Genomic DNA, 114,315 nt, shown 5'->3' on the forward strand with positions numbered 1-114,315 from the left:
GTGATGTCGAGCATGCCGTCCGTGTCGGTGTGCACCTCGGTGAGCCGCAGCTTCTTGTCCGCGACCAGGCCGTGCAGTTCGTCGCGGAAGATCACGTCCTGCGGCTGTGGCGCGCAGTGGACCATGACGACGTCGTCGAACTCGGTGTCGCGCAGCATGCCCATCACGGGCGTGATGCCGCTGCCGGCCGTCAGGTAGAGCACCTTGGCGGGCTTGGCCCGCGGCAGCACGAAGTCACCGGTCGGCTGGTCGAGCTGGATCAGCGTGCCCGGTTTCGCCCCGCGGACCAGGTGGTTGCTGACCTTGCCGTCCGGGATCGCCTTCACGGTGATCGTGACGCGGCCGTCCTGGCGGTTTGTCGGCGAGGTGATGGAGTAGGCACGCCACAGGCGCACCCCCTCGACGTCGACCCCGATCCGCACGTACTGACCGGCTGTGTGGCCGCGCCAGCCCCGTCCCGGCCTGATCACGACAGTCGCGGCGTCACCCGTCTCGGGGTGCACGGCCTCGATGCGCCCCCGCAGGTCAGCGCCCGCACGCAGCGGGCTGACCAGGTCGAGGTAGTCCGACGGCAGCAGCGGCGTCGTGACCATCTCCAGCAGTTTCCACGCCCTGCTGCGGAGGGCTGCACTCGTCATGACTCCAGCTTGCTGCGCCTCAGGGCGTAAAGTCCTGACCGCAGGACGTAAATCTGGTCGGCTGAATTGTTCGCAGGGAACAAAACGTGAACCATGCAATCCGGAGGGCCGGCGAACTGGCCCTGGACGAGGCGACGGTCACCGCACTTCGGGCCGCGCTGAAGAGCACCGCCGACGAGGTCGTCCAGGCGATCATTGACGAGGTCCCTCCCTACGCCAACGCCCTTTCGGGCCGCATGGGCGCCACCATCCGCCGAGCCGTCCGCACCGCCCTGGGGCACTACCTGGACCTCGCGAGCGGGAACGCCACAGGCGCCGACGCCGGTGACGCGGCCTACGAGCTGGGCCGCGGCGAGGTTCGCGACGGCCGTTCGATGGACGCCCTGCTCAGCGCCTACCGCGTCGGCGCCCGCGTGGCCTGGCGATGCCTGGCAGCGGGTGCCGTACCCGCAGGTCTGCCCGCCGCCGAGGTCGCCAAGTTCGCCGAGCTGACCTTCGCCTACATCGACGAGCTCTCCGCCGCGAGCGCCGCGGGCCACGCCGACGAACTGGCCGCCCGGGGCAGGGCCCACGAGCGCCACCTGGAACACCTGGCCCGCGACCTCCTCGCCGACGCGAGCCCGGACGTGCTGCTGGCCTCTGTTCAACGGGCCGGGTGGCAGCCTCCGGTTTCGCTGACCGCGGTCCTGCTGCCCGCCGCCCAGGCCCGGCCTGCCTACCGCGCGCTCGACCCGAGCACCCTCGTTCTCGACGATCTGCCGGACGCCACCGGTGTGCTGCTCGTCCCCGATGCCGACCGATCACATCTCTTGCGGCAGCTGACCGACCGCACCGCCGTGGTCGGCCCGGCCCGGCCATGGACCCGCGCGTCCGCCTCGTACGCACGAGCCGTACGCGCGCGCTCCCTCTCCTCCGATATTCGCGACACCGAGGACCACCTGCCCGAGCTGGTGCTGAGCGCCGACGTGGACGCGTTCGCAGACCTGCGTGCCCGAGCCCTCGCACCGTTGCGGACCTTGCCTGTCGCGACCGCACGGCGGCTGGAGGAGACGTTGCGGGCGTGGTTGCTGCACCAGGGCAGGCGGGACGAGGTGGCGGCGGCGTTGTTCGTCCATCCCCAGACGGTCCGGTACCGGATGTCGCAGCTGCGGGAGCTGTTTCCGGACCTCGCATCGCCACACCGGGTCCTCGAACTGACGCTGGCGGTCGGTCTTCGGGTCAGCTGACGCGTACGTCGACCGTCCCCGACCGCGTCCGCGAGCGGTCCAGGAATCGTGCCTCGTTCCCGGTGCCGTCAGCCGGCTCATGCGGCCCGGTGAAGAGCGGTATCAGCCGGCTGGGACCGGGGGTTGATGTGAAGACCGGACAAGGCCCCGGGAAGCCCGTCGGGGGCGCCGTCTCTGACGAAGCGCGGTGGCGGGTACGGCTCGACGCCGGATCCGGTGGACGATGCGCACCGGCGAGCTCGTCGACGCGCTCATCGAGCATCCGGCCGATGACCTGGGCCGCTATGCCCTGGAAAACGTCGGCTTTCATGTCGTCGTGTAGGGCGCTGTCCTGGCGCGAGCTGACCCACGGGCACGCGGCCCCCCTGGTGACCCGGCCGGGTCACCAGGGGCGGGGGTGCGGACCGCTCGCGCCGGGGACGACCGACCGGGCCGGCCTGGCACACCGCGCGAGGGATGATGGGGATGGAATGACGGAATGTGAGGTCAGGAGCTTCCATGACGAAGCAGGTTCACCGACCCCGTGAGGACGCGGAGTTCGATTTCATCCTCGGGATGAGCAAAGTTCCGGTCCTCGCATACTTCACCGGGACATGGCCCAAGGCGATCGAGCCCTGCCGGGTGATGGACCTCGTCGTGGGTGGCATCGCCGACGACTACACGGGCCGCCTGACGACCGTCCGCGCCGACATCACGCGTTGTCCGGCTGCGACCGAGCGATACGGGATCACCGGAGCCCCGTCCTACGTCCTGCTGAAGGAGGGAGAGGCGGTGGCGCACGGCACGGGGCCTATGCCCATCGCCGAGGTACGGGAGTTCCTGGACGGCCACCTCTGAGCGGCCGCTGCGGCACGTGGCCGCTACGCCCGTCACGTCTCTGGGAGCTGCGCCGCCTGAGACACCTTGGGGCTGGGACACCCTCACCGGCCTGACCAGTCGAACCGCAGGGCTCCCCACAAGTTGACGCCCCGGCACCCAAAAACGAACGTCTCCGCAGGACAGAAGCCAATGGCCCCTGGAGGTCGATGAGTTGGACGCCGACCACAGCAGCAGCCTCTTCCACCCAGTTCAGCCAAGGGGATAGAACCCTCGCACAGCGGAGTCCCTTACCGACGAGATGATGCTCCACCCCTTGTCCCGGGGTGGAGCATCATCCCTGACGTCAAGCAGCGAGTTTGTCCACCGGACTGCGCATAGACCTGGGTCAGATGTCCACAGGAGAGGGTCGAGTACCCATCGGGGCTGTTTCCTCTTCGGGGGTTTCCTTGCCCCTCAGCCATCGCCGGGACGCTCTCCACAGCAATAGTCCTCCACAGCACAGACGACAGCCGACGTCTCCCTACGCGCACCCGCCGTGCCGTTGTCTGCACTGCCACCGCTGGCCGCACTCAGTTCCTGCTCGCGCCCACCGCGGTGGCGGACGTCCGGGTGAGGATCTCGCTCGCCTGGTCGATGACTGCCCGCGAGGCGTCGTTCAGGCAGGCGTAGCCGCCCCGTGTCTCTCCCCCGTCGTCGGCCCGCGGCCGGACGGCGACCAGTTGCCGGTTCCCTCCCGCCCGTTCGCACCAGTCGTCGACCGGGTACACCTGACGCACCGTCACGCGCGCGTCGGTGTCATCGCTCCGGACGTAGAACACCAGCACCGCGCCCATGGTGAGAGGGGTCAACGGGGACCGGGAAACCGGACTGAACGAAACGATGGCACGGGCCCCTGAACGGGCGCCCGCCGGCAGGACGACCTGCCACCCCCGACTCGGCTCCCGGGACAGACCGGCCCGCGGGATGTCGGTGAACCCGGGCGGCGCCCAGGATGCCGGCGGTGCTGCCGCAGTTTGCTCCGGAGGCGGGGAGGAGGGCCAGGTCTGCACCACCACGCCGACCGCCGCGACGACGACTGCGGCGGTGGCGCCCGCCAGCCAGATACGACGACGGCGCCGGTACGCCGTCACCCGCTGCCGGATCTCCTGGACCCGCCGGGGATTCGAGCCCGCCGGAGTGGCCCGGGCCAGCATCAGACGCAGCAGTTCCTCTTCCGGCCGCTGTGCCGTCTCTTCTTCCGGACGCGTCACGGCTGTTCACCGACTTCCAGGAGATGTGACGGCGTGAGCTGGTGGCGCAGGAGCCGAAGTGCTTTGGCGGCCTGGCTCTTGACCGTGCCGGGACGGCAGCCCAGCACCTGGGCGGTCTCCTCCACACTCAGGTCCTCGAAGTAGCGCAGTACCACCACCGCCCGCTGCCGTGGCGGCAGTTGACGGATCACGGAGGCCAGCGACTGCTCCAGATCGATGTCGGCGAAGACGTCCCGGGCCGGGGAGACCTCCGGGAGGTCCCGCGTGGGTGTCTCGCCCCGCCAGCGCCGTCGCCACCAAGTCGCGTAGGTGTTGACCAACGCCCGGCGCGTGTACGCCTCCGGGTTGTCCCCCGCAATGCGCGACCACTTGGGCCATACCCGGGCCAGAACCGTCTGCAAAAGATCCTCCGCCGCGTGCGCGTCACCCGTCAGGAGCCATGCGGCCCGGTACAAGCGGTCCCCGCGGGTGGCAACGAAGTCCTCGAATCCCGGCTCGCCGTCCGCCGCCGATTGGTTCACTCCGTCGCGCCCCTGCCCTCGTCGTCCCTCCCGTACCCCGTCAACCACACGGCGTGGCCGAACGGTTGCCTGCTCGGGCACAGTGAACTGTCCGGTCGCCATCAACCTAGCGCCGCCGTGAGGGCCTTGGATCCGCCGACAGCCGCTGCCCGCAGGGAGGTGCGGGCCAGGTCGAGGGTGATCGTCGGCCGGTCGGCGGCCCGCTGGGCGAAGCCGCGGTCGGTCCCCGCGATGATCAGAGCGAGTCGGTGTCCTGCCGGGACGACGTGGTCGGTGGCCGCGAGGTCGAGAGTCAGAGTGCAGGGCTTGCCGGGCGCCAGCGCCGCGACCTTGTGGGCGTCGGCACAGGTTCCCAGGGCGGCCCAGCCCCGGCTGAAGACGGTGGAGGTGACGTGCGTGGTGTCGGCCTCCGTCTGCTTGTAACAGGCGCTGTCCGCGGCGGTGCTCGCGCCCCAACAGGTCCGGCCGACGAGCGTGGTGATGCCCAGGCCACCGGAGCCGTACTGCCGGATGGTCGCCGGTCCGATGTCGACGAGGACGGCCGACAGGCTGGCGGTGGGCGTCGTCGGGGTGGCGGTGACGGTCAGCTCGGGTGAACCCGTCAGGTGCAGGGCCTTGCCGAGCGGCTGGGTGAGGAAGCCTGCCTTGTCCGGGGTCGAGGTGGTGGCCTGCTCGGCCCAGTCGAGTTCGCTGTGGCCCTGGTCGTCGGTGAAGGTCGCGGTCCCCGTGCCGGGTGACGTGCCGAGGGTGCCCACACCTTCTTTCGCGCCCCTGCCGGGGCTCAGCGTCACGGACGCGGCTGCCCTGGGTGGCCAGACGGTGTCCGTGGTCCAGTGGTCGGGGGTGCGCTCCACGTCAGCCATCGGCGCGCGGCCGATTCCGTTGTCGTAGCCGAGGAGTTCGTGGTCGAACCAGCGGTGCAGCGTGTCCACCCACTGCGCACGACGGTAGTCGAAGGGGTCGACGTGCCCGGTCTGGCTGAGCCAGATCTTCCGGTGCACCCCGGCCTTGGCGAGGGCGTCCCACCACCGGCCGAACTCCTTGGGACGAACGGCGAGGTCCTGCAGACCGTGCACGACGAAGACACTCGCCCTGACCTTGTCCGCGGCGGCCACGTAGTCCCGTTCGCTCCAGATCGGCGACCAGTCACCGGACCGGGCCGCCTGGTCGCCCAGCGGCTTGTTCACGGCGGCGCAGCGGGCGCCGGTGGCGTCGGTCTCGACCGTGCGGATCAGCGTGCTAGGGGTCGGGGCGCTGCCGACCAGTTGGACCCCCTGGGAGAAGTAGGCGTCGTACCAGGAGGAGATGGAGCTGATCGGGACGATCGTCTTCAGCCCGCGTACCCCGGTGGCGGCGACGCCGTTGGCGACAGAGCCGTCCCAGCTCTTGCCGATCATGCCGGTGGCGCCATTGGTCCAGGACGCGGCGGCACGCTGGGATCCGGTACGGGTGGTGTAGGCGTGGGCACGTCCGTTCAGCCAGTCGATGACGACCTTGGCGGACTGCACGTCGATACGTCCACCAGCGTCGGTACAGCCGTCGGAGCGGCCGGTGCCGGGGAGGTCGACGGCGACGAAGGCATAGCCTCGGGGCACGAAGTAGTTGTCGTAGAACAGCGGCATCCGGATCAAACGGCCCTTGGCGTCGTACGTCTTCTTCTGGCTCTCGTTTCCGCGGCCGCAGCACGAGTAGTAGGGGCTGGCCTCCATGACGACCGGGATCTTGCGGCCCTTCGCCGCGGGTTCGCCCGGACGCACGATGTCGACGGCGACCCGGTCCTCCTTCCCGTCGCCGTCCGAGTCGAGTCCGGTGCCGACCCAGACGCTCTCCCGCACGGCCTTCTGGTACGAGTACACCGCTTTGCTCTCCCCGGACAGGCCCGGCTCGCCCGTCCCGGACCCGTCCGGCCCGCTCACCGCCGGAGAGGCCGACCCGCCCGTCTCCGCCGTCGACGGACCTCCCAGGAAATGGACGCCGGCCAGCAGCACGGCGGCCACCGTGGCTGCGATCACCGCCATGGGCAGCGGCGCGCGCGGCCCGCGTCGGCGAGGTGACGCATCAGATCGGTGGGAACGCATGGACGCAGCCTTCGGTCGCTCGGCATTCGGACACAGGGCAGACGACTCCGCACGATCGCGGGGCCACCGCCTCCATGCCGTCAACAACCTGGGTACCGTTGGAGGTTGCCCTGTTCCGGAAACGTCTGCCGGCCACCCCTGCTCCAGCCGCGTGCGGTACGGCCGACCCCGCCTCCCGCGGGACCGTGCGCGGCAGCGGGGGGCTCGCCGCACTCGCCGCTGTCAGGCCCGCGAAGCCGAACGCCGGGCAGGCGGCGAGGAGCGTGGCGTTCGTGCCGTCGAAGTGCAGGGTGCCGGCGAGGTGGAGCAGGCCATGGGTGCGGCGACGGTCAGGGACGGACGAAGCGGTCGCGATACCCGTGACGACGGCGGCGAAGCTCGCGCCGGGCACGGCGAGCGTCACGAGAAACAGGAACCTCACGAGTCATCCAACCCGGTGTTCCGCGGAACGCTACGAGCGGCCAACTCGACCGGGCCGACGTCGTCCTGCCCGCGCCGCGCAACCAGCAAATAGGACAAGGAATCGGCCCGGAGACACCGTCAACCTGGACACGGCCGCGCCCTCCCGGCCCTTGTACGGCCCCTGGATCTAGGTATCGAGCCTCCAGACAACCTCTCGGACACCCGGAGCCAACCTCGATCACCTACTCCGCCGCAGGTCAGATGAGTTAGAGCTCCCCCGAGTGCCGCCGGACTCCGAACTCACGAGCAGCGGATTCATTACGTTCAGGCAAAGTTGACGCCCCGGCACCCAAAAACGAACGTTTCCGCAGGACAGAAGCCTGCACAGGTGGGGCGGGTGGGACTCGAACCCACGGCCGACGGATTATGAGTCCGCTGCTCTAACCGGCTGAGCTACCGCCCCATCTACGGCGCGTCGCGCACATTTGTGCGCGCCGTCTGCCGCAGCATAGCCGCTCATACGATCTCCTGCCTCGGATGGTCGGCATCGCATGACCATGAGGACTTCGGCGTGCCATGCGCGGTTCCGGCGGACATGAAAAAGGACCCCTGAGGGGTCCTTTTTCGTTGCTCTCCCGACTGGACTCGAACCAGTAACCTGCCGGTTAACAGCCGGCTGCTCTGCCAATTGAGCTACAGGAGATCGAGCTCCCCCGACTGGACTCGAACCAGTAACCTGCCGGTTAACAGCCGGCTGCTCTGCCAATTGAGCTACAGGGGATCGCTTCGTTGCATCGAACCCAGCTACCTGGGTATTCGCCAGGGGGCGTGCGCTCGCTGCGACACATACATTAGCGCAAGCAGGGGGGTGCTCCGCCAATCGGTTCCGCCCCCGCACCGATGCCGACGCAAGGGAAGGGTGGTCGTCATGCGTTACCGGCTCACGTTCGTCGCCGGAGTGGCTCTGGGTTACGTGCTGGGCACACGTGCTGGGCGCGAACGCTACGAGCAGTTGAAGAAATCCGCCCGCCGGATCTCGCAGAACCCGGCGGTGCGCAACACCGCCGAGACCGCGGCCCAGCAGGGCCGCGAGTTCGCCGGCAAGGCGTACCACGCGGTGAGCGAGAAGGTGGGCGACCGTGTCCCCGTCTCGGTGGCCGGCCGGGTCCGCTCACTGCGCGAACGGAACACGAACGGGCGCGGCGAGGACGACTGGGGCACCACGAACACGTAGCTATCGGAGCCCTGCGTGTCCGGTCCGGCGCGGTTCCCTCCCGCAGTACGGCAGAATTTGCGCCATGGGGATAGTCGCCGGGTTGGACAGTTCACCCGATTTCACTCGTATCGTCGTGTGCGACGCGGACACGGGCACCGTGCTCAAACAGGGGTTCGCGCCGCATCCGGTCGAGCCCGCGGAGGGCGGCGGGCGTCCTTCCGACGTCGACCCGCAGGCCTGGCTGCTGTCCCTGGGAGAGGCGGCCGGCGGCGGGCTGCTCGAAGGCGTACAGGCCATCGGCGTGTCGGCGCAGCAGAACGGCCTCGTCCCGCTCGACGCGCAGGGCAACACGGTGCGGCCCGCGCTCGTCGGCAGTGACAAGCGGGCGCAGGTCGCCGCCGCCGATCTCGTCGACGCGCTCGGCGGGCGCGAGGCCTGGGCACAGGCCGTCGGCTGTGTGCCGCAGGCCGCCCACCCGGTGACCAAACTCCGCTATCTGAGCAGGACCGAGCCGGAGGCCGCCCGCCGGACCGCCTTCCTGATGCAGGCGCACGACTGGCTCGTGTGGCAGTTGCTGGGGCGGCCGGTGCGCAGAACCACCGACCGGGGCGGCGCCTCCGGGACCGGGTACTGGTCGGCGGCGACCGGCGGCTACCGGCCGGACCTCGTCGAGATGGCGCTCGGCCACCAGGCCGCGCTGCCCGAGGTGCTCGGCCCGTCCGACGCGGCGGGGACCACCCCTGAGGGGCTCCTCATATCCGCCGGCACCGGCGAGACCATGGCGGCGGCGTTCGGGCTCGGCATCGGGCGCGGGGACGCGGTCGTGTCGCTGGGAGCCTCCGGGTCCGTGATGGCCGTGCACCCCGAGGCGCTGATCGACTCCTCCGGCATGATCACCTCGCTGGCCGACGCGACCGGCATGCACCTGCCGGTCGTCAGCACGCTCAATGCCGTACGGGCCCTGCGCGGTGCCGTCGAGCTCCTCGGACTGCCCGATCTGGAGAGCCTGTCCGATCTGGCGATGAAGTCGACGCCGGGTTCCCACGGGCTCGTGATGCTGCCCTATCTGGAGGGCGAGCGGACGCCGAACCTGCCGCACACCGCCGGGCTGCTGGCCGGGCTGCGGCGGGAGTCGATGCGGCCCGAGCATCTGGCGCGGGCCGCGTTCGAGGGCATGCTGTGCGGGCTCGCGGACGCGCTCGACGTGCTGCGCGGCCGGGGTGTCGACGTACGCCGGATCTTCCTGCTGGGACAGGCCGCCGAGCTGCCCGCCGTACAGGCCGTGGCGCCCGCGCTGTTCGGCGCGCAGGTCGTGGTGCCGCAGCCCGCGGACTACGCGGCCTTCGGCGCGGCCCGGCAGGCGGCCTGGGCGCTCGGCGTCTCGCAGGGCACGCTCGACCCGCGGAATCCGCCCGCCTGGCAGGGCCCGGTCGCGCAGGTGCTGGAGCCCGGCGAGGAACTGGCCGTGGGGCAGGCCGTACGACAGCAGTACGTGTCGGTACGGGAGCAGACGCACCCGGGGGCCTTCCGCGGCTAGGCCAGGACGGGAGAGGGCCTGGCGGACCTCGGGAGTACGTCCGAGGTCTGAGGCCGGGTCGGTTCTTGGCCTGCACTTGGGTTAATCGGTTGAGGTAACACGGGTGGAGTGTCAGACGATAGGGAGTGGTGCACCCACCGCACCCATCGCGCCTACCGCACCTATCGCGCCCGCCCGCCCGCCGTCGACTCCGAGAGACCCCGCGTGCTCATACGACTGCTCAAGACGTATCTCCGTCCGTACAAGAAACCCATCGCCCTGCTGGTACTGCTCCAGTTCCTGCAGACCTGCGCGACGCTCTACCTGCCCACGCTCAACGCGCACATCATCGACAACGGTGTCGTGAAGGGCGACACGGGCTACATCCTGTCCTTCGGCGGGGTGATGATCGCGATCTCGCTGGCGCAGGTCGTCTGCAACATCGGGGCGGTCTACTTCGGAGCCCGTACGGCGTCGGCGCTCGGCCGGGACATCCGGGCCGCCGTGTTCGACCGTGTGCAGTCCTTCTCGGCGCGCGAGGTCGGCCACTTCGGGGCGCCCTCGCTGATCACCCGTACCACCAATGACGTCCAGCAGGTGCAGATGCTGGCCCTGATGACGTTCACCCTTCTGGTGTCGGCGCCGATCATGTGTGTGGGCGGCATCATCCTGGCCCTCGGCCTGGACGTGCCGCTGTCCGGGGTGCTGGTCGCCGTGGTGCCGGTCCTCGGTCTCGCCGTGACACTGATCATCCGGCGGCTGCGGCCGCTGTTCCGCACCATGCAGGTCCGCCTGGACACCGTGAACCGCGTGCTGCGCGAGCAGATCACCGGCAACCGCGTGATCCGCGCCTTCGTACGGGACGACTACGAGAAGGAGCGCTTCCGGAAGGCGAACACCGACCTGACCGAGGTGTCGCTGGGCACCGGACGGCTGCTCGCGCTGATGTTCCCGATCGTCATGACCGTCGTGAACCTGTCGTCGATCGCCGTGGTGTGGTTCGGCGCCCACCGCATCGACAGCGGGGGCATGCAGATCGGCGACCTGACCGCGTTCCTCGCCTACCTCATGCAGATCGTGATGTCCGTGATGATGGCCACCTTCATGTTCATGATGGTGCCGCGCGCGGAGGTCTGCGCCGAGCGCATCGAGGAGGTGCTGGACACCGCCAGCAGTGTGGTGCCGCCGACCGCGCCCGTCCTGGAGCTGCGGCGCCACGGCCACCTGGAGATCCGGGGCGGCGGGTTCCGGTACCCGGGCGCCGAGGAGCCGGTGCTGAGGGCCGTCGACCTGGTGGCGCGGCCCGGCGAGACGACCGCCGTGATCGGGTCGACGGGCAGCGGCAAGTCGACGCTCCTCGGGCTCGTGCCCCGGCTGTTCGACGCCACCGACGGCGAGGTGCTCGTGGACGGCGTGGACGTGGCGACCATCGAGCCGAGGCTGCTGGCCAAGACGGTCGGCCTGGTCCCGCAGAAGCCGTACCTCTTCGCGGGCACGGTGGCGACGAACCTGCGCTACGGCAATCCGGACGCCACCGACGAGGAGCTGTGGCACGCGCTGGAGGTGGCGCAGGCCAAGGGCTTTGTGGAGGAGCTGGAGAACGGGCTCGACTCCCCCATCGCGCAGGGCGGCACGAACGTGTCGGGCGGCCAGCGCCAGCGCCTCGCGATCGCCCGCACCCTCGTCCAGCGGCCGGAGATCTACCTCTTCGACGACTCGTTCTCGGCGCTCGACTACAAGACCGACGCCATGCTGCGCGCGGCGCTCGCCGCGGAGACCTCCGAGGCGACCGTGGTGATCGTCGCCCAGCGGGTGTCGACCATCCGGGACGCCGACCGGATCGTGGTCCTGGACGAGGGCCGGGTCGTCGGCACCGGACAGCACCACGAACTCATGGCGGGCAACGAGACCTACCGGGAGATCGTGCTCTCCCAGCTCACGGAAGCGGAGGCTGCCTGATGGCCGGGCCTATGGGGCGGATGATGGCCGGGGGCGGTCCCGATCAGCGCTCGATGGATTTCAAGGGGTCCGGCAAACGGCTCCTGGCGCAGTTCAAGCCCGAGCGCACCACGATGTACGTGATGCTCGTCGCCGTGGTGCTGAGCGTGGGCTTCACGGTGGTGGGCCCGAAGATCCTGGGCCGGGCCACCGACCTGGTCTTCTCCGGCATCATCGGGCGGGAGATGCCGGCCGGACAGACGAAGGCCGAGGTCCTCGCGTCCATGCGGGAGCGCGGCGACGGCGGCATGGCCGACATGCTCTCCGGGACGGACTTCACGCCGGGCGAGGGCATCGACTTCAACGCGGTCGGCGAGGTGCTGCTGCTCGCGCTCGTGGTGTTCGTACTGGCCGGCCTGCTGATGGCGGTGGCCACCCGGCTGGTCAACCGGTCGGTCAACATGACCGTGTTCCGGATGCGCGAGGACCTCCAGGCGAAACTGTCGCGGCTTCCGCTGTCGTACTTCGACAAGCGGCAGCGCGGTGAGGTGCTCAGCCGGGCGACCAACGACCTCGACAACATCGGGCAGACGCTCCAGCAGTCGATGGGGCAGCTCATCAACTCGATGCTGACCATCGTGGGTGTGCTGGCGATGATGTTCTGGGTCTCGCCGCTGCTGGCGCTGGTGGCGCTGGTCACCGTGCCGCTGTCCTTCTTCATCGCCACCCGGGTCGGCAAGCGTTCCCAGCCGCACTTCGTGCAGCAGTGGCGGACCACCGGCAAGCTCAACGCGCACGTCGAGGAGATGTACACCGGGCACAACCTGGTGAAGGTGTTCGGGCGCCAGGAGGAGTCGGCGGCGCAGTTCGCCGAGCAGAACGAGAAGCTGTACGAGGCCGGGTTCAAGGCGCAGTTCAACAGCGGGATCATGCAGCCGCTGATGATGTTCGTGTCGAACCTGAACTATGTGCTGGTCGCCGTGGTGGGCGGTCTGCGGGTCGCCTCGGGGTCGCTGTCCATCGGTGACGTGCAGGCCTTCATCCAGTACTCGCGGCAGTTCTCGATGCCGCTGACGCAGGTCGCCTCGATGGCCAACCTGGTGCAGTCCGGCGTCGCCTCCGCCGAGCGGATCTTCGAGCTGCTCGACGCGGAGGAGCAGGAGGCCGATCCGGTCCCGTCGCTCCGTCCCGACGAGCTGCGCGGGCTGGTGGCGCTGGAGAACGTGTCCTTCCGGTACGACCCCGAGAAGCCACTCATCGAGAACCTGTCGCTGAAGGTGGAACCCGGGCACACGGTCGCGATCGTGGGACCGACGGGCGCCGGCAAGACCACGCTGGTCAACCTGCTCATGCGGTTCTACGACGTCACCGGGGGGCGGATCACTCTCGACGGGGTCGACATCACCGCCATGTCCCGGGACGAACTCCGGGCCGGGATCGGGATGGTGCTCCAGGACACCTGGCTGTTCGGGGGGACGATCGCGGAGAACATCGCGTACGGGGCCTCGCGGGACATTACCCGGGGCGAGATCGAGGAGGCCGCGCGGGCCGCGCACGCCGACCGGTTCATCCGTACGCTGCCCGACGGGTACGACACCGTCATCGACGACGAGGGGACGGGGGTGAGCGCGGGTGAGAAGCAGCTCATCACCATCGCCCGGGCGTTCCTGTCGGATCCGGTGATACTCGTCCTGGACGAGGCGACCAGTTCGGTGGACACCCGCACGGAGGTCCTGATCCAGAAGGCGATGGCGAAGCTCGCGCACGGGCGTACGTCGTTCGTGATCGCGCACCGGCTGTCGACGATCCGGGACGCGGACACGATTCTGGTCATGGAGAACGGGGCCATCGTCGAGCAGGGCGCCCACGCGGAGCTGCTCTCCGCGGACGGGGCGTACGCGCGCCTCTACCAGGCCCAGTTCGCGGAGGCGGTCGCCGAGGTGGACTGACCTTTTCCGCCCCCTCCGCCCCTTCCCATTCCCGTCACTCGAGGGCTCCGCCCCCGAACCCCCGCTCCTCAAACGCCGGAGGGGCTGAATCCTGCGACAGGGGGTCTGGGGGCGCAGCCCCCAGGAACGGGACGGGAAGGGGCGGAGGGGGCGAGGAAACCCTCAGTCCAGGTAACCCCGCAGCTGGTCCGCGAAGGCATGGTCCCGCAGCTTGTTGAGGGTCTTGGACTCGATCTGGCGGATGCGCTCGCGCGTGACGCCGAAGATCCGGCCTATCTCCTCCAGGGTGCGGGGGCGCCCGTCGGCCAGCCCGTAGCGGAGCTGGACGACCTTCCGCTCCCGCTCCCCGAGCGTGGACAGCACCGCCTCCAGATGCTCCCGGAGCAGCAGGAACGCGGCGGACTCCACGGGGGACGCCGCGTCGCCGTCCTCGATGAGGTCGCCGAGCGCCACGTCGTCCTCCTCGCCCACGGGGGCGTGCAGGGACACCGGTTCCTGCGCCAGTCGCAGGACTTCGCTGACCCGCTCGCTCGGCAGGTCGAGGTGGGCGGCGACCTCCTCGGGCGTCGGCTCGTAGCCCCGCTCCTGGAGCATGCGCCGCTGCACCCGGACCACCCGGTTGATCAACTCGACGACGTGCACCGGGACCCGGATGGTCCGGGCCTGGTCGGCGAGGGCCCGGGACATGGCCTGGCGGATCCACCAGGTGGCGTACGTCGAGAACTTGTACCCGCGGGCGTAGTCGAACTTCTCAACTGCCCTGATCAGACCGAGGTTTCCCTCCTGGACCAGGTCGAGCATGGTCAGTCCGCGGCCCACGTACCGCTTGGCCACGGAGACGACGAGCCGCAGGTTCGCCTCGATGAGGCGGCGCTTGGCCATCCGGCCCATGACGACCAGCTTGTCCAGGTCGAGGGCGAGCTGACTGTCCAGATCGGACGCGAGCCGGAGCTTCTCCTCGGCGAAGAGGCCGGCCTCGACACGGCGGGCGAGGTCGACCTCATCGGCCGCGGTGAGCAGCGGGATCCGGCCGATCTCGCGCAGGTACTGGCGGAACAGGTCCGAGGAGGGGCCACCGGTGTCGGCGGCGCGGCCCCGGCGCGGTACGACGGGCTCGGGGGCCTCTGACTCGGCCTCCACCTCGGGGCTACCGACGGCGCCCGTGGGCGGCTCGTCCAGCTCGGGCGGGCTCTCCGGCTCCGCTTCGGGGTGGTGCGCGGCACGGCTCTGCGGGGGTACCGCCGCGATGACGCCGGTCTCGGCGTCCGCGTCCGTGTCGCTGGTGTTGTCGGTCTGTGTGAGGGTCTGGGTCTGGGTCTGCACGGGGGCGACCTCCAGGAATGTCGCTGCTGAGGCATGCGGCAGCGGTACGTCGGGGATGGGGTCGACGGCCTTGCCGCTGTCCATCCCGTAGTCGTTTAGCGGAACCGCGGGGATCGGGGACCCGTCGCGTTCGGGTCGGCCGCGCTCCGAGGACTCAGGCACCGCAACCCAGTGTGGAGTACGACACATCACCGCCACGAGGGGCGTGCGGTGACTTTTTGCGTCCGGTCCGTGACCGCGCGGTTACTTTCCTGCACGAGTGCGCGTTTTGAGGGCTTCGAAACAGGGTGGGAGCCCGGCGCGGAACTCCGACCGCGCGGCGCCGAGGCGTCAGAGCGCCTCCGCGCCCCGCTCCCGCAGCGCCTGCTCGTACTGCTGGAGCACCCACAACTCGTTCTGTACGGCGGCCAGCTGGGCCGGGTCTCCGTGGGCGCTCTGCCGCGCCAGGCTGCCCTGGACATCGCGGATACGGCGGTCGACGGCGCGCCGGCGGACCATCACGAGCTGGTCGCCCGCGTAGGTCTCGTCGACCGTCCTGCGCATGATCGCCTCGACGGCCAGCTCGGTGACCATGGCGCGGGCCGCGTCGTCGGGGGCGGCCTCACGGACCCGCACCAGATACTCCTGGGGGTCCTGGACGCCGTGCTCCGCGCCGCCCGCTTCCATGATCACCTGGCGTACGGCGGCGTAGGGCGGGGCGGTGAACTCGTCGATCCCGTAGGCGTCGAACGCCGGAGAGACCAGCTCGGGCCGCTGGAGGGCGAGTTTGAGCAGCTCGCGCTCGGTGGCGAAGACCGGGTTGCGGAGGTTCAGGGCGGGGCCGCCGGTGGGTCCCTGGGTGGCCGTGTACGTCTGCTGGGGGCGCTGCTGGGCCGGCGCGGGGCCCTTGCCGCCGCGGTCGCGGGACCAACGGGCGAGCTGGGCCACCCGCTTGACGACGAACTGGGTGTCGAGGATGCCGAGCATGCCCGCGAGCTGTACGGCGACCTCGTGCTGGGCGCCGCTGTTCTTGATACGGGCGACGATGGGCGCCGCCTCGTCGAGGGCGGCGGCGCGCCCCGCCGGGGTCTCCAGGTCGTAGCGCAGGACGATCTGGCGCAGCGCGAACTCGAAGAGCGGGGTACGGGGTTCGGCGAGGTCGGCGACGGCCGCGTCACCCTTGGCGAGGCGCAGCTCGCACGGGTCCATGCCGTCCGGGGCGATCGCGATGTACGTCTCGGCGGCGAACTTCTGGTCGTCCTCGAAGGCGCGCAGGGCGGCCTTCTGGCCGGCCGCGTCGCCGTCGAAGGTGAAGATCACGCGGGCCGAGCCGTTGTCCATGAGCAGCCGGCGGAGGATCTTGATGTGGTCGGTGCCGAACGCCGTGCCGCAGGTCGCGATGGCGGTGGTGACACCGGCCAGGTGGCAGGCCATGACGTCCGTGTAGCCCTCGACGACCACCGCGCGGCTGGCCTTCGCGATGTCCTTCTTGGCGAGGTCGATGCCGTACAGGACCTGGGATTTCCGGTAGATCGCCGTGTCGGGCGTGTTCAGGTACTTCGGGCCGTTGTCCGACTCGTAGAGCTTTCTCGCGCCGAAGCCGACGACCTCGCCGCCGATGTCCCGGATGGGCCACATCAGGCGGCCGCGGAAGCGGTCGATGGGGCCGCGGCGGCCCTCCTGGGCGAGGCCGGAGAGGAGGAGCTCCTTGTCGGTGAAGCCCTTGCCGCGGAGGTAGCGGGTGAGGTGGTCCCAGCCCTGGGGGCTGTAGCCGACGCCGAAGTGGGCGGCGGCGGCCTGGTCGAAGCCGCGCTCGGCGAGGAACTTGCGGCCCGTGTCGGCCTCGGAGCTGGTGTCGAGCTGCTCGATGTAGAACTGCGCGGCGGCCTTGTGGGCCTCGACCAGACGGATGCGCTCGCCGCGCTGGTGGGCGGGGTTGTAGCCGCCCTCCTCGTAGCGGAGGGTGATGCCCGCCTGGGCGGCGAGGCGCTCGACCGACTCGGAGAACGTGAGGTGGTCGACCTTCATCACGAACGTGATGGTGTCGCCGCCTTCCTGGCAGCCGAAGCAGTGGAAGAGCCCCTTGCTGGGGCTGACCTGGAAGGACGGTGACTTCTCGTCGTGGAAGGGGCAGAGGCCTTTCAGGTTTCCGCCGCCCGCGTTGCGCAGCTGGAGGTATTCGGACACCACGGCGTCGATCGGGACCGCGTCCCGAACCGCCTTCACGTCCTCGTCGTTGATCCTTCCGGCCACGGATGGATTCTACGGTGAGGGTGTGACAGTCGAGCGCCGCCGGAGGTCACGGGACCAGACTGTCCAGCGGAACGCGCGGGTCGCCGAGCGCCTCGGTGTCCACCCGGGCCCGGGATCGGATGAGCTGCTGGATGGGCTCCGTGACGTCCCACACATTCACGTTCATCCCGGCCAGCACCCGTCCCTCCTTCACCCAGAAGGCGATGAACTGCCGCTTGCCCGCGTCTCCACGGATCACCACTTGGTCGTACGTCCCCGGGGGCGCCCAGCCCGAGTACTCGAGCCCGATGTCGTACTGGTCGGAGAAGAAATAGGGCACCCGGTCGTACGTCAGCTCGCGGCCCAGCATCGCGTGGGCCGCCGCCGGGCCGCCGTTGAGGGCGTTGGCCCAGTGCTCGACGCGCAGCCGGGTGTCGAAGAGCGTGTGGTGGAAGGAGGCGACGTCACCGGCCGCGTGGATGTCGGGGTCGGAGGTGCGCAGCCGTTCGTCGACCGCGATGCCGCCGCCGTGCGCCCGGTCGGCGATCTCCAGGCCCGCGGCCTCGGCGAGGCCGGTGCGCGGGGCGGCGCCGATCGCGGCGAGGACGTCGTGCGCGGGGTGTTCCTCGCCGTCGTCGGTGCGGGCGGCGAGGACCAGGCCGTCCTGGCCGACGATCTCGGTGAGGCGGGCGCCGAAGTGGAAGCGGACGCCGTGCTCGCGGTGCAGCTCGGTGAAGAGCTGGCCGAGCTCGGGGCCGAGGACCGAGTGCAGTGGGGTCGCCTCGGGTTCCACGACGGTCACCTCGGCGCCGTACTCGCGCGCCGCCGCCGCGACCTCCAGGCCGATCCAGCCGGCGCCCGCGATCACGATGTGGCCGTTGTCGCGGCCCAGGGCGGCGAGGACGCCCTTGAGCCGCTCGGCGTGGGCCAGCCGGCGCAGGTGGTGGACGCCGGTCAGGTCCGTGCCCGGGACGTCCAGGCGGCGGGGTTCGGAGCCGGTCGCGATGAGGAGTTTGTCGTAGTGCACGAGGGTGCCGTCGTCGCCGAAGCGGACCGTCTTGGCGGTGCGGTCGATGGCGTCGACGGTCTGGCCGAGGTGCAGCTCGATGTCGTTGCGCGCGTACCAGGCGGGTTCGTGCACGAAGACGCTGTCGCGTTCCTCCTTGCCGAGGAGGTAGCCCTTGGAGAGCGGCGGCCGTTCGTAGGGGTGGTCGCGCTCGTCAGAGATCAGTATCACCCGCCCGGTGAACCCCTCCGCTCGGAGCGTCTCGGCCGCCTTCGCTCCGGCCAGTCCTCCTCCGACGATGACGAATGTCTGATCCGCGTCGACCACTTGATGCCTCCTCGTAAGGGTGTCGCCATATGCGAGAGTCCCGCACGCGGCGTGGTGCGGGAAGAGGGTGAGGCCCGATCAGGCCACGCAGGGTCACCCTCCGGGGACACCCGGGGGCCGCGTGGTGAGCCTGAGGTGCAGGGAACGCGCCGAGGCGTCGGTGAGTGAGGCGATGTGGTCGACGATCACGCGCTTGCGTGCCCTGTCGTCCGGGGCCTCGTCGAACAGGGCGCGGAACTGCGGGTCCAGGCCGTCCGGGGCGCGGACGGTGAGCGCCTGCGCCAGCTCGGCGACGACGATCCGCTGGTCGGCGCGGAGCCGCTCCTGCTCGGCGCGCTGCATGACGTACCGGTCGGCGACCGCCTTGAGGACGGCGCACTCGTGCCGTGCGGCGCGCGGGACGACCAGCTCCGCCGCGTACCGAGTGAGCCGGCCGGTGCCGTACGCCGCGCGCGTGGCGCTCTCCGCCGCCAGGCAGAAACGCCCGATGAGCTGGCTGGTGGCGTCCTTCAACCGGGCCTGCGCGACGGCCGATCCGTCGTACCCGTGCGGCCACCAGTCCTGGTCGAGGAGCCGGTCGAGGGCTTCGGAGAGCTCCTGGGGGTCGGTGTCGGCGGGCACGTAACGCCCTATGGCCACGGCGAAGATCTCCCGCCGTTCCGGCTCGGCGTGCAGGCAGTTGGGGTCGATGTGGCCCGCGTGCAGGCCGTCCTCGACGTCGTGCACCGAGTACGCCACGTCGTCCGACCAGTCCATGACCTGGGCCTCGAAGCAGGTACGGGTGCCGGGGGCGCCCTTGCGGATCCAGTCGAAGACGGGCCGGTCGTCCTCGTAGACGCCGAACTTCCGCGAGGTGGGGTCGGTGGGGTGACCGGCGCGCGGCCAGGGGTACTTGGTGGCGGCGTCGAGGGCGGCGCGGGTGAGGTTGAGGCCGACGCTGACGAGTTCGCCGGTCGTGCTGGAGCGGACGAAGTGCTTGGGCTCGATGCGGGTGAGCAGGCGCAGCGACTGCGCGTTGCCCTCGAAGCCTCCGCAGTCGGCGGCGAATTCGTTGAGCGCCTGCTCGCCGTTGTGCCCGAAGGGCGGGTGGCCCAGGTCGTGGGAGAGGCAGGCCGCCTCGACGAGGTCGGGGTCGCAGCCGAGGGCGGCGCCGAGCTCGCGGCCCACCTGGGCACATTCCAGGGAGTGGGTCAGGCGGGTGCGGGGGCTGGCATCCCAGATCTGGCTGCTGGTGCCGGGCGTGACGACCTGGGTCTTGCCCGCGAGGCGGCGCAGCGAGGCGGAGTGCAGTACGCGTGCGCGGTCGCGCTGGAAGGCGGTGCGGCCCGGGCGTTTGTCGGGCTCGAGGGCCCAGCGCTCGACGGCTGTCTCGTCGTACCCGTCCTCGTCGTACCCGTCCTGTCCCTCGGGCGTGGCGTGGTCCTCGTATGCCTGCGGTGCGGTGCCTTCCATGCCCCGACAGTAAACGCAGCCGGTGACAAACGAGGCACCGCTGCCCGAGGGGAGATCGCTTTCAGGCGGTGGCCAGCGCGCGCTCCGCGACGGGCTCGGGGAGCGCGCGGGCCTGGTCGTAGCGGTGCAGGACGAGGCGGGCCATCGCCGGGTGGTCGCCGAGTGGCTCGGCGGTGATCCAGGGAGCGGCCGCGGCGCACTCGGTGGCGAAGCGGCCGGGGGCGGTGAAGTAGGAGGCGACGGCGATCCGGTGGCGGCCCCGGGCGGCCATCGCGCGCACGGCGGCGGGGACGGTGGGCGTGGCGGCGGAGGCGTACGCCGCGAGGACCGGAACGCCCAGGCGCTCGGCGAGGAGGCGGGCGGTGCGGCGGGTGTCGACGGCGGCGTCGGGGGCGCGGGACCCGGCGGCGGCGAGGACGACGCCGCTCGCCCGGCGGTCCGGGTCACTCAGGTGGGTCCGCCAGCCGGCCTCGACGAGCCGCGCGTACAGGGTCTCCACGAGCAGCGGGTGCGGGCCGAGCGGGCCGGCGACGCGCAGGCGGAGCGGGGCGGGGGCGGCCGCCGCGGCCTCGGGGATGTCGCGCCCGACGTGGTGGCCGCGGCTGAGCAGCAGCGGCACGAGGACCGCCTCGCCGGTCCCCTCGGCGTGCAGCGCGGCGAGTGTGTCGGGCAGCAGCGGCTCGTTCAGCTCGATGTGCCCGAGGCGCACGGGCAGGTGAGGGCGCAGCTCCCGGATCCGTTCGATCAGGGTGCGTACGGTGCTCAGCGCGCGTGGGTCGCGGCTGCCGTGCGCCACGAGGACGAGGGCGGGCGGTGCGGGGCGGCGCGCGCCGTTCGGCGCGACGAGGCTGAGCTGACCGCCGAGCCTGCTGGTGATCGCGTTCATGAGTTGCGCCGTACTGTCGAGGTGGGCGCCGTCGAGTGGCCGTGGGCCACCGGGGCTGGACGAGGACTCGTCGCGTGCTGGGTTCGACGCCTTCATGGGCCGATCCTGACGGTACGAGGTTGCCTCGCCGTTGCGCGGGTATGACGGGTCTTTTCCGGGGGTTCACCGCGGGGTGCGGGCGGGTGTGAGCCGCTGTGACCTGCGTCCGCGTGGCGCCGAGTGAAGCTGGTCACGCCGCGGACGTGAACCGGATCACTGTTCGACGCGTCCTCCAGGTCGAGGCCACCTGGGGAGGGACCGCCCGATGCGTCACCTGAAGCTGCCGAAGCCGCGTCTGCCGCGTCTGCGGCTGCCTCGCTTGCGTCTGCCGCGCACGCGTGCCGGGCAACGGCGGGCCGTGCAGGGCGTCGTGCTCCTGTGTGTGCTCGCGCTGCTTCCGGCGACCTGGATGTACGTCGTGACGGGCGACCGGCTGCGGACGGCGGCGGACGCCCCGCGTACCGAGGTGGCCGTCGTCTTCGGCGCCGGTCTGTGGGAGGGCGAACCGTCCCCCTACCTCGCCAACCGCCTCGACGCGGCGGCCGAGCTGTACCGGGCGGGCCGCGTGAAGGTCGTCCTCGTCACCGGCGACAACAGCCGCGAGGACTACGACGAACCGGACGCGATGCGCACGTACCTGACCGAACACGGCGTGCCCGACGGTCACATCGTCAGCGACTACGCGGGCTTCGACACCTGGGACTCCTGCGTGCGCGCCAAGAAGATCTTCGGGGTCGACCGGGCCGTGCTGATCAGCCAGGGCTTCCACATCCGCCGCGCCGTCGCCCTGTGCGAGGCGGCAGGCGTCGAGTCGTACGGCGTGGGCGTCGCCGCCGAACACGACGTGACCTGGTACTACGGGGGCGCCCGGGAGATCCTCGCGGCGGGGAAGGCGGCACTGGACGCGGCGTTCAAGCCCGATCCCCGGTTCCTGGGACCCAAGGAACCGGGGATCGCGCGGGCGTTGGGGACGGAGGGGTAGGGGGACGGGGACCGGCGAGCGGGGGACCGCCTGGCGGCGGGTGCGGGGATACGCAGGTCGCGGGCACGGGGAGCCGACGGGCAGCGGGCGCGGGAGACGCGCAAGTCGCCGGTGCGGGGAGCGGGCAGACGCGGGAACAGACAGGCGGCGGGCGCGGGGGACGCTCGCAGGCAGGGCGGGGGGACCTGCGAGTCGCGGACGCGGGGACCCGGCGGGCACGGGGACCCGGCAGACGGCGGGGGCGGAGGGTGTTCGCGGTCGGCCTCACGGTGGCTGCCGCACCGACGGGAGGTGTTCGGCCCGGCGGTGTAACGCCTGTCGCCTCGCTCCGTAACACTCCCGACGCACGCTGACCGGTATGCAGACCACCGTGACGCCCACCCACTGCCCGTACTGCGCCCTGCAGTGCGGGATGAACCTGACGCCCACGCCCGACGGAGGCGTCGAGGTGACGGAGCGCGCGGACTTCCCGGTGAACCGGGGCGCGCTGTGCGGCAAGGGCCGCACCGCGCCCGCGCTGCTGTCGTCCCGGGTGCGGCTGACCTCGCCGCTGGTCCGGCGGGCGGGCACCCTCGAACCCGCGAGCTGGGACGAGGCGCTCGACCGGATCGCCGAGGGGCTGTCCCGCACGAGGACGGAACACGGCCCGGACGCGTGCGGGGTGTTCGGCGGGGGCGGGCTCACGAACGAGAAGGCGTACGCGCTCGGGAAGTTCGCCCGGGTCGTCCTGCGCACCTCGCAGATCGACTACAACGGGCGTTTCTGCATGTCGTCCGCGGCGGCGGCCGGCATCAAGGCCTTCGGACTCGACCGGGGGCTGCCCTTCCCCCTGGAGGACATCCCGAAGACCGGCTGTGTGATCCTCGTCGGCTCCAACCTCGCCGAGACGATGCCGCCCGCGCTGCGCTACCTCACCGAGCTGAGGGAGAACGGCGGCACGCTCATCGTCATCGACCCGCGCCGCACCCGCACGGCCGAGCAGGCGGATCTGCACCTGGCCCCGCGCCCCGGTACCGACCTGGCGCTCGCGCTGGGGATGCTCCACCTGATCGTGGCGGAGGGGCGCACGGACGAGGCGTACCTCCAGGAACGTACGAGCGGCTGGGAGGAGGCACGGGCGGCGGCGATGGCGCACTGGCCGGAGTACGTCGAACGGATCACGGGGGTGTCCGTGCCCGAACTCCGGGCAGCCGTACGGCTGTTCTGCGCGCCGGAGGCCGCCATGGTGCTGACCGCGCGCGGGCCGGAGCAGCAGTCCAAGGGCACCGACACCGTGGGCGCGTGGATCAACCTCTGTCTGGCGACCGGGCGTTCGGGGCGTCCACTGTCCGGGTACGGCTGCCTCACCGGGCAGGGCAACGGCCAGGGCGGGCGCGAACACGGCCAGAAGGCCGACCAGTTGCCCGGGTACCGCAAGCTGACCGATCCCGCGGCGCGCCGCCATGTGGCCGAGGTGTGGGGCGTCGACCCGGACTCGCTGCCGGGGCCCGGGCGCAGCGCGTACGAACTCCTCGACGCGATGGGTACGGACATCCGCTCGCTGCTGCTGATGGGCTCGAACCCGGTGGTGTCCGCGCCCCGGGCCGCCCACATCGAACAGCGCCTGAAGTCACTGGACTTCCTCGCCGTCGCCGACGTCGTCCTCTCCGAGACGGCCGCCCTCGCCGACGTCGTCCTCCCGGTCACCCAGTGGGCCGAGGAGACGGGCACCACGACCAGCCTGGAGGGCCGCGTCCTGCTGCGCCGCCGGGCCATCACTCCTCCCGACAACGTACGCAGCGACCTGGACGTCCTGCACGAACTGGCCGCCCGGCTGGGCGTGGAGAAGGGCTTCCCCAAGGATCCGGAGGAGGTCTTCGAGGAGTTGCGCAGGGCCAGCGCGGGCGGCCCTGCGGACTACTCCGGGATCACCTACCGGCGACTGGCGGAGGAGTCGGGGGTGTTCTGGCCCTGCCCGGGGGGTGAGGCGGTGGGCGCCGCGGGCGAACCGGCGGCGCACGGTCCAGTGGACCCGGCAGCGGACGAACCCGCGCACCCGGCGGCGGGTCTCGCCGGTGGCGAGGAGAGCCGGGCCGGGGTGCACCCCGGCACTCCGCGGCTCTTTCTCGACCGGTTCGCCACCGAGGACGGGCGGGCGCGGTTCGTGTCGGTGTCCCATCGGCCGGCGGCCGAGGAGCCGGACGAGGAGTACCCGGTGCTGCTGACCACCGGGCGGGTGGTCGCCCAGTACCAGTCGGGTGCCCAGACGCGTCGCGTCGACGAGCTGAACGCCGCGGCGCCCGGACCGTTCGTGGAGATGCACCCGCGGCTGGCCGCGCGGGTGGGGGCGGGCGAGGGCGATCCCGTCGCCGTGGTCTCCCGGCGCGGACGCGCCGTCGCACCGGCCCGGATCACCCGCGCCATCCGGCCCGACACCGTCTTCATGCCCTTCCACTGGCCGGGCGAGGGCCGCGCCAACAACCTGACCAACCCGGCCCTCGACCCGACCTCACGGATGCCGGAGTTCAAGACGTGCGCGGTGCGGGTGGAGTCGCTCGCACCCGGTGCCCCCGCTCCGGAATCACCGGCCTGAGCCGGGTCGGTCAGTTCCCGGGCGAACGTGCCACGCGGAACCCCACGTCGTCGACCTGGAAGGTCGGGTGGCTGCGGCGTCGTACGGAGGAGCGGCAGCTCCAGTGCTCGTCGAACCAACCGCCGCCGCGCAGGACGCGGTAGGTGCCGTAGACCTCGGGGTCGTAGATGTCCCAGCACCACTCCCAGACGTTGCCGAGCATGTCGTGCAGGCCCCAGGGGTTGGGGCGTTTGCCGCCCACGGCGTGGAGTCGGTCGTGGGAGTTGTCGCGGTACCAGGCGATCTCGTCGAGCGGTCCGTAGCGGGGGCCGGTCGTGCCGGCGCGGCAGGCGTGCTCCCACTCGGCCTCGGTCGGCAGTCGGTAGCCGTCGGCGGACTCGTTCCACGCGATGTCGGCGATGTCCTTGGCGATGCTCTCGGTGTTCTCCCCGCCCTTCCCGTCCCGCCCGTCCTCGCCCTCGGAGGGGAGTTCGTAGGCGGGTGCGAGGCCGTCGCGCCGGGACAGGGCGTTGCAGAACCGGACGGCGTCCCACCAGGAGACGCTCTCGACGGGGAGGCCGTCTTCGGGGAAGCGGTCCTCCGGGGCCCCGGCTGTCAGCCGGCCGGTGATCTCCGCGTACAACTCTCGCGTCACGGGGAACGCCGCGAGCCGGTAGGGCGCGAGTTCGACCGACCAGGTGCGCTGGGTGCGGCGGTCGGAGAGCCGGACCTGCCCCGGTGGGACGGCGATCATGTGGTCGTAACCTGCGCGCGTGTCCATGGACGGGCCATCCTATCGACGTGCCGGCGCCTCGCCCCTCTCGGGCAACGGGCCTGTGCCTTCCGGGCGTTGGCGGTCACCCCGCCTTCGCCGGGTCAATGCCGTACAGGGCGGCGGCTGTTACCGCCTGCCGAACATCGCAGGCCCGCTGTTCGTCCGCCGGAGCGGCCCACAGCGGTATCAGGCGGGACGCGGTGGACGAGGAGTCCATCCGCAGGTAGTGGCAGGCACCGTTGACGCGCAGGGCGAGGACGTACACGTCGGCGCCGACGGCCTGGCCGGACAGCTTGGTCACGGTGTCCGCGACGGCCACCAGCCCTCGGTCCCGCAGAAAGTCCGTGGCTCCCTGCGGGGTGTGCGGGTATCCGTCGGCCGCCATGGCCCGGTACGCGTGCGCGCCGGTGGACCGCTGTGCGAGCAGCACGCCCAGTTCTGCGGCGAGGCTGCCGGGCCTGCCGTCGGTCCGCGAGGCCGGGCAGGTCATCGCGGACCTCTTCACGCTGTACGCGCCGAGGCCGAACGTGTAGCGGTAGCAGCGGACGGGATAGGCGGCCGGGTCGACGGTCTCCGCGCCGGGCGGCACCAGTCCCAGCACCACCTGCGCGGTGTGCACGCTCGCGCCGGGCGACCCGCCCTTCGCCGTACCGGCGCTGAGCAGCGCCCCGCCGTGTTCCTGGACCTGGGCGACGATCGTGCCCTCGGTGAACTGGCCACCGTAGGTCTTTCCCCCCGAGTAGAAACCGGCGGTCAGGTCCTCGCGGAGGTCCTGGGCCAGCTCTGCGGCCTGGGCGTCGACGGCGGACGTGTCCGGAGCGGTGAACCTCTGGTAGAGCAGGGTGCAGGCCACGCCCGTCGCCCCGGCGACGAGCGCTGTAGCCGCGAACAGCAGGGCCCGCACCACGGGACCGCGCCCGAGCCCGCGCTCACGCGCCGGGCCGGCACCGGACCGCGGATCCCGCTGAGCTTCCGCGACGTGCGTCGTCATGGTTGTTCCCCCCTGCCAGTAAGCGGGCCACGGGCCCTCTCGGCTCACCTGCCGCTGCCGCCGCATACTGCCAGTTGGCCGTTACACACATGCGGGCGGGCACCCGAGCCGAACCGGTCGGCCAGGGCGCCCGCCCCACGCTCACCCCACATAAGGGCGCTTACTCCTCGCCTCCCGCAACGCCCTTGCCCACCAGGCGAGCTGACTGAGCATCACCTCGGCAGCCGCCGCCGGGCCCGCGGAGTCCCGGGGGTGCCCCTCCTCGTCGAACGCCGCACCCGCGCCGTGGAACGACACCGTGTCGCGCACCGTCACGGCGTGGAGTTCGGCGAAGACCTGGCGGAGGTGTTCGGCGGCACGGAGGCCACCGGCGAGGCCGCCGTAGGAGACGAGGGCGACGGGCTTGGCGCGCCACTCGGTGTAGTGCCAGTCGATCAAATTCTTCAGGCCCGCGGGGAAGGAGTGGTTGTACTCGGGCGTGAGGACGACGAACGCGTCGGCGGCGGCCAGGGCGGGGGTGACCTTGGCCAGTTCGGCCGCCGCCCCGGGGGTCCTCGACATCGTCGTCGGGAGAAGGACCGAGGCGACGTCGACGACCTCGGGCAGGAAGTCCTCGCGCTCGCGGATCCGGCCGAGCAGCCAGTCGGCCACGACGGGACCGAAGCGGCCCTCGCGGTTGCTGCCCAGGACGACGGCGACCCGTACGGGGGTCTCGGACTCCGCGAGGGAGACGGCTTCCGGATCGGGGGCGGGCGCCGAGGCGTCGCGGGCGGACGCGGGCACATCGGGGGCCGGCGCGGGGGCAGGGGAATCAGCTGTTGATGTCTTCATGACAGCCAGCCTCATACCTCAACCTTTGTCGAGGTCAAGCCCGGCTCGCGAAGCGAAACGGGACAGGGACAGGGACAGCGCCCGCGCCCCCTCGGCGCTCCCTCCTTGGACACTCCCCCCCCACCCCGCCCCCGGTCACCCGTTCACACCCCCGCCCCGCCGCCCTTCGGGTTCTTTTCCGGGACGCCCCGTCGCACCCCGGTGACCTGCCGGAATGCCGGCGAACCCACCCGTCCGGGTCCTCCGTCCGACACCCGTTCACATCATTTCTGACGTTCCATCAGGAAGCGGGCGCGGCCATGTGCCACTTACCTCGTAAGGGCAGGGGCACGACCGACGCAGCGGCACTTGGGGGTGTCGCCGGCCGCGCCCCCTCGGAGGAGCAAGCAACCATGCGACGCACAGCCCGTCTGGTGACCGGTACCGCGCTCGCCGTCGCCGCCGCGGGCCTCGCCGCCGCGCCCGCGTACGGCGGGGACACCGGCGGCCTCGAGGTGTACCCGTCCACCGTCGTACCCGGCGGTGACGTCACGGTGAACACGGCCGCGTGCGGCGCGGGCGGCACGGGCGACGCCAGCGCGGTGGGCGCGGGCACGTTCACGCTGGCGCCCAGCGCACACGAGGAGGACGTGATCGGACGGTTCCGGGTGCCGCCGAGCGCGCAGCCGGGGACGTACGAGATCGTCGCGAAGTGCCCGGGCGGCCGGCAGGTCAAGGGAGACCTGATGGTGACCCTGACGTCCACGCGCGAACCGGTCAGTCCGCGCGGACATGTGAAGACGGGGGTCGGCGGCGCACTCGGCCCCGACCCCGTGCAGACCGCGGCGGGAGTGGCGGCGCTGGCCGTCGCCGCCGCGGGCGGTACCTGGCTCCTGCATCGCCGGGCGAGAGGCGACGGGATCTGACGGACACCCTCCGCTGTCCGTCCGCCGGTACCGCAGTCCTCTCCCCCTCCGTGGCCCGACGCCCCTCGCGGCCCGGAGGGGGAAGGGGACCACTCCGACTCCGAGAGGACACCCGAGAGGAGGCCGCACGTGCGCAGCCGGGTCAGCAACATCGCCATAGCCTCCGTCACCGCCCTCGCCCTCTGCTCCGGCGCGTGGCTGCTGCGCAGCGGCGCCGAGACGCACCCGCCGCCCCAGCCGTCGGCCGCGCAGGCGGGCGCCGGGGAGCCGGCCGGGAGATCCGCGAGAGCACCCGCGGCACGGGCGCTGCCGCACTCCCCGCCCGACCGCGTCCGCATCCCCTCGATCCACGTGAACGCCCCGCTGATGGGCCTCGGCCTCACCCCGCAGGGCAGCCTGGACGTCCCGCCCGCCGCGAAGAAGAACCTCGCCGGCTGGTACGAGGCGGGCACCACCCCCGGGGAAACGGGCACCGCCATCGTCGCCGGGCACGTCGACAACGCCGAGGGCCCCGCCGTCTTCTACGACCTCGGCGCCCTGAAGAAGGGCAGCCGCATCGAGGTGGAGCGGCGCGACGGCGGTACGGCCGTCTTCACCGTCGACGCCATCGAGGTGTACGACGCCCACGACTTCCCCGACGAGAAGGTCTACGGCGCCGCGCACCGGCCCGAACTGCGCGTCATCACCTGCGGCGGCGGGTACTCGAAGGCGACGGGATACCAGGGGAACGTGGTCGTCTTCGCCCACCTCACCGGCAGCCACTGAGACGCCGCACGCGGACGCTCGGACGGTTCACACGGACCAACGGACGGCTCACGCGATCCACTCCTGGTACGCCAGATTCGCCACCAGCGCGAACACCACCGTCAGCAGCACGACCCGTACGAACCCGCTCCCCTTCTTGAGCGCCGTGTGCGCCCCGGCCATGCCGCCGACCAGGTTGAAGACCGCCATCAGGGCGGCCAGCTGCCAGAACACCGTGCCCTTCCAGGCGAAGGTCGCGAGGGCGCCCACGTTGGTGCAGCAGTTGACGATCTTGGCGGTGGCGGAGGCGGTCACCAGGTCGAGGTGGAGGAGCGCGGTGAGGGCGAGCACGAGGAACGTGCCCGTGCCGGGGCCGATCAGCCCGTCGTAGAAGCCGATGCCGAGGCCCGCGAGTCCGATCGCGGCGAGTACGCGGCGCGGCGGGACCGGGGTCGTCGAGGGTGCCGTGCCGAAGGCCGGTTTGAAGAGGACGAAGGCTCCGACGCCGAGCAGGACGACCATGACGACGGGCTTCAGCACGTCGGTGCTCATGCCCGCCGCGACGAACGCCCCCGCCGTGGAACCCGCGAGCGCCGCGAGCCCGATCCGTACGGCCGTGCCCACGTCCACCGGCGCCTTGCGCGCGTAGGTCACCGCCGCGCCGGTGGTTCCGACGATCGCGACCGCCTTGTTCGTGCCGAGCGCGTACGCGGCCGAGGTGCCGCCCGGCAGTCCGAGCAGCAGCGCGGGAAGCAGGAGCAGCCCGCCACCGCCCACCACCGCGTCGATCCAGCCGGCCGCGAGCGAGGCGACGCAGAGGACGACGACCATGGTCAGCGATATGTCGGGCATGATCACGACCCTATGGACGGGATGGATGTGCCGTCCATGGGTCTCGGGAAGCTTGAGGGTCTTCTGAGGTTGGGGTTCGGCCCGCCGGGAATCGATCGTGCCCGCACGGGGACCGGGGGTTCGGTCGGCCCCGCCCCGAAACCCTCACACCCGGCCTCGGCCGTCGCTGAGCGCAGCGTTCCCCCCGGGAAACAGCCGGGATGCGGCCGGGTAACACCGGCACCGCACGCTGCGGTCATGACCTCGAATACGCGTGTGGTGGTGATCGGCGCCGGGCTCGCGGGCGTACGGCTCGCCCGGCGGCTGGGTGAACTCGGTGCCGTGGGGCCCGAGGGCCCCGGCGTGTCCGTCACGCTCGTCGGCGACGAGGAGCACCGCCCGTACAACCGGGTCCTGCTCGCCGAGGTACTGGCGGGCCGGTACGCGCCCGAAGTGATCGCCCTGCCCGCGCCGGACGGGCTGACCCGGGCGAAGGTCACCGGCATCGACCGCGCCGCGCGCACGCTGAAGTGCGCCGACGGCTCGGAGATCGCCTACGACACGCTGGTCCTCGCGACCGGTTCGAACCCCGTACTCCCGCCCCTGCGCGGCCTGTTCGCGACCCTCGCGGAACCGGGCCGGCACGAACTCCCCGAGGGCGTGCACGCGTTCCGCACCATGGACGACTGCCTGAGCCTGTCGAAGGCGGTACGGCGGGGTGTCCGCGCGGTGGTGATCGGCGGCGGTCTCCTCGGTGTCTCCGCCGCCCGCGCGCTGGCGGCGCGCGGCGCCCAGGTGGTGCTGGCCCAGCAGGGCGAGCGGCTCATGGAGCGCCAGCTCGATCCGTCGGCGTCCCGGCTGGTCCGGCGGCATCTCACCGACCTGGGCGTCGAGGTGCACACCGAGTGCCGGGTGCGTGACGTGCGCTGCGTCGGCGGCGCGGTGCGCTCGGTCGAGATGGCCGACGGGTACGCGCTCGACGCCGACCTCGTCGTCCTCGCCTGCGGGGTGCACCCTCGCGTGGGTCTCGCGCGGGACGCCGGGCTCGCCGTCCACAAGGGCGTCCTCGTCGACGACGAACTGCGTACCTCCGACCCGCACATCCGGGCCGTCGGGGACTGCGCGCAGCACGCGGGCACGGTGTACGGGCTGGCGACTCCCGCACTCGAACAGGCCGACGTACTGGCGGAGTTGATCGCCGGTGACGCGGGCGTCCGGTACACGGGCACGCGCTCGGTCACCCGGCTCACGCTGGCCGGACCCGACTTCCTCGACCTCGCCGCCTTCGGCGAACCCGACGCCCGCCCCGGCGACGACGTGGTCCAGCTCGCCGACGCGACCCGCGGTACGTACCGCAAGGTCGTCGTCCGCGACGACCGCGTGGTCGGCGGCGTACTCGTAGGCGAACTCGGCACCGTCGGCGCGCTCGCCCGCGCCTGGGAGGGAGCCGAACCGCTCCCCGCGGACGGCGCACCGCTGCTCCACCTGCTCACCAACGACGGAGGCTCCTGATGCACACGGACACGACGAAGGCGGCGAACGCGATGACGGCGGCGCACGCGACCGACGGGATCGGGTCCGCGCACACCCTCGCGACCGACGGCAACGGGTCGGCGTCCGCGTCCGCGTCCGCGCACACCATCGTGCTGGTCGGCCACGGCATGGTGGGCCAGCGTTTCCTCGAAGCGCTGGCCGGGCGCGGGCTGACCGCCACGCACCGTGTGGTCGTGCTGTGCGAGGAGCCCCGCCCGGCCTACGACCGGGTCCAGCTCACCTCGTACTTCTCGGGCCGTACACCGGACGAACTCTCCCTCACCGACCGTGAGTTCATTGCCGAGCACGGTATCGAGCTGCACCTCGGCGACCCGGCCGAGACGGTCGACCGGGAGGCGCGGACGGTGACGGCCCGCTCCGGTCTCGTGGTCGCGTACGACACCCTCGTGCTGGCCACCGGCTCCTACCCCTTCGTCCCTCCCGTCCCGGGCAAGGACGCCGAGGGCTGCTTCGTGTACCGCACGATCGAGGACCTGCTCGCCATCGAGGAGTACGCGAAGGCGCGTGCCACCACGGGTGCCGTCGTGGGCGGCGGGCTGCTGGGGCTTGAGGCCGCCGGCGCGCTCAAGGGGCTCGGACTGACCACGCACATCGTGGAGTTCGCGCCGCGCCTGATGCCGGTGCAGGTCGACGACGGCGGCGGCACGGCGCTGCTGCGCACCATCGAGAACATGGGCCTGTCCGTGCACACGGGCACCGGCACACAGGAGATCGTCGTCGGCGACGACGGCGCCGTCTCCGGCATGAAGCTGTCCGACGGCTCCCAACTCGCCACGGATCTCGTGGTGTTCTCGGCGGGTGTGCGCCCGCGCGACCAACTGGCCCGCGAAACGGGCCTCACGGTCGGTGAGCGCGGCGGAATCTCGGTCGACGAGCAGTGCCGCACCTCGGACCCGCGGGTGTTCGCGATCGGCGAGTGCGCGCTGGCGGCGGACGGCCGGGTGTACGGACTGGTCGCGCCGGGCTACGAGATGGCGGAGACGGCCGCCGCCACGATCGCCGCGGACGACGCGAGCTTCACGGGCGCCGACCTCTCCACCAAGCTCAAGCTCCTCGGCGTCGACGTCGCGTCCTTCGGCGACGCGCACGGCGCCACCGCGGACTGCCTGGACGTCGTCTACTCCGACTCACGCTCCGGGACGTACAAGAAGCTGGTCATCGGCCGTGGCGGCGAACTGCTGGGCGGGATCCTGGTCGGCGACGCCGACGCGTACGGCACCCTGCGCGCCTTCACGGGGTCGGTCCCGCCGATCGCCCCCGAGCAACTGGTCCTCCCGGCGGGCGCGGGCGCCCCGGTCGCCCTCGGCCCCTCCGCGCTCCCCGACTCCGCCGTCATCTGCTCCTGCCACAACGTCACCAAGGGCACGATCCGCGGCGCGGTCACCGAGCACTCCTGCACCACCGTGCCCGAGGTAAAGAAGTGCACCAAGGCCGGGACGGGCTGCGGCAGTTGTGTGAAGGTCCTCGGGCAGCTCGTCAACGACGAGCTGGAGGCGAGCGGCGTCGAGGTCGACCACGGCCTGTGCGGCTGCTTCGGGCAGACCCGCGAGCAGCTCTACGAGATCGTCCTCGCCCTCCGCGTCACCTCGCACCAGATCCTCCTGGACCGCTACGGCCGCGAGGGCGCCCGGGGCGGCGACGGCTGCGAGATCTGCAAGCCCGCCGTCGGCTCCATCATCGCCTCGCTCGCCCCGACGATCGGCGCGAACGGCTATGTCCTGGAGGGCGAACAGGCCGCGCTCCAGGACACCAACGACCACTTCCTCGCCAACCTCCAGCGGAACGGCTCCTATTCGATCGTGCCGCGCATCCCCGGCGGCGAGATCAACCCCGAGAAACTGATCGTGATCGGCGAGGTGGCCCGGGACTTCGGCCTCTACACCAAGATCACCGGCGGTCAGCGCATCGACATGTTCGGCGCGCGGGTCGAGCAACTGCCGCTGATCTGGTCCCGGTTGGTGGACGCGGGCTTCGAGTCGGGGCACGCGTACGGGAAGTCGCTGCGCACGGTGAAGTCCTGTGTGGGCCAGACCTGGTGCCGTTACGGCGTCCAGGACTCGGTCCGCATGGCCATCGACCTGGAGTTGCGCTACCGAGGGCTCCGCTCCCCGCACAAGCTCAAGTCGGCCGTCTCCGGGTGTGCCCGCGAGTGCGCCGAGGCCCAGTCCAAGGACTTCGGCATCATCGCCACCTCGGGCGGCTGGAACCTCTACGTCGGCGGCAACGGCGGCGCGACCCCGCGCCACGCGGACCTCCTCGCACAGGACCTGTCCGACGCCGAACTCGTCCGCCTCATCGACCGGTTCCTGATGTTCTACATCCGCACCGCCGACCGGCTGGAGCGCACCTCCACCTGGCTGGAGCGGATCCCCGGCGGCCTGGACCACGTACGCGATGTGGTCGTGGACGACTCGCTGGGGATCTGCGAGGAGCTGGAGTCGCTGATGGCCGCGCATGTGGCGGGGTACCGCGACGAGTGGGCCGAGACCATCAACGACCCCGAGAAGCTGGCCCGGTTCGTGTCCTTCGTGAACGCCCCCGACACCCCCGACCCGGTCGTCGGCTTCGTCCCCGAGCGCGACCAGATCAAGCCCGACCTGCCGCTGCTGACCATCGGCACCCGCCCCCTGGAAGGAAGCGCCCAGCGATGACCCTGGCCCCCGAGACGACCGCGCTCAAGGTCCAACTCCTGCTGGATGACGGCTGGTTCACGATCTGTGACCTGACCCTGCTGATCCCGGGCCGCGGTGTCGCCGCGCTTCTCCCCGACGGTCGTCAGGTGGCGGTGTTCCGCGACCGCGCGGGCCGCACGTACGCCATCGACAACCGCGACCCGTTCACCGGCGCGGCCGTCCTCTCCCGCGGCCTCACCGGCAGCCACGGGGACCGGGTGTTCGTCGCCTCACCCCTGCTGAAGCAGCGGTTCGACCTGGAGTCGGGGCGCTGCCTGGACGATCCGGAGGTCTCGGTGGCGGTGTACGAGGTGCGCGCGGCCTGAGGCGTCGGGAGAGGTCCGGAGGGCCAGACCCCGGCAAGCCCCGGGGATCAGGCCTTCAAGACGTCGTACGACACCCCCGTCAGCTCCTCCGACGCCTCCCAGAGCCGCTCCCCCGCTACGTCGTCGAGCGTCCACCCGGTCCGCCGGGACCTCGCCGGCGAGCCGCGCCACATCGCGAACGAGGGCCCGGTGAAGGAGTCGGGTGCCACGCCGGGCGCGGTGGCGGCGTACAGCGTGGGCAGCGCCCCGGCCTCGGCGCTCTGGCTGAGGATCCGGGCGCCGAACGCCGTGATCCGCTCCGCGCCCTTGTGGCCCGTCATCCTGGGCCCGGCGGTGTGGAGGTTCGTGTCGGCGTACCCGGGGTGCGCGGCGGCCGCGACGACCTCGGAGCCGATGGCGGCGAGGCGGCGGGCGAGTTCGTGCGTGAAGAGCAGGTTGGCGGTCTTGGAGCGGCCGTAGGCGATCCAACGCCGGTACTGGCGCTTGCTGTTGAGGTCCCGGATGTCGATGTTGGCGAGCGCGTGCATGAAGCTGGAGACGGTCACGACGCGGGCGCCCGGCGTGCCGAGCAGGGCGGGCAGGAGCAGCCCCGTGAGCGCGAAGTGCCCGAGGTGGTTGACGCCGAACTGCGTCTCGAACCCGTCCGCCGTCAGGCCGTACGGCAGCGCCATCACACCGGCGTTGTTGATGAGCAGATCGAGCCGGTCGTATCCGCGCTCGTACGTCGCCGCGAACTCCCGTACGGATTCCAGGTCGCCGAGGTCGAGCCGTACGAACTCGACGTGCGCGCCCGGCACTTCGGCCCTCAGCCGGTCCGCCGCCTCGCTCCCCCGCGCCTCACTGCGGCAGGCGAGGACGACCCTGGCGCCCTTGCGGGCCAGCTCGCGTGCCGTGACGTACCCGATGCCGCTGTTGGCTCCGGTGACGACGGCGGTTCGGCCGCCCTGGTCGGGGATGTCGCCGGCGTTCCAGCCCGTCATGGCCGAACTCCCTCGATGTGTGTGCGGTACCGCGGACTCCGCAGCGTATGCCGCCGGGCGCTACCGGCACCGACCGTCCGCCCCGGCGGCCCGCCACCATCCGCCGCCCACCCGTCACGATTTGTCCATGACACGTCAACTCTGTGCGTCTAGGGTCCATCAGCGCGCGACCCCGCCGTCGACCGGCGGCGGGGCGGTCACGGCCCTCTGGAGCGAGAGTGGAACGTCGTACCCTTCTGCGTGCAGCTGTCCTGGGCGGTTCGTCCGCCGTCCTGGGCGGAACCCTGTGGCGCGGCGCCGCCTATGCCGCACCCGCCCAGCCCGGCACCGGCCCCTACGGCGCACTGGGCGCCGCCGACGCCAACGGCATCCAACTGCCGGCCGGATTCACCAGCCGGGTGATCGCCCGTTCCGGGCAGACGGTCACCGGCACCTCGTACACCTGGCACAGCGCCCCCGACGGCGGTGCCTGCTATGCCGACGGCACGGGCTGGATCTACGTGTCCAACTCGGAGATCAACCCCTCGGGCGGGGCGAGCGCGGTGAGGTTCTCCTCGACCGGCGCGATCACCTCCGCGTACCGGATCCTCTCCAACACCCGGACGAACTGCGCGGGCGGCAAGACCCCGTGGAACACCTGGCTGTCCTGCGAGGAGGTGTCCCTCGGCTACGTCTACGAGACCGACCCGTGGGGTGTGAACGCGGCGGTGCAGCGGCCCGCGATGGGCCGTTTCAAGCACGAGGCGGCCGCCGCCGACCCGGTGCGTCAGGTGATCTACCTGACCGAGGACGAGACCAACGGCCGTTTCTACCGCTTCGTGCCGGCCACCTGGGGCAACCTGTCCTCCGGCACCCTCCAGGTCCTCGTCGCCGGCTCCGCGACCTCCGGCTCCTTCACCTGGGCGAACGTGCCCGACCCGGACGGATCGCCGACGACCACCCGCACCCAGGTCTCCGGTTCGAAGTCCTTCAACGGCGGCGAGGGCTGCCACTACGCCGACAACACGGTCTGGTTCACCACCAAGGGCGACAACCGCGTCTGGCAGCTCAACCTGGCGAACAGCACGTACGAGTTGGCGTACGACGACTCCCTCGTGACGTCCGGCACGGCCCCGCTGACCGGCGTCGACAACATCACCGGCTCCGCCTCCGGCGACCTCTTCGTCGCGGAGGACGGCGGCAACCTGGAGATCTGCGTGATCACTCCGGCCGACGTGATCGCCCCCTTCCTCCGTGTCACGGGCCAGTCCGCCTCGGAGATCACCGGCCCGGCCTTCTCCCCGGACGGCAAACGCCTCTACTTCTCCAGCCAGCGCGGCACCAGCGGCAGCTCGTCGGGCGGCATCACGTACGAGGTGACGGGGCCGTTCCGCTCCTGACCTCCCCGACACAGCCGGAAGGGGCGGCACCCCCGCACAGGGTGCCGCCCCTTCTTCGTGCACCGGGACCGTTGCCGAATCGGTGAGGGTCGGGGTGACCCGGCCGCGGTCCCGGGGGTTTCGGGGGGTCAGCGGTGGTCGCTGCCCGCCGCCGAGGATGCCGCGCGGCCCGCTTCCAGGCGGGCCACCGGGATGCGGAACGGCGAGCAGGAGACGTAGTCGAGTCCTACCTCGTGGAAGAAGTGGACCGACTCCGGGTCGCCGCCGTGTTCGCCGCAGACGCCGAGTTTGAGGTCGGGGCGGGTTGCCCGGCCGGCGACGGAGGCGTCCCGGACGAGCTTGCCGACGCCGTCGCGGTCGATGGTCTCGAAGGGGGAGACGCCGAAGATGCCCTTCTCCAGGTAGGCGGTGAAGAAGGAGGCCTCGACGTCGTCGCGGGAGAAGCCCCAGACCGTCTGGGTGAGGTCGTTGGTGCCGAAGGAGAAGAACTCGGCGGCCTCGGCGATCTGCCCGGCGGTCAGCGCGGCACGCGGGAGTTCGATCATCGTGCCGATGGCGAGCTTGAGGTCGGTGCCCGTCGCGGCCTGGACCTCGGCGATGACCAGGTCGGCCTCGTCGCGGACGATCTCCAGCTCCTGCACGGTGCCGACGAGCGGGATCATGATCTCGGCGCGCGGGTCGGCCTTGGCGTTCTTGCGCTCGGCGGCGGCCTCGGCGATCGCCCTTACCTGCATGGTGAACAGGCCGGGGATGACCAGGCCGAGGCGTACGCCGCGCAGGCCCAGCATCGGGTTCTGCTCGTGCAGGCGGTGGACGGCCTGGAGGAGCCGCAGGTCGTTCTCGTTGGCGTCCTTGCGGGACTCCGCGAGGGCCACCCGGACCGACAGCTCGGTGATGTCCGGCAGGAACTCGTGCAGCGGCGGGTCGAGCAGCCGGACGGTCACGGGCAGGCCGTCCATCGCCTCGAACAGCTCGATGAAGTCCTGCTTCTGGAGCGGCAGCAGCTCCTTCAGCGACTCCTCGCGCTCCGTGTCCGTGTCGGCCAGGATCAGCCGTTCCACCAGCTCGCGGCGGTCGCCGAGGAACATGTGCTCGGTGCGGCACAGCCCGATGCCCTGGGCGCCGAAGCGCCGGGCGCGCAGCGCGTCCTCCGCGTTGTCGGCGTTGGCCCGCACGCGCAGCCGGCGGACCCGGTCCGCGTACGCCATGATCCGGTGCACGGCGGCGACCAGTTCGTCGGCGTCGTCGGCGCCCGCGTGCATCCGGCCCTCGAAGTACTCGACGACCGGGGACGGCACGACCGGAACCTCACCGACGTACACCTTGCCGGTGGAGCCGTCGATCGAGACGACGTCGCCCTCCTCGACCACGACTCCGCCCGGAGCCGTCAACCGCCGCCGCTTGGTGTCGACTTCGAGCTCCTCGGCGCCGCACACACACGTCTTGCCCATGCCCCGCGCGACGACCGCCGCGTGGGAGGTCTTGCCGCCCCGGCTGGTCAGGATGCCCTCGGCGGCGATCATGCCGTCCAGGTCGTCCGGGTTGGTCTCGCGGCGGATCAGGATGACCTTCTCGCCCGAACGCGACCACTTGATCGCGGTGTACGAGTCGAAGACCGCCTTGCCGACCGCGGCGCCAGGCGACGCGGCGATGCCCCGGCCGATCTGCGTGACCTTCCCGCCCACCGAGTCGTCGAAGCGCGGGAACATCAACTGGGCGAGCTGCGCGCCCGTCACCCGCTGGAGCGCCTCGGCCTCGTCGATCAGCCCCTGGTCGACGAGTTGCGTGGCGATCCGGAAGGCCGCGCCCGCCGTGCGCTTGCCCACGCGGGTCTGGAGCATCCACAACTGGCCGCGCTCGATGGTGAACTCGATGTCGCAGAGGTCCTTGTAGTGGTTCTCCAGGGTCTTCATGATCTGCATGAGCTGGTCGTACGACTTCTTGTCGATCTGCTCCAGTTCGGCGAGCGGGACCGTGTTGCGGATGCCCGCGACGACGTCCTCGCCCTGCGCGTTCTGGAGGTAGTCGCCGTACACGCCCTGGTGTCCTGAGGCCGGGTCACGGGTGAACGCGACGCCGGTGCCCGAGTCGGGGCCGAGGTTGCCGAAGACCATCGAACAGACGTTGACCGCCGTGCCGAGGTCGTGCGGGATGCGCTCCTGGCGGCGGTAGAGCTTGGCGCGGTCGGTGTTCCAGGAGTCGAAGACCGCGTGGATGGCGAGGTCCATCTGCTCGCGCGGTTCTTGCGGGAAGTCCCGCCCCGCCTCGGTCTTGACGATCTTCTTGAACTCGGTGACCAGCTTCTTCAGATCGGCCGCTTCGAGATCCGTGTCGACGGCGACCTTCTTGGCGTCCTTCGCCGCCTCCAGCGCGTCCTCGAAGAGGTCGCCGTCGACGCCGAGGACCGTCTTGCCGAACATCTGGATGAGACGGCGGTACGAGTCCCACGCGAAGCGCTCGTCACCGGCCTGCTTGGCGAGGCCCTGAACCGACTGGTCGGAGAGCCCGATGTTCAGAACGGTGTCCATCATGCCGGGCATGGAGAACTTCGCCCCGGAACGGACGGATACGAGCAGAGGGTTATCGGCCTGCCCCAGGGTCTTGCCCATCCGCTGCTCCAGCGCGTCGAGGTGCGCACTCACCTCGTCACGCAGTGCCGCCGGCTCGACGCCGCTGTCGAGGTAGGTCTTGCAGGCCTCGGTGGAGATGGTGAAGCCGGGAGGGACGGGAAGGCCCAGGTTGGTCATCTCGGCGAGGTTCGCACCCTTGCCGCCGAGCAGGTCCTTGAGGTCCCTGTTGCCCTCCGTGAAGTCATAAACGAACTTCACGCTCTCTACCGCGCCCTCGACCGCGCTCTCAGCTACGTGGGGATCTTTGTTTTCCGACACGAGTCTCGACTCCTCGACGTCGCGGTGGCTGCCCTGACGACGGGGAACATACCCAGATCGAAGGCGTCTGGGTACGTCCACTTGCGCGTCATGTGCCTGTAACCACTCGTCCGCCACCAGATCGAAAGTCAAGGCTTGGCAAGCGATGGGGTGGCGATGTTTTCACTTCTTGAACGGGCCCATACCCGTAGGCCCGTCATATCGCTCACATGAGCGGCTGTCAGCACGCCTGAGTTCAGCTGCTGAACGATCAAAGGGTGGCACTGAGTGCCACCCTTTGGAGAAGTGCAGCCGCTCATGATCCGCTCATCTGAGCTTACCCCTTATCAGGCGTGGCGAGAATCACGCCAGAAGGAGGGCCGGATTTCACCATCCGGACCGCGGTGTGGACACGTCACACACCACGTCACACGGATGTCACACAGCTCACCCGGCCGCGCGGTTCACACAGCCCAGCGGGCCGCCCCGGCCTCGCCGCGCCTCCCGAGCCGTACCGGTCACAGCACTCGCCGAGCCACGCCGGTGGCACGCTGGCCGGGCCAGGTCACACGCCCAGCGCCGCCAGCCGCTCCTCGGCCCGCTCGGGCGCGTACAGGTACTCCACGACCAGCGCCCCGGCCCCCACCAGGCCGGCCCGCTCGCCGAGCCGCGAGGTCACCACGTCCAGATGAGCGGTGGAGCGGGGCAGCGCCCGCTGGTACAACAGCTCCCGCACGCCGGTCAGGAAGGGGGTTCCGGCCAGATCTCCGGCGATCATCAGGACGCCGGGGTTGAGCAGCGTCACCACGGTCGCCAGTACGTCCCCGACCTGGCGCCCCGCCTCCCGCGCGAGCGCCATCGCCTCCGGATGCCCGGACGTCAGCAGCTCCCGCACATCCGACCCCGAGGCGGCCGCCACCCCGGACTCGGCGAGCCGCCGCGCCACCGCGCCGCCACTGGCCACGGCGGCCAGACAGCCGTACGAACCGCACCGGCACAGCGCGTCGGCGCCGACCCGGATGTGCCCGATGTCGCCCGCGCCGCCGTCGATCCCCCGGTAGATGGTGCCGCCGACGACCATGCCCGCGCCGATACCGGTGGAGACCTTCACCAGGGCGAACGCCGAGCAGTCCGGATAGCCGGTGCGCTGCTCCCCGTACGCCATGAGGTTGGCGTCGTTGTCGACGAGTACGGGGACGTCGGCCCTGGCACCAGCGTGCCGGGCGAACGCGCGGCTCAGGCGTCCTCTTATGTCGTAACCGTCCCAGCCCGGCATGATCGGCGGCTGGACGACCCGGCCGGTTTCGCTGTCGACCGGCCCCGGCACGGCGAGCCCGATGCCGCACACGGCGCCGGCGGGCTTCCCGGCCTTGACCAGCAGCTCGGCGAACCAGCGGCCGAGTTCGCCGAGGACCGGCTCCGGACCCTCGTCGACGACCAGGAGTCCCGACCGCTCGGCCAGGATCTCGCCGGTGAGGGTGAGGACGGCCGCCCGGCCGTGCCGGGTGTCGAGGTCGGCGGCGAGGACCACCGCGTGGGCGTCGTCGAACTCGAGGGTGATGGAGGGGCGCCCGCCAAGCGGGGAGTCGACCGGGCCACCGGCGCCCTCACGCAGCCAGCCGGCGCGGAAGAGGCGGTCCAGGCGCTGGCCGACGGTGGCCCGGGACAGACCGGTGGCCTGTTGCAGCGCGCCGCGCGTTCTGGCCCGTCCACTGCGCACCAGTTCGAGCAGCTCTCCGGCGCTTGCCTGATTGCCTGCCCTCACGGTCCTGTCCGCCTTTCCTGTCATGCCCACCCTCTTGCGTTCCTCAACTCTGCATTACATATTGAGTTTTGCGTGTTAAGTAGACGTAACCCTACGGTAGCTACAGCCGAACTGGTCGGCAGGATGTCTTCCGGGAGACCTGAGTGGATCGCACAACCCAGCTCACCGCCCCGCGCACGGGTATCACCACCTCCCTGCGCACCTCAGGCACACCCGCGCACTCCTCCGGCCCACCCTCGCCGCCCGGCCCCGACGGGGTGACCCGCACGGGAGCTCTTGTATACGATCCCGCCGGGACGGCGGGGTCGCTGCACCTCAGGGCGGCCCGGGTACTGAACGGCAACTGGACGGGAACGTCCACCGTGCCCTCCCGCGGTCTGTACCCGCACCAGTGGTCCTGGGACTCCGCGTTCATCTCGATCGGGCTGCGTCATCTGTCACCCCTGCGGGCGCAGACGGAGCTGGAGACGCTGCTCGGCGCGCAGTGGGGCGACGGCCGGATCCCGCACATCGTCTTCAACCCCTCCGTGCCGCTGGACGCGTATTTCCCGAGCCCCGACTTCTGGCGCTCCTCCACCGCGGGACGTGCCGCGGGCGCACCGCGCACCGTACAGACGTCCGGGATCGTGCAGCCACCGGTGCACGCGCTCGCCGCGTGGCTGGTGCACCAGGCCGACCCCGGCCTGTCGCGGGCCCGCGGATTCCTCACCCGCGCCTATCCCCGCCTCGCGGCCTGGCACCGCTATCTGCTGCACCGCCGGGACCTGGGCGGCGGGGGTCTCGCCTCCGTGGTCCACCCCTGGGAGCAGGGCATGGACAACAGCCCCTGCTGGGACGCCCCGCTGAGCCGGATCACCCCGGCCCCGGCCCGCTCCTTCCGCCGCGCCGATCTCGACCACGGGAGTGCCGAGGACCGGCCGACGGATCTGGACTACGGGCGGTACGTGCGGCTGGCCACCGACTACCGGGACGGCGGGTACGCCGACGGAGCGGGCGAGTTCGCGGTCGAGGACCCCGCGTTCAACGCGCTGCTGATCGCCTCCGAGCACGCCCTCGCCCACATCGCACAGGAGCTGGGCGCGGCGGGCACCGCCCGGCACGCGCGCGCGGAGCGCCTCACCGCGGCACTGGTGGACCGGCTGTGGGATCCGGCGGAGGGGATGTTCTTCTGCCGGGACGTGTACGGGGGCGAGGAGAGCGGCGCGCTCGAAGCGGTACGGGGTTCACGGAGCGGTGCTCTCGGGGCGGAGCGCTCGAAGCGGAGCGGTGCTCTCGAAACGGAGCATCGCTCACGGAGCGGCGCTCGCGGGTCGGAGCGGCGCTCGCAGACCGGCGCCCACGAAGCGGATCACCGCTCACAGAGCAGCGCTCTCGGGGCGGAGCGGCGCTCTCCCCGCGGTGCGCTCATCCCTGAGCGCGGTGTCGCCGGGCTGATCCCGCTGCTCCTCCCCGCACTGCCCCGCGACATCGCCGCCACACTCGTCCGCACCGCGAGCGGCCCGCACTTCGGGCTCGGTGACAGCACGCGGCTCGCGCCGAGCTACGACCTGACCGGGGACGCCTTCGACCCGCACCGCTACTGGCGCGGTCCCGCCTGGTTCAACACCAACTGGCTGCTGGAGCGCGGGCTGCGGCTGCACGGCGAGCAGACACGCGCGGACGGACTGAGGGCCGCGCTGCTCGACACGGCCGACGAGTCCGGGTTCGCGGAGTACGTGGACCCGTACGACGGCGAGGCCTGCGGAGCGCTCGGCTTCAGCTGGACGGCCGCGCTGACGCTGGACCTGCTGCACGCACCCGAGGGGGCGGACCAGTTCGCGCCCCACCCGGGACACGACACGTTCGACAGGGCACACAGCGCGAGCGCGTACGGGAACGCGCGCGCGTACATGTTCGAGACGGGCGCCAAGGGAGGGGACCGGGGATGACGGACAGGCATCATCTGCTCGTGCACGGTGGGACGTTCGCGGCTGTGGGCGACGGCGGGGACATCAGCGGGGTGCGGGGCGGCAGTTCGCCGGACGGACTGTTCGTGCGCGACGCACGGCACCTGAGCCGCTGGCAGCTGACCGTGGACGGCGCGGTGCCCGAGGCACTCACGCCGGTCGCGGACGGCGACACGGCACGCTGCGTGCTGGTACCGCGCGGCGGCCGCAACGAGCCGCCCTCCTGCACGATCTTCCGCGAACAGGCCGTCGCCGAGGGCGCGTTCGTGGAGTCGCTGCGCGTCACCAGCAACCGCCAGGCGCCCACGACGGTGCGCGTCGCGGTCACCGCGGACGCCGACTTCACAGACCAGTTCGAGCTGCGCTCCGACTACCGCACCTACGCCAAGGCGGGCGCCGTCCGCACCCGCCAGGTCCTCGACGACGGCGTGCGGTTCGGCTACCGGCGCGGTGACTGGCGGTCCTGTACGACGGTCACGGCCGAGCCCGCTCCGGACGGCGTGGAGGAGACGGGCACGGGCGCCCGTCGCCTCGTATGGACCCTGGAGCTCGAACCGCACGGCAGCGCGGAGCTGTCGCTGCGGGTCGCGGCGCGTCCGCACGGCGCCGCACACGATCCCGAAGTACCGCTCTCCCCCACCGCCGCGAACGAACAACTCCTCGCCATGGAGCGAGAGTTCGCGGAGGGCGTGCCCTTCCCGACCGGCTGGCCGGAGCTGGCCGCCGCCTGCGCGCGGGGCCTGTCCGATCTTGCGGCGCTCCAGGTCCCGGCGAAGGGCCCGGACGGCGAGGAGCTGCTGGTCCCGGCCGCCGGAGTGCCGTGGTTCCTGACCCTGCTTGGCCGGGACGCCCTCCTGACCTCGCTCTTCGCGCTCCCCTACCGCCCCCAGCTCGCCGCCGCCACGCTGCCCGCGCTCGCCGCGACACAGGCCACCGAGGTGGGCGCGCAGGCGGTGTGCCAGCCCGGCAAGATCGTGCACGAGGTGCGGCACGGGGAGCTGGCGCACTTCGGGCAGGTGCCGTACGGGCGTTACTACGGTTCGGTGGACGCGACGCCGCTGTTCCTGGTGCTGCTCGGCGCGTACACCGAGCAGACCGGCGATCTCTCGCTGGCCCGCCGCCTGGAGGCCAACGCCCGTGCCGCGATCGGCTGGATGCTGGATCACGGCGGGCTGACCTCGCGCGGCTATCTCGTCTACCGCTCGGACGGCGGCGGCCTCGCCAACCAGAACTGGAAGGACTCCCCGGGCGCCATGTGCTCGGCCGACGGCAGCCGCCCCTCGGGTCCGGTGATGGCGGCGGGCGCCCAGGGGTACGCGTACGACGCGCTGCGCCGCACCGCTCAGCTGTCCCGCACGGTCTGGGACGACGAGGTCTACGCGGCTCTCCTCGAACAGGCCGCGGGTGACCTCCGGGACCGCTTCCAGCGGGACTTCTGGATGCCCGAACATGCCTTCCCCGCACTGGCGTTGGACGGTGACGGGCACCATGTCGACGCGCTCGCCTCGGATGCGGGCCACCTGCTGTGGTCGGGCCTGCTCGACAAGGAGTACGGCGAGCTGGTCGGCCGGCGCCTCCTCGAACCCGACTTCTTCTCCGGCTGGGGTGTCCGCACCCTCGCCTCCGGCCAGGCGGCGTACCACCCGCTCTCGTACCACCGCGGCTCGGTCTGGCCGCACGACAACGCCCTGATCACGCTGGGCCTGGCGCGGTACGGCCTGCACGACGAGGCCCGCACCGTCGCCCACGCCCTGGTCGACGCGGCCACCGCAGCCGGCCACCGCCTCCCCGAGGTCCTCGCCGGCTACGGCCGCGACACCCACAGCGAGCCGGTGCCCTACCCGCACGCGTGCGTACGGGAGTCGAGGTCGGCGGCGGCACCGCTGGCGCTGCTCACGGCGGTGGGGGGAGCGTAGGCCTCGCCTTTCGGGCGGCGCGCAGGACCCCGGAGCTCGGGACACTGGGGCTCGGTACCTGGGACTCCGGGCTCGGGAACTCGGTACCAGGAACTCCCGGCTCGGGACTCCGCACCCGGGACCCGAGTCGACTACGAGTCGGCCATGGCCGTGCGGGCTTCGTCGATGAACCTCTCCAGCTTGTGCCGGAACACGGCGTGGGTCTCCTCGAAGAGTTCGCGGGCCCCGGGTTCGCCCTCCGAGATCCGCGCCAGTGCGCTGTTGGACTGCGCCGCCGCTGCCATGACGGCTTCGGCCGCTTCGGCGGCCGGGGCCGGCCCTTCCAGCACGAGGACCCGGACGCAGCGCATGAGGGGGTCGTAGGCGCCGCGCAGTTCGACGCGGAGTTCCTGAACGCGCGTCAACCGCTCCGGAGGGTCGGTGAGTTGGTAGAACGCGTCGCCGACCTGCCAGTAGAGCTGGCCGATGACGTGCGCGTGTTCCATGAGGTCCAGGTAGGCGGCCCGCCGGATCTCCCGGACCCGGTCGCGGTGCTGGGCCCGCACGGACGCCTCCGCCTGGACCTTCGCCGCCCGGGCGTTGCCCAGGGTGGTCACCCAGCTCGCGAGCACCGCGGTCGCACCGGTGAACACCCCGACCCACACCACGCTGTCCGCCACCCGCACAGTGTCGACGAGCCGGATTCCCCGTGTCGAGGCCGACACGGGGACGACTCCCCTCCGAACTACCCGCCGGACGCGGTCGGTTCGGGCAAATCCCCGGACGGGTCCGGTTCGGGCAATCCCCCCGGACTCGGCCGGTTCGAGCAATCCCCGGACGGGTCCGGTTCGGGCCATCCCCCGGACGTGACCGGTTCGGGCAACCCCTCCGGACTCGGCCGGTTCCGGCTGCCCCCGGACGCGCCCGAGTCCGGTCATCCCCCCGACGTGTCCAGTTCCGCGTCCTCGCCGAGGCCCGCGCAGTCGTACGGGTCCTTGAGCCAACCCTCCGGCAGGACAACCCTGTTGTTGCCCGACGTACGGCCGCGAGGGCCGTCCGCGCCGAGCGGCCAGGGCTGGTCGAGGTCCAACTCGGCGAGCCCCTCGGAGAGTTCGGCGATCGACGAGGTGATGGCGAGGCGCTTGCGCATGTCGGAGCCGACGGCGAAGCCCTTGAGGTACCAGGCGACGTGCTTGCGGAAGTCGATGACTCCGCGCGCCTCGTCGCCGATCCACTCGCCGAGCAGGGTGGCGTGGCGAACCATGACGGCCGCGACCTCCCGGAGCGCCGGGCGGGCGTACTCCGCACGGCCTTCGAACGCGGCCACCAGGTCGCCGAACAGCCACGGCCGGCCCAGACACCCGCGCCCGACCACCACGCCGTCGCACCCGGTCTCCCGCACCATCCGCAGCGCGTCGTCGGCGGACCAGATGTCGCCGTTGCCGAGGACGGGGATCTCCGGCACGTGCTCCTTGAGGCGGGCGATGGCGTCCCAGTCCGCGGTGCCGCCGTAGTGCTGGGCGGCGGTCCTGCCGTGCAGGGCGATCGCCGTGACGCCCTCCTGGACAGCGATCCGCCCGGCGTCCAGGTAGGTGATGTGGTCGTCGTCGATGCCCTTGCGCATCTTCATCGTGACGGGGAGGTCACCGGCCCCGCTCACGGCCTCCCGGAGGATCGCCCGCAGCAGGTTCCGCTTGTACGGGAGGGCGGAGCCGCCGCCCTTACGGGTCACCTTGGGGACCGGGCAGCCGAAGTTCAGGTCGATGTGGTCGGCGAGACCCTCCTCCGCGATCATGCGGACGGCCTTGCCGACGGTCGCCGGATCCACCCCGTAGAGCTGGATCGAACGCGGCTTCTCGGTCGCGTCGAAGTGGATCAGCTGCATGGTCTTCTCGTTGCGCTCCACCAGCGCCCGCGTGGTGATCATCTCGCTGACGAAGAGCCCCTTGCCGCCGCTGAACTCCCGGCACAGCGTGCGGAAGGGCGCGTTCGTGATCCCGGCCATGGGGGCCAGGACGACGGGCGGCTGGACGGTGTGGGGGCCGATCGACAGCGGGGACACGGGCGCGAGGGTGGGCGTGGGCATTCCCCCATTGTCACGCACGCCGACGAGTGCGGCGACAGTGATTAGTTAGCCACACTATCGAAATCGTCGTACCATGGATCAATGCCCGAGCTCAGCCCCCGCCACCGCATGCTGGTGCTCGCGATCTGTTGCATGAGTCTGCTGATCGTGAGCCTCGACAACACCGTTCTGAACGTCGCACTGCCCTCGATGCAGACCGAACTGCACGCGAGCCTGGCCGGCCTCCAGTGGACGATCGACGCGTACACCCTGGTCCTCGCCTCGCTGCTGATGCTCGCGGGCTCGACCGCCGACCGCATCGGCCGCCGCAAGGTCTTCATCACGGGCCTGGTCCTGTTCACACTCGGCTCGCTCCTGTGCTCGCTCGCGCCGAACCTCGAATCCCTCGTCGCGTTCCGCATGGTGCAGGCCGTCGGCGGTTCGATGCTGAACCCGGTCGCGATGTCGATCATCACCAACACCTTCACGGACCCCCGCGAGCGCGCCCGCGCGATCGGCGCGTGGGGCAGCGTGATCGGCATCTCCATGGCCGCGGGACCTCTGATCGGCGGCCTGCTCGTCGACTCGGTCAGCTGGCGCGCGATCTTCTGGATCAACCTCCCGGTGGGCCTGGCCGCGCTGCTGCTCACCCTGCGCTACGTCCCGGAGTCCCGCGCCCCCAAGGCCCGTCGCCCCGACCCGGTCGCCCAGCTCCTCGTCATCGCGCTGCTCGGCTCCCTCACCTACGCGATCATCGAGGCACCCACCTCGGGCACCGTCGAGGTGGCCGCCTTCGGCGCGGTCGCCGTCGCCTCGCTGATCGCCCTACTCCGCTACGAGCACCGGCGCAAGGAACCCCTCATCGACCTGCGCTTCTTCCGCTCGGCGCCGTTCAGCGGGGCCACCGTCATCGCGGTGTGCGGATTCGCGGCGCTCAGCGGTTTCCTGTTCCTGTCCACGCTCTATCTCCAGAACGTGCGCGGCCTCGACGCGCTGCACGCGGGCCTGTGGATGCTGCCGATGGCGGCCATGTGCTTCGTCTGCGCACCGCTGTCGGGCCGGCTGGTGGGCAGCCGCGGACCCCGCGTGCCGCTCCTGATCGCCGGAGCCGCGATGGCCGCGAGCGGTGTGCTGTTCGCCGCGTTCCAGGGCGAGACGTCGAACACCACGCTGATCATCGGCTACGTCCTCTTCGGCCTCGGCTTCGGCTTCGTGAACGCGCCCATCACCAACACAGCCGTCTCCGGCATGCCCCGCTCCCAGGCCGGCGTCGCCTCCGCCGTCGCGTCGACCAGCCGCCAGATCGGCGGCACCCTCGGCGTGGCCGTGATCGGCGCGGTACTGGCCTCCGGGGTGACCACATCGGCGTACAAGGACACCTTCGTGGCGGCCGCCGCCCCCGCCTGGTGGATCATCGCCGGCTGCGGCCTCGCGGTCCTGGCCCTGGGCGCCCTGACCACCGGGACCTGGGCGCGGGAAACGGCCAGGCGTACGGCGGAGACCCTGGTGCCGGAACAGACGCCGGTGCGGGACACGGCGAGCGCGCGGTCCTGAACGGCGAGGACCCCAGCGGCTCCCGGCCCCCTCAGTCCTGGCAGCTGAGGCCGGGTGCCCCGGCCGCGGCCCCGACGGCCCCGCGCTCCGCCGCGATCGCGTGCAGCTTCTCCAGCCGGTCGCGCGACTCCGCGTCCGCGGGCACGTACGTCACGATGCGCGGCCCGACATCCGGGCCGAGCCACAGGTCGGTGTGGTCGACGGTGATCCGGCCGACGTAGGCGTTGCGGAACTCCTTGCGCTTGGTGCCGGGGCCGACCACCTCGTGCCGGTCCCAGGCCGCGACGAAGTCCGGCGACTCCGCCCGCAGCCGCTTGAGCAGCGTCTTCCAGGCGGGCGAGGCGAGATGCCCGGCCATCGAGGCGCGGAACTTGGCGGCCATGATCCGGGTGCTCTCGTCCAGATGCACGAGCGAGGACCGCCACTCCTCGTTCGTGTAGGCGAGGACCATGCAGTTCAGGTCCTCGGGCGGTACGGCGTCCAGGTCGCAGAGCAGCAGGCTGTAGGTGCGGTTGTACGCGAGGATGTCGTACCGGCTGTTCTGGACGCAGGCCGGCATCGGCTCCAGCTGCTCCAGGACGGTCCGGATGGCCGGGGAGACCGTCGGGCAGGTGGTGGGAGGCGCCGGGTCAACGGCTCCGGCCAGCTGGAAGAGGTGGACGCGCTCGCTCTGGTCGAGCATCAGGGTGCGGGCGAGTGCGTCGAGCACCTGCACGGAGACCTGGATGTCGCGGGCCTGTTCCAGCCACGTGTACCAGGTGACACCGACGGCGGCGAGGTGCGCGACCTCCTCGCGGCGCAGGCCGGGGGTGCGCCGGCGGGGGCCGCGGGGCAGACCTACCTGCTCGGGGGTGACGTGCTCGCGGCGATGCCGCAGGAAGGCGGCCAGTTCGTGCCGCCGGATCTCGGACTCGCGCCCGCCCTGCCCCGCCGCCGTCCCCGTCTGCTCCTGTGCCATCGTCGTCATGCTCCCCAGCTTGCCGTACGCCTCAACCTGTTTCCAGGTACTTCTTCTACCAGGATAAGGAGACTCTGGTACCAGCCTGGGACCAGGAGCACGCTGAACCACGTGACCGAAACTGGAACCCTCACCACCACCCCCGTCCGCTCCCCGGCCGCCCCATCCGTGCTCGGCGGACTCGGACTCTTCACCGTGCTGCTGGGTGCGGCCCTGCCGCTCATCGACTTCTTCATCGTCAACGTCGCCCTGCCGACCATGGGCCAGGACCTGCACGCGAGCGAGTCCGTCCTCGAACTCGTCATCGCCGGGTACGGGGTGTCGTACGCCGTCCTCCTCGTCCTCGGCGGCCGGCTCGGTGACCTCTTCGGCCGGCGCCGGCTCTTCATCGGCGGCATGGCGGCCTTCGGCCTGACCTCGCTGGCGTGCGGGCTCGCGCCCGACGCCTGGACGCTGGTGGCCGCCCGCGTGGCACAGGGCGCGGCGTCCGCGGCGATGCTGCCGCAGGTGCTCGCCACCATCCAGTCGACGACCGCGGGGCCGCGCCGCGCCAAGGCGATGAGTCTGTACGGCGCGACGGCCGGGCTCTCCATGGTGGCCGGGCAGATCCTCGGCGGCGTACTCGTCGCCGCCGACATCGCGGGCACCGGCTGGCGCTCGGTGTTCCTCGTCAACGTGCCCGTGGTGATCCTCGGTCTGATCCTGGCCACCCGGGCCGTCCCCGAGACGCGCTCGCCGCACCCGGAGCCGATCGACGGCCCCGGCACGGTCCTGCTCGGCATCACTCTGCTGGCGCTGCTGGCTCCGCTGACCGAGGGCAGGGCGGCGGGCTGGCCGCTGTGGACCTGGCTGTCGCTCGCCCTGTTCCCGGTGGCCGCGGCGGCGTTCTACCTCGTGGAGCGCCGGGAGGACCGCAAGGGCCGGACGCCGCTGGTGCCGCCGAGCCTGTTCGCGGTGACGTCGTTGCGCCGGGGCCTGGTGATGGTCGTGCCGTTCTCCATCGGCTTCAGCGGGTTCATGTTCGTGATCGCGGTGGCGTTGCAGGAGGGCGCCGGGCTCGGTCCGGTCCTGGCGGGGCTGGCGCTCGCGCCGATGGCGGCGGTCTTCTTCGTCGTCTCGCTGTGCGGCCCGCGGCTGATCGCGCGTTACGGCACCCGGATCGTCACCGCCGGCGGGCTGATCCAGGGCGTGGGTGTGGCCCTGATGGCGCTGGCCGCGTGGCGGTCCTGGCCGGACCTGAGTGTCTGGGAACTGGCGCCGGGCGCGGCGGTGGCGGGCGCGGGCCAGGCCCTCCAGCTCCCCGTCCTCTTCCGGATCATCCTCTCCGAGGTCCCGGCCTCGCGAGCCGGCGTGGGCAGTGGCGTGATGATCACCACCCAGCAGTCCGCACTCGCCCTCGGCGTGGCCACCCTGGGCTCGCTCTTCCTGTCCCTCGTCCCGGGCCACGGGATGCAGTACGCGCTGGTGACGACCCTGCTGGCACAGCTGGCGGTCATCGTCCTGACGACGGCCCTGAGCCTGCGGCTGCCGCGCACGATCAGCTGACGGCTCGCTCCTCGGCCACCAGTTCCCGTACGGCGGGGGCGACTTCGGAAGCGAACCGTTCGAGGTCGGACGCGTTGTCGGAGGCGAGCAGATAGGCGCTCACTCCCTGGGTGAGGGTGAGTCCGGCCAACTGCTCGGCGAGCCGGTCCGACGGGGCGAGGCCGCCGCCTCCGGCCGAGGTGAGGGCGGGGAGGTTGTAGAGACGACGCACCGACCGCGGGTCACGCCCCGCGGCGGTCGCGGCCTCGTCCACGATCCGATGCCCGGCGGCGAGTTCGGCGGGCGGCACCCGGGTCGCGCTGGGCAGCCAACCGTCGGCGCATCGTCCGATCAGCCGCAGCATCCGCGGCCCCAGCGCGCCGACCCAGATGCTCATCGGGTGGACGGCCAAGGGCCCGGGCCCGGCCCCGTCGAGCCGGTAGTGCCTGCCGTCGACTCCCTTACTGCCGCCGTCTGTTGACCAGAGCGCCCGGATGACCTCGATCGCCTCGCCGAGGGCTTCGACGGCTTCCCCGGGTGTACGCCGGGGCTGCCCCTCACTGGCGATGGCGTCCCAGTACCCGCCGGCCCCGAGCCCCAACTCCGCCCGCCCGCCGCTGAGTACGTCGAGACTCGCCGCGGCCCGCGCCAGCCCCGCCGGCGGTCGCAGCGGCAGGTTGGCCACGTTCGGGAAGACCCGCACGCGCTCGGTGCGCGCCGCGATGACGGACAGCAGGGTCCAGGCGTCCAGGAAGTCCGGCCGGTACGGGTGGTCGGCGACGCTGACGAGATCCAGTCCCGCACGGTCGGCGAGCCGCGCCAACTCGATGACGGTGTCGGGGTGTTCGGCGTCCGGGGTGAGCACCGCGCCGAAGAGGAGGTCGTGGCCGTAGTCGGGCATTGCTGGTCCTTAGGGGTGCTCGGCAGGAGTGTTCGACCGTCGGAGGTCCATCGCGACGCGACGAGATACTTTCGCTACGTAATCATTACATGGGGACATCATTACGTCGAGAGTAGGGTTACGGCATGGCAGTGACCCGCGACGACACCCCCACGGACGAGCCGCCCGAGACCCCCCGCCCTCCGACCCTGCTGGCCCTCCCCTCCTACCTGGCCGGCCACGTCGCCCGGATCGGCCACCGGGTCCTGGTCGAGGCCCTCAGGGAACAGGGCCTGCGCCTCCCCCACTTCGCGGTCCTCGCGGGCCTGGGCGACTTCGGCCCCCTCGCCCAGCACGAACTCGCCGACCGACTCGGCCTCAACCGCAGCCACCTGGTGGGGTATCTCGACGAGGTCGGACAACAGGACCTCCTGCGCCGCGAACGCGACCCCCGGGACCGCCGCCGCCAGCGCGTGGCCCTCACGGCCGCGGGCGAGAAGCGGCTCGCGGAGCTGAAGAAGGTGGCCGACCGCTCACAGACCGAGTTCCTGGCCGGCCTCTCGGACACCGAGCGTGAGACTCTCGTCGCTCTGATGCGGCGGATCGTGACGACGGACGACCGCGCCGCCAACTCGGCTCCGAAGAATCCCCGTTGATCTTCGCCATGCTGCACACTCCTTGCTGCGCAGGGGAATGCGGAAACACGTGGCACCACGCGGGATCACCAGGAGGTGGCATGCCGCAGATCAACACGAGCAAGGTAAGCCGCTGGGACCAGCACGGCCGCGAGCACGTCGTCCAGGTCCAGCGGACGGGAGTTCAGCGCACGATCAAGTGCGACACCTGCGGGTGGCGCAAGGCCGCCCAGTTCCTGCCGTGGCTGAAGGCGGAGGAACACCTGGCGGAGGCGCACCAGGCGACGGTGGACCCGACGGACGGATAGTCCGCCGACGGGTCCACGCCGGCAGCCCCACTTGGTCCAGACCTATTGACTACTGGTCTGGACCGCGTGCACTGTCATGCCTACGACACCTCCCGCGTCCCCCACCCCTGGAGGCCCAGCATGATCCGCCGGAAGATACGCGTTCTGGCCGCCGCCCTCGCCACGGCCTGCCTCACCCAACTGTCCGTCGCCGCGGCCTCCGACGCGTCCGCGGCCGAGGTCTGCGCGGTGAAGTCCCGCCCGTCCGGCAAGGTCCTCCAGGGGTACTGGGAGAACTGGGACGGCTCGTCGAACGGCGTCCATCCGCCCTTCGGCTGGACCCCGATCACCGACTCCCGGATCGCGGCGCACGGCTACAACGTGATCAACGCGGCGTTCCCGGTGATCCGTTCGGACGGCACCGCGCTGTGGGCGGACGGGATGGACGCGGGCGTGAAGGTCGCGACCCCGGCCGAGATGTGCGCGGCCAAGGCCTCGGGACAGACCATCCTGCTGTCCATCGGCGGGGCGGCGGCCGGCATCGACCTCAGCTCCAGCACGGTCGCCGACAGGTTCGTGGCGACGATCGTCCCGATCCTCAAGCAGTACAACTTCGACGGTATCGACATCGACATCGAGACCGGCCTGGTCGGCAGCGGCAACATCAGCACGCTCTCCGCCTCCCAGGCCAACCTGATCCGCATCATCGACGGGGTGCTGTCGAGGATGCCGTCGAACTTCGGCCTCACCATGGCGCCCGAGACCGCCTACGTCACCGGCGGCAGCGTCGCGTACGGCTCGATCTGGGGCGCGTATCTGCCGATCGTGAAGAAGTACGCGGACAACGGGCGCCTGTGGTGGCTGAACATGCAGTACTACAACGGCAGCATGTACGGCTGCGCGGCCGACTCCTACTCCGCGGGCACCGTCCAGGGCTTCACCGCCCAGACCGACTGCCTGAACAAGGGACTCGTCGTCCAGGGCACCACCGTCAAGGTGCCCTACGACAAGCAGGTCCCCGGTCTCCCGGCCCAGCCGGGCGCGGGCGGCGGCTACATGGCCCCGAGCCTCGTCTCCCAGGCCTGGCGGCACTACGGCACCTCCCTCAAGGGCCTGATGACCTGGTCGATCAACTGGGACGGCTCGAAGAACTGGACCTTCGGCGACAACGTCAGGTCACTGCAAGGACGTTGAGCCCCGCCCGATCCGGCTCAGCCCTGCCAGGTCGGGATCGCCAGGTCCACCACCTGACGGTCCCGCGGGAACGCCCCGGTCGAAGTCGCCCTCCCCGTCAGCAGGTTGACCCGGAAGGCCTTGCCACCGGTCACCGCGAACCCGGTGTTCGTCCCGTTCCGGACCGAGCTGTGGATGTCGAACCCGGAGTCCGGCGGCACGTCCACCCCGAGCTTGCCCGTCGGGGCGAGGCTGCCGGCGTTGGCGGGTGACTGGACCGCCACCTGGTCGAGGTTGGTGTCGAGGTCGAAGAGGGTGGTGGCCGTCGCCCTGTCGAGGTCGTTGTTCGTGTACGCGGCTCCTGTCACGCCCAGTGCGGTGGCGCCGGGGTCCGGCGGCACCGGTGGGTTGGTGAGGGTGCCGTCGACGGCCGTGCTGCCCGCCGCGGGGGCGCCCGCCGGGTCGTCGAGGTTGTGGCGGAGGTTCTGGCCGGTGTCGCTGATGACGCGGAGCCGGTTGGCGGCGGGGTTGAAGTCGACGCCGAAGGCACTGCCCCGGAGCGCGACGGTGAGCTGCGAGACCTTGGTGGCGCGGGCGCCGGCCTCGCGGATGGTGTAGACGCCGCCGCGGTCGCCGACGCCGTACAGCGTGTTGTTCTGCACGCGGTAGTCGATGCCGACGAGCGCCCTGTCGCCCTTGAGCCCGCCGACCCTGCCGAGCGTGGTCACGGCGGCGGGCCGGTCGACCCGGAACGCGGTCAGCCGCTGGTCGGCGGTGAGCCCTACGGCCCGCGGCCCGCTCCGCGCGAACCCCTTGGCCGGGCCACCGGCGCCCCCCTTCGCCTCGGCGCCCCCCTTCGCCTCGACGGCCCCGGAGTCCGAGGCCCCAGGACCGCCTCCCAGTGCCCCGGCACCGACGGCACCGACGGTCCCGATCGCCACCGCCATCGTCAGTACGCCCATGACTGCCTGCTTGCGCATGTGAGCCCCCGTGGAAGATGCGCGGCCCACCCCCTGCGGGCCGTACGACATCTCCTTCGGAGCGGGAGTCGTCCCGGATTGCCCCTCGTGGCAGGGAAATTCCCCCGCGTCCCCGAAAGTTCCGGTGCCGTTCCCTTGGACACCGATGACCCGCTCTCGGACAATTCGAGCCGTCGTCGAGCAGTCACCTTCGGGAGGCGCCATGACCGTCCGTATCGCCACCTTCAACGCCGAGAACCTGTTCCGCAGGCCCGCGGTCTTCGGTATCGAGGACGAGGACCGGCGCAACGAAGTCCTCGCCGACTTCAACGAGTTGGTCGCCCTGGTGTCGAAGGACCCCTACACGGACGGCGACAAGGCACGGATCGCCGAACTGGTGCAGAAACACCGGGCCTTCGAGTCCGATCCGGGCCGGGGCGGGGCGATCTTCGTCAACCAGACCCGGGGAGCCGGCGCCAAGCTCTTCACGCGGGGCGGGACCGAGACCGATCCGGTGATCGACATCAAGGCCAAGGGCCGCTCGAAATGGGCGGGTTGGGTGGAGCTGGTCCGCACCGACATGAGCTGGGACGCCGTACGCAACACCGGCCGGGTGATCTCCGAGATCAACGCCGACATCGTGCTCACCGTCGAGGTCGAGGACCGGCTCACCCTGGCCCGCTTCAACAAGCAGGTCCTGGGCGACGCGCTGGGGAAGCCGCCGTACCCGTACAACATGCTGATCGACGGCAACGACACCCGCGGCATCGACATCGGCATCCTCAGCCGGTATCCCGTCACGTCCCTGCGGTCGCACATCTTCGACCCGGAGCCGTCCGACCCTCCCGTCTTCAGCCGGGACTGCCCCGAGTTCGAGATAGGGGTCGGCGGGACGCCGCTGTGGATTCTCGGCAACCACTTCAAGAGCCAGATACAGGGCGCCGGATCGGGCCGGCGGCTGGCGCAGGCGCGGCGGGTCAGGGAGATCTACGAGGAGGCCCTGCTGCGCTCCGCGCACGTCGTGGTCGCCGGAGACCTCAACGACCATCCGGACAGCCCGCCGATCAGGGAACTCACGGACGCCGGCCTCCGGGACGCGATGACCCACCCCAGTTACACGGGCGCTCCCGGCACCCACGGGACGGGCACCAGGGCGCACCAGAAGCTCGACTACCTGATGTTCGCGCCCGAGTTGTGGGACCGCGTACGGGCAACGGGCGTGGAGCGTCGCGGAATCTGGGCGCCGAACACCTTCAAGTCCTTCGACACCGTGACGTCGAGGCCGGCCCAGGCCTCCGACCACGCGGCCCTCTACGCGGACCTGGACCTCTGAGCACCGGACGGGCTCGTGAACACACCGGTGCCGGGCCCCCGACCGTTCCGGGACCCGGCACCAGCGACCTCTACGAGGGACTCAGCAGCCGATCAGCCGGCTGGCGAGGTATCCCTCGATCTGGTCGAGCGAAACCCGCTCCTGCTTCATCGTGTCGCGCTCGCGCACGGTCACCGCGTTGTCGTCGAGCGTGTCGAAGTCGACCGTGACGCAGAACGGCGTACCGATCTCGTCCTGGCGGCGGTAGCGGCGGCCGATGGCGCCGGCGTCGTCGAAGTCGATGTTCCAGTTCTGCCGGAGCGCCGTGGCGAGACCCTTGGCCTTCGGGGAGAGCTCCGGGTTCCGGGACAGCGGGAGGACCGCGACCTTGACCGGGGCCAGCCGCGGGTCGAGGCGCAGGACCGTGCGCTTCTCCATCTTGCCCTTGGCGTTCGGCGCCTCGTCCTCGATGTAGGCGTCGAGGAGGAAGGCGAGCATCGAGCGGCCGACACCGGCGGCGGGCTCGATGACGTACGGGGTCCAGCGCTCGCCGGCTTCCTGGTCGAAGTAGGAGAGGTCCTGGCCGGAGGCCTTGGAGTGCGCGTTGAGGTCGTAGTCGGTGCGGTTGGCGACGCCCTCCAGCTCACCCCACTCGTTGCCGCCGAACTGGAAGCGGTACTCGATGTCGGCGGTGCGCTTGGAGTAGTGCGAGAGCTTCTCGGCCGGGTGCTCGAACCAGCGCATGTTCTCCTCGCGCATACCGAGGCCGGTGTACCAGTTCCAGCGCTCCTGCATCCAGTACTCCTGCCACTTCTCGTCCTCGCCCGGCTTGACGAAGAACTCCATCTCCATCTGCTCGAACTCGCGGGTGCGGAAGATGAAGTTGCCGGGCGTGATCTCGTTGCGGAAGGACTTGCCCATCTGCGCGATGCCGAACGGCGGCTTGCGGCGCGAAGTCTGCTGGACCTGGGCGAAGTTGGTGAAGATGCCCTGCGCGGTCTCGGGGCGCAGGTAGGCGACGGAGCCGCTGTCCTGCGTCACGCCGAGGTGGGTGGAGAGCAGGCCGGAGAACTGCTTGGGCTCGGTGAACTGGCCCTTGTTGCCGCAGTTGGGGCAGTTGATGTCCGCGAGACCGTTCTCCGGGAGGCGCTTGTGCTTCGCCTCGTAGGCCTCCTCCAGGTGGTCGGCGCGGTAGCGCTTGTGACAGGAGGTGCACTCGGTGAGGGGGTCGCTGAACGTGGCGACGTGGCCCGAGGCGACCCAGACCTCGGTGGCCAGGATCACGGACGAGTCGATACCGACGACGTCCTCACGGGAGGTGACCATGTAACGCCACCACTGGCGCTTGAGGTTCTCCTTGAGCTCGACGCCGAGCGGGCCGTAGTCCCAGGCGGCCTTCTGCCCACCGTAGATCTCACTACAGGGGTAGACGAAGCCACGGCGCTTGCTCAGGCTGACGATGGTGTCGATCTTGTCGGCGGCCACGGTGCTCTCTTCATTACGAACGGACGGCAGCGAATGCTTCAGGTTACCGGCGCCTCCCACCCCGGTATCAAATCGGTTGGGTGACCCAACCCTTGTTGACAATCGTTTCCACATTTGTTGAAAATGACTGTCATGAACGTACGACGACGCCTCATATCCACGACTGCTGTGACCGCGGCCACAGTCCTCGGTCTCGGCACCCTCTCGGCCTGCTCCGACTCGTCCGCCGCCGACGGCAACAGCAGCGGGAAGCTCGACGTCGTGGCGTCGTTCTATCCCCTGCAGTATCTCGCCGAGGAGATCGGCGGGGACCATGTGAGCGTCACGAGTCTGACCGAACCCGGTCAGGAGCCGCACGACCTGGAGATCAGCGCGAAGCAGACCGCGCAGCTCCAGGAGGCGGACGCCGTCCTCTACCTCAAGGGCCTCCAGCCGGCCGTCGACGACGCCGTCGCGCAGTCCGAGGTCAGGACCAGGATCGACGCGGCCTCGCTGACCACCCTGGAGAAGCACGGCAACGAGGTCGGCGGCCACGCGGCCGAGCACGACGACTCCGAGGGCGAGGAGACCGGGGCCACCGACCCGCACATCTGGCTGGACCCGGTGAAGTACGCCGAGGTCGCCGAGGGCGTGGGCAAGGCCTTCGAGAAGGAGGACCCGGACAACGCCGGGGAATACAAGAGCAACACCGCGGCGCTGGTCAAGAAGCTCGACGCCCTCGACACCCAGTACGAGGACGGGCTCAGGAACACCACGAGCAAGGTCTTCATCACCACCCACGCCGCCTTCGGCTACCTCGCCGAGCGCTACGGCCTCACCGAGGAGGCCATCAACGGCCTGGACCCGGAGTCGGAGCCCAGCGCGAACCGCGTGAAGGACCTTGAGACCATGGCCAAGGCGGACGGCGTGACGACCGTGTTCTACGAGACGCTCGTCAGCGACGACACCGCCAAGACCATCGCCGGCGACGCGGGCCTGAAGACGGACGTCCTCGACCCCATCGAGGGCATCACCGACAAGTCCAGGGGCGACGACTACCTCCAGGTCATGGAGTCGAACCTGAAGGCGCTCCGGACGGCTCTGGGCGCCAAGTAGCCGGGAAAACACGCCCAGTGACAGAACGCACCACGAAGTGACGCAACGAACACGGAGGACGGCGGAATGAAGAGCGAGCCCGTCATATCCCTGCGCGGAGTGACCGCGGAGCTCGGCTCACGCCCCGTCCTGCGCGGCATCGACCTCACCGTGAACCGCGGGGAGGTCGTCGCCCTGCTCGGCGCCAACGGCTCCGGCAAGTCCACCGCCATCCGCGGCATCATCGGCCAAGTCCCGGTCAGCGGCGGGGAGATCGAGATCTTCGGCACCCCGCGCCGCCGCTTCGACGACTGGGCGCGGGTGGGATACGTACCGCAGCGCACCACGGCCGCGGGCGGCGTGCCCGCGACGGTGACCGAGATCGTCGCCTCCGGACGGCTGTCCCGCGCCCGCTTCGGCGTGCTGCGCAGGGCCGACCACGAGGCCGTACGGAAGGCCATCGGCCTGGTCGGTATGGCGGACCGCGCCAAGGACTCGGTGAACGCGCTGTCCGGCGGCCAGCACCAGCGGGTCCTGATAGCCCGGGCGCTGGCCTCCGAACCCGAACTGCTGATCATGGACGAGCCGATGGCGGGCGTCGACCTGGCCAGCCAGGAGGTGCTGGCGTCGACCCTGCGCGAACAGGTCGCCCAGGGCACCTCGGTCCTCCTGGTCCTGCACGAACTGGGGCCGCTGGAGCCGCTGATCGACCGGGCGGTCGTGCTGCGCGACGGCTGTGTCCTGCACGACGGCCCGCCCCCGGCCGCGCTGGGCCAGCACGCGCTGCCCGGCCACGACCACGTACACCCGCACGCGGCTCACGACGCCGAACCGATCCGGACGGGACTGCTGAGCTGATGGGACCGAAGAGCTGATGGAAATCCTCGACTACGCCTTCATGCAGCGGGCCCTGCTGGCCGCCGTCCTGGTCGGCATCACCGCGCCCGCCGTCGGCATCTACCTCGTGCAGCGCCGCCAGGCCCTGATGGGCGACGGAATCGGCCACGTGGCGATGACCGGCGTCGGCCTCGGCTTCCTGCTCTCCTGGTCCCCGGTGTGGATGGCGACCGCCGTCTCCGTCGTGGGCGCGGTCCTCATGGAGCTGATCCGCTGGTACGGCAGGACGCGCGGCGACATCGCCCTCGCCATGCTCTTCTACGGCGGTATGGCGGGCGGCGTGATGTTCATCAACCTCGCACCGGCCGGCTCGAACGCCAACCTGACCTCGTACCTCTTCGGCTCCCTCTCGACGGTCTCCGAGTCCGACGTGACGGCGATCTGCGTCCTCGCCGCCTTCGTGGTCCTGGTCACCGTGGGGTTGCGCCGGCAACTGTTCGCGGTCAGCCAGGACGAGGAGTTCGCACGGGTGACGGGCCTGCCGGTGCGCGCCCTGAACCTGCTCACGGCCGTCACGGCCGCGGTCACGGTCACGGTCGCGATGCGGGTCGTCGGCCTGCTCCTGGTGTCCGCCCTGATGGTCGTCCCGGTGGCCGCGGCGCAGCAGCTCAGCCGGAGCTTCGCCGCCACCTTCGCGATCGCGGTGGCGATCGGCGTGAGCGTGACGATCGGCGGCACCGTGACGTCGTACTACCAGGACGTGCCGCCGGGCGCGACGATCGTGCTGCTGACCATCGGCGCCTTCATCGCGCTGACCGCGCTGGCGACCCCGCTCGCCCGGCGTAGAGCCCGCGCGATGGCGGCCTCACAGGCTGCCGGGGACCCGGCGGAGTGCGCGATTCCGGCCACTCGCGGGACAGAGAGCCAGGTCGGCGTCTGACGACGTACAGTCCGGGCTGGCACAATGGCCGGGCAAGTGCAGACGTGGAGGAGGCAACGGTGACAACCGCTGGATCGCCCGTACGGGGCCGTTCGACCCGGCAACGTACCGCCGTGGCGGCGGCGCTGGACGAGGTGGACGAGTTCCGCAGCGCCCAGGAGCTCCACGACATGCTGAAGCACAAGGGCGACTCCGTCGGGCTGACCACCGTCTACCGCACGCTCCAGTCCCTCGCCGACGCCGGCGAGGTCGACGTCCTGCGCACCTCCGACGGCGAGTCCGTCTACCGCCGCTGCTCCACCGGCGAGCACCACCATCACCTCGTCTGCCGCGTCTGCGGCAAGGCCGTCGAGGTCGAGGGCCCGGCCGTCGAGAAGTGGGCGGAGGCCATCGCCGCGGAGCACGGGTACGTGAACGTGGCCCACACCGTGGAGATCTTCGGGACCTGCGCGGACTGCGCGGCCAAGCTCGTCTGACATACATCTGAGGCACGCCCGGCGCCCCCCGTATCCATGAGGGGGTCCATGAGCCATGCCCGGGGCGTGCCCGACACCGGTGAGACCGGCGGGGTAGGCCGGGCTCCGCGGCCGCCCTACCGTCATCGAAGAACCATCGAACAGCCATCGAATGGCCTGCTCAGCCGCGAGGCAGAGGGATAACCCTCGACCTCTACGGTCCCTGATGACATGGCCTCATCAAAGATGCCACTGTTCCTCCAGCCATCCCCCACGTCTCGCGCACCCCCTCCCTCTCAGGGAACCCGCACGGCCTGCTCAGCTCGCCCCGGGCTGCACACCCCCGTCTGCCCGGGTCTGTCTCCGGCCGCCAACAGCGGCTGTCGCAGTAGGAGTACGAGTGAGACGCACCAGCCCCCTCAGATCCCCCCGCACCGCGAACCGGCTCTCCTCCAGGGCGACCGCGGCCGGCGCACTGGTCGCCGCCGCCGCACTCCTGGTGGTCGGCGTCCAGACGGTTCCGGCCGCCGCGAAGCCCGCGCCCCCGAGCCCCAGCCCCCTGCGCACCAGCGCACTCGAGGCGGAGCTCACCCCCGCCCAGCGCACGGCGCTGATCAGGAGCGCGACTCAGAAGACCGGACAGACCGCCACCACCCTGGGCCTGGGCGCCAAGGAGAAGCTGGTCGTCAAGGACGTCGCCAAGGACAACGACGGCACGCTGCACACGCGGTACGAGCGCACCTGGGCCGGTCTGCCGGTCCTCGGCGGCGACGTCGTGGTGCACACCCCGCCCGCCTCACAGGCCTCGGGCACGGTGAGCAGCACCTTCAACACCAGGCAGACCATCAAGGTCGCGTCCACCACCCCGGCATTCAGCAAGTCGGCCGCCGAGACCAGGGCGCTCGGCGCCGCCAAGGCCCTGGACGCCGAAAAGGCCACCACCGACAGCGCCCGCAAGGTGATCTGGGCCGGCAGCGGCACCCCCAAGCTCGCCTGGGAGACGGTGATCGGCGGTCTCCAGGACGACGGCACGCCCAGCAGGCTGCACGTCATCACCGACGCCACCACCGGCGCGAAGCTCTACCAGTTCCAGGACATCAAGACCGGTACCGGCAACAGCCAGTACAGCGGAACCGTCACCATCGGCACCACGCTGTCCGGTTCGACGTACCAGCTCAACGACACCACACGCGGCACCCACAAGACGTACAGCCTGAACAACGGCACGTCCGGCACCGGCACCCTGATGACCGACGCCGACGACACCTGGGGCACCGGGGCCGGCTCCAACACCCAGACCGCCGGTGTCGACGCCCACTTCGGCGCCCAGGTCACCTGGGACTTCTACAAGAACACCTTCGGCCGCAGCGGCATCAAGAACGACGGTGTCGCGGCCTACTCGCGCGTCCACTACAGCACCGCGTACGTCAACGCGTTCTGGGACGACGACTGCTTCTGCATGACGTACGGCGACGGCACGAGCAGCACCCACGCGCTCACCTCGCTGGACGTGGCCGGCCACGAGATGTCGCACGGCGTCACCTCCAACACCGCGAACCTCAACTACACCGGTGAGTCTGGCGGGTTGAACGAGGCGACCTCCGACATCTTCGGCACCGGCGTGGAGTTCTACGCCAACAACAGCACCGACGTCGGCGACTACCTCATCGGCGAGAAGATCAACATCAACGGCGACGGCACGCCGCTGCGTTACATGGACGAGCCCGACAAGGACGGCGGCTCCGCCGACAGTTGGTACTCCGGCGTCGGCAACCTGGACGTCCACTACTCCTCGGGCCCGGCGAACCACATGTTCTACCTGCTCTCCGAGGGCAGCGGCTCCAAGACCATCAACGGCGTCACCTACAACAGCCCGACCTCCGACGGTGTCGCCGTCGCGGGCATCGGCCGGGCCGCCGCCCTGCAGATCTGGTACAAGGCGCTGACGACGTACATGACGTCAAGCACCACGTACGCCCAGGCCCGCACCGCCGCGCTGAACGCCGCCGGGGCGCTCTACGGCACCAGCTCCACCCAGTACGCCGGGGTCGGCAACGCCTTCGCCGGTATCAACGTCGGCAGCCACATCACCGTGCCGACGACGGGCGTCTCGGTCACCAACCCGGGCAGCCAGTCCTCCACCGTCGGCACCGCGGTCAGCCTCCAGGTCGCGGCCAGCAGCACCAACGGCGGCACGCTGACCTACGCGGCGACCGGTCTGCCGACCGGCCTGTCGATCAGCTCCACCGGCGCCATCTCCGGCACCCCGACCACGGCCGGCACCTACAGCACCACGGTCACGGCGACCGACAGCACGGGTGCCAGCGGTACGGCGTCCTTCACCTGGACGGTCAGTTCGACCGGCGGCGGCTCCTGCACCTCGGCGCAGCTGCTCGGCAACGCCGGCTTCGAGTCGGGTGCCACCACCTGGACCGCCACCAGCGGGGTCATCACCACCTCCAGCAGCCAGGCCGCCCGCACCGGCTCCTACAAGGCCTGGCTGGACGGCTACGGATCGACGCACACCGACACGCTGTCCCAGTCGGTGACGATCCCGAGCGGCTGCACGGGCACCACGTTCACGTTCTACCTGCACGTCGACACGGCCGAGACCTCCACCAGCTCTCAGTACGACAAGCTGACGGTCGCCGCCGGTTCGACGACTCTGGCCACCTACTCCAACCTGAACGCGGCCAGCGGGTACGTGGCGAAGTCGCTCAGCCTGTCGGCCTACGCGGGCACCACCGTCACGCTGAAGTTCACCGGTGTCGAGGACTCCTCGCTCCAGACGAGCTTCGTCATCGACGACACGGCGGTCACGACCAAGTGACCCCGTAGGACCGGCCCTTCGGGGCCGGTCCGGTAGGCCGTACGACAGACAGCGGCATCCGGCGTGGGGAGCGCCGGGTGCCGCTCCGTCGTCGTACGGCGGCGGCTCAGACCTCCGGGTTGCCCCGCATGTCCCGCTCCATCGCGAGCAGTTGGTCGTTGGGGACGGCGCCGCCGAAGCGGCGGTCGCGTGAGGCGAACTCGACGCACGCCCGCCACAGGTCCCGCCGGTCGAAGTCGGGCCACAGCACGTTCTGGAAGACCATCTCGGCGTAGGCGCTCTGCCAGAGAAGGTAGTTGGAGGTGCGCTGCTCGCCGCTCGGCCGCAGGAACAGGTCCACGTCCGGCATGTCCGGGTAGTAGAGGTACTGCGCGAAGGTCTTCTCACTGACCTTCGCGGGGTCGAGCCGGCCGGCCCTGATGTCCTCCGCCATGGCCTGCGCGGCGTCGGTGATCTCGGCACGCCCGCCGTAGTTCATGCAGAAGTACAGCGTCAGCCGGTCGTTGTCCTTGGTCTGCTCCTGAGAGATCTGGAGCTCCTTGGCCACCGATTTCCACAGCTTGGGCATCCGGCCCACCCAGCGGACCCGGATGCCGAGTTCGTCGAGCTGGTCGCGGGTCTTGCGGATGAAGTCGCGGTTGAAGTTCATCAGGAAGCGCACCTCGTCGGGCGACCGCTTCCAGTTCTCGGTGGAGAAGGCGTACAGCGAGATGGCACCGACCCCCACCTCGACCGCGCCCTGAAGCACGTCGAGGACGCGCTCGGCGCCGACCTTGTGCCCCTCGGTGCGCGGCAGCCCGCGCTCCTTGGCCCAGCGGCCGTTGCCGTCCATGACGATCGCCACATGGTTCGGCACCAGCTCGCCGGGGAGCTTCGGCGCACGGGCACCGGACGGGTGCGGTTCCGGCGTCTTGTACTCGCGGCGCTGGCGTCCCAGGATCCCGCGTACGGCCATGTGCTTCTCGTTTCCTTGATTCTTGCTATTTCTCTACGTAACGCAGTGAGCGAAGGCCCCGTTCCAGATGCCAGTGCAGGTAGGCCGACACCAGCCCGCTGCCCTCCCGGACATGCCTCGGCTCGGAAGCGTCCGCCGTCTCCCAGTCTCCCGTCAGCAGCGCGCCGAGCAGCTCGAGGGCCTCCGCCGAGGGTACGACGCTTCCGGGCACCCGGCAGTCGACGCAGACGGAACCTCCCGCAGCGACTGAGAAGAACCGATTCGGCCCCGGCATCCCACACTTCGCGCAGGCGCTGAAACTGGGCGCGTAGCCGTTCACCGCGAGGGAGCGCAGCAGGAAGGCGTCGAGCACGAGGTGCGGCTGGTGCTCACCCCGGGCGAGGGTGCGCAGCCCGCCGACCAGCAGCAGATACTGCTGCACCGCCGGCTCCCCCTCGTGGTCGGTGAACCGCTCGGCGGTCTCCAGCATGGCCGTCCCGGCGGTGTACCGCGGATAGTCGGTCACGATCCCGCCACCGTACGGAGCGATCGTCTCGCTCTGTGTGCACAGCGGCAGCCCCCGCCCGATCAGCTCGCTCCCCCGCGCGAAGAACTGCACGTCCACGTGCGAGAACGGCTCCAGCCGCGCCCCGAACTTCGACTTGGTCCGCCGCACCCCCCGCGCCACGGCGCGTACGCGACCGTGACCGCGGGTGAGCAGGGTGATGATGCGGTCCGCTTCACCCAGCTTCTGGGTGCGCAGCACGATGCCGTCGTCGCGGAACAGACTCATGGGGTCCATTCTCGCCTACGACACCCGCTCCCCGGGCCGACTGTCCCGAAGGCCCCGCGGCCCGCCCGCCTCCCGCCCGACTCAGGGGACCTCACCGCGGCTGCGTGCGTTGGCATACGCCGTCGCCGCGCTGAGCCGCTCCGCCGTGGTGGCTCCCCGGACGGCGTCCGGCTCGCAGTCCCACTCCCTGCCGCCGCCGTACGGTCTCAGCTGCACGTACGGCCCCTCGCACCCCATGACCATCCCGACCCTTCCGGTCCGTGTGTCCACCGCGTACGTGCCGATCACCGGATCCATCGGTGTCACCGCCTTCACCGCCTTCACCGCAGGGCTGCCGCGAGCCGGGCCGCGAGCTCGACGGAACAGCCGCCCAATTCGATCCGCGGACAGGGCGCCTCTCGCGCCAGACTCGCCGGGTCGATCCTCAGTGACGGCAGCGTAATTCCGGCACTCGCGAGCGCCTTTCGCAATTCCTTCACCATTTCCTCCGCTTCTTCGACACACCGCGCCGAGTGTTGTGCCTTCACCCTGCTCCCCTGTCTTTTCGACTTTCACTCATCGCATCTCCAGGATGAGGGTCCGTGCCTACACTCGGCAGGAGTCTCTCCTCTACAAGAGCGGCGCAGCGTAAGGGGGTTGGCCTGTGGCCAACGGTTCGCGGCAGGCAGCGTGGGAGTTCTTCGGCACGGAGCTGAAACGACGCCGGGAGGAAGCGGGTTTCTCCCAGGTGGAGTTGGGCCTCCGGGTATTCGTCTCCGGCGGCTACATCGGGCAGTTCGAACAGGCCATTCGGAAACCGCAGTTGGATGTCGCCCAGCGGATCGACGAGCTACTGCGAACCGGCGGTTTTTTCGAGCGGACCTGGCGAAAGCTGATTGACGACAAGCGGTACGCGGACTATTTCGCGGAGGTTGTGGAGCTGGAGCGGACGGCGACGAAGATTGCGGAGTTCGCGCCCACGCTGGTGCCGGGGTTGTTGCAGACGGCGGCGTACACCCGGGCGGTGACACTCGCGAGCAACCCGTTCGCCACCGACGCCCACATCGAGGAAAAGGTGCAGGCTCGCATCGAGCGAGCGCAGATTCTGGCGGACGCTGCACGCCCCGTGTATTGGGTGATCCTCCACGAACATGTCCTGCGCATTCCGGTCGGCAGCGGAGCCGAGATGGCTCAGCAGTTGGATCACATCGCGGGACTGGTGCGAGAGCGGAAGGTTCTGGTGCAGGTGCTGCCGACCTCGGTCGGGGCGTACCCCCTCATGGGCCGGATGGTCAGGCTCTTCGAGTTCGAGGACGCGCCGCCAACTTCCTATACAGAGGCCGTGTATTCGGGGAACCTGCTCGACGATCCGGCCCTGGTTAAGCGTGCGCAGGGAGCATACGATCTGCTCAGGGCCGCCGCGCTGCCGCCGGAGGCGTCCCTGACCCTGATCGAATCGGCGGCGGAGGACTTCAGACGATGCGCGAATACGACCTGAGCCTCGCCCGCTGGCGCAAGAGCACCTACAGCGACGACAACGGCGGCGACTGCGTCGAAGTAGCCGACGGAGTCCCCGGTGTCGTCCCCGTCCGGGACAGCAAGGTCGCGGACGGTCCCGTTCTGATGGTCGGTCCGGTCGCCTGGGCGGAGTTCATCGGGGCCGTGCGGGGCTGAAGGGGTGCGGGCAGAACGACGAACGTCCGGGTCGGCCCACGAGGGCCGGCCCGGACGTTTTACTCATTCAGTCGATGATCAGACCAGGTCGAACCGGTCCAGGTTCGAGACCTTGACCCACGCCGCGATGAAGTCGTTCACGAACTTCTCCTTCGCGTCGTCGCTCGCGTAGACCTCGGCGACCGCGCGCAGCTCGGAGTTGGAGCCGAAGACCAGGTCGGCACGGGTGCCGGTCCACTTGACCTGGCCCGAGGCGTCGCGGCCCTCGAAGGTGTTCTGGTCCTCGGACGTCGCCGACCACGTCGTGCCCAGTTCGAGCAGGTTGACGAAGAAGTCGTTGGTCAGGGACCCGGGGGTCGTGGTGAGGACGCCGAGCTTGGAGTCCCCGTAGTTGGCGCCCAGGACGCGCAGGCCGCCGACGAGGACCGTCAGCTCGGGCGCGCTCAGGTTCAGCAGGTTCGCCTTGTCGATCAGCAGGAACTCGGCGGGGAGGCGGTTGCCCTTGCCGAGGTAGTTGCGGAACCCGTCGGCGGTCGGCTCCAGGGCGGCGAAGGACTCGACGTCCGTCTGCTCCTGCGAGGCGTCCACGCGACCCGGCGTGAAGGGCACCTCGACGTCGTAGCCGGCGTCCTTGGCGGCCTTCTCGACGCCCGCCGCACCGGCGAGCACGATCAGGTCGGCGAGCGAGATCTGCTTGCCGCCCGCGTTGAAGGACTCCTGGATGCCCTCCAGGGTGCGCAGCACCGTGGCGAGCTGGTCGGGCTCGTTGACCTCCCAGCCGCTCTGCGGCTGGAGGCGGATGCGGGCGCCGTTGGCGCCGCCGCGCTTGTCGCTGCCGCGGAAGGACGAGGTCGCCGCCCACGTGGTGGACACGAGCTGGGAGACCGAGAGGCCCGAGGCGAGGATCTGCGCCTTGAGGGCGGCGATGTCCGCGGCGTCGACGAGCTCGTGGGTGACCGCGGGCAGCGGGTCCTGCCACAGCAGCGTCTCGCTCGGGACCTCGGAGCCGAGGTAGCGCACGATCGGGCCGAGGTCACGGTGGGTCAGCTTGAACCACGCGCGGGCGAAGGCGTCGGCGAACTCGGCGGGGTTCTCGTAGAAGCGCCGCGAGATCTCCTCGTAGGCCGGGTCGATCTTCAGCGCGAGGTCGGTGGTCAGCATCGTCGGAGCCTTGGACTTCGACGGGTCGTGGGCGTCCGGGATGGTGCCCGCGCCCGCGCCGTCCTTCGCCACCCACTGGTTGGCGCCGGCGGGGCTGGACGTCAGCTCCCACTCGTAGCCGAACAGGTTCTGGAAGAAGTAGTTGCTCCACTGGGTCGGCGTCTGCGTCCAGGTGACCTCCAGGCCACTGGTGATCGCGTCGCCGCCCTTGCCGGTGCCGTAGGTGCTCTTCCAGCCGAAGCCCTGCGCCTCGATCGGAGCGGCCTCGGGGTCGTCGCCGACGCTCTCCGCCGGGCCGGCGCCGTGGGTCTTGCCGAAGGTGTGACCGCCCGCGATCAGGGCGACCGTCTCCTCGTCGTTCATCGCCATCCGGCGGAACGTCTCACGGATGTCGCGGGCCGCGGCCAGCGGGTCCGGGTTGCCGTTCGGGCCCTCAGGGTTGACGTAGATGAGGCCCATCTGGACGGCGCCGAGCGGGTTCTCCAGCTCGCGGTCGCCGGTGTAGCGCTGGTCGTCGAGCCAGGTGGTCTCGGGACCCCAGTAGACGTCCTCGTCGGGCTCCCAGACGTCCGCACGGCCGCCGGCGAAGCCGAAGGTCTCGAAGCCCATCGACTCCAGGGCGACGTTGCCGGTGAGGATCATGAGGTCGGCCCACGAGATGTTCTGGCCGTACTTCTTCTTGACCGGCCACAGCAGACGGCGGGCCTTGTCGAGGTTGCCGTTGTCCGGCCAGCTGTTGAGGGGGGCGAAGCGCTGCTGACCGGCGCCGGCGCCGCCGCGGCCGTCGCTGATGCGGTAGGTGCCCGCGCTGTGCCAGGCCATCCGGATCATGAACGGGCCGTAGTGGCCGAAGTCGGCCGGCCACCAGTCCTGCGAGTCCGTGAGCACCGCGGCGATGTCGGCCTTCACGGCCGCCAGGTCGAGGGTCTTGAACGCGGCGGCGTAGTCGAAGTCCTCGCCGAGCGGGTTGGCCACCGCCGGGTTCTTGGCAAGGATCTTCAGGTTGAGCCGCTCCGGCCACCACTGGCGGTTTCCGCCGCCCTGGGTCGGGTGGGGGGCACGGTCGTGCGCGACCGGGCAGCCACCTCCACCCTCCGTTGTTTTGGCGTCGGTGACGATTGCGTCGTGGTTCTCAGTCATGAAAATCCTTCCGGACCTGGCGGATCACGGTGCTCAGGGGCTGCGGGCGGTGGAACGGTCTGGCGGGGGGTACGAAGTCTGTGGTGGCCGGCGGCGAAGTCGGGGGCCACGGCCTCACCGACCTGTGGCGGTTCTCACACACGACCTGAGGGGAGATATGGCTCGCGCGACCGCGCATCCCGGAGGGGATGGATCGCCTCGAAGCCGAGGTGGTCCCGTCACGTCTCTGTCTCATGCCGTACTGGAGTCTTCCTGTCCCTTGGCTATCGCCGGAACCGATCCTACGATGGACCGAGTCCAAGTCAAGAAGCGGGCCAAGCCCATATCCGGGGACCAGGGGGTCGACCGGTAAACTCCAGGCATCCCACTGAACCTGAATAGGTGAACCGATATGAGTGACCTGCTGGAGCGACTGCGAGGACGTGGCTGGCGGATGACTTCCCAGCGGCGTGTCGTTGCGGAGGTCCTCGACGGCGAACACGTACATCTCACGGCCGACGAGGTGCACGCCCGCGCGGCCCAGCGGCTGCCCGAGATCTCCCGGGCGACCGTCTACAACGCCCTGGGCGAGCTGGTCTCCCTCGGCGAGGTGCTCGAGGTCGCCACCGACGGCCGCGCCAAGCGGTACGACCCGAACGCGCACCACCCGCACCAGCACCTGGTGTGCTCGAACTGCGGCACCATCCGGGACGTCCACCCGGCCGGTAACCCCCTGGCCGACCTCCCGGCGGAGGAGCGATTCGGCTTCACGGTCTCCGAGGTCGAGGTCACCTACCGCGGGCTGTGTCCGGCCTGCGCCTGAGAAACGCTCTCGCGCCCGAGAAAGGGCTCCGGCGCCCGAGAAAGGTGTGAGGTCAGGCCGGGCGCCGGGACGATCCGCCCCGGCGCCCGGCCGTCGGCGTCACTCCGGATCCGCGGACGGTACCGGAGTCTGCACGGCGTCCCAGAGCTTGTTGAACCGCTGGATCCGCTCGTTGACGTGCTGTTCCCGCGAGTTGAGCGTGGTCCTGGCGTTCACGTGATACGGGTCCGGGTCGACCTCGTAGCACATCGTCCCGTCGAAGATGATGAAGTCGTTCGTCGTACCGCGCCGGATGTTCGGCGACAGGTCGGACAGCACCACCACCCTGACGTCGATGTCGAGTTCCTCCTGCTCGCGACGGAGCTGGGTCAGGTCGTCGATGTCCTCGCGCTTCTCCACGATGAACAGCCGCCTGACCTTGACCCCCCGCAGCTCGATCGCGTCACGCTGCGCCAGCAGATAGCGGCCCGCGGGCTCGCTGCTCCAGAAGTCCCGGTCGACGGAGGTGCTGATGGCGTCGATGGTCTGCTGCGCGCACTTGGTGAGGCCCAGCAGCCAGTCGTTGTTCTCCCCCGGGCAGTCGGCACTCCGGTCGGTGAGGTCGTCCATCAGTGCCGCGAGGCGGCTGATCTCCCCACGGGCGAAGGTGCGCATGATCTCGGGAGCCATCGCGACGACCTTCGTCGCGCTGCTGGCCAGCTGGGGCACGCCGTCCTTGCGTAACACCTCGACCTCGCTGAACAGTTCGGTGGCCTCGCTGATCCGGGCGAAGCTCTTGTCGATCACCTCCCTCATCTCGTTGTTGTGCCGGGCCAGGTCCGCCTTCAGGTCGGTCAGCTGCTGCGCGAAGGTGAACATGTACTGGACGATCAGCACCGCCCCGCTGACGAGGACGGACAGGACCAGTTTCCACACCTCGTTCTGTTCCGGCTTGAGCACGTTGGTGAGCACGTAGACGACGCCGCCCACCACGACCGTGATCATGAGCTTCTGGAACAACCGCGATGAGTCAGGGCTGCCTGTCGGCTGCGCGCCCTGGGTCTGGGTGACTTGTGATGCGCTGCTCATCTCTTCCCCCCGTTGGGATTCCGCTTCGGGACCTCGTCGAGGTCCGGTGGTCGTTCTGTTCTCAGCGTGGCGCCAGTGCCGCGCGCAGCAATGGGACGGCCTGCACGGCCAGTTGGTCCCGGATGCGCTGTACCAGCGTGTTCCACTGCCGGCTGAAACCCGGTTCCCGTTCCAGCACGTCCCACAGCGGAGCCAGCACGTGGTGCACCCGCGCCCCTGGCATCCACAGGTGCAGCAGATGCTCGACGGCGGGGCGCAGCGCCAGTGCGGCGTCCGCCCCGTCCGCCGATCCGGGCCGGCTGCCGTCGAGCAGCCGTACGACGGTCGTCAACAGCCAGTCGTGCAGGGCGAGGTCCTCGCACAGCCCCGCCACGGCGGCCGGTTCCACACCCTCCGGGACCCTCAGCCGTACGGTCCGCAGCTCGTCCTCGGCCAGCGTGAACCGTTCGATGGAGGCGCCCTCGGCGTCCGCGGCGGGCAGCGCCACCCAACGCAGGCGGGTGCGCTGGGACTTCATCGGCGTCCTGTGCACGAGCAGCTTGTGGCGCAGAAGTCGCGCGAGCAGACCCTCGGCGATCAGCCCGAGATCGAGCTCACCTCGACCACTCCCCGCCAACACCCCCTGGACCAAGGCCTCCTGGGGAAGCTTCCCCAAGGGCTCGACCACCCCGGGCCGCACGAGGTACTGGCCCCAGGGCCGCCGTTCGTCGGGTCCGGAAGCGGGGACGCGGAAATACGCGTCGGCCTGGAGGAGGCGGCCCTCGGTGAGCGCGGCACGCGCGGTCACCGTACCGACGGCGCGGACCTTGGCACCGTTGGAGGTGGGCAGCCGGCAGTCCACCCCGGTGAGTGTCTCCGGCGAGAGCGCGTACAGATTGGGCCGTTTGGAGACGAGGACCAGTTCGTCGGCCCGCAGTCTGAGGAGCTGTTCGGCGGCCCGGACGTCCAGCGGTTCGAACGTCGGCAGCAGTCCGGTGCGCACCTCTCCGCAGACGAGCACGGTGCGCGTCGCGTCCCCCGGGGTCCCCATGTCACAGCCCCGCGTAGAAGACGTACGAGACACGGTCCACTACCGACTCCGGCACCGCTGTTCCCTCCTGGGCGGACCGTGTGGCCACTTGGCGCAGTGCGCCCGGGTGTACGTCGGTCTGGTCGAGGATGACGCGCACGGCGTGCTCGACGGGCAGGAACCGGGACGGCAGGACGGAGCAGGTGCGGTAGGCGCTGAAGGCCGCGGCGGAGGCGTTGAGTTGGAGCAGGGGTGCCAACTCGTCCCATTCGCGCGGGAATTCACCCGACGGGCGGGCCCGGGGCTGGAACACGGCCTCGCCCTCGTTGCGGAGCAGGCCGAGCCGGGCCAGTTGCCAGACCGCCGCGAGGAAGGGGCAGGACCAGGTGCGGTGGCCGTCCTTGTCGTCGTCCCACAACTCGACGTCGGTGAAGACGGAGTGGCGGCGCGCCGCGGTCTCGCGGGGCGGCTGCCAGGCGGTGGCCGCCTTCATCGCCTGTGCGCCGCGCATCGCGGGGGTGCGGTCACCGTTGGCGAGCCAGCCGGTCTGGCCGACGGGCGGCCGCAGTCCGTAACTGCCGGGCGGCGGGGATTCGACCAGCCGGTTGGCCACGGATTCCGCCAGGGGGACCTTGTCCGCCACGGCGCAGCCGGACTCCCTCGCCAGGTAGTCGATGCTCAGCCCGGCCCGCTCCGCCTCGGCGAGCAGCATGGGCAGCACGTCCGCGGGTGTGGAGAAGCGGGTGAAGTAGTCGTCGATCAGGAAACAGGTGCTGATGCGGGGCCGCTTGCCGTTCGCGCGGGCGGTGGCGTCGGCGTGGACCGCGTCCACCCAGGGCCTGATCCTGTCGAAGTGCCGCCGCAGCCGCTCGGGTCCCGCCTCGAAGTCCTCCATGTACAAGTGGCCCAGCTCCAGGGAGAGATGGGACAGCGGGACGGACTCGGTGCGCGGCTCGGCGGTGGTCTCCCGGAACACGGACGCGGACGCGGAGGCTGAAGGGGAGGCGGGCGTGGAAGCGGGCTCTGTCATCGCTGCCCCCAGTACGAGTCGTCCGTCAGCCGTTGGGCGATCTCCTCCAGCTTTTCCAGGGTCTCCTTGTTGGCGATCTTGGTGGAGGTCACGTCCTCCTCGGTGATGAGCTGCTCACGCCACTGGAGAATGGGCTCCAGCGGCACGGTGCCCAGCACCACGCTGTCGCCGATCTTCCGGTCGGAGGCCAGCCTCTTGAGATTCTCGTTGCACGTCTCCATCCACGTGGCCTGGGCGGGCGACGCGTGCGACCACAGCGGCGAGTCGGGGTCGGGCACCGCGGCCCGTACGAAACGGATCGCGTCCCTGAGGAGCTCCGAGCTGTGTCCCCGGGCGGCCCCGCCCTCCAGGATGCCGTGCGCCCCGAAGGCCAGCCCGGAGGCGGCGATCACATGCTGTCGGGTCCAGCGGTGGAAGACGAGCCAGCGGGCCTCGACGCCCCGCAGCTCGGGCTGCGCCGTCGCTTCGAGCACCATGTCCATGGCGTAGCTGCGTCCGGCACTGAGGTCCACGATGATCAGGTCGAACTCGGTGTTGAGGCGCAGCATGAGGTCGACGCAGCGGCGCAGGGTGTCCTGGTCCGTGGCGAACTCGCCGCCGCTGAGATCACCCGGCATCAGCACCAGCCGGCCGGAGCCGTTGGGCCTGCTGCGCAGCACCGGGTGCTGGGTGCGGGCCCACACGTCCACCCTGACCGGCTCGCCGGTCGTTCCCTCCAGGTAGGAGTGCAGACCGTCGTGCTCGACGCCGCCCAGCGCCTCCGGGACGTCGAAGACCGCGGCGGCGGTGGGCGAGCCGAAGTCGAAGTCGACGTAGCAGACGTCGTCACCGGCGATCGCCCGCTGGTAGGCGAGGTTGGCGCTGGTGACGGAGCGGCCTGTGCCTCCCTTGTCGGAGGCGGCGAAGACGAGCACCGGTCACACCTCCTGCGCCGCGGCGTCCCTGGCCTGGGCCAGGGTGTCGAGTTCACCGAGCACGTCCAGCGTCAACGCGCAGGCGGTGCCGGGCTGTTCGTCGAGGATGCGGCGGGCGCGGCGGAGCCTGATCTCGATGCTCCTGAGCGACTTCCCCCGTTCGCTGTCGCCGGCCGTGCTGTGTTCCATCTGTTCGAAGCCGAAGAGGTGCGTCGACTCGCTCAGCAACGCCCTTGCCATGACGGTGAGTTCGGGGCTGCGGATGGGGCGCGTCTCGTAGAGCTTGCGCGCGGCGACCATGCACTCGGTGACGCGCTCGGTGATGCTCCAGGACGGCAGGGTCCCGTTCTGCGGCGCGACGGGATAGACCGCGTGCACGTTGTCCCAGAGTCCCGTGCCCTCGCCCTCCTGGATGCGTCGCTGCCAGAGGTGGTCGAGGATGTCCTCGGCGAGCTGTAACAGCCGGTCGTGCGAGGTGATGTTGCGGGACAACTCGCACAGCTGGATGGTCCGTTTGAGCAGTTGGGCGGAGAAGTCGGTCATCGTCCAGCACAGCGGCGGGCCCGCCTTGTCGCTGCCCTGGAGCGGCAGCGTGACGCCCGGGTTGTGGAGCTGGACGGCCGGGTCGTCGACGGCCAGGCGGCTGGTGATGCGGCCGCGCTCGGCCAGGCGCTCCATGACGGCGACGGTGCGGGTGAGGTCGTCGTCGGTGGCGCGGCGTCGTACCAGGTCATGGACCACGATGGCCGCGACGGACAGCGAGAAGTAGTCGGACTCCAGCCGCTGCCCCGTCGTACGCCAGGGGAGGTCCTCCAGTGGCCAGCGGTCCGCGTCGAAGCGGGCGATCCCCGACCAGTACTGCTGAGTGATCTCCCAGCGCAGCCTGAGCGCGCCGGCGAGTGTCTGCTGTTCGGGGGTGAGCAGGCCGAGGGTGAGGGAGCGGTCCGAGAACAGGTCCTGGATGCCGTCGAGGGCGACCACGGTGAAGTAGAGGTACGGCACGGAGTCGGCGATGCCGTCGGGCTGGGCGACCCGTTCGTCGGGCTCCCCGTCCGGTGTCGTGATCTGCACCCCGGGCGCGTCCTTCACCAGTCCCCAGGCCCAGCCGCACTCGAAGAGCTGGCTGTCGTCCCTGAGCCCGTCCTCGATGTCGACGCCCAGGGTGAGGCTCTCGGTGATCGTGGCGCGCAGCGGCTTGAAGCGGCGCTGGAACTGCTGGAGGACGGCCCGCTCGGACAGCCGCCCCTGGCCGACGAGCCGGCGCAGCCGCTGGCCCTGCGGGGAGTCCGGGTCGAAGACGTTGACGGCGAAGGAGCGCAGCAGGCTGACCATCGCGGCGGTCAGCCGGACGCTGGTGGCCTCCCGGAGTTCCGCGATGGACTTCTTCATGTCCGTTCGCGAGGTTTTCTCTTCGTAGATCTTAAGGAATCCGAGCGTGGCGAGACAGAGTGTGATCGACATGGAGAAGGCGTCGACAACGCCCAACTCCCCCTGCGCGTCGGTGACTTCCTCGTTCTCGTTCTGGCTGTTGAAGTAGTAGCCACCGGCGAATGTGGGCTTCCCGTCGGGTCCGGTGTGCATCTCCATGAACTGGCCGAGCACCGTGACGAGATTCCCGGGGATCTCCAGGCGTCCACCGGCCCGCTTCAGGACCTTTTCGATGTCCCGCTGGGTGGTGTCCGGCTCATCGAGTCGGAACGCGGGAATCTCGGTCGCGGGATACATGAGACACAACAGCCGCTCGGCGTCCGCGACACTGCTGCGACCTCCCCATTCCCCCCAGACCCACTTTCCGTCGTCGAATGAGTGCCTGGCAATCGCCTGCCAGATATCCAACAGGTGCTGACGTGGCTTGATCTGCATCCCCATGCCCCCTCACACAGGTAGTGCCGCCTCCGGCCAAATATGCGTGGCGAATTCAGAAGCGCTGCCGGAATACCCGATTCAGCCACCTGGAAAAAGTGGAGCGGGCGGGAGCGGTGGAATTCGACTTGCGGTGTCCGAGGGCCAGGATGATCCCTGTGTGCCCCGGGCGCACTTCGCCCAGCCGGTGGTACTTCACGTTCTCCGCGAACTCGTCGATAATTTCCGCAACCTGCAGGTCGTTGACATCACACGCCGGGAAGAAACGGTCGCCGACGTGATACCCCTTCGAGCCCTCCATGAAGGCGGCGGCGAAAGGAGCACCGGGGGCGAGAGCGCGCATGAAGCACTCGACCGCGCGCCGGAACTCCTCATGGGAACTGGACAGCGACTCGGCGACGAAGAACATCGTGCCGATCCGGTAACGCCCCTGATGCGGGCGCAGACCGAGCGGATTCCGGTCCTCCAGGCCGAACAGGTCGGCCTCCCGGACCCGAACCGCCTTGCGGAACCGCACTCTCCGGTCAGCGCCGATCCTGCCGTATGCCTCGTCCTCGTCGCACAGCAGCTTCCAGAACCTGTCCCACTCCAGATCGAAGTGGGGTTGCTGGCGCTTCAGATAGGCCACGTTCTTCGGCGACCGCTCAAGCAGGGTGATCTTGCTGCACCAAGGGAGCATGGACAGGGCCGGATACAGATTCGCCCCCGCGCCGACGTCAATACCCAGAACCGGACGATTGAAATTCACTCGAAAATGATCACAGAAGTGCCGGCCTACCAGCTCGACGATCTCCGCATCGGCGGCCAGCACATCACGGTAATTGTGATCGAAGTAAGCATCAGGATCGAAGGCATCCCAAGGCGCGTCGGCGTTGAGCATATGGAAGCCCTCGGGAGATCTCAAGTCCATCCTTCCACCGTACCGCGCCGCCGACATCCTGCACCTGCGTTCGCCATGTTGTAGCGGACCCACGACACGAAGGGAGGCAGCGGAACGAAAGGATTTTTGGTCCTGAACCGCACTTGATCGGCCGTGAGCCGCCACGGAATGCTGGTCGGGCCTCTGCTTAATCCGCCGATTGACAGGAAGCACGCCGTTCGACACGCATTCACCCATATGAGGTCAACCCACCTCGACTCTCACCAGGGGGCGGCATGACAGCTGTACCGGACGCACCGACGGGCGTTCCCGAGGACCTGCCGCTGATGAGAGGCGTGGAGCTCTCCGACCTGGAGGCCACCACCCTGCTCGACCAGGCGATCTTCGGCAGGGACTCGTACTCCTACACCGTGATGCGCCAGTTCTACGACCTCTACTCCCGGCACTTCCTCGTCGTCGACGACGGGAAGGACATCCAGGGATACGTCCTGGCCGGTACGGCGGTGGACGGCCGCAGTTGCGTGCTGGGCCTCGGCATCACCCAGGACCGGCGGAAACGCGGTCTCGGCCGGCGGCTCATGCTGGGAGTCCTGGACCTCCTGCGCGCCGACGGCGTGCACACCGTGCGGCTGTCGGTGGCCCCCGAGAACGACACCGCCATCGACCTCTACAAGTCCCTGGACTTCACCACCGAGGGAGGTCTCCAGAAGGACTACTTCGGGCCGGGCGGGGACCGCTACGTCATGCTCCGCCGGCTGTGACGGGACGCCGCGCGCAGCCCGACTGCGACCCCGGCGCGGCGCGCTCAGCCCGACTGCGACCCGGCGCGGCGCGCTCAGCCCGCGAAGCCCCGCACATACCCCCGCTGCCAAGGCGTCTCCACCGCGTGCCGGTCGTAGTTCCGCCGCACGAAGTCCACGGCCTCGTCCGCCGGGACACCGTCCAGGACCGCGAGACACGCGAGCGCGGTCCCGGTCCGCCCCCGGCCCCCGCCGCAGGCGATCTCCACCCGCTCGGCCTCCGCCCGCCGCCAGGCGTCGGCCAGCGTCGCGCGGGCATGCGCGCGATCCGTCGGCAGCCGGAAGTCCGGCCAGCGGATCCAGCACGACTCCCAGGGCACCGCGGGCGGCTGTCGGCCGAGCAGATGGACGGCGTACGAGGGGACCGGCGCCGCCGGGTCGAGCGGACGCCGCAGCGCGCGGCCCCGCACCGGGCGGCCGGAGGGGAGACACAGGACGCCCGCGCCGTCGGGGTCCCAGGGCTGGAGTTCGGCCACCGGATCAGCTCACCCCCCGCGACTCCTGCGCCGCCCGCGCCTCGACGCCCCGGAAGTGGACGGCCATCGCCCGCTGCGCGGCCTCGACGTCGTGGGCGCGCAGGGCGGTGACGATGTCGCGGTGGCGGCGGACGGTGACCTCGGGGGCCGGGTCGTCGGTCCAGCCGCGGATGCCGGAGACGCGGCGGAAGACGGTCCAGAAGGCGCCGAGGAGCTGCGGGACGAGCGCGTTGCCGAGCGAGACGTACAGCAACTCGTGGAATTCCCGGTCGAGTTCGGCGAGGGGGCCGCCCTCACGGCCCGCGCTCTCCATCCGGGCCACGACGGATTCGAGGCGGTCGAGCTCGGCTTCCGAGAGGGTGCCCGCGACCCGGCGGATCAGCCCCTCCTCCAGCACCTCGCGGACCTGGAGTATCTCGGCCAACGCGCTCGCGTCGCCGCTGGACCGGGCGAGCGTCCGGAAGGTCAGGCCGTCCACCAGCGGCGTCAGCGACGCCTCGCCGACGTACGTGCCGTAGCCGTGCCTTATGTCGACTATGTCGAGGGCCTGGAGTGCCTTGAGCGCCTCGCGGACGGAGTTGCGGCTGACGCCGAGGTCCTCCATCAGCTCCGTCTCGGTCGGCAGCGGCGCGCCGGCCCGGAGTTCACGGTCGAGGATCAGCTGCACGACCTCGTGCTGGACCTGGCCGCTCACCCGGCGCCCGGGTCTGCGCCGCTCACCGGGCTCCTCGGACATGCGCCGCATCGTACGCTCGCTGGACATCCGACGTCCCACCTCCGGGATGAAGAAACGTCAATCAGGCTTACTTCTCAGACGCTTTGGTCACACTTTTCGGTGCCATTGGTCGCACCTTTGGAACATACGCCATTCGTGTGTGTTCCCTTGACCCCCCTTACGCCCCCTCTTATGGTCGCGCTGCTCCCCTATGACGTAGGACGTCGTATCTCCCTCCGACCGGACCACTCACCGGACCGCTCACCGCATCACTCACTGGACCACTCCTCACTGGAGGAACCGTGCGCGACGTGACCCCCACTCCGGCGCCGCACCGCCGGTCGTTCCTGAAGCACACCGGCGCGCTGGGCGCGGCCGCCGTCGTCTCCTCGTCGCTGTCGGCGTGCGGGCCGGAGTCGACGAACGACACGGGTGGCGGATCGGGCGGGAACGGCACACTGACCGCCGTGATCGGCTACGGGAACGACGGCAGCTGGGATCCGACGCAGACGGCGTCCGCCTTCTCCATGGCCGCCAACAACCACATCTACGAGGGCCTGCTCGACACGGACCCGATCACCCGCGAGCCGTACCCCGCGCTCGCCACCCGGATCCCCGCCGACCTGACCGGCACCTCCTGGAAGTTCGAGCTGCGCCCGGGCGCCAGGTTCCACGACGGGAAGCCGGTCACCGCCGACGACGTGGTCTTCGTGTTCGACCGGATCCTCGACCCGAACACGCAGACCCTCGGCAAGGGATTCTTCGCGAGCTGGCTGCGCGAGGTCAGGAAGACCGACGCGATGAACGTCGAACTGGTCCTCAAGTTCCCCTTCCCCGAAGGGGTTTCGCGGCTCACCCTCGCGAAGGTCATGCCGAAGCACGTCTTCTCCCGGCCGGGCGCCTGGGACGACGCGATCCGGGGCAAGGCGATCGGCTCCGGCCCCTACCGGCAGACCGCCCACCACCCGAAGTCGAACACGACCTTCGCGGCCTTCGCCGACTACAACGGCCCGCGCAGGGCGGCCTTCAAGAAGATGAACTGGCTGACCATGGTCGACGCCGCGCCCCGCGTCGCGAAGATCTCCGGGGCGAGCGCGGGGGCGCCGATCGCGGACAACATCCCGTACGCCAACATCCAGCAGCTCAGAAAGGGCGGCATGACCGTCCAGGGCAGCGCCGGGATGAACAACCTCTTCCTGATGTTCAACACCCGGCACAAACCCTTCGACGACGTACGGGTACGGCAGGCGCTGCACTACGCCATCGACACCGACAAGATGATCGAGGTCGCCCTCAAGGGGCATGGCAGGGCGGCGAGTTCGTTCCTCAACGAGAGCAACCCGGGCTACCGGCCGGCGAAGACCGTCTACGCGTACGACCCGGTGAGGGCGAAGCGGCTGCTGGCCGAGGCCGGGGTCAGCGGGCTGAAGGTCGACATCATGGCGGTCAGCGTCAGTTGGATCGTGGACTGCCTGCCGACCATCAAGGCCTCCTGGGACGCGATCGGCGTCAGGACGACACTCGACCCGCAGGAGACCACGGCCGTCTTCACGAAGATGGACCAGAAGCAGGACTACCAGGTGGTCGCCGCGGCCTCGAACCCCAACCAGTTCGGCCTCGACGCCGACCTGATCATGCACTACAACTACGGCCCGCAGAACCTGTGGATGGGCTACGCCCGCTGGGCCGGCGACCCCGTGGCCAGGAAGCTCTTCAAGGACATGGACCAGGCGACGCGCGAGCCGGACGCCACCAGGAAGAAGACGATGATCCAGGACTACATCGACGTCGTCGCCGAACAGGCCGTGCTCTACCCGGTCGTGCACAACGAGCTGATGACGGCCTGGGACCCGAGGAAGCTGACGGGGATAAGGGCCCAGCCGTACCCCGGGATCAACCTCCTGCAAGCCAAGTGGACGTAGTGGACAGGAGGTAGTCAGCACATGGTCACCGTCGCCAGAATCCTGCTCCGCCGAGTCGCCCTGCTCGTACCGCTGATGCTCGGGATCGTCCTGTTCGTCTTCATCGTGATGCGGTTCTCGGACGTCGACCCGGCGTCCGCGTTCTTCCAGGGCGCCAATCCGACTCCGCAGCAACTGAACGAGTTCCGCGAGCGCAACGGACTCCTCGACCCCTTCCCGATCCGCTACTTCTCCTTCCTGGGCGACCTGTTGCACGGAGACCTGGGCACCAGCGCGCTGACCAGGGAGCCGGTGCTCCAGCAGATCACCACCGCGCTGCCGCTCACCCTCCAGCTCACCTTCCTGGGGCTCGGCATCGCGGTGGTCCTCTCGCTGCTCGGCGGGGTCACCGCCGCCATCTACCGCGACCGGCTGCCGGACCAGGTCATCCGGGTCGTCTCGCTGACCGGTGTCGCGGCACCCGGCTTCTGGCTGGCGCTGCTGATGATCCAGTACCTGGCCGTCGACCTGGGCTGGTTCCCGACCGGCGGCTACATCAACCCGGCCGACTCGCTGACCGGCTGGCTCAAGACCATGACGCTGCCCGCGCTCGCCCTCTCACTGCCGGTCGCCGCACAGCTCACCCGGATCGTACGGACCTCGGTGGTCGAGGAACTCGACAAGGACTACGTGCGGACGGCGATCGGCAGCGGTCTGCCCCCGCACGTGGTGGTCGGCCGCAACGTCCTGCGCAACGCCCTGATGAACCCGCTGACCGTGCTCGGGCTGCGCGTGGGCTATCTGCTCGGCGGGGCGGTCGTCATCGAGACGATCTTCTCGCTGCCCGGCATGGGCAAGCTGATGATCGACGCCGTGAAGAACGGTGACCCGGCGGTCGTGCAGGGCGTCGTCCTGACCACGGCCATCGGCTTCGTCGTCGTGAACCTCGCCATCGACATCCTGTACCTGCTGGTCAACCCGCGGCTGAGGGAGGCGACCTGATGTTCACGCCGTTCCATCGCAAACGTCTCACCGAGGTCCTGTCCCGCCCCGGCATCCGGCTGCGCGGCTGGCGCCGGCTGCCGCTGCTGTCCAGGATCGCCGTGTGCTTCCTGGTCCTGGTGGTCCTGGTCGCGGTGTTCGCGCCGCTGCTCGCCCCGGACGACCCGCTCGACCAGCAGACACTGGTCGGCGGCACCGGCGCCCCCTCCGCGAGCCACTGGATGGGGCAGGACAGCCTCGGCCGGGACATCATGAGCCGGCTGATGTACGGCGCCCGCTGGTCCCTCGCGATCGGCCTGGGCGCCACCTCCCTCGCCCTCGTCGTCGGAGCGCTCCTCGGCGCGGTCGCCGCGACCTCGCGCAAGGCGGTCGACGAGACGCTGATGCGCTGCCTGGACGTGGTCATGGCGTTCCCGGGCATCGCGCTGGCCGCCGTCCTGGTCGCCGTGTTCGGCGGCGGGATCACGGTGCTGATCTGCGCGATCGCCTTCCTGTTCACGCCGTCGGTGGCGAGGGTCGTACGGGCGAACGTCCTGGACCAGTACGGCGAGGACTACGTCACCGCCGAGCACGTCATCGGCGCCCGCACCCCGCACATCGTCATCAGGCACGTGGCCGTCAACTGCGCCGCGCCCATCCTGGTGTTCTGCACCGTGCAGGTCGCCGAGGCCATCGTCTTCGAGGCCTCGCTGTCCTTCATCGGCGCGGGCGTCCGGCCCCCGGACCCTTCCTGGGGCAGCGTCATCGCGGACGGCAAGAACATGGTGCTGACCGGCGGCTGGTGGGCCACGGTCTTCCCGGGCCTGCTGATGCTGGTCACCGTGCTGTCGCTGAACATCCTCTCCGAGGGCGTCTCGGACGCGTGGGCCGCGCCCGCCGCCCGGGACGTACCGGCACGCGACGCGAAGGACCGTCTTGAGGCCCCCGAGCCCGGCAGCGGGGAGGTCCTGGCCCTGCCGGGACTCACCGAGGCCGCGCGGCGGCTCCGCGACCGGGCCCGCCCCCTTCCCGAGGGTGCCCTGCCCGTCCTGGCCGTCGAGAACCTGGCCATCGGCTTCGACGCCCGCCACGGGGGTGTGGACATCGTCGACGGCATCTCCTTCGAGGTGCGGCCGGGTGAAGTGCTCGGGCTGGTGGGCGAGTCCGGCTGCGGCAAGTCGCTGACCGCGCTGACGCTGATGGGCCTGGAGCCGAAGGGCGCCCGGGTCCGGGGCCATGTCCGCTTCAACCAGCGGCAGTTGGTCGGCGAGCCGATGCGCGTACGGCGCCGGCTGCTCGGCCACGAGATGGCGATGATCTACCAGGACGCGCTGTCGTCCCTGAACCCGGCGATGACGATCAAGGCACAGCTCAAGCAGGTCGTACGACGGGGAGGCAGGCGCACTCCGGCGGAACTGCTGGAGCTGGTCGGCCTCGATCCCGAACGCACCCTGCGCAGCTACCCCCACGAGCTCTCCGGCGGCCAGCGCCAGCGCGTCCTGATCGCGATGGCGCTGTCCCGCGACCCCAAGCTGATCGTCGCCGACGAACCGACCACGGCTCTCGACGTGACGGTCCAGGCCCAGGTCATGGAGCTGCTGCTGCGACTGCGCGCCGAACTGGACTTCGCGCTGATCCTCGTCTCGCACGACCTGGCGCTGATCTCGGCGGTCACCGACCGGGTGGTCGTCATGTACGGCGGCCAGATCGTCGAGACGGGGGTCACCGCCGACCTCGTGGAGGAACCGGCCCACCACTACACGCGCGGCCTGCTCGGCAGCGTCCTGTCGCTGGAGACGGCGGCCGAACGGATGACGCAGATCAAGGGCGTCGTGCCCTCCCCCGCGGACTTCCCGGCGGGCTGCCGGTTCGCCGACCGCTGCCCGATGGCGAGCGAGCGGTGCCGTGAATCGCCGCCCGACCTGCTGGGCAACCGCTACCACCTCACCGCCTGCCACCATCCGGCGATCGACCTGACGCCGGAACCGACCGGAAGCGAGGTCGTGAATTGAACGCGCCGACAGGCGAAGGCGGGCCTCCATCGATGGACAAGCCGACCGGCCGAAGCGGGGCCCCGTCCGGGAACGGGAACGCCCTGCTGACGCTCGCCGACGCTCATGTCGTCCACAAGGCCCGCACCGGCGGCCTGTTCGCCCGCGACCGGGTGTACGCACTGACCGGCGCCGACCTTTCGATCGCGCCCGGCGAGACGGTCGGTGTCGTCGGCGAGTCCGGCTGTGGCAAGTCGACGCTCGCCAAGGTGCTGGTGGGGGTGCAACGGCCGACGTCCGGCACGGTGATGTTCGGCGGCCGGGACCTCTGGTCGCTGAGCCCCACCGAACGGCGCAGAGCCGTCGGCGGCAGCACTGGCATGATCTTCCAGGACCCGTCGACCGCCCTGAACCGGCGCCTGACGATCCGGCAGATCCTGCGGGACCCGCTGGACGTCCACAAGCGCGGTACGCCGGCACAGCGCGAGGAACGGGTCAGGGAGCTGATGGAACTGGTCGGCCTGCCCCGCGTACTGGCCGACGGCCTGCCGGGCCAGCTCTCCGGCGGCCAGCGCCAGCGCGTGGCCATCGCCCGCGCGCTGGCCCTGGACCCCGACCTGGTCGTGGCCGACGAGCCGACGAGCGCGCTGGACGTGTCGGTCCGCGCCCAGATCCTCAATCTCCTCCTCGACCTCAAGGAACGCCTGGGCCTGGCCCTCGTGTTCGTCTCGCACGACATCCAGACGGTACGCAGGATGAGCGACCGGGTGATCACGATGTACCTCGGCCGGATCGTGGAGGAGTCACCGGCCCGCGAGGTCACCGACAGTTCCCGGCACCCCTACACCCGCGCCCTCTTCTCGGCCACCCCCGGCCTCCTGGACCCCATCGACCCGATTCCCCTGGTGGGCCCCGTCCCCTCGGCCACCCGTCCGCCGTCCGGCTGCCCGTTCCGTACTCGCTGCTGGAAGGCGGACGAGGAGTGCGCCCGGGCCATGCCGGACTTCACGGCCGCGTCGCGCGCCGATCACCGCTACCGGTGCCACCATCCTGTGGAGGAGGGCCAGTCGACGCGTGACCTGGTCGCGCAGGCGCTGTCCGCCGCGCCGGCCGCCGCCACGGCCGACGTCCCGTTCCAGTAGCACCCAGGGAGCCTGCATGACCATCCCCGCCCTGCTGACCGGTGTCGTCCCGCCCGTCTGCACGCCCCTGACGCCGGACCGCGAGGTGGACGTCCGCTCGCTCATCAGGCTGGTGGACCACCTGGTGGAGGGCGGGGTGCACGGCCTGTTCGTGCTCGGTTCGTCGTCGGAGGCCGCGTATCTGACGGACGCTCACCGGCGGCTCGTGGTCTCCACGGTGGTCTCGCACGTCGGCGGTCAGCTCCCCGTCCTCGCCGGGGCGATCGACATGACGACGCCGCGCGTACTCGACCACATCGGGTACGTGACCGCGGCGGGCGCCGACGCGGTCGTGGTGACCGCCCCCTTCTACACCCGCACCCATCCCGCCGAGATCGCCCGCCACTTCCGGGTCCTCGGCGCCCGGTCGTCCGTGCCGGTCTTCGCCTACGACCTGCCGATGTCCGTCCACACCAAGCTCAGCCCGGAACTGATCCTCGAACTGGCCGCCGACGGCGCCCTCGCCGGCCTCAAGGACTCCAGCGGGGACCTCGCGTGCTTCCGCTCCGTCGTCATCGGCGCCCGCACCCACCCCTCCGTCACCGCCTTCAGCGTGCTGACCGGCTCCGAACTCGTCGTCGACTCCGCACTCGCCCTCGGGGCCGACGGGGTCGTGCCCGGGCTCGCCAACGTCGACCCCGAGGGGTACGTACGGCTCTACCAGCACTCCCGGAACGGCGACTGGGGGCGCGCTCGGGCCGAGCAGGAGCGGCTGTGCGCGTTGTTCGGGATGGTGGGGGTGGGTGATCCCGCCCGGATGGGGGGCAGCTCGGCCGGGCTCGGGGCGTTCAAGGCGGCCCTGTACCTCCGGGGGGTCATCGACTGCCCCGTCACGGCGGAGCCGCAGATCGCGCTGTCGGAGGCGGAGGTCGAGCGGGTGGGGAAGTACCTGGCGGCGGCGGGGCTGCTGTAGTGGTTCTTCGCCCCCGCCGCCCCTACCCGTCCCTTGTACCTGGGCCTCCGCCCCAGACCCCGCTCCTCAAACGCCGGAGGGGCTATTTCCAGCCCGTCCGGCGATTGAGGACGAGCGCGTCAGCGCGAAGCGGGGTCTGGGGGCGCAGCCCCCAGGAACGGGACGGGTAGGGGCGGAGGGGGCGAAAAACACCCCCTACCCCCGCAGGTCGGCGACCCGCACCCGCCGGAACTCGATCCGTTCGTACGTCCCCGAGACCCCCGTCTCGTACAGCACTCCCACCCGACTCGTCCCGAGCTGCACGAGATCGGAGTACGCGGCCGGCGCCGAGGAGAGCACGCTCGCCCTGGCGAACGTCACCCCCGCATCCACACTCCGCCAGACAGCCATCGCCCGCCGAGCGGTGGGAACGGACGGCCCGGAGAACAGCAGCGCCCCCGCGGATCCCCGCAGTTGAAGAACGCTGCCCTGCACGACCGGCACGTCGTCCAGCGTGTGCTGCACCGCGTACGGCCGGTCAAGGCTCTCGCCCCCGTCACCGGAGTAGGAGTCGAGCCGGTTCCCGGCACTCGTACCGTTCTGGTCACGCGAGCTGAAGTACAGCCGCCCGTCGGGAAGTTCGGCGGCGACACTCTCGTTCGCGTTGTCGACCCCGTCGTACGAGTCGTCGACGAACCCGAGCCGCCAGCTCAGCCCTCCGTCATCGCTGTAGATCGCGTGGGCGCCGTAGTACCTGGGCTCCTGCCCGGTGTCACCGGAGCCGGCCGGCGGCGCGGCGGAGTGGTTGGCGGCGACCACGAGCCGCCCGGCGTGCGGACCGCGCCGCAGGGCGATCGCGTGGCCGGGCCCGGTGGCGTACCAACGCCAGTTCGGCAGCTTCACCTCGGCCGTGATGTCGCGGGGGTCGGAGAAACTGAGCCCGTCGTCACCGCTCGTCTGTACGAAGACGCGGCGGCTCTGCGCCGCCGTGACCTCGCCCCGCATGATCTGCCCCTCGGTCACCGACCCGCTGTTGTACGAGGTGACCAGCACGATCCGCCCGGTCTCCGGGTCCACGACCGGCGCCGGGTTGCCCCGGGTGTCGCCGTCCCCGGACGCGACGACCCGCAGCGCGCCCCAGGTGCAGCCGTTGTCGTAGGAACGTCTGACGACGACGTCGATGCTGCCTGAGTCGCCCGCGCCGCCGAGTCGCCCCTCGGCGAAGGCGAGCAGCGTGCGGGCCGGCGTCGTGATCGTGGCCGGGATCCGGTAGGTGTCGTAGCCGCCCCGGCCCGCGGTGAACGGCACGGAGGAGGCGCAGTCCCGCGAGGGCAGCGGGTCGGCGGACGCACTGCCGGGACCGGCGACGGCCGCCAGGAGCACGGTGGCTGCCGCGAACGCGGCCCTACGACTCATGACGGTCATGGCACTCCCTGGACGGCGCCGAACGGCGGACGGCGAACACGGAACGACCAACGAGGGACGGCGGAGGAAGAGACGGCGAACGAGGGACGTGGCCGAGGGACATGGGACGTACGGTCACCGGTGCTTCCCGGGAAGTACCGGTGAGCACCGGGGCCTCAGGAAGGTGTGCGGGCCGCCGCCAGCAGTCGCGTCACGTCGTCCGCGCAGATCGTCAGCGCCGCGCCCACCGTCGCCAGGACATCCCGCTCGGCGGGCGTGTAGGGCCCGTCGGCCAGCGCGATCCGCGCCCCTTGGAGGAGGATCGCCTCCCGGCCGGTGGGCGCGAGGTGCGGGGCCAGCGGGTCCAGGGCCTCGTGGAGCTCTATGGCCAGACTCGCGCCGCACGGCTCCCCGAAGACCCGCCCGGTGTCCGCGGCGAGCGCCTCGACGAGGGCGCCGAGCTGATCCTCCGTGCAGTCGTCGAAGCCGGCCGAGCGGACGGCCGAGGCGGCGGTCTCCAGGGACGTACGGGCGCAGTTGCCGCTTGTGGCGAGCACGGCGAGGGCGACCGTGTGGACGGCGTCGCGGAGCATCGCGGAGAAGCGGGTGGTGGTGGGGTGGTCGAGGACGTCGGCGCCGTAGTGCTGACCGCAGGCGGCGCATTCGACGACGGGCCCGGTCTCGCCGCGCGGGAGAACGGGAACGCCGAGGCAGGTGAACCGGCGCCGGCCGACGAGCCGTTGGAAGTTGCGGTCGCCTCCGCAGCCCGGGCAGAAGAACTCACCGTCGCCGACGGTCGTCCACGCCGTACGGAAGCCCAGGATCCGGGAAACCGGAGCTGCCCGACCGTTTCGTCCCCATCCTGGCAGCACCGTCGCACACCTCCGTAACGCCCCGGCAACATCGCCGCGCTGGCGTGATGTTAGCCACATTGTTGAGGAAGAGTCAGTACCTCCGACGAGACCCACCCGTGACCCGCACACGGATTGGCCGGTAAACGACCCGGCCCCGTCCGCCTCATGAGGCGGACGGGGCCGGGAAAAAGCCAGGTGAACGGGGTCAGCGGTCCGCGCGGTTGACGGCGGAGACCACGGCCTTCAGCGAGGCACGTGTCGTATTCGAGTCGATCCCGATTCCCCACAGAACCTTGTCGCCGATAGCGCATTCGATGTAGGAGGCGGCCTGCGCGGAGGCACCCTCGCTCATCGTGTGCTCCTGGTAGTCCAGCAGCCGTACGTCGATGCCGATGGATTGCAGGGCGTCGAAGAACGCGGAGATCGGACCGTTGCCGGTACCGGTCAGGACGGCGTCCTCACCGTTCACCGAGGCTTCGACGGTCAGTGAGTCGACGCCGTCGCGGTCGGTCGTCGTCTGGCCCGTCTTGACCTGGACGCGGCCCCACGGGTTGCCGGAGTTCGGCAGGTACTCGTCCTGGAAGACCGACCAGATCTCCTGCGGGGTGACCTCGCCGCCCTCGGCGTCCGTCTTCGCCTGGATGAGCCTCGAGAACTCGATCTGCATCCGGCGCGGCAGGTCCAGCTTGTGCTCGTTCTTCAGGACGTACGCGATACCGCCCTTGCCCGACTGCGAGTTGACGCGGATGACCGCCTCGTAGGAGCGGCCGACGTCCTTCGGATCGATCGGCAGGTACGGGACCGCCCACTCGATGTCGTCGACGGTGACGCCCTTCGCGGCCGCGTCGGCCTCCATGGCGTCGAAGCCCTTCTTGATGGCGTCCTGGTGGGAGCCGGAGAAGGAGGTGTAGACGAGGTCGCCGACGTACGGGTGACGGGGGTGGACCTCCATCTGGTTGCAGTACTCGGCGGTGCGGCGGACGTCGTCGATGTTCGAGAAGTCGATCTGCGGGTCGACGCCCTGGGAGAACAGGTTCATGCCCAGGGTGACCAGGTCGACGTTGCCGGTGCGCTCACCCTGCCCGAACAGACAGCCCTCGATGCGGTCGGCGCCGGCCATCAGCGCCAGTTCGGCCGCCGCCACCGCCGTACCGCGGTCGTTGTGCGGGTGGACGGAGACGCAGACGTACTCGCGGCGGGAGAGGTTCCGCGACATCCACTCGAACCGGTCCGCGTGTGTGGAGGGGGTCGAACGCTCCACCGTGGCGGGCAGGTTGAGGATGATCTCGCGGTCCGGTCCGGGCTGCCAGACGTCCATGACGGCCTCGCAGACCTCCAGGGCGAAGTCCAGCTCGGTGTCGGTGAAGATCTCGGGGCTGTACTGGTAGCCGAACGTCGTCCGCTCGTCGAGCAGCTTCTCGGCGTACTCCATGACCAGCCGGGTGCCGTCGACGGCGATCTGCTTGATCTGGTCCTTGGAACCGCGGAAGACGACCCGGCGGAAGACCGGTGCGGTGGCGTTGTAGAGGTGGACGTTGGCGCGCCTGGCGCCGACCAGGGACTCCACGGTCCGCTCGATCAGGTCCTCGCGGGCCTGGGTCAGTACGGAGATCGTGACGTCGTCCGGGATCGCGCCCTCTTCCTCGATGATCGAGCGCACGAAGTCGAAGTCGGTCTGGCCGGAGGCCGGGAACCCGACCTCGATCTCCTTGTAGCCCATCTTCACCAGCAGGTCGAACATCTCGCGCTTGCGAGCGGGCGACATGGGGTCGATCAGGGCCTGGTTGCCGTCACGCAGGTCGGTGGAGAGCCAGCGGGGGGCGACGGTGATCCGGTTGTCCGGCCACGTACGGTCGGCGATGTCGACCTGGTCGTACGGGCGGTACTTGTGGACCGGCATGGAAGTGGACTGCTGGCGGTTCTGGCTGTTCGCCATGATGCGAGGGCTCCTCGTGGGTGTCCTGAAGGACGGCCGACGGCGCAACGCCAGACTCCGCGGGGAGGGGGTCGGCCTCGACTTACAGGCCCTCGCCGCGGCAGCTAAGGAGGAGCAGCCCGAAATGCATGATGCTCCGCATGCTAGTCGAGCCGCACCGGATGCGGGGGCCCGTATCACTATGCGGGACCGCCCGCACAAAAAGGGCAAAAAGTGTGCCATACCACTTCCCGACCGGTCCGGGAGGCCCTAATCATGGCATTTCACCAATCATGGTTGCCGGTAGTGACAGAGTCATGACTCAGTGCAAATGTGCCCGGCATGACCGCGAATCCGTCAGGCTTCGAGCCTGTCTTCTGCACCATCGTGCCGCCCCACGTCCTGGACACGCTGGCTCAGGCCGAGGACCCCGCGCTGGCCGGCCCCGCCCGCCGCACCCTGGAGCGCGACGCCCTGGAGCGCACCCACCGCCGGCTGACCACGGTCATCGGCGCGCCCGCGGTGGCCCCGGCCAGGGAGGCCGTCGAGGACCGGCCGCACCGCACGATCTACGACGCCCGCCACCGCACGGAACTGCCCGGCCGCAAGGTACGCCGCGAGGGCGACGAGCCCGGCAAGGACGCCACCGTCAACCGTGCCCACGCCGGTCTCGGCGCGACCTTCGAGCTGTACCTGAACGCCTACCGGCGCAACTCGATCAACGGCGAGGGCCTGCCGCTGGACGCGACCGTGCACTACGACGAGAGCTACAACAACGCCTTCTGGAACGGCGAGCAGATGGTGTTCGGCGACGGCGACGGCGAGATCTTCCTCGACTTCACCATCCCGGTCGACGTCATCGGCCACGAGCTGACCCACGGCGTCACCCAGTACACCGCGAACCTCACCTACTTCGGCCAGCCCGGCGCCCTCAACGAGTCCATGTCCGACGTCTTCGGCTCACTGATCAAGCAGTACACCCTCGGCCAGACCGCCGCCGAGGCCGACTGGCTGATCGGCGCGGGCCTGCTCGCCCCGCGCGTCACCGGCACCGCGCTGCGCTCCATGAAGGAGCCGGGCACGGCGTACGACGACGACGTCCTCGGCAAGGACCCGCAGCCCGCGACGATGGACGACTTCGTGAACACCGGCCGCGACAACGGCGGCGTGCACATCAACTCCGGCATCCCCAACCACGCCTTCTACCTGGCCGCCACCGCCCTCGGCGGCCACGCCTGGGAGCGGGCGGGCCAGATCTGGTACGACGTCCTCACCGGCGGCGAACTGGGCCAGCAGGCGCTGTTCACCGACTTCGCCGCGCTCACCATCGCCGCGGCCCGCGCCCGCTTCGGCGACGGCGCGGAACTCCAGGCCGTCCTGAAGGCGTGGGAACAGGTCGGGGTACCCGCCGCATAGCTCCGCGCCCCGACTCGTACTAGACAGGACCCATGCGTATTCAGGTAAGGCGCACGGGCGGATTCGCGGGCATCGAACGGCATGCCGAGGTGAACACCTCGGGACGCGCCGACGCCCACGAGTGGCACGCCCTGGCCGAGAAGGCGGTCACCGCCGGCCGGGGCGCGCCTCCCGTAGGCGTGCCCGACGGTTTCAGCTACCGGATCACGGTGGACGGAAGGACGGTGTACGCCGCGGATCCGAGACTGACTGAGGAACAACGGAGCCTTATTTCAAGGGTGTTGAAGGAGGGCGCGTAAAGGGCGGGGCGCAGCCCGAGGGCGTAGAGGGGCGCGCCCCGAGGAATCCGTAACTCGCGGTTCACGCGCCCCCGTTGACTTCGCTTACCGTGGGTAAGGATGATCGCGCGCATGGCGACGAGTCCTCTTCCGCAGTTCCCGCCCACCTTCCTCTGGGGCGTGTCCACTTCGGCCCACCAGATCGAGGGGGCCACCGACGAACGCGGCCCCTCGGTATGGGACACCTTCACCGCCGAACCGGGCCACGTGAAGGACGGCTCCACGGCCGAGGTGGCCTGCGACCACTACCACCGCTACCGCGAGGACGTCGCACTCCTGCGCGAGCTCGGCGTGGACGCGTACCGCTTCTCGATCTCCTGGCCCCGGGTGAACTCCCCCGGCGGCCTGGACTTCTACGACCGCCTGGTCGACGAACTCCGCGCGGCGGGCGTACGTCCGGTGCCGACCCTCTTCCACTGGGACCTGCCCGTCGGCCTCGACTGGCTGGACCGGTCGACGGCGGAGCGCTTCGCCGAGTACACGGCCCTCGTCGCCGCCCGCCTCGGTGACCGCGTCACGAAGTGGATCACCCTCAACGAACCCGCCGAACACACCCTGTTGGGCCACGCGCTGGGCGCGCACGCCCCCGGGAAGAAGCTGCTGTTCGACGCCCTGCCGGTGGCCCACCACCAGCTGTTGGCGCACGGTCTGGGCGTACAGGCCCTGCGCGCGGCCGGAGTCACCGACATCGGGATCGCCAACTCGCACGGGCCGACCTGGGCCGCGTCGGACAGCGCGGAGGACGTGGAGGCCGCCGACTTCTACGACCTGCTCCTCAACCGCCTGTTCGCGGACCCCCTCCTGCTGGGCCGGTACCCGGACGGCATCGCCGACCTGCTCCCCGGCGACATCGAGTCCGACCTGAAGATCATCGCGGAGCCGCTGGACTGGTACGGCGTCAACTACTACCAGCCGACCAGGGTGGGCGCCCCCCAGGGTTCGGAGATCGAGTTCAGCGGGCTGACGCTGCCCGCCGAACTCCCCTTCTCCGTAAGGGAACTGGAGGGCTACCCCGTCACGGACTTCGGCTGGCCGGTGGTTCCCGAGGCGCTGACCGAGCTGCTCACCGGCTTCCACGAGCGCTACGGCGACCGGCTGCCGCCCGTCGTCATCACCGAGAACGGCTGTAGTTACGAGGGGATAGACGACCAGGAGCGGATCGCGTTCCTGGACGGTCATGTGCGCGCGCTGCACCGGGCGTTGGAGGCAGGAGTCGACGTACGCGGCTACTTCGTGTGGTCGCTGCTCGACAACTTCGAGTGGGCGGAGGGGTACACGCGCCGCTTCGGCCTCGTGCACGTCGACTTCGGGACGCTGGAGCGGACCCCGAAGGCGTCGTACGGATGGCTGCGCGACGCGCTGCGGGGATCCCTGCGGGCCCGGAGATGAACCGCGGCCCCCGACCCCGGCCCCTCCCTGCCCCTGCCCCTGCTTCTGCCCCTGCCTCTGCCCCTGCCTCGACGGACGCGAGCGAGCCGCCGGCGGCACTGGCCGAGCCGGTCGAGAGGACCGGCCGGGACTGGTCCGCCTCGCTGTCGCCCGGCGACGGGGCCGTCGTCTCGCCGGCCCGCCGAAGGGCGCTCGTCCCGCCGGTCGCCGACCCGGTCTTCGGCGCGCCGTCCGAACGGGCCACCGCCCGCTGGGGCCGCGTACGCCGTGGACCGTCCCCAGCGGCGGGCGCTGTCCGGAACGCCGGCGGCCGGCTGAAGCCTGTTCCAGCCCAGGCCCTAGAGCGCTCCGGCGTCCCGGGCCGCCCAGACGGTCGGGAAGAGCGGTCGGAAGCCGAGGTCCCGGCGGATCTGCTCGGCGGACATGATCCCGAACCACGGGTCGGGGTCCGTTCGGGTGTGGGCCTCGGCGGGCATCTCGACCCCGTTGAGCCGGTGCAGCTCCCACGCCGTGACCGGGGCGTCGTCGGCGATGTTGTAGACGCGGCCGGCGACTCCCGGCGCGTGCAGGAGACGCAGCAGGCCCTGCGCGACATCCGCGTGGTGGGCCATCTGGAGCCGCTGGGACGCCGCCCATTTCCCGGCCCACATCAGGGACTGGGCCAGGTGCGGGTCGCCCTCGCCGTAGACGAAGGGGAGCCGGCCGATCCGTACGTCCATGCCCTCCAGCGCGAGCAGCTCCCGCTCGGCCTCGGCCTTCGACTCGGCGTAGGCGCCCCACATCTCGCCGCCGGGCCGGATCTCGTCGTCCTCGGTGAGCGGGCGGCCCCGCCCGACGCCGTACACGACCCCCGTGCTGACCTGCACGAACCGTCCCACCCCCGCGGCCAGCGCGGCGCGGCCGAGGTCCACGGCCGCGTCCCGGTTGATGGCCCACGCCTCCTCGTCCGGCACCCCGCGGAAGGACGCCGCGATGTTCACGACGGCGTCCACGCCGGCCACCGCCTTGCCGAGCGACTCCGCGTCCCGCAGATCCCCGACCACGACCTCGGCCCCCAGCTCGGCCGGCCGCTCGGCGCGCGCCGCGTCCCGCACCAGCACCCGCACCCGCTCCCCCGTCCGGGCCTGCGCCAGCAGCCTCGGCGCGAAGCGCCGGCCCACCTGTCCCGTCGTACCCGTCACCAGTGTCAACATGATCAGTTCCTCTCCGTCGGGTGCCACCAGACTCGGACGGGATCGCGCCGGCCGGGAGAGACGTGCCGATCAGGGGATCAGCACTCCCTGGATAAGACGGCCGTGTTCGGCGACGCTGGAAGGGTGAACCGACCCGAACTCGCCGACTTCCTGCGCCGTGGCCGTGCCCGCCTGGAGCCCTCCGACGTCGGGCTCACTGCGGGCGCGCGGCGCCGTACACCGGGCCTGCGGCGGGAGGAGGTGGCGGGGCTCGCCGGGATGTCCGTGGACTACTACACGCGGCTCGAGCAGTCGCGCGGCCCGCGCCCGTCACGGCAGATGCTGGGCGCGCTGGCGCGGGCGCTCCGGCTCAGCGGCGACGAGCGGGACCATCTCTTCCACCTGGTCGGCGAGGAGCCGCCGCGCTCCGACAGCGCGTCCGCCCACGTCCGGCCGGGGCTGCTGCTGATCCTGGACCGGCTGCACGACGCGCCCGCGCAGGTCATCACGGACTACGGCGACGTTCTCGCCCAGAACGCGATGGCGACGGCGCTGGCGGGCCCCGCGGGTACCGGCCGCAATATCGTGCGCCGCTTCTTCACCGACCCGCTGGCCCGCGACCTCTTCCCGCCCGAGGACCGCCGGGAGCTGGCCCGCTCCCATGTCGCCAACCTGCGGGCGGTCACCGCGGCCCGCCCCGACGATCCGGGCCCGGCCCGGCTGGTGGCCGAACTCCTCGCCACCAGCGAGGAGTTCGCCGAGCTGTGGGAGACACACGAGGTCGCGATACGGCGCGCCTCGGTCAAGCGTTTCCGGCATCCGACGGTCGGGCTGCTCGAACTCGACTGCGAGATCCTGCTCAGTTCGGGCCACGACCAGCAGCTCATCGTGCACACGGCCCGGCCGGGCACGGAGTCCCACCAACGGCTCCAACTGCTGCGTGTGGTGGGCGTGCAGGACCTGTCGCCGAGCCCGAGTGAGTCCTGAGGGCATTCCGAGGGTGCCGTGAGGGCGTTCCCCGGGTGCTCTGAGGGCGCCTTACGGACCGTGGAACCCGGCTTCCCGCAGCGGGTCCTAGAACCCCAGCTTCCGCAGCTGACGGGGGTCCCGCTGCCAGTCCTTGGCGACCTTCACATGGAGGTCGAGGAACACCGGCGTGCCGAGCAGTGCCTCGATCTGCTTGCGCGACTTGATGCCGACTTCCTTCAGCCGCTTGCCCTTGGGGCCGATGATGATGCCCTTCTGGCTGGGCCGCTCGATGTAGACGAAGGCGTGGATGTCGAGGAGCGGCTTGTCGGCGGGCCGGTCCTCGCGGGGCAGCATCTCCTCGACCACGACGGCGATGGAGTGCGGCAGTTCGTCCCGCACGCCTTCGAGCGCGGCCTCGCGGATCAGCTCCGCGACCATGACCTGCTCGGGCTCGTCGGTGAGGTCGCCCTCCGGGTACAGCGGGGGGCCCTCCGGCATCAGCGGGACGATCAGGTCCGCCAGCAGGTCCACCTGCTCGTCCCCGACCGCCGACACCGGCACGATCTCCGCCCACTCGAAGCCGAGCTCCCTGCCGAGCTGGTCGATGGCGATGAGCTGCTCGGCGAGCGTCTTGTTGTCGACGAGGTCGGTCTTCGTGACGATCGCGATCTTCGGCGTCTTCTTGATTGATGCCAGTTCCTTGGCGATGAACCGGTCACCGGGGCCGAGCTTCTCGTTCGCGGGCAGGCAGAAGCCGATGACGTCGACCTCGGCCCAGGTGGTCCGCACGATGTCGTTCAGCCGCTCGCCGAGCAGCGTGCGCGGCTTGTGGAGCCCGGGGGTGTCCACCAGGATCAGCTGCGCGTCGGGCCGGTGCACGATGCCGCGCACCGTGTGCCGCGTCGTCTGCGGCTGGTCCGCGGTGATCGCCACCTTCTGGCCGACCAGAGCGTTCGTCAGGGTGGACTTGCCCGCGTTGGGGCGGCCCACGAAGCAGGCGAAGCCGGCGCGGTGGGTGACCTCGGACGGCTCGGATGACTCGGTACGAACGCTCATGGCGCCCATTGTCCCTGATCATCGGAGCCCTGCCGTACGCCGAGGCCCCCTCTTTCGCCGTGAGGCCCCGCGCCGTGAACCGGAAGGGCGTCCTCACCTCCGTGCCGGAGGCCGACGTCCACCCGGTCGGCTCGGCTCCCGACGGACCGGCCCGGATCTTACGGCGCACCCCGGGACGGCCTACGATCACGGGGCCCGGGCCACGGCGGCCCCGGTCTCCTCTCCCCCCGCCCACCGCCCGGAAGGCCAAGGCCCAGGCATGAAGCTCATCACCGCGATCGTCAAGCCGTACCGCCTCGACGAGGTGAAGACCGCCCTCCAGGAACTCGGCGTGCACGGAATGACCGTCACGGAGGCCAGCGGGTACGGACGCCAGCGCGGCCACACCGAGGTGTACCGCGGCGCCGAGTACCAGGTCGACCTCGTCCCCAAGGTCCGTATCGAGGTCGTCGTCGACGACGCCGACGCCGACGCGGCCATCGACGCGGTCGTGGAGGCCGCGCGCACCGGCAAGATCGGCGACGGCAAGGTGTGGGCCGTGCCGGTGGAAACGGTGGTGCGGGTACGCACGGGCGAGCGCGGGCCCGACGCGCTCTGAGACAGCGGGACGCACGAGGACCGGCGCCGCTGCGCGCGGCGGCACCGGTCCTCGTGTCATGCGGTGTTACGCGTGCCGGTGCCTACTCGAACACGAACGGACCCGGGGACTGCGGAGCGTTCGCGTTGCAGGTGATGGGGATCCCGAAGACCACCAACTGCAGGGAGCCGCCGAAGGCCTCCAGACTGTCACCGGTGGCGACCGTGCCGTCCAGGGGTCCCACCTCGACCCCGCCGCCCGCCGGGATGGCCGGGTTCTTGGTGCCGCTGAAGACGGTGGTGCCGCCACTCGCCTTCACGAGGGTCAGGGTGGAGGTGACCGAGTCCTGGCCCAGCGCGATCGGGGTGGTGATCTCGGTGGAGGTGACCGTGATGGTCGCGGCCGTGCCGGTCTGCGTGGCCGTGAGGGTGGCCTCGCCGTCGCCGACGAGGCTGCACGTAGCGGTGATGGTGGCCGTCAGCGGGGTGACGGCCGCGGCGGTCGGCGCGAAGGCCAGACCGGTCGCGGCGAGGGTGCCTGCGGCCAGCGCCGCGGCGCTCCCGAGTCGCTTGCGAATCATCGTATTCCCTTCCCTTGTACGGGAATTGCCATGTGGGGATGGACGACGGTGCCGTCTCGCGCCAGGCACACGGACGCATCACCGGTACGCCGGTGAGGGTGCGGAGTCGATGTGTACGCGGGTCGGTCCACGAGCGGCGCGACGAATCTGACGGACCGTCGGAACTAGCGGTTCCATTGAGGCGCGAGCGGCTGGCGACCGCAAGGGACTCCCCCGGATTTCCTCCAGGGGTCAGCGAAAGTGGCCGAAGTTACCATGGGTAAGGCCAGTTCCCGCCGGTGCGGCGGGTGGGGACATCCGCGCGATACGGGGTCCCGGGGGCGCAGCCCCCGGATACCGGACGGCAGGGGGCGAAGAGCTCAGCCCGCCGCGATCCGGACGCGCACCGACCCGTCGGGCCCCGCCACCAACACCGGCGTGCCGGCCCCGCCGAGATCCCGGACGGCCGCCAGGTCCTCCGGCGTCGCGGTCTCCGCCTCGGTGACGACGGCCGCCGCCTCCAACGACTTCGCGCCCGACGCCACCGCCATCGCCACCGCGGTCCGCAGCGCGCTCAGCCGCAGCGAGGGCAGCTCCACACTCCCGGCGACGTACGTACGCCCCGTCTCGTCCCGCACGGCCGCACCCTCGGGCACGCCGTTACGGGCCCGGGCCGAACGGGCCAGGGTGACGATCTTGCGGTCCTCGGGATCGAGGGCGGAGTTCCCGGTCGCGGAGTTCTCGGTCATGGGCCGAGCTTATCGAGCCGTCCGGCCGGCGGTTTCGTACGCCCTCCGGCTGACCGGCGACCGGATACATCGACCCCCGCCGCCCTTCCGGCGAGGCCGGCCACTCCAGCTTCGCCGCGGTGTTCGCCTCGGGCAGCGGGGTGTGCACGACGACGGTGAGATCGGGCCGCGCGGGCACCTTCATCGTGGTGGACTCGACGGCGAGCAGCCCGACCACCGGATGGTCGAGCTCCTTGCGGATCTGCCCCGCGTCCTGGATGTCCACCGACCTGCTGTCCGGCGTCCACACGGTGGTGGCCCTGGGCTCCGCCATCGTGCTCGCGGCGGGGGTGCTGGTGGCGACGGGGCTGCGCGGGACGCGGGCCTCAGGGGCGGTCGAGGCGGAGGCGGTCGGCCTTCGGTAGGCCGGCGACGACCAGGTCGTACGAGTCCTCGACAAGCTCCCGGACCAGCCGGTCCGGGAGCTCGCCGTCCACCGTCACGGTGTTCCAGTGCCGCTTGTTCATGTGGTAGCCCGGGATGACCAGACCGGGATACTCCCCGCGCAGCCGCACCGCGTCGTCCGGGTCGCACTTCAGGTTGACCGTCAGGGGCCGCGCGCCCAGGTTCGTCAGCGCGAACAGCTTCCCCAGCACCTTGAAGACCGAGGTCTCCGGGTTGAACGGGAAGTCCTCGACGGTCGCGTTGAAGGACAGGCAGAGGGCGCGCAGCTCCTTCGGGGTCACTCCGGCTTCTCCTCCTCGGCGGGCTCCGCCGGGTCCACCGGCTCGACGAGCACCGTGACGATCTTGTTCCGGCGGCCGGCCGCGGCCTCCGCCGTCAGCCGCAGCTCCCGTCCGTCGGGCAGCTCGACCACCGACGACGCACCGGCGATCGGTACCCGCCCGAGCGCCTTCGCGAGCAGTCCGCCGACCGTCTCCACGTCCTCGTCGTCGTAGGCCTCGAAGCCGTACAGCTCGCCGAGGTCGCCGATGTCGAGCCGGGCGGTGACGCGGTAGCGGTCGTCGCCGAGCTTCTGGACCGGCGGCAGCTCACGGTCGTACTCGTCCGTGATCTCGCCGACGATCTCCTCGAGGATGTCCTCGATGGTGACGATGCCGGCCGTGCCGCCGTACTCGTCGATGACGACGGCGACGTGGTTGCGCTCCTGCTGCATCTCGCGCAGCAGGTCGCCGGCGTTCTTCGTGTCGGGTACGAAGGTGGCCGGCCGCATGGCCGTGGACACCAGCTCGCTCTCGGCCTCACGGCTGATGTGCGTCTTGCGGACGAGGTCCTTCAGGTACACGATCCCGACGATGTCGTCCTCGCTCTCCCCGGTGACGGGAATGCGCGAGAAACCGGAGCGCAGCGCCAGGGTGAGCGCCTGCCGGATGGTCTTGTACCGCTCGATGACGACCAGGTCCGTCCGCGGCACCATCACTTCCCGCACGAGGGTGTCGCCGAGCTCGAAGACGGAGTGCACCATGCGGCGCTCCTCGTCCTCGATGAGGGACTCCTTCTCGGCGAGGTCGACCAGTGCGCGCAGCTCGGCCTCGGAGGCGAACGGGCCGCGCCGGAAGCCCTTGCCGGGCGTGAGCGCGTTGCCGATGAGGATGAGGAGCGGCGGGATCGGGCCCATGATCCGCGCGAGCGGAAGCAGCACGTACGCCGCCGCCGTCGCCGTGTTCATCGGGTGCTGGCGGCCGATGGTGCGGGGCGACACGCCGACCGCGACGTAGGAGACGAGGACCATCACGCCGATGGCGACAGCGAGGGCCTCCCAGGTCTCCGCGAACTGCTGGAGGCAGGCGTAGGTGACGAGCGCGGCGGCGGCCATCTCGCAGGCGACGCGCACCAGCAGCGCCACGTTCAGATAGCGGGTGGGGTCGGCGGCGACCCGGGCGAGCTTCGCGCTGCCGCGCCGCCCGGACCGTACGGCCTCTTCCGCGCGGAAGCTGGAGACGCGCGCGAGACCGGCCTCCGCGCAGGCGGCGAGCCAGGCGACGACGACCAGCAGGACGGCGCCCGCGACGAGTTGAGGGCTCATGAGACGGTCGGGGCCGGCGAGGGACCCGTCATGCCCTTGTCCGCGCGCCAGCCGTCCACGATGGCAGCCTGAAGACCGAACATCTCGGCCTTCTCGTCGGCCTCCTCGTGGTCGTAGCCGAGCAGGTGCAGCACTCCGTGGACGGTCAGGAGCTGGAGCTCCTCGTCCATGGAGTGCTGCGTCTCGGCTTCCTTGCCCTGCCGCTCGGCGACCTCCGGGCAGAGCACGATGTCACCGAGCAGACCCTGCGGCGGCTCGTCGTCGTCCTTGGACGGGGGCCGCAGCTCGTCCATGGGGAACGACATGACATCCGTCGGACCCGGCAGGTCCATCCACTGGATGTGCAGCTGCTCCATGGCGTCGGCGTCCACGGCGATCACCGAGAGCTCGGAGAGCGGGTGGATGCGCATCCGCGCGAGTGCGTAGCGGGCGATGTCGAGGATCGCCTGCTCGTCGACCTCGGTTCCGGACTCGTTGTTGACGTCGATCGACATGGCGCTGTGGTTTCTACTTCCCTCTGTGAGCGCGGCCCTTGTGCGTGCCGTTCTCTGTGCCGTTCTCGCTGTCGTACTTCTCGTACGCGTCGACGATACGGCCGACCAGCTTGTGCCGTACGACGTCGCTCGACGTGAGCCGCGAGAAGTGCACGTCCGGGACACCCTCCAGGATGTCCTGGACCTGCCGCAGCCCCGACGTCGTCCCACTGGGCAGGTCGACCTGCGTCACGTCACCCGTGATCACGATCTTCGATTCGAAGCCGAGCCTGGTCAGGAACATCTTCATCTGCTCGGCGCTGGTGTTCTGGGCCTCGTCCAGGATGATGAAGGCATCATTGAGGGTTCTGCCGCGCATGTAGGCCAGCGGCGCCACCTCGATCGTCCCCGAAGCCATCAGCCGAGGAATCGAGTCCGGGTCGAGCATGTCGTGCAGCGCGTCGTACAGGGGCCGCAGATACGGGTCGATCTTGTCGTAGAGCGTGCCCGGGAGGAAGCCCAGCCGCTCGCCCGCCTCCACCGCCGGGCGGGTGAGGATGATCCGGCTGACCTGCTTGGCCTGGAGTGCCTGGACGGCCTTCGCCATGGCGAGGTACGTCTTGCCCGTACCGGCGGGGCCGATGCCGAAGACGATGGTGTGCTTGTCGATGGCGTCGACGTACCGCTTCTGGTTGAGCGTCTTGGGGCGGATGGTGCGGCCCCGCGAGGACAGGATGTTCTGCGTGAGGACCTCGGCCGGGGTCTCCTGGCCGTCACCCTCCCCGTTCTCGCTCGCTCTGAGCATCGCGATCGAGCGTTCCACGGCGTCCTCCGTCATCGGCTGCCCGGTGCGGAGCACGAGCATCATCTCGTCGAACAGGCGCTGGACGAGGGCGACTTCACCGGCGTCACCGACCGCGCTGATCTCATTGCCCCGGACATGGATGTCGGCCGCCGGGAAGGCCCTCTCGATCACGCGCAGGAGGACGTCGCCCGATCCCAGCACCGTGACCATGGGGTGGCTCGCGGGGACCGTGAAGTGCGCTCGTGCCTGCCCCTGCGCGGGGGTCTGTGCTGTGGGTGTCTGAGTCATGGGCCGGCTCTGAGGCCTGCTTTTCCTCCTCGATCGGCACGCTTGCCACACGGGCAGCCTTGCGATTCCAAGAGTACGACCCCGCACTGACAAGTCCGTAGGGCTTTTCACCATGCGGTGCCGTGTGTGCCGTGTGTGCCGTGCGCTGCCGGCGTCAGCGCCAGCGCGGGGCTCCCGCTCCCCCGGGCGTCGCCGCCTCGATCTTCGCCCGGATCTCGCGCATGACCGCGACGATCCGGTCCTCGTGTGCCGGGGTGAGCCGCACGACGGGGACCGAGCAGCTGACGGCGTCCTGGGCGGGCACGTCGTACCGCAGGGCGAAGCCGAAACCGACGATGCCGAGGACGCCCTCCTCCCGGTCGACGGAGTAGCCGCGGGCCCGGGTCCCGGCCAGGTCGGCGGCGAGGGCGTCACGGCGGGTGTGGGTGTGGGGGGTGGCGGGCGGGTACGGCCCCTCGGGCAGCTCGTCGTCGGGACGTTCGGCCAGCAGCGCCTTGCCCAGGGCGCCCACGTGAGCGGGCAGCCTGCGGCCCACCCGGCTGATCGTGCGCAGGTACTCGTGCGATTCGCGGGTGGCGAGGTAGGCCACGTCCGTGCCGTCCAGCCGCCCCAGGTGGATCGTCTCGCCGAGCGCCTGCGAGGCCTCGTCGAGGTAGGGCCGGGCCGCGCGCACCCGCGGGTCGGAGTCCAGGTAGCTGGTCCCCGTCAGCAGGGCGTGGATCCCGATCCCGTACAGCGAACCCGTGACGTCCGTGCGCACCCAGCCCCGGCCGACCAGGGTCTGGAGCAGCGCGTACATCGAGCTGCGGGGCACCCCGAGCGCGTCCGCGAGCTCCTGGAGACGCGCCGGGCGGTCGCCCCGCTCGGCGAGCAGCTCCAGCAGCTCGACCGTGCGCGCGGCGGACTTCACCTCGCGCACTCCGCGCTCGTCAGTGGGTTCCGGCATGTGCAGATCGTAGGCGCGACAGCCGACGCCATTGACGACTGCCGTTCGCGTACCTAATCTCCATCTTCATACGTAGACACTATCCATATGTGGAGACGAAGGCAGACATGACGGCGGAGACGACGGCGGGGACGACCGCGGACAAGCACGGAGAGGCCGTCGTGGAGCGGCTGCGGGACGGGATGGCACGCGGCGTGCTCTCCTTCCCGCTCACCAGCTTCCACCGCGACGGCTCCCTCGACCTCGACGGCTTCCGTGCGCATGTGGCGGCCCAGATCGCCACCGGCCCCGGCGCCGTCTTCCCGGCCTGCGGCACCGGCGAGTTCTTCTCGCTCGACGAGGACGAGTACCGGCGGGTCGTCACCGCGACGGTCGAGGTGGCGGCCGGGCGCCTGCCCGTCGTCGCCGGGATCGGGTACGGCTGGGCACAGGCCGCCCGCTTCGCCCGCATCGCCGAGGAGGCCGGAGCCGACGCGCTGCTCGTGCTGCCGCACTATCTCGTCGCGGGCCCGCAGGAAGGGCTCGTCGCGCAGGTGGAGCAGATCGCCGTACGCACCCGGCTGCCGCTCATCGTCTACCAGCGCGGCCAGGTCACCTTCAGCACCCGTTCGCTGGAGCGCCTCACCCGCATCCCCGGCGTCATCGGCCTCAAGGACGGCCACAGCGACCTCGACCGGTTGCAGCGGTTCACCCTCGCCGCACCCGAGGGGTTCCTGTTCTTCAACGGGGCGGCCACGGCGGAGATCCAGGCCCGCGCGTACGCCGCTGTCGGCGTCCCCGCGTACTCCTCGGCCGTGCACGCGTTCGCGCCCGAGATCGCCGACGCGTTCTTCGCGGCCCACCGGGATCACGACGACGCCGCCATGGACCGGCTGCTGCGCGACTTCTACATCCCCTTCGTCGAACTCCGCGACCGCCGGACCGGCTACGCCGTCTCGCTCGTGAAGGCCGCCGCCCGGCTGCGCGGCCGCCCCGTAGGCCCCGTCCGTGCCCCGCTGACCGACCCGTCACCCACGGACCTGGCCGACCTGGAAACCCTGCTCACCGCCGGACTGGCCCTCGTCCCCGCCCCAGTTGCCTCCGTAGGAGCCGCCCTGTGACCCGCGATCTGACCATCACCGACGTCCGGCTGACCCCGATCCTGGTGGCCGACCCGCCGCTCCTCAACACGCAGGGCGTGCACCAGCCGTACACCCCCCGGCTGATCGTGGAGGTCGTCACGGCGGACGGCGTGACGGGCGTCGGCGAGACCTACGGCGACGGCAAGTACCTGGAACTCGCGCGACCGTTCGCCGACAGACTCGTGGGGCGGCAGGTCACCGACCTCAACGGGCTGTTCACCGTCGCCGACGAGGTGGCCGTCGACCAGGGCCGGGTCGCCACCCGGATCGATGTCGGCGGGCTGCGCGGCGTCCAGACCGCCGACAAGCTGCGGCTGTCCGTGGTCTCCGGCTTCGAGGTGGCCTGTCTGGACGCGCTCGGCAAGGCACTCGGGCTGCCGGTGCACGCGCTGCTCGGCGGCAAGGTGCGGGACATGGTGGAGTACAGCGCGTACCTCTTCTACAAGTGGGCCGAGCACCCCGAGGAGGTACAGAGCGAGAAGGACGACTGGGGTGCGGCGCTGGACCCGGCCGGAGTCGTCGAGCAGGCGCGGAAGTTCACCGAGCGGTACGGGTTCACCTCGTTCAAGCTCAAGGGCGGCGTCTTCCCGCCCGCCGAGGAGATCGCCGCCGTACGGGCGCTCGCCGAGGCCTTTCCCGGGCACCCGCTCCGTCTCGACCCCAACGGTGCCTGGTCCGTGGAGACCTCGCTGAAGGTCGCCGGGGAACTGGGTGACGTACTCGAGTATCTGGAGGACCCGGCGCTCGGCACCCCCGCCATGGCGGAGATCGCGGCGCGCACCTCCGTCCCGCTCGCCACCAACATGTGCGTGACGACCTTCGCGGAGATCCAGGAGGCCTTCACCAAGGGTGCCGTGCAGGTCGTCCTGTCCGACCACCACTACTGGGGCGGGCTGCGCAACACGCGTGAACTGGCCGCCGTCTGCCGCACGTTCGGCGTCGGCGTGTCCATGCACTCCAACACCCACCTGGGGATCTCGCTCGCCGCGATGACCCACGTCGCCTCGACGGTCCCGAACCTCCACCACGCCTGCGACTCGCACTACCCCTGGCAGTCCGAGGACGTACTGACCCAGCGCCTCACCTTCGAGAACGGTTCGCTCGAGGTCTCCGACGCACCCGGCCTCGGCGTCGAGCTCGACCACGACAAGCTGCGGTTCCTGCACCAGCGCTGGCTCGATGACGACGGCACGCTGCACGACCGCGACGACGAGGCCGCGATGCGGATCGCCGACCCGGAGTGGGTGACGCCGGCCGTCCCCCGCTGGTGACCCGGCGTGCTCATCCGAGGCTGACGGGACAGCCGGTGCGGGCGTGCTCTCCGCCACCGGGCACACAGCGTGGTGCAGACTGGCGTGAATCCGCACCACGTCAGGGAGCACAACGTGACCGCATCCCACGGAGAGCGACCGTACTGCCACGCGCACGTCGACCCGCTCGCCGGGCTGCGCGCGCCCCAGGATCCGCCCTGGGACGTCTATCTCACGGGCACCGTGTTCCTCGACATCATCTTCACCGGGCTCGCCTCCGCACCGGTGCGCGGGACCGAGTCCTGGGCGCGCGGGATGGGGTCGAGCCCCGGCGGCGTGGCGAACATGGCGACGGCACTGGCGCGGCTGGGTCTGAAGACCTCGCTGGCGGCGGCCTTCGGGGACGACCACTACGGGGAGTACTGCTGGGACGCCCTGGAGCAGGGTGAGCACATCGACCTCTCCCCCTCCCGCACGGTGCCCGGCTGGCACTCGCCGGTCACCGTGTCGATGGCGTACGAGGGTGAGCGCACGATGGTCTCCCACGGTCACGAGCCGCCGCCGGAGGAACCCGCCCCCGACTGTCCTCCGGTCGCGCGGGCCGCCGTCGCCGCCCTCACGCCCGGCAAACCCGCGCCCTGGATCGCGCAGGCCGCGAGCAAGGGCGCCCGGATCTTCGCGGACGTCGGGTGGGACGACACGGGTGCGTGGGATCTGGCGGGGCTGTCCGATCTCGCGTACTGCGAGGCGTTCCTGCCCAACGCCGAGGAGGCGATGCGCTACACCGGCGCGTCCTGTCCTCGCGCGGCGGCCCACGCGCTCACCGAGCACGTGCCGCTTGCCGTGGTCACCCTCGGGGCGGAGGGGGCGTATGCCGTGGACGGGCGCACCGGGCAGAGTGCCGAGGTGCCCGCCATCGCCGTCGAAGCGCTGGATCCCACCGGTGCGGGGGACGTCTTCGTCGCCGGTTTCGTGATGGCCACCCTCGCCGACTGGCCCCTCGCCGACCGCCTCGCCTTCGCCGGCCTCACCGCCGCGCTGTCCGTCCAGGAGTTCGGGGGTTCCCTCTCCGCGCCCGGCTGGTCCGAGATCGCCGCGTGGTGGCGCCGCGTGCAGTCCGTCCCCGCCCAGGACCCCACCGCCCTCCAGCGGTACGCCTTCCTCGAACCCCTCCTCCCAGAAGCGTCCCGCCCCTGGCCCCTACGCCGAGCAGTCCCCACCATCGGCTTCGGCCGCACCACCTAACCCACCCGGCCTTTCCTCGCCCCCTCCGCCCCTACCCATCCCTTGTCCCCGGGGGCTCCGCCCTCAGCCCCCCGAACGCCCGAAGGGCTCGTCCTCAAACGCCGGACGGGCTGAAGATTCCCGGCCCGGGCGTCGAAACGCGCCGCGTCCCCTCCACTAAATGGCGGGACGCCGAACGGCCCGGTTGCTGCCCACCGGCGGGAGGGGCCGGGGGCCGGTACATCACATGCCCGTCGCGTACGCCCGCGTCACCGGACCCGTCCCCACTCGACCGGCGTCTGATCCGGCGGCGACGGGCGGATGTACCGGCCCCCGGCCCCGACCCACCCACCGGCGTCAGCCAACCAGCCAGCTACGGAAACTCGTACGCCTCGACCTCGGCGATATACCGAGCCCGCCGCTCCTCGTCATGCTCCAGGAACGACGCCTCGAACGAGTTCCGGGCCAGTTCCCGCAGCCGCTCGTGATCAACCCCCAACGCCTTGCGCACAGCGTGGAAGGTGTCCCCGACGTACCCCCCGAAATAGGCGGGATCATCGGAGTTCACCGTGCACAGCAGCCCGGCGTCCATCATCGCGACCAGCGGATGCTCCTCCAGCACATCCACCGCCCGCAGCCGCACGTTCGACAGCGGACACAACGTCAACGGCACCCGCTCCCGCACCAGCCGCTCGACCAGCGCGTCGTCCTCCATACACCGCAACCCGTGATCGATCCGCTCGACACCGAGCACGTCCAGCGCCTCGGTGATGTACGACGGCGGCCCCTCCTCCCCCGCATGCGCGACCCGCCGCAGCCCGAGCGCGGCAGCGGCCTCGTACACCTCCCGGAACTTGGCCGGCGGATGACCGACCTCGGCGGAGTCGAGACCGACCCCGACGATCCGGTCGAGGTACGGCTCCGCGGCGGCGAGCGTCGCCATCGCCGACTCGGCGGACTCGTCCCGCAGAAAGCACATGATCAACTGCGTGGACACCCCATGCGTCCCCTCGCTGCGCGCGAGTGCACGGGACAGCCCCTCCACGACGGTCGGCATCCCGACCCCCCGCGCCATGTGCGCCTGCGGATCGAAGAAGATCTCCGCATGCCGCACCCCCTGCGCCGCGGCCCGCGCGAGGTAGGCGTCCGCGAGGTCCTCGAAGTCCCGCTCGGTACGGAGTACCGCCATGAGCTCGTAGTACAGGTTCAGGAACGTCTGGAGATCGTCGAAGAGATACGCCTCGCGCAGCTCTTCGGTGGACGCGTACGGCAGGCGCACATCGTTGCGCGCGGCCAGCGCAAAGGCCAGTTCGGGTTCGAGGGTGCCTTCGATATGAAGGTGCAGTTCCGCTTTGGGGAGGGACATCAAATCATCTTAAAGCCGATTCCCCACCACTTCGAAACGAGCACCAACGAACACCTACGAGCACCCTCACCACCGCTTGGGCACCGGCACCCGAACCAGATCGTGCGCCACAGTCAGCTCCCCCTCGAACCCGGCGGCCCGAGCCTGCGCTTCAAAGCCGTCCGGCTCGGAGTACCGCTGACTGAAGTGCGTGAGCACCAGATGCCGTACGCCCGCCCCCGCGGCGACAGCCCCCGCCTGCCCGGCGGTCAAATGCCCGTGGTCCTCGGCCAGTTGCCGGTCCTCGTCGAGGAACGTCGACTCGATGACGAGCATGTCGCACCCGTCGGCGAGCGCGTACACCCCGTCGCACAGCCGGGTGTCCATGACGAACGCGAACCGCTGCCCCCGCCGGACCTCGCTCACGTCGTCGAGGGTCACCCCGGAAAGGGTGCCCTCCCGCAGCAAGCGCCCGACATCGGGTCCGGTGACACCCCGCTCGGCGAGGAGCCCGGGCAGCATCCGCCGCCCGTCGGGCTCGACGAGCCGGTAGCCGTACGCCTCGACGGGGTGGGAGAGCAGCCGGGCCTCCAGCGTGTACGAGTCGCTGACGGCGAGCACGCCGTCGGAGTCGACCGGCGCCTCCGTCAGCGCGACGCTCTCGCGGTAGGCCGTCGCGTACCGCAGCCGGTCGAAGAACCGCTGCCCGGAGCGGGGATAGTGCGCGGTCACCTCGTGCGGCACCCGGTCGAGGTTGATGCGCTGGATGACCCCGGCGAGCCCGAGCGAGTGGTCGCCGTGGAAGTGGGTGACGCAGATCCGGTTCAGGTCGTGTGCGGCGACCCCGGCCCGCAGCATCTGCCGCTGGGTGCCCTCCCCGGGGTCGAACAGCAACCCCTGCCCGTCCCAGCGCAGCAGGTAGCCGTTGTGGTTGCGATGACGGGTGGGGACCTGGCTGGCGGTGCCGAGGACCACCAGTTCACGTACGGACAAGACCGGTTATCCCGGCGGCCACTGCATACCGCGGCCGCCCATCACATGGGCGTGCGCGTGGAAGACGGTCTGCCCGGCGCCGCTGCCCGTGTTGAACACGATGCGGTAGCTCTCGAGCTTCTCCTCGCCCGCGACCTGGCCGGCCTCGCGCAGGACGTCCGCGGCGATGCCGGGCTCGGCGGCCGCGAGCGACGCCGCGTCCGGGTGGTGCGCCTTGGGGATGACCAGGACGTGGGTGGGCGCCTGGGGGTTGATGTCGCGGAACGCGACGGTGGTCTCGGTCTCCCGGACCAGGTCCGCCGGGATCTGCCCCGCCACGATCTTGCAGAACAGGCAGTCGTCCTGCGGCTCTCCCGCCATGCGTGTGCCTCCTAGATTGAGTACATCGTAACGGCGCCACCCCGACCGAAGCCGAACCCGGAACCGAGCCCGAACCCGAACCCGAAGCCGAACCCGAAGCAAGCCCGGAGCCAAGCCCAAGCCACGACCAAAGCCGATGGCGAAGCCAAGTCCGATGGCGAGGCCGAGACCGAGGCCGAGGCCGATGGCGAAGCCGAGGCCGAATCACAACGGCGGCAAAGCGGGCGCAGCCTTCGCCGGACTCTCCTCCAACGCCGCCAACGCGATCCGAATCGCCTCGTCCAACTGCCTGTCCCGCCCGGCGACGTGGTCCTGCGGCGCCTGGACGACCTCGACGTCCGGGTCGACGCCGTGGTTCTCCACGCCCCACTCGTAACCCTCCAGCCAGAACGCGTACTTGGGCTGGGTGACGAGCGTGCCGTCGACGAGCCGGTAGCGGCTGTCGATGCCGATGACGCCGCCCCAGGTCCGCGTGCCGACCACCGGACCGATGCCCAGCGCCTTGATCGCCGCGTTCACGATGTCGCCGTCGGAGCCGGAGAACTCGTTGGCGACGGCGACGACGGGACCGCGCGGCGCGTCCTCGGGGTAGCTGTAGGGCCGCATGCCGCGCGGCAGGTCCCAGCCGACGATCCGGCGCGCGAGCTTCTCGATGACCAGCTGGGAGGTGTGGCCGCCGCGGTTCTCGCGGACGTCCACGACAAGTCCCTCGCGGGCCACTTCGACACGCAGGTCGCGGTGGAGCTGCGCCCACCCGGAGCCGACCATGTCGGGCACGTGCAGGTAGCCGAGCCGTCCGCCGGACCGCTGGTGGACGTAGGCCCGCCGGTCGGCGACCCACGCGTGGTAGCGCAGCGGCTCCTCGTCGGCCACCGGCACCACGACGGCGTGCCGCGGATCGCCGCCGCCGGACGGGGAGACGGTCAGCTCGACGGGCTTGCCGGCCGTGCCGACGAGCAGCGGTCCGGGCCCGGCGACCGGGTCCACCGGCTGCCCCGAGACGGCGACGATCGCGTCCCCGGCGCGCACGGCGACGCCGGGCGCGGCGAGCGGCGCCCGCGCGTCGGGGTCGGAGGTCTCCGAGGGGAGGATCCGGTCGATGCGCCAACTGCCGTCCTCGTGACGGGAGATGTCGGCCCCGAGCAGTCCCTGCGCACGGTCGGCGCCGCTCCATCCGCCGCCGCGCGGGGTGACGTAGGCGTGCGAGGTGCCGAGTTCGCCCTGTACCTCCCAGAGGAGGTCGACGAGGTCGTCGTGGGTGGCGACGCGTTCGAGAAGCGGCCGGTAACGGGCGAGGACGCCGTCCCAGTCGATGCCGCCCAGGTCCGGGCGCCAGAAGTTGTCGCGCATGAGGCGGCCGGTCTCGTCGTACATCTGCCGCCACTCGGCGGTCGGGTCGACGTTCTGCCGTACGCGGGAGAGGTCGACGGTGATGTTCGTGTCGCTCTCGTCGTCGTTCGAGGCGCGCCGGTCGCTGGGTACGACCTTGAGTTTCCCGTCGGTCCACAGCAGGACGCGTTTGCCGTCGCCGCTGACGGCGAAGTGGTCGGCGTCGGCGGCGAGATGGTCGATGCGCTGCTGGACGAGGTCGTACCGCTCCAGCTCGGTCTTGGGGTCCGGGTCGTCGGGGGTGGCGCGGGAGGAGCCGAGCACGCCGCGGACCGGGTGCCGCAGCCACAGCAGTCCGTCCTTGGCGGCGCGCAGGCCGGTGTAGCGGGCGGCCTCGACGGGGAACGGGACGATCCGGTCGGCGAGTCCGTCGAGGTCGATGCGGGTGTTGGGCGCGCCCTCGCTGTCGGGCGTCCCGTCCTTGTCGGGCGCTTCGAAGGGGCGGCCGTGGCGCTGCGGTCCGAAGGGGGACGGGGTGGTCGCGGCGAGCGTGATGAGGTGCGGCCGGGAGCCGCCCACGAAGGCGAGGTCGAAGACGTGCTCGTCGTAGACCGGGTCGAAGGACCGGGCCGACAGGAACGCCAGGTGCTTGCCGTCGAGGGTGAACGCGGGTGCGTAGTCGCGGAACCGGAGCGGGGTGGCCTCGGTCACCGACAGGTCGGTGGTGTTGGCGACCTTGAGCTGGCGCAGCGGGCGCGGGCCGGGGTGCGACCAGGCGAGCCACGAGGAGTCGGGCGAGAAGGTGAGGCCGCTGACGTCGCCGTCCTCGCCGCGGTCGACCTCGCGCACCTCGCCGGTCTCCCGCTCGACGAGCAGGACACGGCCGTCGTGCGAGGCGACGGCGGCGCGGCTGCCGTCGGGCGACATGGCGAGGCCGAGCACCCGTCCGAGCTGTCCGGCGGCGAGCCGCCGGGGGGTCGCTCCGGGTGCGACGCCGGTCGCGGGGGCGAACTCGAGGGCGTCGTCGCCCTCGGCGTCGGTCACCCACACCACGTGCTCCTCGCCCTCCGCCCGGAAGGTGCGGGGCAGCCGGGCGCGTACTCCGGGCGTGGCGGCCAGCGCGCGGGCCGGTCCCGAGCGGTGGGTGACCCAGTGGACGGAGCCGCGCACGGAGATCGCGCTGCCGCGTCCGGTGTGGTCGGGTGCGGCGGCGCCGAACCAGCGGGAGGCGCTGACGGGGTGCGGCTGGAGGTCGGCGCGCTGTCCGCCGAGCCGCAGGTCGAGCCGGCGCGGCTCGGCGCCGTCGAGGTCGTCGAGGAGCCACAGTTCACCGGCGGACGCGTACACGACGCGGCTGCCGTCGGTCGCGGCGTGCCGCGCGTAGAACCCTCCCGCGGTGTCCGTGTGCGGTCGCAGGTCGGAGCCGTCGGGGAGTGAGGAGTAGAGGGCGCCGACTCCTTCGTGGTCGGACAGGAACGCGATTCGCTCCCCCACCCACAGGGGGTACTCCAGGTTCCCGTCCAGCTCCTCGTGCAGCCGTACGAACTCGCCGTCGCCCTCGCGGTCGATCCACAGCTTGCCCGCCGTACCGCCCCGGTAGCGCTTCCACCAGGCGGCCTCGCGCCCCATGGGAGCGGACAGCAGCAGCACCCCGGGGTCGCCGTGCACGACGTCGCCGACGGGCCCGTACGGCAGGGTGGTCGCCGGACCGCCGTCGAGCGGGACGGCCCGCGCCCAGGTGCGCCGCAGGCTCGCCTGCCCCTGTGTGCTGAGCGCGACGACCTGTCCGTCGGGGGTCCAGCCGCGCACCTGTGTCTTCGAACTACCCCAGTACGTCAGCCGTTTGGACGGTCCGCCGGCCAGCGAGGCGGCATGCACCTCGGGGGCGCCGTCACGGGTGGACGTCCAGGCGACGGTGGTGCCGTCCGGGGAGATGCGCGGATGGTTCACCGGTACGCTGTCGGCGCTGACCCGCCAGGCGCGGCCTGCTCCGTCCAGCGGGGCGACCCAGATGTCGTCCTCGGCGGTGAAGGCGACCAGATCGCCGTGCAGATGCGGAAACCGGAGATACCCGGAGGGTGCGGACTCTGTCACCCGATCACCTTAGGCAGCGATCAGGGCCCCGGACAGGGGTTTCGATCACTTGCCTCGCCGCACGGCACAGGTCACCGGCGTCCCGTGCTCCCCGGAGTCGCGGCCGGGGCCGCCGACGGCCCGTACTCCCTTACGGCGCGGGTCACTTGCCCTCGGGCCAGCAGGTGGGGTTTCCCTGGCACCAGACGGTCCTGGTGACGGTCACCGTGACGGCGGGGTCGGGCTGGTTGTTGACGGGCGGGGTGTATCCGGGTGTGTCGGGCGCGTCGCAGTTGCCGAGACCGGTCACGTGGAACCACTGCTTGCCGTCGATTCTGGCGGTCAGGTCTCCGCGTACGCACCGGCCGCTGACGGCCCGGGTGACCTTGCCCGTGACGGTGATGTCCTGCCCGTCGGAGGTCTCCCCCGTGCAGTCGACCTCGGCCACGGTGTCCTCGGTCGGTGAGGGCGTCCTGCCGGGCGTGTAGATCTCGTTGTCGCCGTCGTACGACGCCGTGCAGCTGAGCCAGGCCACGTCCGCGTTCCGCCGCTCCAGCTCCTTCGTCACGGTCTGGTCGGTCGTGTACGCCACGGTGGCGGAGTTCAGCCCGCCGGGCTCGCACGCGACGACGCCGCCCACAGCGAAGACCGCGAGACCGGCCGCCGCCACTGTGCGCCGCTGTGCGATCCGTCGTCCTGTCCGTCTCAATGCCCCCATGGACGGCAGGGTGCCACTGACGCGGGTGGCGCGGAAGACCGCATGCGGCCACTCCGGTATTCCCACCCGTCACACTCGAACACGCGCGCAGGGACCGCACATCCGGACGGTTCGTCGTGGATTGGCGGACGCTGTCTCCCGGCCTGGTCAGCCGCGCAGCAGGAGCCATTCCTGGAGTTCCACCAGGTTCCCCTCGGGGTCCTTGAGATGGGCGACGCGCATGCGTTCGGTCATCGGAGCCGGATCGTGCAGGAGGGTCGCGCCGCGTGCGGTGATCTGCTCGCAGTACGCGTCCAGGTCGTCCACCCGCAGCACCACCAGCGAGCGGTGCCCCGTCGCCGGTTCGCCCAGTTCACCCAGGATCCGCGCCATCATCGCGCGGTCCTGGAGAGCGATGCCCGCCGAGCCGGTGACAGGGCTGAACTTCTCGTACGGCCCCTCGGTCGCGCCCGACTGGGGCTTGAGGCCGAGGACCTCGGCGTAGAACCGGTAACAGGCCGCGAAGTCCGAGACGAGCAGCCGTACTTGGGCGAGTTCCAAGGGAACCTCCAGTGGTCTAGGACCAGCGACCGGTGCGGCCGAGCAGCAGTGCTGCCGCCGCGGTCCCGGCGGTCGAGGTGCGTAGCACGCTGCGCCCCAGGCGGTACGCCCGTGCGCCCGCCTCGGCGAAGAGCGTCAACTCCTCGGGGGAGACGCCTCCTTCGGGGCCGATCACGAGCACGATCTCACCGCGTGCGGGGAGTTCGGCGGTGGCGAGGGGTTCGTCGCCGCTCTCGTGCAGGACGGCCGCGAGCTCGGCTTTGGCGAGAAGTGCGGCAACCTGTCCGGTCGTCATCGCGTCCGCGACCTCGGGGAAGCGGACCCGGCGGGACTGCTTGCCGGCCTCGCGGGCAGTGGCCCGCCACTTGGCGAGCGCCTTCAGGCCCCGTTCGCCCTTCCACTGTGTGACGCAGCGGGAGGCCGTCCAGGGGACGATCGCGTCCACTCCCGTCTCGGTCATCGTCTCGACGGCCAGCTCGCCCC

General features: G+C 70.7%; 99 protein-coding genes, 3 tRNA genes and 1 pseudogene (2 of these 103 running past the window's edge). 45 read left to right on the forward strand and 58 right to left on the reverse strand.

Annotated elements, in window-relative coordinates; translation table 11 throughout:
• Positions 1–638, reverse strand: the 5' portion of a protein-coding gene (locus ACIBLC_RS05260) for a ferredoxin reductase (protein ID WP_399209345.1). It extends 418 nt beyond the left edge of the window; only the first 638 of its 1,056 coding nucleotides appear in the window; it begins with the start codon at positions 636–638; its stop codon lies beyond the left edge, outside the window.
• 86 nt (positions 639–724) lie between these two features.
• Here ACIBLC_RS05260 and ACIBLC_RS05265 point away from each other — a divergent pair, with 86 nt between their 5' ends.
• Positions 725–1,864 (forward strand): PucR family transcriptional regulator, encoded by a 1,140-nt coding sequence (locus ACIBLC_RS05265; RefSeq protein WP_399209346.1) that lies wholly within the window; start codon positions 725–727, stop codon positions 1,862–1,864.
• 498 nt (positions 1,865–2,362) lie between these two features.
• Positions 2,363–2,701 carry a thioredoxin family protein gene (locus ACIBLC_RS05270; protein ID WP_399209348.1) on the forward strand — a complete coding sequence of 113 codons (339 nt, stop codon included), beginning with the start codon at positions 2,363–2,365 and terminating at the stop codon, positions 2,699–2,701.
• A gap of 551 nt (positions 2,702–3,252) precedes the next feature.
• Here the strand turns inward: ACIBLC_RS05270 and ACIBLC_RS05275 are convergent.
• The 7 genes from ACIBLC_RS05275 to ACIBLC_RS05305 form a co-directional block, all read right to left on the reverse strand.
• On the reverse strand, positions 3,253–3,933 hold the full coding sequence (locus ACIBLC_RS05275; RefSeq protein WP_399209349.1) for a hypothetical protein: 681 nt from the start codon (positions 3,931–3,933) through the stop codon (positions 3,253–3,255).
• Positions 3,930–4,454, reverse strand: a complete 525-nt coding sequence (locus tag ACIBLC_RS05280; protein ID WP_328747096.1) for a SigE family RNA polymerase sigma factor — start codon at positions 4,452–4,454, stop codon at positions 3,930–3,932. The genes ACIBLC_RS05275 and ACIBLC_RS05280 overlap by 4 nt, the downstream gene beginning before the upstream one ends.
• Before the next feature lie 101 nt (positions 4,455–4,555).
• On the reverse strand, positions 4,556–6,472 hold the full coding sequence (locus tag ACIBLC_RS05285) for a Xaa-Pro dipeptidyl-peptidase (RefSeq protein WP_399209350.1): 1,917 nt from the start codon (positions 6,470–6,472) through the stop codon (positions 4,556–4,558).
• Between the two features lie 40 nt (positions 6,473–6,512).
• On the reverse strand, positions 6,513–6,953 hold the full coding sequence (locus tag ACIBLC_RS05290; protein WP_399209351.1) for a hypothetical protein: 441 nt from the start codon (positions 6,951–6,953) through the stop codon (positions 6,513–6,515).
• 370 nt (positions 6,954–7,323) lie between these two features.
• A tRNA-Ile gene (locus ACIBLC_RS05295) sits at positions 7,324–7,397 on the reverse strand.
• 167 nt (positions 7,398–7,564) lie between these two features.
• A tRNA-Asn gene (locus ACIBLC_RS05300) sits at positions 7,565–7,637 on the reverse strand.
• A 5-nt stretch (positions 7,638–7,642) separates the two neighbouring features.
• Positions 7,643–7,715: transfer RNA gene (locus tag ACIBLC_RS05305), tRNA-Asn, on the reverse strand.
• A gap of 147 nt (positions 7,716–7,862) precedes the next feature.
• Between ACIBLC_RS05305 and ACIBLC_RS05310 the strand changes: the two genes are divergently transcribed.
• The 4 genes from ACIBLC_RS05310 to ACIBLC_RS05325 all read left to right on the forward strand — a co-directional run bounded on the left by ACIBLC_RS05310 (position 7,863) and on the right by ACIBLC_RS05325 (position 13,553).
• Positions 7,863–8,168 carry a YtxH domain-containing protein gene (locus ACIBLC_RS05310; protein WP_399209352.1) on the forward strand — a complete coding sequence of 102 codons (306 nt, stop codon included), beginning with the start codon at positions 7,863–7,865 and terminating at the stop codon, positions 8,166–8,168.
• 64 nt (positions 8,169–8,232) lie between these two features.
• Complete coding sequence (locus ACIBLC_RS05315; RefSeq protein WP_399209353.1) at positions 8,233–9,687, forward strand: FGGY family carbohydrate kinase; 1,455 nt, start codon at positions 8,233–8,235, stop codon at positions 9,685–9,687.
• 204 nt (positions 9,688–9,891) lie between these two features.
• Positions 9,892–11,625, forward strand: coding sequence for an ABC transporter ATP-binding protein (locus tag ACIBLC_RS05320; RefSeq protein WP_399209880.1), 1,734 nt, complete (start codon positions 9,892–9,894; stop codon positions 11,623–11,625).
• A complete protein-coding gene (locus ACIBLC_RS05325) occupies positions 11,625–13,553 on the forward strand; it encodes an ABC transporter ATP-binding protein (protein WP_399209354.1) in 1,929 nt (642 codons plus the stop codon). The genes ACIBLC_RS05320 and ACIBLC_RS05325 overlap by 1 nt, the downstream gene beginning before the upstream one ends.
• Positions 13,554–13,715: 162 nt before the next feature.
• Here ACIBLC_RS05325 and ACIBLC_RS05330 read toward each other — a convergent pair whose 3' ends face one another.
• The 5 genes from ACIBLC_RS05330 to ACIBLC_RS05350 all read right to left on the reverse strand — a co-directional run bounded on the left by ACIBLC_RS05330 (position 13,716) and on the right by ACIBLC_RS05350 (position 20,854).
• Positions 13,716–15,038, reverse strand: a complete 1,323-nt coding sequence (locus ACIBLC_RS05330) for an RNA polymerase sigma factor (RefSeq protein WP_399209355.1) — start codon at positions 15,036–15,038, stop codon at positions 13,716–13,718.
• A 168-nt stretch (positions 15,039–15,206) separates the two neighbouring features.
• The gene (dnaG, locus tag ACIBLC_RS05335) at positions 15,207–17,108 is read right to left on the reverse strand and encodes a DNA primase (RefSeq protein ID WP_399209356.1); all 1,902 of its coding nucleotides are present in this window, start codon (positions 17,106–17,108) and stop codon (positions 15,207–15,209) included.
• A gap of 46 nt (positions 17,109–17,154) precedes the next feature.
• Positions 17,155–18,420 (reverse strand): NAD(P)/FAD-dependent oxidoreductase, encoded by a 1,266-nt coding sequence (locus ACIBLC_RS05340; protein ID WP_399209357.1) that lies wholly within the window; start codon positions 18,418–18,420, stop codon positions 17,155–17,157.
• A 93-nt stretch (positions 18,421–18,513) separates the two neighbouring features.
• Entirely contained in the window at positions 18,514–19,872 is a 1,359-nt protein-coding gene (locus tag ACIBLC_RS05345; protein ID WP_399209358.1) for a deoxyguanosinetriphosphate triphosphohydrolase, read from the reverse strand.
• Between the two features lie 61 nt (positions 19,873–19,933).
• Complete coding sequence (locus ACIBLC_RS05350; protein ID WP_399209359.1) at positions 19,934–20,854, reverse strand: sirohydrochlorin chelatase; 921 nt, start codon at positions 20,852–20,854, stop codon at positions 19,934–19,936.
• A 208-nt stretch (positions 20,855–21,062) separates the two neighbouring features.
• Here ACIBLC_RS05350 and ACIBLC_RS05355 point away from each other — a divergent pair, with 208 nt between their 5' ends.
• Complete coding sequence (locus tag ACIBLC_RS05355) at positions 21,063–21,779, forward strand: vancomycin high temperature exclusion protein (protein ID WP_399209360.1); 717 nt, start codon at positions 21,063–21,065, stop codon at positions 21,777–21,779.
• A gap of 358 nt (positions 21,780–22,137) precedes the next feature.
• Positions 22,138–24,351 (forward strand): molybdopterin oxidoreductase family protein, encoded by a 2,214-nt coding sequence (locus tag ACIBLC_RS05360; RefSeq protein ID WP_399209361.1) that lies wholly within the window; start codon positions 22,138–22,140, stop codon positions 24,349–24,351.
• Positions 24,352–24,361: 10 nt separating this feature from the next.
• Here ACIBLC_RS05360 and ACIBLC_RS05365 read toward each other — a convergent pair whose 3' ends face one another.
• From ACIBLC_RS05365 to ACIBLC_RS05375, 3 genes are all read right to left on the reverse strand, one after another.
• On the reverse strand, positions 24,362–25,111 hold the full coding sequence (locus tag ACIBLC_RS05365; protein WP_399209362.1) for a formylglycine-generating enzyme family protein: 750 nt from the start codon (positions 25,109–25,111) through the stop codon (positions 24,362–24,364).
• A 76-nt stretch (positions 25,112–25,187) separates the two neighbouring features.
• On the reverse strand, positions 25,188–26,096 hold the full coding sequence (locus ACIBLC_RS05370) for a hypothetical protein (RefSeq protein ID WP_399209363.1): 909 nt from the start codon (positions 26,094–26,096) through the stop codon (positions 25,188–25,190).
• A gap of 141 nt (positions 26,097–26,237) precedes the next feature.
• Complete coding sequence (locus tag ACIBLC_RS05375) at positions 26,238–26,927, reverse strand: NADPH-dependent FMN reductase (RefSeq protein ID WP_399209364.1); 690 nt, start codon at positions 26,925–26,927, stop codon at positions 26,238–26,240.
• 392 nt (positions 26,928–27,319) lie between these two features.
• Between ACIBLC_RS05375 and ACIBLC_RS05380 the strand changes: the two genes are divergently transcribed.
• Together ACIBLC_RS05380 and ACIBLC_RS05385 are read left to right on the forward strand one after the other, a co-directional pair.
• Positions 27,320–27,832, forward strand: a complete 513-nt coding sequence (locus tag ACIBLC_RS05380; protein WP_399209365.1) for a hypothetical protein — start codon at positions 27,320–27,322, stop codon at positions 27,830–27,832.
• A 129-nt stretch (positions 27,833–27,961) separates the two neighbouring features.
• Positions 27,962–28,597: a class F sortase gene (locus ACIBLC_RS05385; protein WP_399209366.1), complete on the forward strand. Its 636-nt coding sequence runs from the start codon at positions 27,962–27,964 to the stop codon at positions 28,595–28,597.
• A 48-nt stretch (positions 28,598–28,645) separates the two neighbouring features.
• On the opposite strand, the gene ACIBLC_RS05390 is transcribed toward ACIBLC_RS05385, so the two are convergent.
• Complete coding sequence (locus ACIBLC_RS05390; protein ID WP_399209367.1) at positions 28,646–29,428, reverse strand: sulfite exporter TauE/SafE family protein; 783 nt, start codon at positions 29,426–29,428, stop codon at positions 28,646–28,648.
• 237 nt (positions 29,429–29,665) lie between these two features.
• Between ACIBLC_RS05390 and ACIBLC_RS05395 the strand changes: the two genes are divergently transcribed.
• The 3 genes from ACIBLC_RS05395 to nirD all read left to right on the forward strand — a co-directional run bounded on the left by ACIBLC_RS05395 (position 29,666) and on the right by nirD (position 33,959).
• Entirely contained in the window at positions 29,666–30,919 is a 1,254-nt protein-coding gene (locus ACIBLC_RS05395; RefSeq protein ID WP_399209368.1) for an NAD(P)/FAD-dependent oxidoreductase, read from the forward strand.
• A 149-nt stretch (positions 30,920–31,068) separates the two neighbouring features.
• Positions 31,069–33,612 carry a nitrite reductase large subunit NirB gene (gene nirB / locus ACIBLC_RS05400; RefSeq protein ID WP_399209881.1) on the forward strand — a complete coding sequence of 848 codons (2,544 nt, stop codon included), beginning with the start codon at positions 31,069–31,071 and terminating at the stop codon, positions 33,610–33,612.
• Positions 33,609–33,959 carry a nitrite reductase small subunit NirD gene (gene nirD / locus ACIBLC_RS05405; RefSeq protein ID WP_399209369.1) on the forward strand — a complete coding sequence of 117 codons (351 nt, stop codon included), beginning with the start codon at positions 33,609–33,611 and terminating at the stop codon, positions 33,957–33,959. The genes nirB and nirD overlap by 4 nt, the downstream gene beginning before the upstream one ends.
• A 47-nt stretch (positions 33,960–34,006) precedes the next feature.
• On the opposite strand, the gene ACIBLC_RS05410 is transcribed toward nirD, so the two are convergent.
• A complete protein-coding gene (locus tag ACIBLC_RS05410) occupies positions 34,007–34,939 on the reverse strand; it encodes an oxidoreductase (RefSeq protein ID WP_399209370.1) in 933 nt (310 codons plus the stop codon).
• 218 nt (positions 34,940–35,157) lie between these two features.
• Here ACIBLC_RS05410 and ACIBLC_RS05415 point away from each other — a divergent pair, with 218 nt between their 5' ends.
• Positions 35,158–36,318: an alkaline phosphatase PhoX gene (locus ACIBLC_RS05415; RefSeq protein ID WP_399209371.1), complete on the forward strand. Its 1,161-nt coding sequence runs from the start codon at positions 35,158–35,160 to the stop codon at positions 36,316–36,318.
• Between the two features lie 128 nt (positions 36,319–36,446).
• Here ACIBLC_RS05415 and ppdK read toward each other — a convergent pair whose 3' ends face one another.
• Positions 36,447–39,206, reverse strand: a complete 2,760-nt coding sequence (gene ppdK, locus ACIBLC_RS05420) for a pyruvate, phosphate dikinase (protein ID WP_399209372.1) — start codon at positions 39,204–39,206, stop codon at positions 36,447–36,449.
• A gap of 544 nt (positions 39,207–39,750) precedes the next feature.
• A complete protein-coding gene (locus tag ACIBLC_RS05425) occupies positions 39,751–40,974 on the reverse strand; it encodes an ROK family protein (protein WP_399209373.1) in 1,224 nt (407 codons plus the stop codon).
• A gap of 119 nt (positions 40,975–41,093) precedes the next feature.
• Here ACIBLC_RS05425 and ACIBLC_RS05430 point away from each other — a divergent pair, with 119 nt between their 5' ends.
• Positions 41,094–42,878, forward strand: coding sequence for an MGH1-like glycoside hydrolase domain-containing protein (locus tag ACIBLC_RS05430; protein ID WP_399209374.1), 1,785 nt, complete (start codon positions 41,094–41,096; stop codon positions 42,876–42,878).
• Positions 42,875–44,812, forward strand: coding sequence for a glycogen debranching N-terminal domain-containing protein (locus tag ACIBLC_RS05435; RefSeq protein ID WP_399209375.1), 1,938 nt, complete (start codon positions 42,875–42,877; stop codon positions 44,810–44,812). The genes ACIBLC_RS05430 and ACIBLC_RS05435 overlap by 4 nt, the downstream gene beginning before the upstream one ends.
• Before the next feature lie 131 nt (positions 44,813–44,943).
• Here ACIBLC_RS05435 and ACIBLC_RS05440 read toward each other — a convergent pair whose 3' ends face one another.
• Together ACIBLC_RS05440 and dusB are read right to left on the reverse strand one after the other, a co-directional pair.
• Positions 44,944–45,516: a hypothetical protein gene (locus tag ACIBLC_RS05440; protein ID WP_399209376.1), complete on the reverse strand. Its 573-nt coding sequence runs from the start codon at positions 45,514–45,516 to the stop codon at positions 44,944–44,946.
• A 209-nt stretch (positions 45,517–45,725) separates the two neighbouring features.
• Positions 45,726–46,877 carry a tRNA dihydrouridine synthase DusB gene (gene dusB / locus ACIBLC_RS05445; protein WP_399209377.1) on the reverse strand — a complete coding sequence of 384 codons (1,152 nt, stop codon included), beginning with the start codon at positions 46,875–46,877 and terminating at the stop codon, positions 45,726–45,728.
• A gap of 81 nt (positions 46,878–46,958) precedes the next feature.
• Here dusB and ACIBLC_RS05450 point away from each other — a divergent pair, with 81 nt between their 5' ends.
• Complete coding sequence (locus tag ACIBLC_RS05450; RefSeq protein ID WP_399209378.1) at positions 46,959–48,410, forward strand: MFS transporter; 1,452 nt, start codon at positions 46,959–46,961, stop codon at positions 48,408–48,410.
• Positions 48,411–48,441: 31 nt separating this feature from the next.
• Here the strand turns inward: ACIBLC_RS05450 and ACIBLC_RS05455 are convergent, their stop codons facing one another.
• On the reverse strand, positions 48,442–49,377 hold the full coding sequence (locus ACIBLC_RS05455) for a helix-turn-helix transcriptional regulator (protein ID WP_399209379.1): 936 nt from the start codon (positions 49,375–49,377) through the stop codon (positions 48,442–48,444).
• 102 nt (positions 49,378–49,479) lie between these two features.
• On the opposite strand from ACIBLC_RS05455, the gene ACIBLC_RS05460 reads away from it, so the two are divergent.
• On the forward strand, positions 49,480–50,913 hold the full coding sequence (locus tag ACIBLC_RS05460; protein ID WP_399209380.1) for an MFS transporter: 1,434 nt from the start codon (positions 49,480–49,482) through the stop codon (positions 50,911–50,913).
• Here the strand turns inward: ACIBLC_RS05460 and ACIBLC_RS05465 are convergent.
• Complete coding sequence (locus ACIBLC_RS05465) at positions 50,906–51,793, reverse strand: LLM class flavin-dependent oxidoreductase (RefSeq protein WP_399209382.1); 888 nt, start codon at positions 51,791–51,793, stop codon at positions 50,906–50,908. The genes ACIBLC_RS05460 and ACIBLC_RS05465 overlap by 8 nt on opposite strands.
• A gap of 125 nt (positions 51,794–51,918) precedes the next feature.
• Here ACIBLC_RS05465 and ACIBLC_RS05470 point away from each other — a divergent pair, with 125 nt between their 5' ends.
• The 3 genes from ACIBLC_RS05470 (at position 51,919) to ACIBLC_RS05480 (ending at position 53,888) form a co-directional block, all read left to right on the forward strand.
• Entirely contained in the window at positions 51,919–52,428 is a 510-nt protein-coding gene (locus ACIBLC_RS05470) for a MarR family winged helix-turn-helix transcriptional regulator (RefSeq protein WP_399209383.1), read from the forward strand.
• Between the two features lie 80 nt (positions 52,429–52,508).
• Positions 52,509–52,715 carry a hypothetical protein gene (locus ACIBLC_RS05475; RefSeq protein WP_399209384.1) on the forward strand — a complete coding sequence of 69 codons (207 nt, stop codon included), beginning with the start codon at positions 52,509–52,511 and terminating at the stop codon, positions 52,713–52,715.
• A gap of 120 nt (positions 52,716–52,835) precedes the next feature.
• Positions 52,836–53,888 carry a chitinase gene (locus ACIBLC_RS05480; protein WP_399209385.1) on the forward strand — a complete coding sequence of 351 codons (1,053 nt, stop codon included), beginning with the start codon at positions 52,836–52,838 and terminating at the stop codon, positions 53,886–53,888.
• Between the two features lie 17 nt (positions 53,889–53,905).
• On the opposite strand, the gene ACIBLC_RS05485 is transcribed toward ACIBLC_RS05480, so the two are convergent.
• Positions 53,906–54,847: a DUF4394 domain-containing protein gene (locus tag ACIBLC_RS05485; protein ID WP_399209386.1), complete on the reverse strand. Its 942-nt coding sequence runs from the start codon at positions 54,845–54,847 to the stop codon at positions 53,906–53,908.
• A gap of 202 nt (positions 54,848–55,049) precedes the next feature.
• Between ACIBLC_RS05485 and ACIBLC_RS05490 the strand changes: the two genes are divergently transcribed.
• Entirely contained in the window at positions 55,050–56,159 is a 1,110-nt protein-coding gene (locus ACIBLC_RS05490) for an endonuclease/exonuclease/phosphatase family protein (RefSeq protein ID WP_399209387.1), read from the forward strand.
• 81 nt (positions 56,160–56,240) lie between these two features.
• Here ACIBLC_RS05490 and ACIBLC_RS05495 read toward each other — a convergent pair whose 3' ends face one another.
• The gene (locus ACIBLC_RS05495; protein ID WP_399209388.1) at positions 56,241–57,623 is read right to left on the reverse strand and encodes a glycine--tRNA ligase; all 1,383 of its coding nucleotides are present in this window, start codon (positions 57,621–57,623) and stop codon (positions 56,241–56,243) included.
• 132 nt (positions 57,624–57,755) lie between these two features.
• Here ACIBLC_RS05495 and ACIBLC_RS05500 point away from each other — a divergent pair, with 132 nt between their 5' ends.
• The 5 genes from ACIBLC_RS05500 to ACIBLC_RS05520 all read left to right on the forward strand — a co-directional run bounded on the left by ACIBLC_RS05500 (position 57,756) and on the right by ACIBLC_RS05520 (position 63,759).
• Positions 57,756–58,718 carry a metal ABC transporter substrate-binding protein gene (locus tag ACIBLC_RS05500; RefSeq protein ID WP_399209389.1) on the forward strand — a complete coding sequence of 321 codons (963 nt, stop codon included), beginning with the start codon at positions 57,756–57,758 and terminating at the stop codon, positions 58,716–58,718.
• A gap of 66 nt (positions 58,719–58,784) precedes the next feature.
• Positions 58,785–59,555, forward strand: a complete 771-nt coding sequence (locus ACIBLC_RS05505; protein ID WP_399209391.1) for a metal ABC transporter ATP-binding protein — start codon at positions 58,785–58,787, stop codon at positions 59,553–59,555.
• A 16-nt stretch (positions 59,556–59,571) separates the two neighbouring features.
• A complete protein-coding gene (locus ACIBLC_RS05510) occupies positions 59,572–60,474 on the forward strand; it encodes a metal ABC transporter permease (RefSeq protein WP_399209392.1) in 903 nt (300 codons plus the stop codon).
• A gap of 59 nt (positions 60,475–60,533) precedes the next feature.
• Positions 60,534–60,950 (forward strand): Fur family transcriptional regulator, encoded by a 417-nt coding sequence (locus tag ACIBLC_RS05515; RefSeq protein ID WP_399209393.1) that lies wholly within the window; start codon positions 60,534–60,536, stop codon positions 60,948–60,950.
• Between the two features lie 379 nt (positions 60,951–61,329).
• Positions 61,330–63,759, forward strand: a complete 2,430-nt coding sequence (locus ACIBLC_RS05520) for a M4 family metallopeptidase (RefSeq protein WP_399209394.1) — start codon at positions 61,330–61,332, stop codon at positions 63,757–63,759.
• Between the two features lie 106 nt (positions 63,760–63,865).
• On the opposite strand, the gene ACIBLC_RS05525 is transcribed toward ACIBLC_RS05520, so the two are convergent.
• From ACIBLC_RS05525 to ACIBLC_RS05535, 3 genes are all read right to left on the reverse strand, one after another.
• Positions 63,866–64,714, reverse strand: coding sequence for an isoprenyl transferase (locus ACIBLC_RS05525; RefSeq protein WP_399209395.1), 849 nt, complete (start codon positions 64,712–64,714; stop codon positions 63,866–63,868).
• 25 nt (positions 64,715–64,739) lie between these two features.
• Positions 64,740–65,486 (reverse strand): DNA repair protein RecO, encoded by a 747-nt coding sequence (gene recO, locus ACIBLC_RS05530; RefSeq protein WP_399209396.1) that lies wholly within the window; start codon positions 65,484–65,486, stop codon positions 64,740–64,742.
• 81 nt (positions 65,487–65,567) lie between these two features.
• On the reverse strand, positions 65,568–65,783 hold the full coding sequence (locus tag ACIBLC_RS05535; RefSeq protein WP_399209882.1) for a hypothetical protein: 216 nt from the start codon (positions 65,781–65,783) through the stop codon (positions 65,568–65,570).
• Between the two features lie 346 nt (positions 65,784–66,129).
• Between ACIBLC_RS05535 and ACIBLC_RS05540 the strand changes: the two genes are divergently transcribed.
• Positions 66,130–66,963, forward strand: coding sequence for a Scr1 family TA system antitoxin-like transcriptional regulator (locus ACIBLC_RS05540; protein WP_399209397.1), 834 nt, complete (start codon positions 66,130–66,132; stop codon positions 66,961–66,963).
• Entirely contained in the window at positions 66,945–67,139 is a 195-nt protein-coding gene (locus tag ACIBLC_RS05545; protein ID WP_399209398.1) for a DUF397 domain-containing protein, read from the forward strand. The genes ACIBLC_RS05540 and ACIBLC_RS05545 overlap by 19 nt, the downstream gene beginning before the upstream one ends.
• A gap of 78 nt (positions 67,140–67,217) precedes the next feature.
• Here the strand turns inward: ACIBLC_RS05545 and katG are convergent, their stop codons facing one another.
• Positions 67,218–69,440, reverse strand: a complete 2,223-nt coding sequence (gene katG / locus ACIBLC_RS05550; protein ID WP_399209399.1) for a catalase/peroxidase HPI — start codon at positions 69,438–69,440, stop codon at positions 67,218–67,220.
• A 391-nt stretch (positions 69,441–69,831) separates the two neighbouring features.
• On the opposite strand from katG, the gene ACIBLC_RS05555 reads away from it, so the two are divergent.
• Positions 69,832–70,242: a Fur family transcriptional regulator gene (locus ACIBLC_RS05555; protein WP_399209400.1), complete on the forward strand. Its 411-nt coding sequence runs from the start codon at positions 69,832–69,834 to the stop codon at positions 70,240–70,242.
• A gap of 99 nt (positions 70,243–70,341) precedes the next feature.
• On the opposite strand, the gene ACIBLC_RS05560 is transcribed toward ACIBLC_RS05555, so the two are convergent.
• The 6 genes from ACIBLC_RS05560 to ACIBLC_RS05585 form a co-directional block, all read right to left on the reverse strand.
• Positions 70,342–71,310 carry a hypothetical protein gene (locus ACIBLC_RS05560; protein ID WP_399209401.1) on the reverse strand — a complete coding sequence of 323 codons (969 nt, stop codon included), beginning with the start codon at positions 71,308–71,310 and terminating at the stop codon, positions 70,342–70,344.
• A gap of 61 nt (positions 71,311–71,371) precedes the next feature.
• Positions 71,372–72,340 carry an SCO2521 family protein gene (locus tag ACIBLC_RS05565; RefSeq protein WP_399209402.1) on the reverse strand — a complete coding sequence of 323 codons (969 nt, stop codon included), beginning with the start codon at positions 72,338–72,340 and terminating at the stop codon, positions 71,372–71,374.
• 1 nt (position 72,341) lies between these two features.
• Positions 72,342–73,349, reverse strand: coding sequence for an SCO2522 family protein (locus ACIBLC_RS05570; protein WP_399209403.1), 1,008 nt, complete (start codon positions 73,347–73,349; stop codon positions 72,342–72,344).
• Positions 73,346–74,263 carry an SCO2523 family variant P-loop protein gene (locus ACIBLC_RS05575; RefSeq protein ID WP_399209404.1) on the reverse strand — a complete coding sequence of 306 codons (918 nt, stop codon included), beginning with the start codon at positions 74,261–74,263 and terminating at the stop codon, positions 73,346–73,348. Before ACIBLC_RS05575 ends, ACIBLC_RS05570 begins: the two co-directional genes overlap by 4 nt.
• A gap of 3 nt (positions 74,264–74,266) precedes the next feature.
• Positions 74,267–76,126 (reverse strand): SCO2524 family protein, encoded by a 1,860-nt coding sequence (locus ACIBLC_RS05580; RefSeq protein WP_399209405.1) that lies wholly within the window; start codon positions 76,124–76,126, stop codon positions 74,267–74,269.
• A 55-nt stretch (positions 76,127–76,181) separates the two neighbouring features.
• On the reverse strand, positions 76,182–77,036 hold the full coding sequence (locus tag ACIBLC_RS05585) for an SCO2525 family SAM-dependent methyltransferase (RefSeq protein ID WP_399209406.1): 855 nt from the start codon (positions 77,034–77,036) through the stop codon (positions 76,182–76,184).
• A 245-nt stretch (positions 77,037–77,281) separates the two neighbouring features.
• Here ACIBLC_RS05585 and ACIBLC_RS05590 point away from each other — a divergent pair, with 245 nt between their 5' ends.
• Positions 77,282–77,767, forward strand: coding sequence for a GNAT family N-acetyltransferase (locus tag ACIBLC_RS05590; RefSeq protein ID WP_399209407.1), 486 nt, complete (start codon positions 77,282–77,284; stop codon positions 77,765–77,767).
• A gap of 74 nt (positions 77,768–77,841) precedes the next feature.
• Here the strand turns inward: ACIBLC_RS05590 and ACIBLC_RS05595 are convergent, their stop codons facing one another.
• Both ACIBLC_RS05595 and ACIBLC_RS05600 read right to left on the reverse strand, forming a co-directional pair.
• Positions 77,842–78,282 carry a protein phosphatase gene (locus ACIBLC_RS05595; protein WP_399209408.1) on the reverse strand — a complete coding sequence of 147 codons (441 nt, stop codon included), beginning with the start codon at positions 78,280–78,282 and terminating at the stop codon, positions 77,842–77,844.
• Positions 78,283–78,286: 4 nt separating this feature from the next.
• Positions 78,287–79,027 (reverse strand): FadR/GntR family transcriptional regulator, encoded by a 741-nt coding sequence (locus ACIBLC_RS05600; protein ID WP_399209883.1) that lies wholly within the window; start codon positions 79,025–79,027, stop codon positions 78,287–78,289.
• Between the two features lie 272 nt (positions 79,028–79,299).
• Between ACIBLC_RS05600 and ACIBLC_RS05605 the strand changes: the two genes are divergently transcribed.
• From ACIBLC_RS05605 to ACIBLC_RS05625, 5 genes are read left to right on the forward strand one after another with little or no spacing between them, the layout of a single operon-like run.
• Positions 79,300–80,919: an ABC transporter substrate-binding protein gene (locus ACIBLC_RS05605; protein WP_399209409.1), complete on the forward strand. Its 1,620-nt coding sequence runs from the start codon at positions 79,300–79,302 to the stop codon at positions 80,917–80,919.
• A 21-nt stretch (positions 80,920–80,940) separates the two neighbouring features.
• A complete protein-coding gene (locus ACIBLC_RS05610; protein ID WP_399209410.1) occupies positions 80,941–81,900 on the forward strand; it encodes an ABC transporter permease in 960 nt (319 codons plus the stop codon).
• Positions 81,900–83,891 (forward strand): dipeptide/oligopeptide/nickel ABC transporter permease/ATP-binding protein, encoded by a 1,992-nt coding sequence (locus tag ACIBLC_RS05615; RefSeq protein ID WP_399209411.1) that lies wholly within the window; start codon positions 81,900–81,902, stop codon positions 83,889–83,891. The genes ACIBLC_RS05610 and ACIBLC_RS05615 overlap by 1 nt, the downstream gene beginning before the upstream one ends.
• Before the next feature lie 32 nt (positions 83,892–83,923).
• Positions 83,924–85,012 carry an oligopeptide/dipeptide ABC transporter ATP-binding protein gene (locus ACIBLC_RS05620; RefSeq protein ID WP_399209412.1) on the forward strand — a complete coding sequence of 363 codons (1,089 nt, stop codon included), beginning with the start codon at positions 83,924–83,926 and terminating at the stop codon, positions 85,010–85,012.
• A 16-nt stretch (positions 85,013–85,028) separates the two neighbouring features.
• Complete coding sequence (locus ACIBLC_RS05625) at positions 85,029–85,964, forward strand: dihydrodipicolinate synthase family protein (protein WP_399209413.1); 936 nt, start codon at positions 85,029–85,031, stop codon at positions 85,962–85,964.
• Between the two features lie 195 nt (positions 85,965–86,159).
• Here the strand turns inward: ACIBLC_RS05625 and ACIBLC_RS05630 are convergent, their stop codons facing one another.
• The 3 genes from ACIBLC_RS05630 to leuA all read right to left on the reverse strand — a co-directional run bounded on the left by ACIBLC_RS05630 (position 86,160) and on the right by leuA (position 90,137).
• On the reverse strand, positions 86,160–87,368 hold the full coding sequence (locus ACIBLC_RS05630; RefSeq protein WP_399209415.1) for an exo-alpha-sialidase: 1,209 nt from the start codon (positions 87,366–87,368) through the stop codon (positions 86,160–86,162).
• A gap of 155 nt (positions 87,369–87,523) precedes the next feature.
• Positions 87,524–88,219 (reverse strand): TerB family tellurite resistance protein, encoded by a 696-nt coding sequence (locus ACIBLC_RS05635; RefSeq protein ID WP_399209416.1) that lies wholly within the window; start codon positions 88,217–88,219, stop codon positions 87,524–87,526.
• Positions 88,220–88,406: 187 nt separating this feature from the next.
• Positions 88,407–90,137 (reverse strand): 2-isopropylmalate synthase, encoded by a 1,731-nt coding sequence (leuA, locus tag ACIBLC_RS05640; RefSeq protein ID WP_399209417.1) that lies wholly within the window; start codon positions 90,135–90,137, stop codon positions 88,407–88,409.
• 321 nt (positions 90,138–90,458) lie between these two features.
• Between leuA and ACIBLC_RS05645 the strand changes: the two genes are divergently transcribed.
• The 3 genes from ACIBLC_RS05645 (at position 90,459) to ACIBLC_RS05655 (ending at position 93,259) form a co-directional block, all read left to right on the forward strand.
• Positions 90,459–91,532, forward strand: a complete 1,074-nt coding sequence (locus ACIBLC_RS05645; RefSeq protein ID WP_399209419.1) for a M4 family metallopeptidase — start codon at positions 90,459–90,461, stop codon at positions 91,530–91,532.
• A 32-nt stretch (positions 91,533–91,564) separates the two neighbouring features.
• Positions 91,565–91,831 carry a protealysin inhibitor emfourin gene (locus tag ACIBLC_RS05650; RefSeq protein WP_399209421.1) on the forward strand — a complete coding sequence of 89 codons (267 nt, stop codon included), beginning with the start codon at positions 91,565–91,567 and terminating at the stop codon, positions 91,829–91,831.
• A gap of 99 nt (positions 91,832–91,930) precedes the next feature.
• Positions 91,931–93,259 carry a GH1 family beta-glucosidase gene (locus ACIBLC_RS05655; RefSeq protein WP_399209422.1) on the forward strand — a complete coding sequence of 443 codons (1,329 nt, stop codon included), beginning with the start codon at positions 91,931–91,933 and terminating at the stop codon, positions 93,257–93,259.
• Positions 93,260–93,597: 338 nt separating this feature from the next.
• Here the strand turns inward: ACIBLC_RS05655 and ACIBLC_RS05660 are convergent, their stop codons facing one another.
• Positions 93,598–94,452: an NAD-dependent epimerase/dehydratase family protein gene (locus tag ACIBLC_RS05660; protein ID WP_399209423.1), complete on the reverse strand. Its 855-nt coding sequence runs from the start codon at positions 94,450–94,452 to the stop codon at positions 93,598–93,600.
• Between the two features lie 123 nt (positions 94,453–94,575).
• Here ACIBLC_RS05660 and ACIBLC_RS05665 point away from each other — a divergent pair, with 123 nt between their 5' ends.
• On the forward strand, positions 94,576–95,418 hold the full coding sequence (locus ACIBLC_RS05665) for a helix-turn-helix transcriptional regulator (protein ID WP_399209424.1): 843 nt from the start codon (positions 94,576–94,578) through the stop codon (positions 95,416–95,418).
• A gap of 87 nt (positions 95,419–95,505) precedes the next feature.
• Here ACIBLC_RS05665 and era read toward each other — a convergent pair whose 3' ends face one another.
• Positions 95,506–96,465 (reverse strand): GTPase Era, encoded by a 960-nt coding sequence (era, locus tag ACIBLC_RS05670; protein WP_399209425.1) that lies wholly within the window; start codon positions 96,463–96,465, stop codon positions 95,506–95,508.
• Positions 96,466–96,715: 250 nt separating this feature from the next.
• Here era and ACIBLC_RS05675 point away from each other — a divergent pair, with 250 nt between their 5' ends.
• Complete coding sequence (locus ACIBLC_RS05675) at positions 96,716–97,054, forward strand: P-II family nitrogen regulator (protein WP_399209426.1); 339 nt, start codon at positions 96,716–96,718, stop codon at positions 97,052–97,054.
• Positions 97,055–97,136: 82 nt separating this feature from the next.
• On the opposite strand, the gene ACIBLC_RS05680 is transcribed toward ACIBLC_RS05675, so the two are convergent.
• The 3 genes and pseudogenes from ACIBLC_RS05680 to ACIBLC_RS05690 all read right to left on the reverse strand — a co-directional run.
• Complete coding sequence (locus tag ACIBLC_RS05680; RefSeq protein ID WP_399209427.1) at positions 97,137–97,613, reverse strand: hypothetical protein; 477 nt, start codon at positions 97,611–97,613, stop codon at positions 97,137–97,139.
• A gap of 359 nt (positions 97,614–97,972) precedes the next feature.
• Positions 97,973–98,341: a cytidine deaminase gene (locus ACIBLC_RS05685; protein ID WP_399209428.1), complete on the reverse strand. Its 369-nt coding sequence runs from the start codon at positions 98,339–98,341 to the stop codon at positions 97,973–97,975.
• A 52-nt stretch (positions 98,342–98,393) separates the two neighbouring features.
• Positions 98,394–98,603: pseudogene (locus ACIBLC_RS05690) on the reverse strand (XRE family transcriptional regulator); the annotation flags it as partial.
• Here ACIBLC_RS05690 and ACIBLC_RS05695 point away from each other — a divergent pair.
• Entirely contained in the window at positions 98,599–98,745 is a 147-nt protein-coding gene (locus ACIBLC_RS05695) for a hypothetical protein (RefSeq protein ID WP_399209429.1), read from the forward strand. The pseudogene ACIBLC_RS05690 and the gene ACIBLC_RS05695 sit on opposite strands and share 5 nt — an antisense overlap.
• Here the strand turns inward: ACIBLC_RS05695 and ACIBLC_RS05700 are convergent.
• From ACIBLC_RS05700 to ACIBLC_RS05720, 5 genes are all read right to left on the reverse strand, one after another.
• Positions 98,707–99,066: an MmcQ/YjbR family DNA-binding protein gene (locus ACIBLC_RS05700; RefSeq protein WP_399209430.1), complete on the reverse strand. Its 360-nt coding sequence runs from the start codon at positions 99,064–99,066 to the stop codon at positions 98,707–98,709. The two genes, ACIBLC_RS05695 and ACIBLC_RS05700, sit on opposite strands and share 39 nt — an antisense overlap.
• The gene (locus ACIBLC_RS05705) at positions 99,063–100,367 is read right to left on the reverse strand and encodes a hemolysin family protein (protein ID WP_399209431.1); all 1,305 of its coding nucleotides are present in this window, start codon (positions 100,365–100,367) and stop codon (positions 99,063–99,065) included. Before ACIBLC_RS05705 ends, ACIBLC_RS05700 begins: the two co-directional genes overlap by 4 nt.
• Positions 100,364–100,861, reverse strand: a complete 498-nt coding sequence (gene ybeY, locus ACIBLC_RS05710) for an rRNA maturation RNase YbeY (protein WP_399209432.1) — start codon at positions 100,859–100,861, stop codon at positions 100,364–100,366. Before ybeY ends, ACIBLC_RS05705 begins: the two co-directional genes overlap by 4 nt.
• A 13-nt stretch (positions 100,862–100,874) precedes the next feature.
• On the reverse strand, positions 100,875–101,933 hold the full coding sequence (locus tag ACIBLC_RS05715; protein WP_399209433.1) for a PhoH family protein: 1,059 nt from the start codon (positions 101,931–101,933) through the stop codon (positions 100,875–100,877).
• Positions 101,934–102,087: 154 nt separating this feature from the next.
• Positions 102,088–102,879: an IclR family transcriptional regulator gene (locus ACIBLC_RS05720; RefSeq protein WP_399209434.1), complete on the reverse strand. Its 792-nt coding sequence runs from the start codon at positions 102,877–102,879 to the stop codon at positions 102,088–102,090.
• Between the two features lie 107 nt (positions 102,880–102,986).
• Between ACIBLC_RS05720 and ACIBLC_RS05725 the strand changes: the two genes are divergently transcribed.
• From ACIBLC_RS05725 to ACIBLC_RS05735, 3 genes are all read left to right on the forward strand, one after another.
• Positions 102,987–103,979 carry a 5-dehydro-4-deoxyglucarate dehydratase gene (locus ACIBLC_RS05725; protein WP_399209884.1) on the forward strand — a complete coding sequence of 331 codons (993 nt, stop codon included), beginning with the start codon at positions 102,987–102,989 and terminating at the stop codon, positions 103,977–103,979.
• Complete coding sequence (locus tag ACIBLC_RS05730; RefSeq protein ID WP_399209435.1) at positions 103,976–105,271, forward strand: glucarate dehydratase family protein; 1,296 nt, start codon at positions 103,976–103,978, stop codon at positions 105,269–105,271. The genes ACIBLC_RS05725 and ACIBLC_RS05730 overlap by 4 nt, the downstream gene beginning before the upstream one ends.
• A 114-nt stretch (positions 105,272–105,385) precedes the next feature.
• On the forward strand, positions 105,386–106,495 hold the full coding sequence (locus tag ACIBLC_RS05735) for a carbohydrate kinase family protein (protein ID WP_399209436.1): 1,110 nt from the start codon (positions 105,386–105,388) through the stop codon (positions 106,493–106,495).
• 352 nt (positions 106,496–106,847) lie between these two features.
• Here ACIBLC_RS05735 and ACIBLC_RS05740 read toward each other — a convergent pair whose 3' ends face one another.
• From ACIBLC_RS05740 to ACIBLC_RS05770, 7 genes are all read right to left on the reverse strand, one after another.
• Positions 106,848–107,840 carry an adenosine deaminase gene (locus ACIBLC_RS05740; RefSeq protein ID WP_399209437.1) on the reverse strand — a complete coding sequence of 331 codons (993 nt, stop codon included), beginning with the start codon at positions 107,838–107,840 and terminating at the stop codon, positions 106,848–106,850.
• A 66-nt stretch (positions 107,841–107,906) separates the two neighbouring features.
• Positions 107,907–108,812: a ribonuclease Z gene (locus ACIBLC_RS05745; protein WP_399209438.1), complete on the reverse strand. Its 906-nt coding sequence runs from the start codon at positions 108,810–108,812 to the stop codon at positions 107,907–107,909.
• A gap of 6 nt (positions 108,813–108,818) precedes the next feature.
• Positions 108,819–109,172, reverse strand: coding sequence for a histidine triad nucleotide-binding protein (locus ACIBLC_RS05750; RefSeq protein ID WP_399209439.1), 354 nt, complete (start codon positions 109,170–109,172; stop codon positions 108,819–108,821).
• Positions 109,173–109,376: 204 nt separating this feature from the next.
• Positions 109,377–112,595, reverse strand: a complete 3,219-nt coding sequence (locus tag ACIBLC_RS05755; protein WP_399209440.1) for a S41 family peptidase — start codon at positions 112,593–112,595, stop codon at positions 109,377–109,379.
• Positions 112,596–112,737: 142 nt separating this feature from the next.
• On the reverse strand, positions 112,738–113,292 hold the full coding sequence (locus tag ACIBLC_RS05760; RefSeq protein ID WP_399209441.1) for a hypothetical protein: 555 nt from the start codon (positions 113,290–113,292) through the stop codon (positions 112,738–112,740).
• A gap of 147 nt (positions 113,293–113,439) precedes the next feature.
• Entirely contained in the window at positions 113,440–113,832 is a 393-nt protein-coding gene (locus ACIBLC_RS05765; protein WP_399209442.1) for a VOC family protein, read from the reverse strand.
• A gap of 16 nt (positions 113,833–113,848) precedes the next feature.
• Positions 113,849–114,315, reverse strand: the 3' portion of a protein-coding gene (locus ACIBLC_RS05770; RefSeq protein WP_399209443.1) for a 16S rRNA (uracil(1498)-N(3))-methyltransferase. 274 nt of this gene lie beyond the right edge of the window; only the last 467 of its 741 coding nucleotides appear in the window; its start codon lies off the right edge, out of view — the gene reads right to left on this strand; its stop codon occupies positions 113,849–113,851.

The sequence above is a fragment of the Streptomyces sp. NPDC050535 genome, from assembly GCF_044457665.1.
GTDB lineage: Bacteria > Actinomycetota > Actinomycetes > Streptomycetales > Streptomycetaceae > Streptomyces.

Bases quoted from the DNA above. Each gene is read 5' to 3' on its own strand.
- ACIBLC_RS05425 (WP_399209373.1), bottom strand. From the start codon at position 40,974: ATGACAGGAAAGGCGGACAGGACCGTGAGGGCAGGCAATCAGGCAAGC.
- ACIBLC_RS05480 (WP_399209385.1), top strand. From the start codon at position 52,836: ATGATCCGCCGGAAGATACGCGTTCTGGCCGCCGCCCTCGCCACGGCC.
- ACIBLC_RS05555 (WP_399209400.1), top strand. From the start codon at position 69,832: ATGAGTGACCTGCTGGAGCGACTGCGAGGACGTGGCTGGCGGATGACT.
- ACIBLC_RS05715 (WP_399209433.1), bottom strand. From the start codon at position 101,933: ATGACTCAGACACCCACAGCACAGACCCCCGCGCAGGGGCAGGCACGA.
- recO (WP_399209396.1), bottom strand. From the start codon at position 65,486: ATGAGTCTGTTCCGCGACGACGGCATCGTGCTGCGCACCCAGAAGCTG.
- ACIBLC_RS05350 (WP_399209359.1), bottom strand. From the start codon at position 20,854: ATGAAGGCGTCGAACCCAGCACGCGACGAGTCCTCGTCCAGCCCCGGT.
- ACIBLC_RS05510 (WP_399209392.1), top strand. From the start codon at position 59,572: ATGGAAATCCTCGACTACGCCTTCATGCAGCGGGCCCTGCTGGCCGCC.
- ACIBLC_RS05525 (WP_399209395.1), bottom strand. From the start codon at position 64,714: ATGGCCGTACGCGGGATCCTGGGACGCCAGCGCCGCGAGTACAAGACG.
- ACIBLC_RS05490 (WP_399209387.1), top strand. From the start codon at position 55,050: ATGACCGTCCGTATCGCCACCTTCAACGCCGAGAACCTGTTCCGCAGG.
- ACIBLC_RS05310 (WP_399209352.1), top strand. From the start codon at position 7,863: ATGCGTTACCGGCTCACGTTCGTCGCCGGAGTGGCTCTGGGTTACGTG.
- ACIBLC_RS05410 (WP_399209370.1), bottom strand. From the start codon at position 34,939: ATGACGGGCTGGAACGCCGGCGACATCCCCGACCAGGGCGGCCGAACC.
- ACIBLC_RS05560 (WP_399209401.1), bottom strand. From the start codon at position 71,310: ATGAGCAGCGCATCACAAGTCACCCAGACCCAGGGCGCGCAGCCGACA.
- ACIBLC_RS05360 (WP_399209361.1), top strand. From the start codon at position 22,138: ATGCAGACCACCGTGACGCCCACCCACTGCCCGTACTGCGCCCTGCAG.
- ACIBLC_RS05565 (WP_399209402.1), bottom strand. From the start codon at position 72,340: ATGGGGACCCCGGGGGACGCGACGCGCACCGTGCTCGTCTGCGGAGAG.
- ACIBLC_RS05455 (WP_399209379.1), bottom strand. From the start codon at position 49,377: ATGACGACGATGGCACAGGAGCAGACGGGGACGGCGGCGGGGCAGGGC.
- ACIBLC_RS05475 (WP_399209384.1), top strand. From the start codon at position 52,509: ATGCCGCAGATCAACACGAGCAAGGTAAGCCGCTGGGACCAGCACGGC.
- ACIBLC_RS05630 (WP_399209415.1), bottom strand. From the start codon at position 87,368: ATGACCGTCATGAGTCGTAGGGCCGCGTTCGCGGCAGCCACCGTGCTC.
- ACIBLC_RS05645 (WP_399209419.1), top strand. From the start codon at position 90,459: ATGACCGCGAATCCGTCAGGCTTCGAGCCTGTCTTCTGCACCATCGTG.
- ACIBLC_RS05570 (WP_399209403.1), bottom strand. From the start codon at position 73,349: ATGACAGAGCCCGCTTCCACGCCCGCCTCCCCTTCAGCCTCCGCGTCC.
- ACIBLC_RS05325 (WP_399209354.1), top strand. From the start codon at position 11,625: ATGGCCGGGCCTATGGGGCGGATGATGGCCGGGGGCGGTCCCGATCAG.
- ACIBLC_RS05450 (WP_399209378.1), top strand. From the start codon at position 46,959: ATGCCCGAGCTCAGCCCCCGCCACCGCATGCTGGTGCTCGCGATCTGT.
- ybeY (WP_399209432.1), bottom strand. From the start codon at position 100,861: ATGTCGATCGACGTCAACAACGAGTCCGGAACCGAGGTCGACGAGCAG.
- ACIBLC_RS05375 (WP_399209364.1), bottom strand. From the start codon at position 26,927: ATGAAGACATCAACAGCTGATTCCCCTGCCCCCGCGCCGGCCCCCGAT.
- ACIBLC_RS05345 (WP_399209358.1), bottom strand. From the start codon at position 19,872: ATGGAAGGCACCGCACCGCAGGCATACGAGGACCACGCCACGCCCGAG.
- ACIBLC_RS05435 (WP_399209375.1), top strand. From the start codon at position 42,875: ATGACGGACAGGCATCATCTGCTCGTGCACGGTGGGACGTTCGCGGCT.
- era (WP_399209425.1), bottom strand. From the start codon at position 96,465: ATGGGCGCCATGAGCGTTCGTACCGAGTCATCCGAGCCGTCCGAGGTC.
- leuA (WP_399209417.1), bottom strand. From the start codon at position 90,137: ATGGCGAACAGCCAGAACCGCCAGCAGTCCACTTCCATGCCGGTCCAC.
- ACIBLC_RS05740 (WP_399209437.1), bottom strand. From the start codon at position 107,840: ATGTCCCTCCCCAAAGCGGAACTGCACCTTCATATCGAAGGCACCCTC.
- ACIBLC_RS05395 (WP_399209368.1), top strand. From the start codon at position 29,666: ATGACCTCGAATACGCGTGTGGTGGTGATCGGCGCCGGGCTCGCGGGC.
- ACIBLC_RS05365 (WP_399209362.1), bottom strand. From the start codon at position 25,111: ATGGACACGCGCGCAGGTTACGACCACATGATCGCCGTCCCACCGGGG.
- ACIBLC_RS05270 (WP_399209348.1), top strand. From the start codon at position 2,363: ATGACGAAGCAGGTTCACCGACCCCGTGAGGACGCGGAGTTCGATTTC.
- ACIBLC_RS05505 (WP_399209391.1), top strand. From the start codon at position 58,785: ATGAAGAGCGAGCCCGTCATATCCCTGCGCGGAGTGACCGCGGAGCTC.
- ACIBLC_RS05625 (WP_399209413.1), top strand. From the start codon at position 85,029: ATGACCATCCCCGCCCTGCTGACCGGTGTCGTCCCGCCCGTCTGCACG.
- ACIBLC_RS05380 (WP_399209365.1), top strand. From the start codon at position 27,320: ATGCGACGCACAGCCCGTCTGGTGACCGGTACCGCGCTCGCCGTCGCC.
- ACIBLC_RS05725 (WP_399209884.1), top strand. From the start codon at position 102,987: ATGACGGCGGAGACGACGGCGGGGACGACCGCGGACAAGCACGGAGAG.
- ACIBLC_RS05590 (WP_399209407.1), top strand. From the start codon at position 77,282: ATGACAGCTGTACCGGACGCACCGACGGGCGTTCCCGAGGACCTGCCG.
- ACIBLC_RS05705 (WP_399209431.1), bottom strand. From the start codon at position 100,367: ATGAGCCCTCAACTCGTCGCGGGCGCCGTCCTGCTGGTCGTCGTCGCC.
- ACIBLC_RS05675 (WP_399209426.1), top strand. From the start codon at position 96,716: ATGAAGCTCATCACCGCGATCGTCAAGCCGTACCGCCTCGACGAGGTG.
- ACIBLC_RS05585 (WP_399209406.1), bottom strand. From the start codon at position 77,036: ATGGACTTGAGATCTCCCGAGGGCTTCCATATGCTCAACGCCGACGCG.
- ACIBLC_RS05750 (WP_399209439.1), bottom strand. From the start codon at position 109,172: ATGGCGGGAGAGCCGCAGGACGACTGCCTGTTCTGCAAGATCGTGGCG.
- ACIBLC_RS05485 (WP_399209386.1), bottom strand. From the start codon at position 54,847: ATGCGCAAGCAGGCAGTCATGGGCGTACTGACGATGGCGGTGGCGATC.
- ACIBLC_RS05610 (WP_399209410.1), top strand. From the start codon at position 80,941: ATGGTCACCGTCGCCAGAATCCTGCTCCGCCGAGTCGCCCTGCTCGTA.
- ACIBLC_RS05580 (WP_399209405.1), bottom strand. From the start codon at position 76,126: ATGCAGATCAAGCCACGTCAGCACCTGTTGGATATCTGGCAGGCGATT.
- ACIBLC_RS05500 (WP_399209389.1), top strand. From the start codon at position 57,756: ATGAACGTACGACGACGCCTCATATCCACGACTGCTGTGACCGCGGCC.
- katG (WP_399209399.1), bottom strand. From the start codon at position 69,440: ATGACTGAGAACCACGACGCAATCGTCACCGACGCCAAAACAACGGAG.
- ACIBLC_RS05535 (WP_399209882.1), bottom strand. From the start codon at position 65,783: ATGGATCCGGTGATCGGCACGTACGCGGTGGACACACGGACCGGAAGG.
- ACIBLC_RS05680 (WP_399209427.1), bottom strand. From the start codon at position 97,613: ATGATTCGCAAGCGACTCGGGAGCGCCGCGGCGCTGGCCGCAGGCACC.
- ACIBLC_RS05285 (WP_399209350.1), bottom strand. From the start codon at position 6,472: ATGGCGGTGATCGCAGCCACGGTGGCCGCCGTGCTGCTGGCCGGCGTC.
- ACIBLC_RS05600 (WP_399209883.1), bottom strand. From the start codon at position 79,027: ATGCGGCGCATGTCCGAGGAGCCCGGTGAGCGGCGCAGACCCGGGCGC.
- ACIBLC_RS05615 (WP_399209411.1), top strand. From the start codon at position 81,900: ATGTTCACGCCGTTCCATCGCAAACGTCTCACCGAGGTCCTGTCCCGC.
- ACIBLC_RS05470 (WP_399209383.1), top strand. From the start codon at position 51,919: ATGGCAGTGACCCGCGACGACACCCCCACGGACGAGCCGCCCGAGACC.
- ACIBLC_RS05660 (WP_399209423.1), bottom strand. From the start codon at position 94,452: ATGTTGACACTGGTGACGGGTACGACGGGACAGGTGGGCCGGCGCTTC.
- ACIBLC_RS05355 (WP_399209360.1), top strand. From the start codon at position 21,063: ATGCGTCACCTGAAGCTGCCGAAGCCGCGTCTGCCGCGTCTGCGGCTG.
- ACIBLC_RS05685 (WP_399209428.1), bottom strand. From the start codon at position 98,341: ATGACCGAGAACTCCGCGACCGGGAACTCCGCCCTCGATCCCGAGGAC.
- dusB (WP_399209377.1), bottom strand. From the start codon at position 46,877: ATGCCCACGCCCACCCTCGCGCCCGTGTCCCCGCTGTCGATCGGCCCC.
- ACIBLC_RS05720 (WP_399209434.1), bottom strand. From the start codon at position 102,879: ATGCCGGAACCCACTGACGAGCGCGGAGTGCGCGAGGTGAAGTCCGCC.
- ACIBLC_RS05650 (WP_399209421.1), top strand. From the start codon at position 91,565: ATGCGTATTCAGGTAAGGCGCACGGGCGGATTCGCGGGCATCGAACGG.
- ACIBLC_RS05315 (WP_399209353.1), top strand. From the start codon at position 8,233: ATGGGGATAGTCGCCGGGTTGGACAGTTCACCCGATTTCACTCGTATC.
- ACIBLC_RS05760 (WP_399209441.1), bottom strand. From the start codon at position 113,292: ATGGGGGCATTGAGACGGACAGGACGACGGATCGCACAGCGGCGCACA.
- ACIBLC_RS05655 (WP_399209422.1), top strand. From the start codon at position 91,931: ATGATCGCGCGCATGGCGACGAGTCCTCTTCCGCAGTTCCCGCCCACC.
- ACIBLC_RS05465 (WP_399209382.1), bottom strand. From the start codon at position 51,793: ATGCCCGACTACGGCCACGACCTCCTCTTCGGCGCGGTGCTCACCCCG.
- ACIBLC_RS05545 (WP_399209398.1), top strand. From the start codon at position 66,945: ATGCGCGAATACGACCTGAGCCTCGCCCGCTGGCGCAAGAGCACCTAC.
- ACIBLC_RS05620 (WP_399209412.1), top strand. From the start codon at position 83,924: ATGGACAAGCCGACCGGCCGAAGCGGGGCCCCGTCCGGGAACGGGAAC.
- ACIBLC_RS05695 (WP_399209429.1), top strand. From the start codon at position 98,599: ATGTCCACCGACCTGCTGTCCGGCGTCCACACGGTGGTGGCCCTGGGC.
- nirB (WP_399209881.1), top strand. From the start codon at position 31,069: ATGGTGGGCCAGCGTTTCCTCGAAGCGCTGGCCGGGCGCGGGCTGACC.
- ACIBLC_RS05370 (WP_399209363.1), bottom strand. From the start codon at position 26,096: ATGACGACGCACGTCGCGGAAGCTCAGCGGGATCCGCGGTCCGGTGCC.
- nirD (WP_399209369.1), top strand. From the start codon at position 33,609: ATGACCCTGGCCCCCGAGACGACCGCGCTCAAGGTCCAACTCCTGCTG.
- ACIBLC_RS05390 (WP_399209367.1), bottom strand. From the start codon at position 29,428: ATGCCCGACATATCGCTGACCATGGTCGTCGTCCTCTGCGTCGCCTCG.